The following is a 115,343-nucleotide window of genomic DNA, read 5'->3' as shown; positions in this document are numbered from 1 at the left end:
GGGCTACCTGAACAACGCCATCAAGGCCAAGGAGCTCTTCAAGAAGGACAAGGACTACGTCGTCATGGACGGCGAAGTCATGATCGTCGACGAGCACACCGGCCGTATCCTCGCCGGCCGCCGCTACAACGAGGGCATGCACCAGGCGATCGAGGCGAAGGAAGGGGTGGACATCAAGGACGAGAACCAGACGCTCGCCACGATCACCCTGCAGAACTTCTTCCGCCTCTACAAGCGCCACGACCACAACGGCAAGGAACAGCCCGGTCTGTCCGGCATGACCGGTACGGCGATGACCGAGGCCGCAGAGTTCCACCAGATCTACAAGCTCGGCGTCGTGCCGATCCCGACCAACCGGCCGATGGTCCGCAAGGACCAGTCCGACCTGATCTACCGCACCGAGGTCGCGAAGTTCGAGGCGGTCGTCGACGACATCGTCGAGAAGCACGAGAAGGGCCAGCCGATCCTCGTCGGTACGACGTCGGTCGAGAAGTCCGAGTACCTGTCGCAGCAACTGAGCAAGCGCGGCGTCCAGCACGAGGTGCTCAACGCCAAGCAGCACGACCGTGAGGCGACCATCGTCGCCCAGGCCGGCCGCAAGGGCGCCGTCACCGTCGCCACGAACATGGCCGGCCGTGGTACGGACATCAAGCTCGGCGGCAACCCCGACGACCTCGCCGAGGCGGAGCTGCGTCAGCGCGGTCTCGACCCCGAGGAGCACATCGAGGAGTGGGCCCACGCCCTGCCCGAGGCCCTCGCGAAGGCCGAGGAAGCGGTCAAGGCGGAGTTCGAGGAGGTCAAGGACCTCGGCGGGCTCTACGTCCTCGGTACCGAGCGGCACGAGTCCCGCCGGATCGACAACCAGCTGCGCGGTCGTTCCGGCCGTCAGGGCGACCCCGGCGAGTCCCGCTTCTACCTGTCGCTCGGCGACGACCTGATGCGGCTGTTCAAGGCCCAGATGGTCGAGCGTGTGATGTCCATGGCGAACGTGCCGGACGACGTGCCGATCGAGAACAAGATGGTCACGCGCGCGATCGCCTCCGCCCAGTCGCAGGTCGAGCAGCAGAACTTCGAGACCCGGAAGAACGTCCTCAAGTACGACGAGGTCCTCAACCGGCAGCGTGAGGTCATCTACGGCGAGCGTCGCCGCGTCCTGGAGGGCGAGGACCTCCAGGAGCAGATCCAGCACTTCATGGACGACACCATCGACGCCTACATCCAGGCCGAGACCGCCGAGGGTTTCGCCGAGGAGTGGGACCTCGACCGGCTGTGGGGCGCCTTCAAGCAGCTCTACCCGGTGAAGGTCACCGTCGAAGAGCTGGAGGAGGCCGCCGGGGACCGGGCCGGGCTGACCGCCGAGTTCATCGCCGAGTCCATCAAGGACGACATCACCGAGCAGTACCAGGCGCGAGAGGCGCAGCTCGGCTCCGAGATCATGCGTGAGCTGGAGCGCCGGGTCGTGCTGTCGGTCCTGGACCGCAAGTGGCGTGAGCACCTCTACGAGATGGACTACCTCCAGGAGGGCATCGGCCTGCGCGCGATGGCCCAGAAGGACCCGCTGGTCGAGTACCAGCGCGAGGGCTTCGACATGTTCCAGGCCATGATGGAGGGCATCAAGGAGGAGTCCGTCGGCTACCTGTTCAACCTGGAGGTCCAGGTCGAGCAGCAGGTCGAGGAGGTCCCGGTCGAGGACGCGAAGCCGTCTCTCGACAAGGGCGACGCGGTGCCGGCCCAGGCGGGTGCGTCCCGTCCGGAGATCCGCGCGAAGGGGCTGGAGGCCCCGCAGCGCCGCGACCGGCTCCACTTCTCCGCGCCGAGCGTCGACGGCGACGGCGGCATCGTCGAGGGCGACCTGCCGGAGGACGAGCCGATCCGTTCCGAGGCCGACGGCCTCACCCGCGCGGAGCGCCGCAAGCAGCAGGGGAAGACGAGCCGCCGCCGCAAGAAGTGAGGCCCGCTCGCTCCGCGAGGAGCGGGCACCTCTCACTTGCGGTGAGCGGATGGTGAGCAGCGGGTCGTGAGACTGCGGAAGGGCCGGGCATCTTCGGGTGTCCGGCCCTTCCGCGTGTCCGGGGGAGGGCGGCTGCAGGGGAGGCCGGCTGCTCAGTCGTCGTCCTGGTGGGGGAGCTTGGGGCCGCCCAGTTCCACGGCTGTGCAGCGCCAGCGGTGGTCGGGGCCGTGTTCCAGGCGGAAGGCCATGGCGCGGAGCTGGTCGCCGGCGGCGATGCGGGCGAAGACTTCCAGAGCGCCTGGGGCGGCGACGTAGTAGCCGATGTCGCGGACGACGGGGTGGGCGCCGTGGGTGGCGCGCAGGGGGCCTCGCTCGGCCAGCCAGGCCAGCTCGTCGTAGGCCCGGCCCGCGGTGTGGCGCAGCATGCTGTGCACCGGGCGTCGGCCGCTCAGTACGGCGAGGAGGAGGTCGGCGAAACGGTCCGTGGGGCGAGGTGGGGGAACGGGCCTGGTGAGGGGCGCGGGCGAGGAGGGCGTCGACGGGCGGCCGGCGCGCGGGGTCGTACGGGCCGGAGGCCGGCCGGGGCGGCGGGTGTCGTAGCGGACGGGAGGGCGGGTGCCGGGCCGGTGCTTGATCCTGGTCATGACCTTGTTCATCGGAGAGCCCCGTTCGTCGGTGAGGCGACCGGTGGGTACCGGTCGGTAACTTCGCGATGGGGATCTTGTACGAGGGGGGAGGGGGGTGCCGCAAGGAAGGACGGCGTCCGGCGAGGGTCACGGAATGTTCACCTATCAAGGTGATGGGCGGGTGGGTCGGGCCCGGTGGGACGGGGATGTGCCGGGTGAGGTGGAGGGCCTGGAGTGGACGCGTACGGGGGGTCGGGCGGGGGCTCGAAAGGGGACGCCCGGACGTATCCTGAAGGCCGTCCGGAGGCTGTGTGAGGCCTCGGGGGCGGGAGTGACCACGACTACGAAAGCGGCCTGCCATGCGCGTCTACGTCCCCCTGACTCTTCCCGGGCTCGCCGAGGCGTACAAGACGGGTGAGTTGGGGGAGGGGGCGTTCGTCGCGTACGCCGTCACGCCGGCCCTGCGGGAGTGGTACCTGTCCGACGACATCGAGGAGTTGGAGTACGCGGCGCTGAACCGGGCGGCGCTGGCGTCGTTGCGGTTGGTGGCCGTGGATCCGGGGGCTGCTCGGCGGCGGGTCGTCGTGGCCGTGGATGTGGCTGACCGGGACGCGGTCGCCGATCCCGACCGGGGGCTCGATCCGACGGCGCTCGGGGAGGTGCGGGTGGCCGGGCCGGTGCCGTTGGCGAAGGCTGCGGCTGTGCATGTCGACTCGGTGGAGGCGGAGGGGGAGGTCGGGGAGGCGGCGGACGCTCTCGGGGCGGCGGATCAGGGGGATGACGACGCTCAGTTCATCGTGGACGGAGCGGACGACCATGAGTTGCTGTGGTACGCGACGCAGGAGATTCCGAACCTGGTGGGGTTGGGGGGCTGAGCGAGGGCGGTCCGGCCGGGCGGGGTGACGCGGGTGCCCTGCGCTGCCGTCGGGCGGGGGCGGGTTTCGCTCACCGGCGCTCGCCGGGTGCCGCTGCGCCCACCCGTGCCACCCCAGCGGCACGACTGCCCGCGGCTAGGGCGCGACTGCCCGCGCTTGGCACAGCGACTGCCCGCGGCAAGTAGGACTGCCTGCGGCTAGGCACGACTGCCCGCAGCTACGCAGTTGGGCGAGGCTGCCCGCGGCTGGGCGAGGCCGTGCGGCCGTGGCTTGCGGCCTTGCGGGACTGGGTTGTCGGTGGGGAAGGGTACGTTCTCGGTATGGGGAAGAACGGAATCGGGGCGCACATCGTCTGGGACTGGAACGGGACGCTGTTCCATGACAACGAGGCGATCATCGGGGCGACGAACGCGGCGTTCGCGGAGCTGGGCATCGAGCCGATCACGCTGGAGCGGTACCGGGAGCTGTACTGCGTGCCCGTGCCGAAGTTCTACGAGCGGTTGATCGGGCGGCTGCCCACGGACGAGGAGTGGGAGGCCATGGATGTGGTCTTCCACCGGTACTACGCCGAGCACCGGGTCGCGTGCGGGTTGACCGAGGGTGTGCCGGCGCTGCTCACGGACTGGCTGTCGGCGGGGCGCAGCCAGTCGATCCTCAGCATGTATGTGCACGAGGAACTGGTTCCGCTGGTGCGCGGCTTCGGCATCGAGCCGCACTTCGTACGGGTCGACGGGCGGGTCGGACCGTCCGGGGGCAGCAAGACCGAGCACATGGTGCGGCACCTGCGCCGGCTCGTGGGCGTGGAGCCGTCGCGTACGGTCGTGATCGGGGACGCGGCCGATGACGCCGTCGCCGCCCGGCACGTCGGTGCGCGGGCCGTGTTGTACACCGGCGGGTCGCACAGCCGGGCCAGCCTGGAGGGTGTGGGCGTACCGGTCGTGGACACGCTGGAGGAGGCCGTGGCCGAGGCCCAGCGTCTCGCGGCGTAGCCGCCGCTCAGTGGCCGCTGCGCAGGCCACCGGCACTGCGGCGTCGGCGCGACGGCCGGGGCGCGCCCGGCGGCACGGTCCCTCTCGCCGGAGAGCTACTGGCCCACCTGCTGTCCTTCGCCGCCCCGACGTCCGCCACCGAGGCCGTTGACGGCTCGCGCACCCTCCCGTGGCAGGGTGCGCGCGCACCCTCCCACGGGAGCGACCTCGCCGAGGCCTGCGGCGCCGCCCCCTACGTCCCGGCACCTCAAAGGCACCCGCGTACTTACGTCACCGGCACCTTCGCTCGCAGTACCGTCAGGAACTCCCTCATCCAGCGGGAGTGGTCCGGCCAGGCGCGGGCGGAGACCAGGGTGCCGTCGACGACCGCCTCGGCGTCGTGGAAGGTGGCGCCGGCGGCCTGCATGTCGAGTTCGAGGGCGGGGTACGCGGTGACGCTGCGGCCGTGGAGGGCGTCCACGGCCGCGGTGAGCAGGGGGCCGTGGCAGATCTGGGCGACCGGCTTGTCGGTGTCGAAGAAGGACTTGAGAATCTTGCGCAGCTCGGGATCGTTGCGCAGGTACTCGGGGGCCCGGCCGCCGGGGATGACGAGCGCGGCGTACTGACCGGGGTCGACCTCGGAGAAGGCCAGGTCGGCGGGCCAGGAGTAGCCGGGTTTCTCGGTATAGGTGTCGAAGCCGGGCTCGAAGTCATGGACGACGAAGCGGAGCTTCTTGCGGCTGGGGGCGGCGATGTGGACCTCGTATCCCTCCTCGCGAAGACGCTGGTAGGGGTACAGGACCTCCAGTGACTCCGCCGCGTCGCCGGTCACGATCAGGATCTTGGCCGTCATGGTGGGGCTCCCCTCGGCTGTGCGGCGAACGCGTCGGGCGCGGGCGCCGGGGCGCGGGGCCCGTGTCCTCCGCCTTCGTCGGCTGGGGGTGCGAGGCACCCTCAGGGCTTCACTCGTCAGGCTAGGCCTTCCCTGGCAACGTGCATCCGGGGTGAAGATCTGCCAAGAGGGCGTGCGGATTCGGGGTGTGGCGAATGCACGTATAGGCTCGGTTGCGCGGAGGTAAGCTCAAAAGTGCGCGATGGGCACTGTGCGGAACGTCAAAGTTCGACCCTCGGTTTTGTACACATACGGCTCATGACGGGCCCCCGGTCCGGAGGGATAGCCTTGTGGCGTGATCAGCGCGATAGTTCGCGGGGACGTCGTCGTCCCTGCCCCGCGCCCGGTGAGCACGGAAGACATCCGTGTCCGGGCGGCGGTCGCTGGTCCTCGCGGGCGGGCGGGAGCCACCAGGGCTCCCGGGACGCCGGGTACACCCACTGGTCGGGCGCCGCGGAGAGCAGTGTCACACCCTTGTCGGGTACCGAGAATGGCTGATTACCCCCCGCTCATCTCGCCCTGCGGCATAGCGTCGAAGCAGACCGGACACCCCGTGTCGTGGCGTTACGCCGAAGCGGAAGAGACCGTTTTTCCTTCTACGTCACGCAACGGCGCGCGACAGGAGCCAGAGGACAATGCAGACCAAGCTGGACGAAGCCAAGGCCGAGCTGCTCGAGAGGGCCGCCCGGGTAGCTGAGAACAGCCCGGTCGGGGGGTATCTACCGACTGGGACGACGAGCGAGAGTACGTCCGACGCCCCGGATCACGACACCGTGCTCGCGTTCCTCCAGCGCTACTACCTGCACACCGCCCCGGAGGACCTGAGCGACCGCGACCCGGTCGATGTCTTCGGAGCCGCCTACTCCCACTACCGGCTGGCCGAGAACCGCCCCCAGGGCACGGCCAATGTGCGGGTCCACACCCCGACGGTGGAGGAGAACGGCTGGACCTGCAGCCATTCCGTCGTCGAGGTCGTCACCGACGACATGCCCTTCCTCGTCGACTCCGTGACCAACGAGCTGTCACGGCAGGGCCGCGGGATCCACGTGGTCATCCACCCGCAGGTCGTCGTACGGCGCGACGTCACCGGCAAGCTGGTCGAGCTGGTCACCGAGCCCGCCGCCGTCGCCGCGGCGTCCGCCGCCGTGGCCGCGGGTGGGACGCTGCCGCACGACGCGCACATCGAGTCCTGGATCCATGTCGAGGTCGACCGCGAGACCGACCGGGCGGACCTGAAGCAGATCAACAACGATCTGCTGCGCGTCCTGTCCGACGTCCGCGAGGCCGTCGAGGACTGGGAGAAGATGCGTGACGCGGCGGTCCGGATCGCCGACGGGCTGCCCGCCGAGAACACCGCCGACGACCTGCGTGGAGTAGAGGTCGAGGAGGCACGCGAGCTGCTGCGCTGGCTCGCCGACGACCACTTCACCTTCCTCGGGTACCGCGAGTACGAGCTGCGCGAGGACGACTCGCTCACCGCTGTCGCCGGTACCGGGCTCGGCATCCTGCGCTCCGACCCGCACCACTCCGGGCGCGACCAGCATCCCGTCAGCTCCTCCTTCGAGCGGCTGCCCGCCGACGCCCGCGCCAAGGCCCGTGAGCACAACCTGCTCGTTCTCACCAAGGCCAACAGCCGCGCCACCGTCCACCGGCCGTCCTACCTGGACTACGTGGGCGTGAAGAAGTTCGACGCCGAGGGGAACGTGGTCGGTGAGCGGCGCTTCCTCGGCCTGTTCTCCTCGGCCGCCTACACCGAGTCCGTGCGCCGCGTCCCCGTCATCCGCCGCAAGGTCGACGAGGTCCTCCGGGGCGCCGGGTTCTCGCCCAACAGCCACGACGGGCGCGACCTGCTGCAGATCCTGGAGACCTACCCGCGCGACGAGCTGTTCCAGACCCCGGCCGACGAGCTGCGCTCCATCGTCACCTCCGTGCTCTACCTCCAGGAGCGCCGACGGCTGCGGCTCTACCTCCGCCAGGACGAGTACGGGCGCTACTACTCCGCCCTCGTCTACCTGCCGCGCGACCGCTACACCACCGGCGTACGCCTGCGGATCATCGACATCCTGAAGGAGGAACTCGGCGGCATCAGCGTCGACTTCACCGCCTGGAACACCGAGTCGATCCTCTCCCGGCTGCACTTCGTGGTCCGCGTCGAGCCGGGTACCGAACTGCCGCACCTCAGCGAGGCCGACAAGGACCGCCTCGAGGCCAAGCTGGTGGAGGCCGCCCGGTCCTGGTCGGACGGATTCGCCGAGGCGCTCAACGCCGAGGTCGGCGAGGAGCGCGCCGCCGAAATGCTGCGCAAGTACGCGGGCGCCATCCCCGAGGGGTACAAGGCCGACCACAACCCCCGCGCGGCCGTCGCGGACCTCGTCCGCCTCGAAGAGCTCGACCAGGACGAGGACTTCGAGCTCAGCCTGTACGAGCCGGTGGGCGCCGCCCCCGACGAGCGCCGGTTCAAGATCTACCGCAAGGGCGGCTCGGTCTCGCTCTCGGCGGTGCTGCCCGTCCTCAACCGCATCGGTGTCGAGGTCATCGACGAGCGGCCGTACGAGCTGCGCTGCTCGGACCGGACGACCGCCTGGATCTACGACTTCGGGCTGCGGATGCCGAGGCCCCAGGCCGGGAGCGTGGACTACGCCGGGGACGACGCCCGGGAGCGGGTGCAGGAGGCCTTCGCCGCCACCTGGACCGGGCAGGCCGAGAACGACGGCTTCAACGCGCTCGTGCTCAGCGCCGGCCTCACCTGGCGGCAGGCGATGGTGCTGCGGGCGTACGCGAAGTACCTGCGGCAGGCCGGCTCCACCTTCAGCCAGGACTACATGGAGGACACCCTCCGCAACAACGTCCACACCACCCGGTTGCTCGTGTCGCTGTTCGAGGCGCGGATGTCGCCCGAGCGACAGCGGGCGGGCCGGGAGATCGTCGACGCGCTCCTCGAAGAGGTCGACGCGGCGCTCGACCAGGTGGCGAGCCTCGACGAGGACCGCATCCTGCGGTCGTTCCTGACCGTTATCAAGGCGACGCTGCGCACCAACTTCTTCCAGGAGGCGGCCGGCGGCAAGCCGCACGACTACGTCTCCATGAAGTTCGACCCGCAGGCCATCCCCGACCTGCCGGCGCCGCGCCCGGCGTTCGAGATCTGGGTGTATTCGCCGCGGGTCGAGGGTGTGCACCTGCGGTTCGGGAAGGTCGCCCGAGGCGGTCTGCGCTGGTCCGACCGGCGGGAGGACTTCAGGACCGAGATCCTGGGCCTGGTCAAGGCGCAGATGGTCAAGAACACCGTCATCGTGCCCGTCGGCGCCAAGGGCGGCTTCGTGGCCAAGCAGCTGCCCGACCCATCGGTGGACCGCGACGCGTGGATGGCCGAGGGCATCCGCAGCTACAAGACCTTCATCTCCGCGCTGCTCGACATCACCGACAACATGGTCGCGGGCGAGGTCGTGCCGCCGGCCGACGTCGTACGGCACGACGAGGACGACACCTATCTCGTCGTCGCCGCCGACAAGGGCACCGCGACCTTCTCCGACATCGCCAACGAGGTCGCCGAGAGCTACAACTTCTGGCTCGGGGACGCCTTCGCCTCCGGCGGCAGCGCCGGCTACGACCACAAGGGCATGGGCATCACCGCGCGCGGCGCCTGGGAGTCCGTCAAGCGGCACTTCCGGGAACTGGGCGTCGACACGCAGACCCAGGACTTCACGGTGGTCGGCATCGGTGACATGTCCGGTGACGTGTTCGGCAACGGCATGCTGCTCAGCGAGCACATCCGGCTCGTCGCGGCCTTCGACCACCGGCACATCTTCATCGATCCCCACCCGGACGCGGCCACCTCCTACGCCGAGCGCCGCCGCGTCTTCGAGCTGCCCCGCTCGAGCTGGGCCGACTACGACACCGGTCTCATCTCGACCGGCGGCGGTGTCTTCCCGCGCACGGCCAAGGCGATCCCGATCAACAGCCACATCCGGGACGTCCTCGGTATCGAGGACAAGATCGCCAAGATGACCCCGGCCGACCTGATGAAGGCGATCCTCAAGGCGCCGGTCGACCTGCTGTGGAACGGCGGCATCGGTACGTATGTGAAAGCCTCGACCGAGTCGCACACCGACGTCGGGGACAAGGCCAACGACGCCATCCGCGTCGACGGACGGGACCTGCGGGTCCAGGTCGTCGGCGAGGGCGGCAACCTCGGCCTGACCCAGCTCGGCCGGATCGAGTTCGCGCAGAACGGCGGCCGGGTCAACACCGACGCCATCGACAACAGTGCCGGCGTGGACACCTCCGACCACGAGGTGAACATCAAGATCCTGCTCAACGGCCTGGTCACCGACGGGGACATGACCGTCAAGCAGCGCAACAAACTGCTTGCCGAGATGACCGACGAGGTCGGCCGCCTGGTCCTGCGCAACAACTACGCGCAGAACACGGCGATCGCCAACGCCCTCGCGCAGTCCAAGGACATGCTCCACGCCCAGCAGCGCTTCATGCGCCACCTGGTCCGTGAGGGCCACCTCGACCGGGCGCTCGAATTCCTGCCCACCGACCGGCAGATCCGCGAGCGCCTCAACACCGGGCACGGCCTCACCGGCCCCGAGACGGCCGTCCTCCTCGCCTACACGAAGATCACGGTCGCCGAGGAACTGCTGCACACCTCGCTGCCGGAAGACCCCTACCTGCGCAAGCTGCTGCACACGTACTTCCCGACCGCGCTGCGCGAGCAGTTCCGCGAGCACATCGACAGCCACCCGCTGAGCCGGGAGATCGTCACGACCCTGCTGGTCAACGACACGGTCAACACGGGCGGTACGAGCTTCCTGCACCGGCTGCGGGAGGAGACCGGGGCCTCCCTCGAGGAGATCGTCCGGGCGCAGACCGCGTCCCGCGCGATCTTCGGGTCGGCCGCGGTGTGGGACGGCGTCGAGGCACTGGACAACAAGGTCGCCGCGGACGTCCAGACCCGGATCCGGCTGCACTCCCGCCGCCTCGTCGAGCGCGGAACGCGCTGGCTGCTCAACAACCGTCCGCAGCCGCTGGAGCTCTCCGGAACCATCGCGTTCTTCTCCGAGGGCGTGCACCTGGTCTGGGGCGAGCTGCCCAAGCTGCTGCGCGGAGCCGACCTGGAGTGGTACCAGAAGATCTACGACGAGCTGACGGGCGCCGGAGTCCCGGAGGAGCTGGCCACCCGCGTCGCGGGCTTCTCCTCGGCCTTCCCCACGCTCGACATCGTGGCCGTCGCGGACCGGGTCGGCCGGACCCCGATGGAGGTCGCCGAGGTGTACTACGACCTCGCCGACCGGCTGCGCATCACCCAGCTCATGGACCGCATCATCGAGCTGCCGCGCGCCGACCGGTGGCAGTCCATGGCCCGCGCGGCGATCCGCGAGGACCTGTACGCGGCCCACGCCTCCCTCACCGCCGAGGTCCTCTCCGTCGGCAACGGCACCTCCACACCGGAGCAGCGCTTCAAGGTGTGGGAGCAGAAGAACGCGGCACTGCTGGGCCGGGCCCGTACGACGCTGGAGGAGATCCAGGGCTCCGACGCGTTCGACCTGGCCAACCTGTCGGTGGCCATGCGGACGATGCGGACGCTGCTGCGCTCGCACTCGTAGGAGTACGGCGAAGGGGGCGCCCCGAAGCCTTCGGGGCGCCCCCTTCCGTATGCGTTCGCCGGGACTACTCGGTGATCTCCCAGAGGGTCAGCTTGCCCTGGACCGTGGGGACTTCCCAGCTGTAGTCGCCCGGGGTCAGCGCGGTGATCTCGTACATGGCGAGGTTGCCGGACTTGGTGACCGTGCAGAGCCTGGTGCCCTTGTCGATCTCCGCCTGCTCGCCGAAGTAACCCGAGTCCAGGGTTGCGGGCAGGGCGTTCGTCCCTGTTCCTTCGGCACAGTCCTCGGGCGTGGCGCCGCTGCTCTTGCCTGTCGTGGTCTCGAAGTACCAGGAACCGTTGGCGACCTTCATGTCCCGCTGGGGGTCGGCCATCTCGCCCTTGATGTCGGCCTCCGGCTCGTCGAAGTCGACGTAGGTGTAGTCGGAGCCGGTGGGAGTGCGGAGGGTGAAGGCCTTGCCCTCGAAGACCTCCGAGTACTGGGCGTTCTCGGGGATGGTGGGCGGCGCGCTGGGGTCCGTCCCGTTCCCTGTCCCGCCCTGGCCACCGGAGTCGGTGTCGGTGTCGGTGTCGGTGCCGGCCTCGGTCGGGGACGGGCTCGGCGTGGAGGCGGCCTTGTCGCCGTTCTTGGCGTCGCTCTTTCCGCCGTTCTCGGAGCCGGTCGTCGTGGGCTTCTTGTCGTCCTCGCCCATCACCAACACCGCGGCGGCCGCGCCCGAGCCGGCCACGAGGACCAGGGCGAGTGTGACAAGGGCGGCCTTGAGGCCACGGCGGCTCTTCTTCGGGGCGGCCGGGGTCGGGGCGGGGGCCTGCGGGGTGAGGTTGTAGGTGCCGGCCGGGGGCGGGTAGCCGTAGCCGGTGGCCGGGCCCTGGGGCGCCGGGCCGAAGCCGGTCGCCGGGGCGGCGTGGGGCACGCCCTGGGTGGTGCCCTGGGCCGGGTCGTGGGGCGGTGGGACGGGAGCCGCCGGGGCGGTGGTCGGCGGGCTCGCCGGAGCGGTGGCCGGAGGGCCTGCGGGCATCTGGGGTGCCGTGGGCCGGGGAGGTGTCTGCGCGGTCTGTTCGCGGCGGGCGATCTCGGCGGTGAGCGGTTCCGGCAGCCAGCCGCCGAAGTCGCTGAGGCCTCGGCCCGCAGACTCCTGGCAGAGCGCGGCCAGTTCCTCGGTGCCGACGCGCTCGGCCGGGTCGGCGGTCAGACAGCGCTCCAGCAGGGGGCGCAGCCGATCGTCGTACCCGTCCAGTTTCGGGGGCCGCTGGGCGGTGTTGGCGATCTGCGCGGCCAGGGTGATGGCGCCGCCGTCGCCGTACGGGTGGCGTCCGGTGGCCGCGACGGCCGCGATCAGGCCGAGGGAGAAGACGTCGGTGGCCGGGGTGACCGTCTCGCCGAGGGCGTGCTCCGGCGACATGTACTGCGGGGTGCCGATCAGGCCGCCGGACTGGGTGAGCTGGGTGGCGTCGGCGGCGCGGGCGATGCCGAAGTCGATGACGTACGGGCCCTGGGAGCCGAGCAGGATGTTGCTGGGCTTGAGGTCGCGGTGGATGACGCCGGCCGCGTGGATGGAGGTCAGGGCGCGGGCCGCGCAGCCGACGAGCTGGAACACGGCGGCGGGCGGCAGCGGGCCGAACGCGACGAGGGCGTCGTGCAGGGAGATGCCGGCGATGAACGCCGAGGCCAGCCAGGGGAGTTCGCCGGTGGTGTCGTGGTCGACGACCGGGACGATGTGGTAGCCCTGCACGCGGCGGGCCGCCTGGACCTCCTGCTCGAAGCGGCGGCGGAAGTCGGCGTCCTGGCCGTACTCGCGGCGGATGACCTTCAGGGCGACCGGTTGGCCGCCTCGGGTGTGCGACAGGTAGACCGTGCCCATGCCGCCCTCGCCGATGCGGGCCTGCAGGTGGTAGCCGGCGGTCTCTCGTGGGTCCTGCGGTCCCAGAGGGCTCAGGATGTCGCCAGTGCTGGTGGTAATGGGAGCCTCCCCCGGTGCGGTGCCGAACTCCTCTGCCACGGCTGGGCACTTGGAGCGGTCCGAGCTTATACGGCACTTATGACGGTTGGGCCGATCGTTACGGTTCCGTGTGACTGTCGGGACAGGGTGCGGTACGGGGCGCGGGAGAGCTCGGGTGCGGCGGGCGCGGGCCGGTGGGGCTTCTCGCGCGGTTCCCCGCGCCCCTGAAGAAGCGGGGGCTGCGCCCCACGCTTCTTCACGGCCTGCTCATGGGTCCCGGCGGACTCTGCGGCGCCATTCCTCGTCCCGCACGGTGATCGGGGCCGTCGCCGGGAGTTGGCGGGCCGTCGGGGCTTCCGAGAAGCGTGGGGCCGGGGTCGTCGGGGCCTCTGTCAGGGAGAGTGACCGGAAGGCCGTCTCGATGATGGTCACCGACGTGGCGACCGGGGCCGGCAGCCAGGACGTGAAGTCGCGGACGTCCCGGCGGGCCGCTCCCGCGCAGTGTTCGGCGATGTCGGCGGCGGAGGGACGTGACGCAGGGTCGGCGGTGAGGCAGCGGCGGACGACGTCGAGGAGCGGGCGGTCGATGCCGTCCAGCGGAGGAGGGGCGACGTCGGTGGCGGCGATGCGCGTCGCGATGGCCAGGGGGTTGCCGCGACCGTACGGGTGACGTCCGGTGGCGGCGACGGCGGCGATCAGACCGAGCGCGAAGACGTCGGACGCGGAGGTCACCCGGCGGCCGAGGGCGTGCTCGGGGGACATGTAGCGCGGGGTGCCGATCAGGCGTCCGGCGGTGGTGAGGGTGGCCGCCCCGGCCGCCCTCGCGATGCCGAAGTCGAGCAGCCAGGGCCCGTCGGCGGCGAGCAACAGGTTGGCGGGCTTGACGTCGCGGTGGATCACCTCGGCGGTGTGCACGGCGTCCAGCGCGTACGCGGCACAGGCCAGGAGTTGCAGGACGGTGGGGACGGGGAGCGGGCCGTGGGTCTCCAGGGCCTGGTCCAGGGGCACTCCGGGGACGTAGTGGGTGGCGAGCCAGGGGCGCTCCGCGCCGGCGTCGTGGTCGACGATCGGCACCAGGTGGTAACCGGAGACCCGGCGCCCGGCGGCCACCTCGCGGGCGAACCGCTCACGGAAGGCGGGGCTGTCGGCGTACTCCGGACGGACCAGTTTCAGCGCGACCGGCTGACCGCCACGGCTGCGGGAGAGATAGACGGTGCCCATACCGCCCTCACCGATCCGGGCGTACAGCGGATACCCGGCGATCTCCCGTGGATCCACCCCCCGCAGCGGCTCAGGCACCACCCCGCGCATCGACCGCCCCCTCAAGCTCCCACTGCTCCCACTGCTCCCACTGCTCCGCGGAGCGTATCGCGGGGAACCGGCCACGGAGGAGGATGAGGCAACCCGTGCACCCCAGGGGGCATCTACCCGAGTGGCCCTCAACCGCACCACCGGCTATAGAGGGTAGAAGCAGTAATGAACGGGATGAATGGGGTGAGCGCGGACGTGGACCAGCGACCCGCGATATCCGTCGTCGTGATCGTCTACAACGACGAGGCCAGGCTGCCCACGGCCGTGCGCTCGGTGCTGGAGCAGACGCTGCGGAGCGTCGAGGTCGTGATCGTCGACGACCACAGCACGGACGGCTCGTACGAGGTGGCCGCCCGCCTCGCCGCCGAGCACCCGGGCCGCGTACGGGCGTACCGGCTCCCCGAGAACAGCGGCGGCTGCGGCGCGCCCCGCAACCACGGCATCCGCGAGACGCGGGGCGAGTACGTCCTCTTCCTCGACAGCGACGACGTCCTGGAGCGCAACGCCTGCCGGAACATGCTGGAGGCCGCCGAGGCCACCGGCGCCGACCTCGTCTCCGGCCTCTGCGTCCGCGTCCACGTCGACACGCGCACCCGGAAGGAGGTCAAGTGGTACCCGTGGCTGTACACCCGCACCCGCACCCTCGACTCCGTCTCCGAACTGCCCGACCTGCTGGTCTACGACACCCTGTCGACCAACAAGTGCTACCGCCGGGACTTCCTGGTCGAGGGCGGCCTGGAGTTCCCCGTCGGCATCCACTACGAGGACCTGTTCTTCTCCGCCCAGGCATACGCGGCCGCCCGCCGCATCACCCTGATCCCGAACCGGGTCTACGACTGGAACGTCGTCCAGAACTCGGGGAAGGCCGAGGCCTCGATCAGCAACCGGCGGGCCGAGATCGCCAACTTCGCACACCGCATGGAGATCCACCGGAGGGTGGACCGGCTCCTCGCCGACCAGGACATGCGGGAGCTGAAGTTCCACAAGGACGTCAAGTTCCTCAAGCACGACCTGGTGCTGCACCTGCGTGACCTGCCGTTTAGGGACGCCGCCTACCGCCAGGAGTTCGCCGAGCTGGCCCGCGCCTACCTGGCGTCGATCGACCCGGCCGCGTACGACGAGGTCGAGCCCATCCACGCCATCTGCGCCTACCTCCTGCGGATGAGCGACTGGGACAACCTGCTGCCGGCCGTGGACACGCTCACCAACCGGGACAAGGTCTCCGCGCCGCTCGTCGAACGCGACGGCCGGGTCTACTGGTGCGCCGAGCACCTGGACGCCCCCGGTGAGGAAGGGCGGTTCGCGCGACGGATCCTCGATGTCACCGAACTCGGCTACCACTCCCGCCCGATCGGCCGGTTGTTCCTGCGCAACGAGCTGACGGAGTACCGGCGGGAGAGCGACGGGCGCGGCATCCGCCTCGCCGGCCGCGTCACCAACCCCCTCGGAGTGATCCCGCCCACCGCCCGGCTCACCGCCGAGCTGGAGTTCTACGCACGCCGCCCCGGGGTCCGCTTCCAGACCTTCCGGGTCCCGGTGGTGTCCGTGCGGCACGACGGCCCGTACATGTCCTGGGAGGCCACGGCCGACATATCGAGCACCCTGCGCCCGCTCGGCATCGTGGACGCCGTCTGGGACGTACGCCTCCATCTGCGCGCCGACGGCGAGCGCACCACCAGCCGGCTCACCGTCGTCGAATCGGGCCTGGCCGCCGGTGAACTGCCCGTCCGCCCCCGCCTCACCCGGCTGGTCGCCGACCGCGTCGAGCCGCAGATCTCGGCCCGCGGCCACCTCGCCTTCCGGCTGGTCCCCGACAAGAAGGCCAACGTCCTCGTCACCCGCGGCCTGCGGGGCACCCCCGGCCGACTGGCCAAGAACGGTTACCGCAAGGCGAAGGCGCTGCGCAAGAAGGTCACGTCCGGAGACACCAAGATCCGTCTCTACCACGAGGTTTTCCAGCGCATGCCGATGCGCCGGCGCCTGGTGGTGTTCGAGAGCCACCTCGGCCGGCAGTACAGCGACAGCCCCCGGGCGATCTACGAGGAGATGCGCCGCCAGGGCCTCGACTTCGAGGCGGTGTGGTCGTACACGGGCCGTCCGGAGGGCTTTCCCGCCGACGCCACCCTCGTCCGCCGCTGGTCGCTGCCCTACCTGCGGGCGCTGGCCCGCGCCGAGTTCTGGATCGACAACCAGAGCTACCCGCTGAAGCTGACCAAGCGCCCCGGCACGACCTACCTGCAGACCTGGCACGGTTCCGCCCTGAAGCGCATGGGCTTCGACGAACCCAACTGGAAGCTCAAGAACCGCGCCGAGCAGGCCGAACAGCAGCGCACCCTCGACCGCTTCGACCACTTCCTGATCCGCTCCGAGCACGACGTCCGCACCCTGGCGAAGGCGTTCCGGCTGCGGGAGAAGACCCTGCTCAGGGTGGGCTACCCGCGCAACGACGCGCTCGTCCGGGCGAGAGGGCCCCGGTCGGCGACCGAACGCCAGTCGCTGGCCTCCGAGTTGGGCATCCCGGCGGACAAGAAGGTCCTGCTCTACGCCCCCACCTTCCGGCAGCACGGACAGCGCCGCTTCGCCCTCCCCTTCGACGTGGAGCGCTTCGCCGGGACCTTCGGCGACGAGTACGTCCTCCTCGTCCGCGCCCACTACCTCAACCACGTCGTCCTGCCCCCGTCGGTCCGTGGCCGGGTCATCGACGTGTCGGCCCACCACGACGTGACCCCCGTCCTCGCCCTCGCCGACGCGCTGATCACGGACTACTCGTCGGTGATGTTCGACTACGCGCTGCTGGACCGCCCGATGCTCTTCTTCACGTACGACTACGAGGAGTACGTGCACGAGGGCCGGGGCACCTACTTCGACCTGCTGGAACGGGCGCCGGGCCCCGTCGTGCGGACGGAGGAGGAGCTGTACGCCGCGCTGACGTCGATGCCGCTGGACGAGCAGACGATCAAGTACGCCGCCGCGCGGGAGCGGTTCACGGCCGACTTCGGCGAGTACGACAAGGGAACGGCGGCCCAGAGCGTCGTCGACCAGTTCTTCTCCGAGTGGAGGCACAAGTGACCGGGCGGGACGTCTTCCTGGTGTCCAACAGCGTGGACGAGATGGGCGGCGTGACCAGTTGGACCCATCATCTGGCCCGTCTCCTCGCCGAGCGCGGCCATCGCGTCCACGTCATCGGGATCACCACCCCCGAGGACCCGTACGACCTCGGCGAACTCCCGTACCCCACGACCCGCCTGTACGACGGCCAGCCCCCGGCGCCCGGCCGGGCACGGGACGCGAGCATGCGGGACAGGGCCATGGTGCTGACCGGCCTCTTCCGGGCCGCGCGCCCCGGGGCGGTCGTCATCGTGACCCAGGTGTGGGCGATGGAGTGGGTGAAGCTCGCCGACACCGCCGGTCTGACCGTCATCGGGATGAGCCACGAGTCCTTCGAGACCGCGCGGCGCTCCTCACGCTTCCAGCGGGTGCTCAGGCACTACCGGGACGTCGACCGCATGCTCGTCCTCACCCGTGAGGACGCCGACCTGTGGATCGGTGAGGGCCTCAACAACGCCTCGTACCTGCCCAACGCCGTCCCCTGGGTGCCGGACGAGCCCTCGCCGCGCACCGGTAAGGCCGTCATCAGCATCGGTCGGCTCAGCGACGAGAAGGGCGTCGACATGCTCCTCGACACCTGGGCCGAGGTGGCACCCCGCCACCCCGAATGGAGCCTCCTCGTCTACGGCTCAGGCGAGGACGAGGAACTCCTGCGCAAGCAGTGCACCGCCCTGGGCCTCGACGGCTCTGTGTCCTGGATGGGCCGCACCAACGACGTCCCGGGCGCCCTGCGCGGCGGTTCGGTCTTCGCCCTGTCCTCCCGGGGCGAGGGGTTCCCCCTCGCCCTGATGGAAGCCATGGCCATGGGCGTCCCCTGTGTCGCCTTCGACTGCGCGCCCGGCGTCCACGAGATCGTCCGCGACGGCGAGGACGGTCTGCTCGCGACCCCCGGCAACACGGGCGAACTGGCCCGCAAGCTGGACCTGTTGATGACCGACAAGGCCTTGCGCGACCGGATGGGCGACGCGGCGAGGGAGAACATACGCCGGTACGGGACGGACGAGATCGTGGACAGGTGGGAGCGCCTCTTCACCTTCCTGGAGAGGTAGCCCCCGCTTCCGGTGTCACTTCTTCCCGCCGGTGAACGCCTCGTACTCCTTCAGCACCTCGTCGGTCGGCCCGTCCAGGCGGAGTTCGCCGCGCTCCAGCCACAGCACACGGTCACAGGTGTCCCGGATCGACTTGTTGTTGTGGCTGACCAGGAACACCGTGCCCGCGTGCTTGCGCAGTTCGCGGATGCGGGCCTCGGACCGCTTCTGGAAGGAGCGGTCGCCGGTCGCCAGGGCCTCGTCGATGAGCAGGACGTCGTGGTCCTTGGCGGCGGCGATGGAGAACCTCAGCCGCGCCGCCATCCCGGAGGAGTACGTACGCATGGGCAGCGTGATGAAGTCCCCCTTCTCGTTGATGCCGGAGAAGTCGACGATCTCCTGGTACCGCTCCCTGACCTGCTCCCGCGACATCCCCATGGCGAGCCCGCCGAGGTGGACGTTCCGCTCGCCGGTGAGGTCGTTCATCAGCGCGGCGTTCACCCCGAGCAGGGACGGCTGACCATCGGTGTAGATACGGCCGTTCTCCACGGGCAGCAGCCCCGCTACGGCCTTGAGCAGCGTCGACTTGCCGGAGCCGTTCGTACCGATGAGCCCGATCGCCTCACCCCGGTACGCCGTGAACGACACGTTCCGCACGGCGTGCACCGTGCGCACACCGGCCGCCTTCTCGGCCTTCTTCCGCCGCAGGATCCGGTTGAGCGCGGCGGTCGCGGTGCCGCGCCCGGCACCGGTTCCGTTGACGCGGTAGACGATGTCGACGCCGTCGACGACGACGGTGGGGACGGTGGGGTCGGGCTCGGCGGCCCTCGCGCGAGCGTCCTCGGTGTGGGGGGCGATGATGGTGTCAGCCACGGCCGTACGTCTCCTCAGCCTTCCAGAAGTAGATGAACCCGCCGACGCCCGCGAGGAGCGCCCAGCCCGTGGCGATCGCCCAGACGTGCGGCGGCATATGGCTCCGGTCGAAGCTGTCGATCAGCGCGAACCGCATGAGGTCGATGTACACGGCGGCCGGGTTGCACTCCAGCAGCATGTGCACGAAGGCCGGCATGTCCCGGCCCGCGAGGATGTGGTCCATGCTGAACATCACGCCCGACGCGTACATCCAGGTACGCAGCACGAACGGCATGAGCTGCGCGATGTCGGGGGTCTTGGCGCCGATCCGCGCCATCACCATCGCGACCCCGGCGTTGAACACGAACTGGAGCGCGAGCGCCGGCACGATCAGCAGCCAGGACGCGGCGACCGGAACCCCGAACGCGAGCAGGATCACGACCAGCGCGGCCATGGAGAACAGCAACTGCTGGAGCTGCTGCAGACAGTACGACAGGGGCAGCGAGGCCCGGGGGAAGTGCAGGGCGCGGACGAGGCCGAGGCTGCCGGATATGGCCCGGGTGCCCGCCATGATCGAGCTCTGGGTGAAGGTCCACACGAACACGCCGGTCACGAGGAACGGGACGTAGTCCGGCACGCCCTTCTTGGTGCCCATCAGCAGGCCGAAGATGAGGTAGTAGACCGCCGCGTTGAGCAGCGGGTTCGCGATCTGCCAGACCTGGCCGAGCTTCGCCTGGCTGTACTGCGCGGTCAGCTTCGCCGTGGCGAAGGCGGTGATGAAGTGCCGCCGGGCCCACAGCTGCCGTACGTACGCGACGAGCGAGGGGCGGGCCCCGCTGACGCTCAGGCCGTACCGCGCGGCGAGCTGGGCCGGGGTCTCGGCGGCGGGCGTGGGGGCGGGGACGGCTGGGGAGGTGTCCGCCGTCGTGGTCGGCGGTGTGTGGAGGACCTGGCTCACATCCGCTGCTTTCGCTAGTGGGGGGCGTCCCGGGCGCGGCTCGGTGTGCGCTCGGCGCGAGCGGCGCCGTCTCACGCTTCCTTACGCCGCTCTCGTACCGCTCTTGTCGTGGTCTTACGTCGGGACGGGACCGTATCGTCGCAACGTGAGCGTATGACGATTCGACGTCGGAACGCAACCGTTTCGTCGTGACGCCCCTATGCTGTGGGGCATGACGAACGCCGACTCCTCCGCAGCGCAGCCGCCGCCACGGCCGCGCCGCCGGGCCCCCGCCGGGGCGGCGGTGCTCCGTGAGGACGTGACCGAGGCGATCCGGACGGCGGTCTTCGAGGAACTGGCGGCCGTCGGCTACGCCCGGATGTCCATCGAGGGCATCGCGCGCCGCGCGGGCGTCGGCAAGACGGCGGTGTACCGCCGCTGGCGCTCCAAGCTGCACCTGGTGCTGGACCTGGTGTCGGCGGTGGCGGTCCAGGGTCTGCCGGCGCCGGACACGGGCTCCCTGGAGGGCGACCTCCGGTTGTTGTACGAGGTCACGTCCCGCGCCCTGCGCCACCCTGTCGCCGGCCAGGTCATCCCCGACCTCCAGGCCGAGGCCGCCCGCAACCCCGAGATCGCCGAAGCCATGCGGAAGGCGCTCCGCGAGGGGCAGCAGGGCGTGGCCACCGGGATCGTCGCGGCGGCGGTCGCGCGCGGCGACATCGGGGAGGGTGTGGACGAGGACCTGGCCCTGGACGTGATGTTCGGGCCGCTGTACTGGCGCTCGGTGGTCGTACGGTCACCGAAGCTCCCCAAGGGCTACCTGAACGCCCTGACCCGGGCCACGGCGGCGGCGCTACGGGCGCTGTAGGACCGCCGGGCGGGCCCGGGGCGGCTCGGTCCGGGGCGGCGCGCAGGGTGAGGAGCTCCGGCGCGAGGATCTCGACCGTGCCGTTTCGGCCGTGCCGATCAGACCGTCCCGCCGGTGCCGGGACGAGCGGACGCCGAGGGCCACGGTGCGCCCGGTGCGGGAGGGGACACCGGTGGCGGGGCCGGTGGACGGTTCGGCGTGGGGAGTGTCGCGGCCGGGTTCGCCGGGGGGACCCGCAACTTCTCGGCCAGTTCGGTGAGCTCGGGGGCGCGCAGGACTCGGTCGCCGAATCCCGGAAGGGGTACGTGCAGGGGCTCCAGCCAGCGCGCCGGGATCGCGTCGGCGCCGTACACCGCCCCCGCGAGCCCACCGGTCACGGCGGCGACGGTGTCCGTGTCACCGCCGAGGTCGACTGCGGCGCGCACGGCGTCCTCGTACGAGTCGGTCGTGCGCACCGCCCAGACGGCGGAGCCGAGGCAGGGCCAGACCGCGCCGTTGAACTCGGTGGCGTCGTCCGGGTGCCAGTCGGGGGCGAGGACGACGGCGTACCGGTCGCGGTGTTCCGCCCGTACGGCGTCGAGTGTCGCGGGGAGGGCGGCCACCGGATCTCCGCCGCCCAGCGCGACCCGCACAAGCTCATGGAAGACGGCCGTCCCCTCCCACGCGGCCGGGTCCCCGTGCGTCAGCGCGGACAGCCGCCGGCCGGCGTCCATGCCGGCCTCCCGTCCGTACGACGCGAAGTGCACGGCCGAGGCGGCCGCCCGCATCAACGCGCCGTTCCCCGCCGCCCGTAGGTTCACCTGGAAGTGGACGGCGGCGGCGCGGTCCCAGGGCTCGCCGTTGGTGAGCACGTCCTCGGTCTGGATGCCGATGTCCTTGGGCTCGGAGGCGGCCCAGCGCTGGAACCGCCGGAAGACATCGGGCAGTTCGAGCCCGCCGTGCTCCACGAGCGACTCCCCGACGAGCACGGCCATCTGTGTGTCGTCGGTGGCCTCCCCCGGCTCCCAGCCACCGCCCCCGCACATCTCACCGCCGTGGCCAGGTTGCGGGAACCGCGCGGAGAACGCGCCCTCGGGGCCGAACTCGAAGGGGGCGCCGAGGGCATCACCGACAGCGGACCCGAGGACCGCGCCGAGGGCCCGCCAGGGGTCGACGGGCCCGGGCGTCTGTCGTGGGGGCGGAGGACCAAGCATCTCGGTTCCCTTTCACAGCCGGTGGGCAAGGGGAGCCAACGGTGTCATGGGCGGGTCTGTTCACCGTCTTCGTCCCACGCCGGTCCCACGAGCGGACGACGGCCGTCCTCGGCCATGATCCGTTTGGTCACCAGGGTGCCGTCGGGATGCCAGGCGCCTGGACCGCCGCCGCACCTACGGCCTGCTGCACCCGAACCTGCCCGACCGGGAGGCCCCCGCGCATGCTTCCTTCGCCGCGCGGTGGCATCGCTCTCCGTGCGCCTGCTACTCCTGCCGGAATCCCGGCGCGTACCAGGAACGGGTCTGCTCGCCGCTCTCGTCCCACTCGAGTTCTGCCAGTGGGCGATGTCCGTCCTCGGTCATGATCCGCTTTGCCGCGAGGACGCCGTTCGGATGCCACCTCCGGGATTCCCCGGCCGGAAACCCCCTGCGCATGTTTCCCTCCGCTCGCGGCGTTCCGTCCTCGAACCACTGCTGGACAGGGCCGTCCACGATTCCGTCCTGGTAGGTCTCCAGGCTGATGAGCGTGCTGCCCTGATATTCGACGACTTCACCGGTGAACAGCTCGCCCCGGTAGAAGAGGCGTTCTCCGTCGTCGATGTCCACCTCGGGATCGTCGATGTCGATGCGGGGAAGGGTCATCAGGGCATCCAGTTCTCGGGGCCAGGGGGGTCCTTGAGGTAGCGGCCGTGGCTGCTCGGTACCCCTTCCAACATATGGTTGCAGTTACCACAGAACGGCGCGCCTCGGGGGTAGAGCCCGGTCGTCTTGTCGGCCATGTAGGGGAATTGGACTGAGGCCCGCATCTCCGCCAGCGCTGCCGGGCCGTCCGGGAGGCCTGCCTCCGTACGGGCCCACAGGAGTTGATTCGCCGCCTTGACCTCGGCATGGCTGAGGATGTCGGCATGGTGGGGCGGGTTGTCGACGATCTCGTCGTAGCGCGCCCGCAGCGTGGGGTGCAGTTCAGCGAGAGGGATCGACAGAGCCGGCTTGGGCCCGTTGATGCCTTCGACGACATGCCCGGTGCGGAGGTCCATCACGGCACCGACGCACGCCCCGGTCTGTGCCCGGGGCCAGGTCTTGGCGTCCCTTGCCTGGAGATAGGCGTCGGCGCGGTCACGGGAGAGATCGTCCAGGTAGTCGGCGACCGGGCGGCCGTTCACGTCGCTGATGAGGTCGCCGGATCGGGTCACCTCGCTGTCGTCCAGCGTGGCGAGGAGCTTCTCGCCCGCACCGGGCGGCGGCACCACGCCGTCGCCGCCCGGCAGATCGGTGATGTGGTCGACGGGCGGTGAGGCCGGGGGTTCCGGTGGGTGGTTTCCGCCGGAGTGCGGGTGCGTTCCCGTGGTGTCGCCGCCCTGGCCCGAAGGAGCGTCGCCGCCGTGATGACCCGGGGGAGTCTCGCCACGCCCGCTCGCGGGGGTCTCGTGGTGACCGCCGCTCGCTGTCTCGCCGTGTCCCTGCCCACCACCGGTCGGCCCGTCGCCGCCACGGGACCCGCCGGCACCGGTCGGCGTCTCATGACTCCCGGCCGGCCCTCGGCCAAGGTCGTCGACCCGCCCGGTCGGCCCCGTGTCCGCACGCCCGCCAGGCAGGCCGTCTTCCCCGACCCGGCCCACGGCCCCCGTGCCGTCGCCGGTTTTCGCCCCGGCCCCCACCAACTCGGGCTGCGGTCGGGAGACATCGGCACCGCGCTCGGCGGTGGTCCCCTCGTGCCTGATGCCGTCCAGGGACTCCCGTACCGTGCCGTCGGCGTTGTGCATCACCAACGTCTTGGTGTCGAGGTAGACGACCTCGCCCTTCGGGGTCTCCATACGGACGCTGTTCTCGGGGGTCAGGCCGGACGGCAGGTCGTCCGTGATGTTCGGCGCGTCGGCGATCCGGTACGTGCCCTCGCCGAGCCGGATGTGGGTGCCGTCGGTGATGCCGCGCAGGCTCGCCATCACGTCGCCGATCTTCACGGCCGTGGCGCCGACGCCCTTGGTGATGTACGTCATCGGGTCGACGATCCTGCCGGCCTTGCCCGCGAAGGAGATGGCCTTCGCGATCGCGCCCGCCTTGCCGGCGCCGGCCACCGCCCCGCCCGCACCGCCCGTGAACACCGTGGTCAGGACGTTGAAGGTCACGGCCCCGGCCGCGCGGGAGGGGTTCTTGCCCCACTCGTCGTAGGCGATGAGGGCCTTGCCGGTCTCCACCACCGCCGTACGGGAGTCACGCAGCCAGGACGGAAGTTTGTCGGCCGGAGTCAGCCAGTACGCGGCGCCCAACGGTGTGGCCGTGATGACGATGCCGGTGAGGAGCTTGCCGAGGCCGGTCCAGGCCTGGCCCGCCGCGTCCCAGCCGTTGAGGCCGACCAGGGTGCCGAGCCCCTTGAGCGTGCCCCACACGCCGTCGACGACGAAGCCGACCGCGAAGTCCCAGACGTGCTCGTGGATGTAGTACCAGGGATTGGACTCCTCGACGGGGTCGCCCCACGGCAGACCACCGGCGTTGTTCAGGTCCTCGCCCCGGTAGCCGTACATGTTCTCTTTGTTCGAGCCGTCGTTGACGACCAGCGCCTCGCCGCCGACCAGCGCGACGATCTTGTTGTAGCAGTCGCGTTCGGCGGCCTGGAAGGCGGCGTACGCGGCGTTGATGTCCGAGCGGCGGTTGTTGTTCTCCTCGACGAGGTCGCCGTCGGCACGCCACTCGTCGTCACCGGCGATCCTGTTGCGGAAGGCGATCGCGTCCTGGCGGAGCTGGTCGAACCTCTGCTTGAGCGGGCCGACGGCCGCGGCGTACGTGTCCAGGGCCGAGGCGACGGTCTCCAACTCGGTGGCGAACTCGTCGCCCTTGGCCGCCACCGGCGCGGTCGTCGCGAACAACTGCTCGGCCTCGGGCGCCTTGTAGTACGCGGAGAGGCCGCCGAAGCGGGTGTGGACCGCCGAGCCCGAGTCCTTCAGGGAGGTGCCGGCCGACCGTACGCCCGCGATGTGCTGGTCGAGCAGTTCCAGGTTGCCGGTGAACTCGGGGACCTCTTCGGGGATGACGGGGATGTCGTCGCTCACTTCGGCCCCTGCCCGCCGTTGCCGTCGACGCCCGGCGGTGGGGGCACGACCGTCGCCTTGAGGGCGTTCGCCTGGTGATCGGCGGCCATGTCCAGGTCGCCGGTGACATAGGCGTTGGTGGCCTTGGCCGCGCCCTGCACGGAGTCGATGGTCCGCTGCGCCATGTAGGCCAGCTTCTTCTGCCGCTCCTCCAGGTACTTGCTCAGCGCCGCCGCCACGGGGCCGACCGGCACGCGGGGGGTGCCCGCGGCCACCGGCCCGATCATGGGGCCGCTGAACTGCCCGCCCGGCACGGCCGTACCGGCCGACTCGGCGGCGCTCGCCATGTTCACCACCAGCGAGTTGGCGGCCTTCTCCAGACCGCCCGCCGCCTCACCGGTCGAGTTCAGCGTGGTCTGTACATGGATCGGATCGATGTCCCAAGCCGGCATCGTCGCTACCCCCGTAACGCCCTGTCGGACACGTCGTACGTCGCTTGCTCGTCGTTCTGGCCGTTCGCCCTTCCCTCAGTACACACGCGCAACGGGCACCGAACAGTTCCCGCCCGGCGAGCGGGACTTCACGGCCGTCGCACGCGGCCACGCTCAACCGTGCGTACCGCAAGGACCGTTACGTTGGTACCAAAGCGGCCGTCACGGGCGCAACGTGGATCCGGTCACGCGCTCACCGCACCGGATGGCGCAGGGTCCAGCCCGCCCACGCCGACGAGATCATGTCCTCGACGCCGTACCGCGCCTTCCAGCCCAGCTCGGCGGCGATCCGGTCCGCCGAGGCGACGACGCGCGCCGGGTCGCCGGGTCGGCGGTCGACGACCACGGGAGGCAGGTCGTGGCCGGTGACGGAGGTGATCCGGGCGATCATCTCGCGCACCGAGACACCGTCCCCGCGACCGATGTTGAGGGTGAGGTCCGTGCCCGGAGCCTCGCGCAGCCGCCGCGCGGTGGCGACATGGGCCTCCGCCAGGTCGACGACATGGATGTAGTCCCGGACGCACGTCCCGTCGGGGGTCGGGTAGTCGGCGCCGAAGATGTGCGGCGGGGCACCCTCGGAGAGCTTCTCGAAGACCATCGGGACGAGGTTGAAGACGCCGGTGTCGGCCAGCTCGGGGGCGGCCGCCCCGGCCACGTTGAAGTAGCGCAGGGAGGCCGTCGACATCCCGGTCGCCCGGCCCGTGGCACGCACCAGCCACTCGCCGGCCAGCTTGGTCTCGCCGTACGGGCTCATCGGCAGGCACGGCGTCCGTTCGGTGACGAGGTCACCGTCTCGCGCGGCGGAGGGCATGCCGTACACGGCGGCCGAGGACGAGAAGACGAAGGACGCCACCCCGGCGTCCGTGACCGCCGACAGCAGGGTGCGCAGACCCTCGACGTTCTCCCGGTAGTAGTGCAGCGGACGTTCGACGGACTCGCCGACCTGCTTCTTCGCCGCCAGGTGGACGACTCCGGTGATGCGGTGGTCCCGGAACACCCGGGCCAGCGCTTCCCCGTCGAGGGTGGAGCCGATCTCCAACGGCACACCCTCGGGCACCCGTTCGGCGATTCCCGTGGACAGGTCGTCGTAGACGACGGCCTCTTCGCCCGCGTCGAGCATCGCGCGCACCACATGCGCCCCGATGTATCCGGCGCCACCGGTGATCAGCCAGGTCATGGACGATCGTCCCCTCGTAGTCGTGTGTGGTCGTGTCGACGAAGCGGATGACATCAGGTCGGTCCTCAGTGAAGCAGGCGTTTGAGACGTCGGCGTACGACTTCGGTCAATCCTCGCCAACCGGGCGCGAGTCGCACGGCGAGCGCCCCGGCGTGGGTCGCGTACGGCTGTACGAGGAGCACTCCGTGGCGTGTGCTCGGCAGCGCGCTCCGGCGCAGCAGTCCGGCGCCCGCGAGGGCGTGCGCGGAGGTCTCACGGGGGGAGCCGTTCTCGAACCGCAGGCGCAGTCGCAGGTCCCAGGTGCCGCTGCCCAAGGCCCCAAGGTCCAGCGGGACGTCGGCCGTCCAGCTCTCGCGGTCCGGCTGCGCCGCGAGGGGTGCCGCGGCGCCGAACCCCACGCGCCCGGTCTCGCGTTCCGTGAACTCCACCGTCACCGACTCCGGTCCCGCGTCCGCCATCCGCCCGTACAGCTCGTGCAGGCGTAGCCGGAGGACCGTCCCCCGCGCGCGTGGCCGCAGTTCGGCGTCGACGGCGGCCGGCAGCAGATGCACGGGGCGGACGAGGAGGTGGTCCAGTTCCACCTCGGGCAGATCGGCGGACCAGACGGGCGAGCCGTCGCCCGCGCGGGCGTAGGGCGGGGTCAGCCGGGCCGGGCGTGCCGCGATCTCCTTGAGGCGGCCCAGGTCGCGGGGCTCCTCGGAGGCGAGGATCACCCGGGCGACGACCCGGCCGGGTGCGGGCGCCGGTGTGAAGTCGCCCTCGTCGAAGCCGGCCAGGTACTCGCGCGTCAGGGCCCACCAGTCGCGCCGGTAGTCCGCGCCGCGCAGATCCAGCTCGCGCGCGTACATCCGCAGGGAGTGGTCGAGGAAGCGCGTCCGCGTCGCCCGTGCCAGCCGTTTCTCGCCGGCGCCCAGCAGGATGTCGTACGAGAGCCGGTCGGCCTCGATGCGGGCCCGCCAGTTGGCGATGTCGGAGCGGTCGAGGGAGATGGACAGCCGGGCCGCCGACCGGCGCACGTGCCAGATGTACACCGGGTCCGGGACGAAAGCGACGCGCGGCACGGCGGCCAGCAGGCGCGCGGCGAACACGAAGTCCTCGTACGGGAAGCGGCCCTCGGGGAAGCGGATGGCGTGCTCGCGCAGGAAGGCCGTGCGGTAGAGCTTGTTGACGCAGAGGGTGTCGTGCACCAGGCGCACGTGCCGGGACGGGTCCGCCACCAGCGTGCGCCGGGCGTACAGCTCGGGCTGCCAGGGGGTCTCCCGGCCGGACGGCAACTCCTTGCGCACGCACAGCCCCGCCGCGACCGGTGCGTCATGCTCCTGGGCAGCGCCCAGCAGCGCGGCCGCGGCGCCCGGCGGCAGCACATCGTCGCTGTCCAGGAACATCAGGTACGGCGAGGCCGCGGCGTCCAGTCCGTCGTTGCGCGGGGTGCCGCAGCCGCCGCTGTTGGTCGCGCGTCGGATCACCCTCAGGCGCGGTTCCTCCCGTGCCATCCGTTCCAGCAGTTCTCCGCTGCCGTCCGTCGAACAGTCGTCGACCGCGATCACCTCACCGACGGCCGGCCCCTGGGCGAGCGCCGAACGCACGGCTTCCGCCACATGGGCGGCGTCGTCGTACCCGATGACGACGACGGAGACCTGCGCCTGCTGAAGAGCCATGGTTGCCCCGCACCTATGAGAGGTATGTGTGCAATATTCCCTTAAGAGGGACTTCGCGGCCCCGTGGGGAAGATGGCGTGGGGGAGGTCGGGGTTCCGTTTGGCGTCGCCGGATTCCGTCGGGCCGCTCGGGCGGCTCGCGTGAGCCCCGGGACGGCCCGGGTCGTTCGGGTCGGAGTGCCCCGAGGTGCCCCGCCACAACCGTGTGAAGGACAGGCCCGCCGCGACCGCCAGGAGTCCGTTGCGCGCGACCATCAGCAGGCAGCCCTTCCAGGTGGAGGCGGCGACCTCGTCGTACATGACGGGGTAGACGAGGGTGGTGAGCGCCGTCGCCGCGACGAGCAGCGCGGCCACCGGGCGCTGGGTGGTGTGCCGCGAGGTCAGACACACGGCGGCCAGGCCGACGAGCCACACCAGGTACTGGGGGCTGATGACCCGGCTGGTCACCGTGAACAGCAGGACGGCGGTCAGGGCAGCGTCGTACGGGGTCGCCGGTGACCAGCGGCGGGCCCGCACCCGCCACAGCAGCAGCGCGCCCAGCGCTAGTGCGGTGAGCGCGAGGGAGGCGGCGGCCACGGAGGAGACGTACGGGCCGAGGAACTCCAGCGAGCCGTAGCGGTGGCGTACCGTGCCCGGCCAGCCGGCCCGGCGTGCGAGGCCCAGGACCGTGCCGCCGAACGACTCGATCTGCACGCCCCGGCCGCCCTGCTGGCGCAGGAAGTCGAACGGGTCCCTGAACAGCGCGGCGAGCGCGGCCAGCAGCACGCCGGCCGTGACCGCGGCCGCCGTGCAGGCCTCCCGTGTGGTGCGGCCCCTCGGTGTGCCGATCAGGGTGAGCGCCGGCCACACCTTCACCAGCGCGCCGACGGCCGCGAACGCGCCGCACGCGCGCGTGGAACGCGACAACGTCAGCAGGGCGATGACGGCGCAGGCGGTGGCCTGCACGTCGTAGCGCACGAGGGGGAGGAAGAGGAGCAGTGGCAGTGCTCCGGTCCACAGGGCCGCCCCGCGCAGACTGCGGCCGGGGCGTACGCCCGCGCGCGCGAGGGCGATCGTGACGACCGCGTCCGTGGCGAGGGTGAGGACCACGAAAGCCTGGAAGTACGTCAGTCCCGGCAGCAGGCCGGGGGAGAGGAGCACCGGGCCCGCGCCGGGCGGGTACTGCCAGAGCCGGTCGCCCGACGGATACGTACCGGTCGCGAGGGCGCCGTACCAGCGGGCGTACAGCTCATGCACCTCGCGCGCGACACCACCCTCGCCCAGGGGGCCGAGGTGGTTGTGCGCGAGCAGCCACAGCATCAGGGCGCGGGTGGCGAGCCAACCCAAGGTGAGAGGTCTCATCAGGGCGGATCGTAAAGTATGGAAAGCCGCATATGTGGCAATATGCCGCCGGGGCGCGCCGCCCACCTCCGCCGAGCCGGGGGTGCCGCCCCGCCGGCCGCGGCTGCCGCCTGCGGGTCCGGTGCCGCCGCCGGCCGCCCGTCGGCCCGGCATCGGCCCGGGTCGGGCCGTGTCTACTCGGCCGCACTCTCCAGAGCCGCCTCGTCCAGGGCGGTCGTCAGGCGGTCCAGGCGGTCGCGCAGGTCGCGGATCTCGTCGATGTCGAAGGCGGTGGCGGAGACGATGCGGCGCGGGACGGCCAGGGCGCGTTCGCGCAGGGCGGTGCCCTCGTCGGTCGGGCGCACGACCACCGACCGCTCGTCGTGGGCGCTGCGTTCACGACGTACGAGACCGGCCGCCTCCAGCCGCTTCAGCAGCGGCGACAGTGTCCCGGAGTCGAGCCGCAGATGCTCGCCCAGTTTCTTCACGGGCAGCTCGCCCCGCTCCCACAGCACCAGCATCACCAGGTACTGCGGATAGGTGATCCCCAGGTCCTTCAGGACGACGCGGTAGACGCTGTTGAAGGCGCGCGAGGCGGCGTGCAGGGAGAAGCAGATCTGCCGGTCGAGACGGAGGAAGTCCTCCTCGCGGACCTGCTCGGAGGCCTGGTTGGAGATCTGGTTGGAGATCTGGTTGGAGATCTGCCCGGAGACCTCCTGGGGGTTCCCCTCGGATGAGGTGGCGGCGCTCGTGGTCATGGCTCCAGCGTACCTCGCGCCCGCCATTTAGTTGTAGGCAATTGAATTGTGTGCTCTAATTATCCCGTGAACGGCGGCCGGACCGGGCCGCCGGACGTGACATGACCTGTGAAAGGGATGGTTCTCCCATGGACGCGCTCTACACCGCTGTCGCCACCGCCACCCACGGCCGCGATGGTCGCGCCGTCACCAACGACGGCAAGCTCGACCTCGACCTGGCCCTCCCGGTGGAGCTCGGAGGCAACGGTCAGGGCACCAACCCGGAGCAGCTCTTCGCCGCCGGCTACGCCGCCTGTTTCGCCAGCGCCCTCGGCCTCGTCGGCCGCGCCGCCAAGGTCGACGTCAGCGACGCCGCGGTGACCGCCGAGGTCGGCATAGGTAAGGAGGGTGAGGGCTTCGCCCTCAAGGCCACCCTCCGCGTCGAGCTCCCCGACTCCGTCGACGAGGCCACCGGCCGCAAGCTCGTCGAGCAGGCCCACCAGGTCTGCCCCTACTCCAACGCCACCCGCGGCAACATGCCGGTCGAGCTGGTCGTCGAGTAGTCACCCGACCGGGAAGGCCTCCGGTCACCCGACCGGGGAAGGCCTCGCGACCGGGGAAGGCCTCGCGACCGGGGAAGGCCTCGCGGATCGCTCCGGACCACCCCTCACGGGGCGATCCGCGCCAGCACCTCCCCCGTCCGACGGCTCCAGTCCACCACCACCGCCTCCTCGGGCACCTTCCGCCAGCGGGTCAGCAACAGCCACTTGACCCCGTAGCGCCGTGCGACCAACCCCCGCCGGGCCCGAGTCGACGCGGGGTCGAGATACGCCCGCACATCCGCGTACCGCCGCACCCGCTCCCCCTCGTCCAGCGCAGGGTCGGGCCACGTCGGCGCCGCCATGTTCACCCCGTACCCGGCGATGGCGTGCCCCGCGAAGTACCCGTCGGTGATCAGCACGTCCCCCGCCCGTACGTGCCGCGCCACCCACCCGTACGAAGGCCAGCGCGGCGGTTGGTCGAAGCCGACCGGATCCACCGCCCGCGGTACGACCGCCCCGGCCTGCACGGTCAGAAAGCCCACGCAGACCCCGGCGGCGGCGGCCCCGCCCAGTAGCCGCCGCGCCCACCCCCACGGGCGGGGCGCCGCCAGCTCCACCGCCAGGGCGAACTGCGCCGGGACCGCCGCGAGTCCGAGCGCCCGCCCGTACGTGTGGTGCCCGCTGACCCAGCCGTACGCCACCACCAGGCACTCCGCCGTGAACATCAGCACCAGCGGGTCCCTCGGCGAGCGGCGCCCCCGCGCCCACAGTGCCGGCAGCCCCAGCAGCGCCAGCCAGAGATGCCCGGCCATGTTCGCGTACAGGCCCCGGTGCATGGCGTCCACGCCCGAGTTCCCGGCCAGCGACAGGATGTCGTAGTACGGCCAGGACACCGCGACCGCCGACGCCACCCCGCAGGCCAGGGCCCACCGGCCCACCGCCAGGCCCCGCCGGTCCCGCTGGAGGGCCACCACGATCGCCAGGGCCCCGGCCGCCGCGCCCACCGCCGTGATCGGATGCACCAGGACGATCAGCCCGTACGACGCGCCGATCCCCGCGTACGCCCAGACGCTGCCGAGGCCACTCGGCCCCACATAGCGCACGCCCCGCGCCGACCCGCCGCCGCGCGCGCGTGCCGCCGTCCACGCCCACGTCCAGAACGTCAGCCCGGTGGCGAACGCCGACGGGTAGCCGAGGTTCGTGGTCATCGACATCAGGCCGAGGTAGCCGCTCCAAAGGATCCGCTCGGTGCCCCACAGCAGCGTCATGAACAGCGGCGCGAGGACCGGCGCCCAGGGCCGGGGCGTCAGCACGCGCACGAAGCGGCCGATCCCGGTGAGCAGCACCAGCAGGTTCACCGGCCCGGCGAGCTTCACCAGTGACCATCCGCTCAGCCCGGTCAGCCGCGCGAGAGCACCCTGCGCCACGGCGTACGGGGAGTAGTACGGGCTGCCCGCGCCCGGCAGGTCGGCGGTCGGGTGGGCCGGATGCAGCAGGTTCCAGCGGAGGCGTTCGACGACCGCGGCGTGCTGGCCGGCGTCGCAGCACAGCGGCACCCGCCAGTACGCCAGCGTCATCACCAGCCAGAACAGCCCGCCCATCACGACATACGGAGTGGGCCGCCGGGTCAGCCAGGTGCGGCCGCCGCGCAGCGCGGTGGCGCCGAGGGCGAGGCGGTGGCGGAGCCGGACGCGGGTGCCGGCGCCCGAGGGACCGGGGCCGGAATGTTGACCGGTCTGGGCACTATGGGGCATTTGCCGTGTATTCCCGTGCGGGTCAACGGCTTAGCCGGTGGTCACCACATCGAGTGAGGTGCGGGGAGCGGTGATCCGTTCCAGCAGGAGCGGCAGGCCCAGCACCGGCAGCAGCCACGCCACCACGATCAGCCGGTCGCCCCAGATGCCGATGTCCGGGTGCCCGGCCTGGTTGAGGAACCCGGTGGCCGCGCCCGCGAGCACGAACCACCCGAACACCGGACGCTGCCGCAGCGCGCCCCACGCACCCGCCCCCAGCACGGCCGGGAACAGCGGCTGTGTGAGCTGCCGGCGCACCCACTCCACCCAGAAGTTGAACTCCAGATGCAGGAACTCCGGCCAGGGCCGTTCCCGGTCGGGCCGGGTGAAGTGAGCGGTGAGCAGGTCCTGGAGGCTCTCCGACGACGTCGGGTAGTGCAGCAGCCAGGCGAGCGCCGGCGTGCCCACCACCGCGCCCGCCGACACCGCCCCGACCGCCCGCACCCACCGCTCGACCCGCCCGAGTACCGTGCGCCCGCCGCGCCCTGGTCCCCCGTCAGGCCCGCCGGGCCCCTCGCGCCGTACGCGCCGCAAACCCACCACCGCGCACGCCCCGGCCAGACACGCCCCCAGGAACAGGGCCTGGGAGTGCTTCACCGTGAACAGCGCCAGCAGGGAACCGCCGGTCAGCAGGGTCCCCGCCCGCACTCGCCCCTCCTGCGCCAGCGCGCACCCCCACAGCGCCGCCAGCGTCAGGGCCAGCAGCAACCCCTCGGTCATGGGCCGCATCGCGGTCGTGCCGCAGGGGAGCACGTGGAAGAGCACCTGGCCGGTGAGGGCCACCGGGACCGGGGCGTGGACGGCGCGCAGGACGAGGAAGGCGAGGACGCCGCCGGCCGCCGCGATCAGCACACTCGCCAGCCACACGCCCCAGGTGACCCCGAACACCGCGACGAACGGCGTCAGCAGCACCGGATACCCGGGCCGCGTCTCGAAGATCCGCTGGAACCGCTGCGACGCGAACGGCGCGATGTGCCCGCCCGTCTGCCCGGCCGCCAGCCGCCGGTCCACCGTCCGCCCCAGCTCCCGGCGGCACTCCCGGGCGACCTTCCCCGCCGGGCTCGGCCCGTGGAAGCGCAGCACGTCCACGCTCTGGTTCCGCGCGGCGGTGTGCGCCCGGCTCTCGCAGTAGTGGTCGATGGTCCCGGCCGCCGACTCCCGGATCCCGGCACCCCCCAGACTGAGAGCGTACGAGAGGTAGTTCTTGGTGTCGGGGGTCGCGCGCCCGGTGACACTCGCGAACTGGAGCAGCGCGAAACCCGCGGCGAGCAACAGCACCCACGCCCGCGCACGCGTCGCGCACGTCCGCGCCCGCCCTTCGACCGCGGGCGCCGTCATGACAACACGAGTGAGGAGTCGCCGGTGTCCGTCGACGAGCCGGCCGGCCTGGGCGCGGGAACCGCCTCCGCCCCCTCGCCCAGCATCAGCGTCCGCACCACCCGCTCGGCGGCCCGGCCGTCGTCGAACTCGCAGTACCGCTCCCGGAATCCCGCCCGTAGCCGCGCCGACTCGACGTCCTGCCACTGCCCGGAGTCGAACAGCCAGGCGAGCTCACGGTAGGAACGGGAGACATGGCCGGGCGGGTCGGCGGTGATGTCGAGGTACAGGCCCCGGCTCGCCGCGAAGGCGTCCCGGTCGTCGGCGTGGACCACGATGGGCCGGTCGAGGTTGGCGTAGTCGAACATCAGGGCCGAGTAGTCCGTGACCAGGACGTCGGAGGCGAGCATCACCTCCTCCACGTGCGGCTCGTCCGTCGCGTCGACGACCACACCCCGCCGGTGCAGCTCGGCGAGCCCGAAGCCGCGCGCCGGGCCCTGAGCGAGCGACGGATGCAGCCGTACGACGAGGGTGTGCCCCTCGCCCAGGCTGCGGCGCAGGTCTGCGGCGAACCGGGCGAGGTCGAAGCGTTCGACATGGCCGCCCCGCCGGTAGTCGCGGGGCGTGGGCGCGTACAGCACGACGATGTGCCCGGCCGGGATGCCCAGCCGCTCACGGACCGGCGCGCCGCCGTCCGGCCCGGTGTTCACCAGGACGTCGTTGCGCGGGCTGCCGGTGCGCAGCGAGGTGAAGCCGCACGGGTACGCCCTGCTCCACACCAGCTCCGAGTGGAGGTTGGCGACGAGGCTGTGGTCCCAGCGGTCGGCCCGGCGCAGCATCCGCGGCACATCCACACCGAGCCGGGCACCCGGTTTGCGCAGCAGGTCGGCACCCATGAACTTCAGCGGCGTCCCCTGGTGGGTGTGGACGTGCACGCTGCCCGGCCGTTTGGCGAGGGAGCCGGGCCAGTTGACGTTGTTGACGAAGTACGTCGCCCGCGCGGTCACCCGCAGATACTCGCGCGAGCCCGGCGTCACGTACTCGACGCCCGGCGGCAGCGCCGCCACCCGCTCCGGCCGCACCACCCACACCCCCCGGATGTGCGGGGCCAGTTCGCGGGCGGCCTGGTAGACGGCCGCCGGGTCCCCGAGCACCCCTCGGTGCGAGAACGCCGAGTACACGGCGAGGTCCGGGTCCAGCGGCAACCGCTCGTGGGCCAGTGACCAGCCCCGCCCGATCCGCTCGGCGCCGGCCGCCCGCAGGCGCTCCCCGCGCGTGCCGAGCGCCGTACGCAGGCGCGCGGCCCGCTGCCGGGCACGGTAGGCGGCCCAGCTCCCCTCCAGCACCCGGAACCCGGGGGTCACGGGATCGGTGTCGGACCGGTACTTCCGGTACAGCCCGGCCGTCCGCCGGAAGAACTCGGCCTTGTCGCCGGGCGGCACCCGGTCCGGCTTGGCGAGGATGTCCAGGCAGTGCTCCGCCATCTTGTGCCGCACGTACGGCCGCCAACGGGCCAGCTCCGGACGCGACTGAAGGTAGCCGAAGACCCGCTCGTACTGGTCGTGGACGTCGAAGTGCCTCCGGCTGGTGGTGGTCAGGATGTTGCCCTGCCGCCGCTGCCGGTAGGCGACGCAGATCCGGTCCAGCGTGGCGATCCGCCCGGCGCTGAACAGCACCGGGAACGTCCAGGGCGTGTCCTCGTAGTAGCCCGGCGGGAACCGGAACCCGTGCGCCTCGACGAACTCCCGCCGGTACGCCTTGTTCCAGACCACCATCAGCAGTTCGAGGATCTCCGGGTGCTCGGTGACCCTGAACGTGCCGGGCCCCGTCCTCGCGAGCACCTCGGCGAGGGCGTTGCGGCGCGTTCCGCCCCACCAGTACGTGCGGGCGTAGTCGAAGACCAGCACATCGGGGTCGCCGGCCTCGTCGAGCCGGTCGGCCAGCGCCCGCAGGGCACCCGGGGTGAGGGTGTCGTCGCTGTCGAGGAAGAGGAGGAAGTCCCCGGTGGCGTAAGGCAGTGCGGCGTTGCGGGCGCGGCCGAGGCCCACGTTCGCCGGCAGGTGCACCACCCGTACACGAGCATCCCGGTCCGCGTACGCGTCGAGGATCTCGCCGCTGCCGTCCGGTGAGCAGTCGTCGACGGCGATGACCTCCACGTCCCCGTACGACTGTTCGAGGACCGAGTCGAGGCACTCGCGCAGAAAGCCCCGGACCTTGAAGACGGGGACGATGACACTGAAGCGGGGCATGTCCGTCAGCTCCTCACGAGGGTCGCGGCGGCGGGCGCCGGGGCCGGGGTGCGTTCGGCGAGGGGCACGACGGGTGGCAGCGCCTCCGGCGGCTCGCCGAGGAACACCCGCCGTACGACCCGCTCGGCCGCCCGGCCGTCGTCGAACTGGCAGAACCGCTCCCGGAACGCGGCCCGCAGGGCGTCGGCCTCCGCGTCCGCGTACGAACCGTCACGGAACAGCTGCGCCAGCTCCCGCTCGGTGCGGGCGAGACGGCCGGGTGGCGCGGCCGGCAGGTCGAAGCAGACGCCCCGGGTCTCCCGGTAGACCTCCCAGTCGTCCGCGTGGATCACGATGGGCCGGTCGAGGTTGGCGTAGTCGAACATCAGGGAGGAGTAGTCGGTGATCAGCGCGTCGGAGGCGAGGCAGACGTCCTCGGTGGAGCGGTGCCGGGTGACGTCGATGATCCGGTCGTCACTCGGGGCAGCCGCTTCACCGGCCGTGCCGTCGTCGTAGAAGTAGTGCGCCCGCAGCAGCACCACGAACCCCTCGCCCACCGCATCGCAGAACGCCGCCAGATCGAGCCGGGCGTCGTAGCCGGTGGAGTGGTCGCGGTGGGTGGGGGCGTAGAGCAGGGCCTTCTTGCCCTCGGGGACACCGAGTTCGCGTCGTACACGGGCCACGTCCGCCGCCGTCGCCGTGTAGTACACGTCGTTGCGCGGATAGCCGTACTCCAGTTGTTCGTAGGTGCCCGGGAAGGCCCGCTCCCAGGTCTCCGTCGAGTGCCGGTTCGCGCAGAGGTTGAAGTCCCAGCGGTCCACCCGCCTGAGCAGGCCCGTGAAGCTGCCGGTCACGGCGGCCACCACCGGATACGTGGACTGGTCGACACCCATCGTCTTCAGCGGGGTCCCGTGCTGGGTCTGGAGGTGGACGCTGCCGGGGCGTTTGACGACCGCGTCCGCGAAGTTGGCGTTGTTGACGAGGAACTTGGCGCGGGCCAGTACCCGCCAGTGGCGCCGGCTGCCGATGACGGCGTACTCGACGTCCTCCGGGAGGTGGGGCACCGCGTCGGGCTCCACGAGGAACACCGGGCGCAGGTGGGGGGCGAGTTCCCGGGCCTTGGCGTGGATCGCTGCCGGGTTGCAGGTGACACCACGGCCCCAGAACGCGCAGTACACGACCAGGTTCCTGTCCAGCGGGAGACGGCGCTGAAGGGCGTACAGGGCGCGAGTGAGGGGCGCGCGGGGGCGGGGGAGCGCCGCGAGGGCCCCGGCCGCCGCGCGGTGGGCGGCGCGCAGGACCCGGAACACGGCGTACGAGCCGGACGCGAGCAGCCGGTGCTGCGCCCCGAGGCTGCCGCCGGGCGGGCGGAAGTCGGCCGGGAGGTGCCGGCGGTAGAGGTGCGCGGCGCGGCGGAAGAAGGCCCGGCGGTGGCCGACGGGCAGGCGCTCCGGGTGCGCGGCGCTCCTCAGCACGGCCGCGAAAAGCTGCTCGAACAGAGCCGCCGTCAGACCCTGCCGGGCCGTGGCCCGGGCCAGCACCAGCTCCACCTGGTCCAGGAGGTCCAGCTGCCGCTCGCCCGGCACGTTCAGCCGGCTGCCCTGCCGGCGCAGCAGATGCCGTACGCAGACCGTGCCCCGCAGCTCGGCCGTCCGGTCGGCGGCGAGCGCGACCAGGCCGTTCCAGCCGAGGTCGGTGAAGTGGCCGATGGGGAAGGTGAGGTGGTGTTCCGTGAGGAAGTCCCGGCGGTAGGCCGCGCTCCACGCCGGAGCGTGGACACCCGTCGGGTGGACGACCGTCGTACCGCCCTCCCACCAGTGCGCGCGTTCGTGCGGGAAGTACAGGACGTCGGGGTCACCGGCCTCACCGAGCCGGTCCGCGATCGCCCGCAGCGCGCCCGGGGCGAGGGTGTCGTCGCCGTCCAGGAACAGGACGTACGTCCCGTGCGCCGCGGCGAGCCCCGCGTTGCGGGCCGCGCCCAGGCCCGCGGCGGGCGGGGACTCCACGGGGGCGACCCGGGTGTCCCTGCCGGCGTACGCGGCGGTGACCGCCCCCGCCGGGGAGTCCGGCGCGTCATGGACCGGGATCAGCTCCAAGTCGCCGAACGGTTGGGTGAGGACAGAGTCCAGGGCGAGGGGCAGGCGCCCTTCGACACCGTGCGTGGGGACGATGATGCTGAAGCGGGGCATTCTGTCCTTTCGGTCGGTCGCGGGAGAGCGCGGGGAAGCGGGTGCGTCGGCGGGTGCGGGCGGGTGGGGGGTTGCATCGCGCAGTTCCCCGCGCTCCTGAAGGACAGGGCCCCTGCGGGCCGAGAAGCACGGGGCGCAGCCCTTGCTTCCAGGGGCGCGGGGAACTGCGCGAGCAACCCCCACACCCCGCACTCGCCTACGCACCCGAACCCCCGGGCCGGAACGCGCACGGGGACTACTGGCGCAGGGGGTCGCCAGGGTCCGGCAGGGACTGCCCCGGCACCGTCGCCAGTGGGGACGACGGACGGGCCGCGGCGGCGGACGGGACGGGGTGGCGGTCGGACAGGCGGACGAAGTCGACCGGCGAGGTGTCGCCCAGCAGCACCCGTCGTACGACCCGCTCCGCCGCCCGCCCGTCGTCGTAGGGGCAGAAGCGGTCACGGAACGCGGCCCGGAGCTGGGCGGAACGGGACCCCTGCCAGTGCCCGGTCGCGAAGATGTCGATCAGTTCGTCCTCGCTGCGGGCGACCGCTCCCGGCGGGGCGGACCGCAGGTCGAAGTAGGTGCCGCGCGCCGCCTCGTACGCCTCCCAGTCCTCCGCGTGGATCACGATGGGCCGGTCGAGGTTGGCGTAGTCGAACATCAGGGAGGAGTAGTCGGTGATCAGCGCGTCGGAGGCGAGGCACAGGTTCTCGACGCTCGGGTAGGCCGTGACGTCGAGGAGCCTGCCGTGCGCCAGATCCGTCAGCGGGCCGCCGTACGCGTGATGCGCGCGGGCCAGGATCACGAAACGCGGGCCGAGCTTGCGCAGGACGCGCTCCAGGTCCAGGTGGGCGCGTTGCGAGTGGCGGTAGTCGCGGTGCGTGGGGGCGTACAGGACGGCGACCGCGCCCTCGGGGATGCCCAGGTGCTCGCGGATGCGGGCCACATCCGTCGAAGCGGCCCTCTGGAACACGTCGTTGCGGGGCGAGCCGAATTCGAGGGTCGTGTACGCGGACGGGTAGACGCGCTCCCAGACGAGAGTGGAGTGGCGGTTGCCCGACAGGACGTAGTCCCACTGGTCGCTGCCGCGCAGCACGGCCGCGAAGTCCGTGCCGCGCGCGGCGGCGGGCCGGTCCTGGAGGTCGAGGCCCATGTGCTTGAGCGGGGTGCCGTGCTGGGTCTGGAGAAGGACCTGGCCGGAGCGCTTGACCAGACGGCGGTCGAAGTCCACGTTGTTGACCAGGTACTTGGAGCGGGCGAGCGCCGTCCAGTACGCCATCGAGCCGGGGACCACACGCCGGGTCGCCACCGGAAGGGTGTGGTGGTGCTCCGGGCGTGCGACCCACGAGGTGCGCATCCTGGGGACGTACGTACGGAACGCGTTCTCCAGGGCGGCCGGGCTGCACACATAGCCCCGGCCCCCGTACGCGGCGAACACCGCCCGGTCGGCACGCAGCGGGAGGAGGCGCTGGACGCGGTAGTGGACGCGGAGCCCGCCGGCTCGCACCAGACCGGCCAGGCCCCGCACCAGGCGTCCGGCGCGCCGGCCCAGCCGGGCCACGGTCCACAGGGCGCGGCGGACACGCCGGCCGCCCGGCTTCAGGAGGGCGTGCCGCAGTCGGGCGCGGACGGGGGCGCCCGGAGTGCGGTAGCGGGCGCAGTGCGCGCGGACCGTTCGCAGGAACTCGGCGCGGGCGGCGCGCGGCAGCCGGTGGCGCCGGGAGAACACGGCATCGAGGTGGTCGACCATGCGCCGGAACAGCACCGGACGCCACTGCGCCAGCTCCGGCCGCTCGTCGACGAAGGCGAACACCCGGTCGTACTGCTCGAACACGTCGAAGTGACCCCGAGTGGTCGCTCCGAGCAGGCTGCCGTGGCGGCGCCGACGGTGGTGGACGCATACCCGGTCGAGCGTGGCGACGGACTCGGCGGTCATCAGGACCGGGTACGTCCACGCCGTGTCCTCGTAGATCCCGGGCGGGAACCGGAAGTCGTGGTTCTCGACGAACTCCCGCTTGTACGCCTTGTTCCAGGCCACCGGGCGGACGTCCAACAGGCCCGGTCGGTCGTCGAGGCGGAAGGGGGCCGGGCCCTGCTCGGTGAGTCGCGGGGCGTGTGCGTCGCGGACCGGCTCGCCCGACCAGGAGGTACGCGCGAAGTCGTGGACGAGCACGTCGGGTTCGCCGGTCTCCTTGACGCGGTCGGCGATCGCCTGGAGCGCGCCCGGCGTGAAGGTGTCGTCGCCGTCGAGGAAGAGGAGGTAGTCGCCCCTGGCGAACTCCATCCCCTTGTTGCGGGCGGCACCCGGCCCCTTGTTCTCCCGCAGGCGCACCGGGCACCGCACACGGGGATCGCGGGCCGCGACCTCGTCGACGATCGCGGCGCAGCCGTCGGGCGAGGCGTCGTCGACGACGATCAGTTCGAGGTCGGTGAAGGACTGGGACAGCACGGAATCCAGGCATTCGTGCAGGTACGCCTGAACCTTGTACGCGGGGACGATGACACTGAACCTGGGCAAGGGGGACATCCATGGGTCGGCGCGGGCATACTGCCCGGAAACCGCCGATGCGATGATTTGGTTACGTTGTGTGTGCCATACGGGGGATTTCGCTGGGGGTTGGGGGCGTGCGGGCGTGAACTTGTGGGTGAGTAAAGCGAGTTCGCGCGGTTGGCTCCGCCTGGGGGCGCGGGGGCGCGGGGGCGCGGGGGAGCTCGGGGGCCCGTGTGTGGGCGGGTGCGGGTGGTGTGTGGTGGCTCGCGCAGTTTCCCGCGCCCCTGAAAGCAGGGGCCGCGCCCCTGCTTTCATCGGCCCGTGGCACCGTGCCTTTCGAGGCCGCCGGCCACCGCAGGCCTTTCAGGGGCGCGGGGAACTGCGCGACCAGCCCCCACTCACCCGCATCCGCCACACAACGGGTCACCCCGAGCCCCTGGGCGCCCGGACGGTCACTTCACCGCCCCCGCCATCACCCCCGACACGAACTGCCGCTGGAACGCGAAGAACACGGCCAGCGGGATCACCATCGAGATGAACGCACCCGGCGCCAGGACCTCGATGTTGCTGCCGAACTGCCGTACCTGCTGCTGGAGCGCGACGGTCAGCGGCTGGGAGTCGGAGCTGGAGAAGACCAGCGCGACCAGCATGTCGTTCCACACCCACAGGAACTGGAAGATCCCGAGCGACGCGAGCGCCGGCGCGGCCAGCGGCAGCACCACCGTCGCGAACAGCCGCATCTCACCCGCCCCGTCGAGCCGCGCCGCCTCCAGCAACTCGCGTGGGATCTCCGCGAAGAAGTTCCGCAACAGGAAGATCGCGAACGGCAGTCCGAAGCCGACGTGGAACAGCACGACCCCGATGATGTCGCCGAAGATGCCGAGGTCACGGAAGAGCCCGGAGAGCGGGATCAGCGCCACCTGCACCGGCACCACCAGCAGCCCCACCACGACCATGAACCACCAGTCGCGGCCCTTGAAGTCCATCCAGGCGAAGGCGTACCCGGCCATCGCGCCGATCAGGACGACCAGCAGCGTCGCCGGGACCGTGATCCAGACCGTGTTGAACAGGGCGCTGGAGATGTCGTCGTTCTCCAGGAGCGACTGGTAACTCTTCGTGGTGAGTTGGGCCGGTGCCGAGAACACCTTCCACCACCCGGAGGTGGCGATGTCGGTCGGATCGCGGAACGACGACACCAGCAGCCCGAAGGTCGGTACCAGCCAGAACAGCGCCACGAGCAGCAGGAAGACCCGCAGCGCGCCGCCCGCCGTGCCGCTCGCCAGCCGGGCGGCGACGGACCGCCTGGCGGGTACGGGGGCCTCGCGCGGCGGAGTCCTCGGCGCGGGCGTTTCGACAGCGGTCACCGCTGGCGCTCCTTCCTGAGCCGCCGGATGTTGACCCACATCACCGGCAGCACGAGCAGCAGCAGGACCACACCGATCGCGCTGCCGACGCCGAAGTCGCCCCCGCCGCCGTAAGACACCAGGTAGAGCTGCAGTGCCAGGACGTTGGCGTCGTCCTGGGTGGGCTGGGGCGCGATGATGTAGACGAGGTCGAAGACCTTCATCACATTGATCATCAGCGTGACGAGGACGACCACCAGGACCGGCGCGAGCAGCGGAACCGTGACTTTCCGGAACACCTGCCACTCGTTCGCCCCGTCGACACGCGCCGCTTCGAGGAGATTCCGGTCGACACCGGCCAGCCCCGCCGCGATCAGCACCATCGCGAAGCCGGCCCACATCCAGATGTACGAGCCGATGACGGCCGGGGTGACGAGGGCCGGGCCGAGCCAGTCGATGCCGTTGTAGGGCGCGGCGAAGTTCGAGCCCGGCAGCCGGAGCCGGGACCCGTCGGCCGATTCCGGAAGGCTGAAGGTGCCGTCGGCGCCGCTGGTCGCGGTGGCGACGACCTTCCCGTCCTTCACCGCCTCGACCTCGACGCCCTCCAGCGCCTTCTCACCCGGGTCCACGGCCCCCTTCTCACCGCCGCCACCGAGCCGGAAGTCCAGCCAGACGGTGCCGGTGACCCCGCTGCCGGTGGCGGCCTTCGCGTCCTGCGCGCCGCCGGGCAGCCGGTTGGGCGCGATACCGACGAGGGGGAGCAGGGCGGGAGTACCGGCCCGTACGGGCCCCTCCGTCGTGAACGCCCCCCCTCCGGACGGCCGCAGATCGCTGACCTGGGCGTTGGGCCGGGCCTTCGGATACACCGACTCGTCGACGAACACGTCGTGCACGGACGTGACGATCGCGTTGGCGACCCCCTGCTCCGGATCCTGCTCGTACACCAGTCGGAAGATGATGCCCGCGGCCAGCATCGAGATCGCCATCGGCATGAAGACGATCAGCTTGAACGCCGTTCCCCAGCGCACCCGTTCGGTCAGCACCGCGAAGATCAGACCGAGCGCGGTGACCAGTGCCGGGGCGACCGCGACCCAGATCGCGGTGTTGCGTACGGCGATGAGGGTGGAGTCGTCGGTGAAAATCTCGGCGTAGTTGTCGAGGCCGACGAAGCCCGAGCCGTCCGCGTCGAACAGGCTCCGCCAGACCGAGTACCCGATCGGGTAGACCACGAGCGCGCCGAGCAGCACCAGCGCGGGCAGCAGAAACAGTCCCGCCACCCACCACCGGGTGCCCGTCACGCTCTTGCGCGATGCGGCGGGGGGCGTCGGCAGTGTGCCGGCGCCCCCTGCCGTCTTCGTCACGGCGGACGACATGGGTCGCCGTCAGCCGTTCCCGTAGGCCTTGGCCGCGTCGGTCTCCAACTGCTTCTGGGCACCGGCCACGTCGTCGGGATTCTTCAGGAAGTCCTGAAGGTCCTTCCACTCACCGACGCCCTGCGTGCCGCCGAACGCCGCCGGGGCCTGGTCCGACATGTCGAAGCGGAAGTCGTCACCCGCCGCGAGCAGTGCCTTGGCGATCTCCCGGGTCACATCGTCCTTGTAACTTCCCTGGTCCATTTCCTTGTTGGGGGAGAGGAAGCCGCCCTGTGCCGCCCAGATCTCCGCCGCGTCGGTCGAGGCGAGGAAGGTGAGCAGCGCCTGCGCGCCCTCGCCGTCCTTCAGCGCCACGGCCGCGTCGCCGCCGGTGACCACGGGGGAGTCGTCACCGACCGCCGGGAACGGGAAGACCTTGGCGTCCGTGCCGATCTCGGCGTCCGTGTCACCGTTGATGGTGACGGCCACGAAGTCGCCCTCGAAGACCATGCCCGCCGGGGTGTCCCCGCCGAACGTCTGCGTGATCGACTTCGGGTACTCGGTCCGCAGCGCGCCGGACGCCCCGCCCGCGATCAGATCGTCCTCGCCCCACAGCTCGGCCAGCGTGGTGAGGGCTTCCTTCACCGAGGGGTCGGTCCACTTGATCTCGTGCTTGGCGAGCTGGTCGTACTTCTCCGGGCCCGCCTGCGACAGATAGACGTTCTCGAACCAGTCGGTGAGCGTCCAGCCGTCCGCGCCGCCGATCGACACGGCGGGGGAACCGGCGTCGGAGAGCGTCTGCGCGGTCTGCAGGAACTCGTCCCACGTCTTGGGTTCCTGGGTGATCCCCGCCGCCTCGAACGCCGCGGTGTTGTACCAGACGAGGGACTTGTTGGCGGCCTTCGCGTACACGCCGTACTGCTTGCCCTCGTACGCGCCGAGGTCCTTCCAGCCGTCCGAGAAGTTCTTGTCCAGTTGTGCCTGCGCCTCACTGCCGAGCGGTTTCACCCAGCCCTTCTCGGCGAACTGGTGCAACACGCCGACCTGCGGCAGGAACGCCACGTCCGGCGGCTTGCCGCCCTCGATCTTCGTCCCGAGGAACGTGGAGGTGTTGTTGCCGGTCGGCACGAACGTCACCGAGGCGCCGGTGCGTTTCTCGAACTCGTCCAGCACCTTCTGGAAGTTGTCCAGTTCCGGTCCCGTGAAGACCGCCGCCACCTCCAGCTTCTGGCCGTCCAGCTTGGGGAGCTGGACGGTGGCCTCGCTGCCGCCGTCCTTGCCCTCGCTCCCGGTGTCGCCACCCTCGTCGCCGTCACCGCCGCATGCGGTGAGGGAGAGCGCGAGGACGCCTGTGGCGAGGGCGACGAGGGTCTTGGAAGCGGAGGGAGGGAATGGACGGGTGGTGGGTTCGCGAGCGGAATCGAGCTTGCTCGCAGAAAGTAAGCGATGAATACGATGAATGCGACGAATGCTGCGCATCACTGAACCCCGTTCTCCGTGCGTCGTCGAACGTAGAAGCGCTGTCCCGTGCGCTCTGGTCTACGCCGCGTGCCTGAGGGCGGCAAGAGCGCCTACCGTGTCAACGTCTTGATCGTGACCGCGTCGTGACCATGGGATGCCGGAAAGCGCATGCAGGCGTATGCGCCGCAGGGGTGCTTCGTCATGGGCGGAGGTGCGGCGGTGTGCCACGGTCGCTCGCGCGGCGCACGGCGCCCCCTCACCGAGGGCTGCCCGGGTGCGGGCGGACGGTCACAGCAGGGACGGGACGCCCGCCGCCGAGACCTCCCGCGCCGCTCGTTCCAACGCGCTGGCGAGAAGCGCCAGGTCCGTGGGCCCGTTGCCCAACTCCCGTACGGGGCGCCGGGCCGGCGGGTCTCCCATCCGGGCCCAGTCCAGCGGTACGACGGTCGGCCGCAGGGTCGCCGTGCGCGGGATGCGCCCGGTCACCCGCCCGGCCTGGAACGCCGTCGTACGGCCCCCCTCGCCCCGCAACTCGCCCCGGCCGGGGGCCGGTTCGTCCGGACCCGGCACTGGCGCGCTCAGGACCACGCGACTGCCGGCCGCACGCCCCAGCTCACCCTCGCCCGTACGCCCACCCCCGCCGGTCGTGGCGATCAGGTGCACCCCGAGCCGCTCGCCCTCCCGGGCCACCGCCTCCAGTGCCCGCACGACCGAGCCGGCCGCCGGCCGCCCGGTGGAGCCCAGAGGCGGCGACAGCAGGGCGTCCAGGTCGTCGACGATGACGATGAGCCGGGGCAGCTCCGAGGCCGCGTTCCTTCCCGCCGCTCCTTTGCCGTCCTGGTCGCTGTTCCTCCGTCCGGCCCCCGGCCGCAGGCGCAGCGTCGAACTGGAGGACGAGTCGAGATCGGCGGCCCCACCCGATCCGCCCAGCGCGGCCCCGGACACGGCCGCGCCCGGTCCGGAGGCCTCCGGACCCGAGGGCCCGGACATCGCCGCCCCCGTGTTCGGCGCTCCCTGCTTCAACCCGGGCTTCGCCACCGCCCCCGAAGTCGCCGAGCGCTGCGGGACGATGCGGCCGGACACCTCACGCCGGGTGTGCCACTCCATGAACCCGAGTCCGCCGAGCGACTCCGCCCGCCGCTTGAGCTCGGCGCTCAGCGACTGCGCGAACTCCCGCATCCGGACGGGATCGTTGGCGGTGAGATGCGTCCCGACATGGGGCAGGTCGGTACAGACGCCCAGCCCCTCTCCGGTCCGCCCGGCGCCCGCACCGCCGCCACCGCCGTCCCGGCCGTCCACGAGGGCGATGCCCAGTCGGTCGGGTCGCTCGGCGGAGGCCAGGGACGCGGCGACGGCCCGCAGCAGCTCCGTACGACCACTGCCGGCCGGCCCCTCGATCAGCAGATGGGGTCCCTCTGCGACGAGGTCCACGGACACGGGCCCGCGCGGCCCGGCGCCGAGCACCGCCCAGGCCCGTCCGCCGAGCGCCGTCGTGTCGTCGGACGCGTCCGCCCACCGCGCCATCAGCGACGCCGGCGTGGCCCGCGCCAGCCCCAACTCGTCCAGCAGCCGCGCCGACTGCGGCAACGGCGCCGACACGCGCGTCGCCTGTCGGTCCCCGGCCGCTCCGTCCGTCCGCAACGGCGCCAACGCCCGCGCGAACCGCTCCGCCCAGGCCTGCGACACCGCGTCCAGGGTGGCGACCGTGCCCTGGTTCAACAGCCCCGGCGCCGCCTGCGCGTCGAGCGGAGACAGGTCCCTCGCGCCGGGGTGCGTCCGCTCGTCGGCCCCGGTGAGCGCGCTCCCGGCGAGGCCGATGTGGGTGTGCGTACGGCTCACCGAACCGGGGTCCGCCGGACCGGCGGGGTGCGGGCGGCGCTCGGCCTCGGGGCGGCTGGTACGACCGCTGTGACTGGTGTCGCTTGTGCGGGAGGCATCGCCGGTGTGGCCCAAGTCGCCCACGTCGCCGGTGTCGCCGGTGTGGCCGGTGTGGCCGGTGTGGCCGGTGTGGTGCATGTGGTCAGTCCGACGGGTCTGGTCGGCGTGGTCGGCGTGATCGGCGTGATCCGAACGGCCGGGTCGGGGACGGCTCGACGGCGCGTCGGTGGCAGTGTCGCGCGCGGGGTCGGCGGGGCCGGCGGGGCCGGGGAGTGCGGTTCCCGTGCGGCCGGACCGCGCCGAAGCCGTCCGGGCCGCCGGGCTCATGGTCCCGGTGGCGCTCGCCGTGGCGTACACGGACGCGACGCGCAGCAGCCGTAGCGCCGTGGCGACGTCACCGCTGAGCAGGGCGACGGCACCGCACGCGCGGAACACGGGAGAGTCCGCGCAGGCCGCCGCGTACGTCTCCGCCACCGGTGAGGCGGGCGACGCGGACTCCGTCTCCGCGAGGCACACGACATGGATGCCGGCGGCGGGCCCGTCCTGCGCCAGCCGTATCACGGCCTCCCGGACATCCGCGCCCCCGGGGTCGCCGTCCACGATCACCACCGTGTACGGCCCCGAGAAGCCGCCGTCCGCCGGGTCGTCGTCCCGGGCCCAGGCAGGCCTCCGCACGGCCCGGCGCCCGGAAGCGCCCTCGGCCCCGTGCACGGCCTCTCCTCGGCCGGCCTCCGCCGAACGCCCGGCCGTGTGCCCTACCGCTTCCGAGGCCCTGTGGCCGGTCCTGTCGTCCGTCCCGTGGCTCGCCGTGTCCGCGGAGTGGTCCGCCACGCGGCGCAGCAGCTCGTCCAGACGTGCCGTCGTCTGCTCGCGGTCGTAGGCGAGGAGGAGGCGGCAGTCCTGGCCATGGGCGGGGCGGAGGTGGGGGAGCCAGCCGAGCCAGGACCAGTCGGTGGTGCGCTCCTCGGCGCAGCGGGAGCGGTCCGCGCTGATCAGGACAAGCTCCAGCAGGTCGGGGGAGTGCAGCGCGGCGAGCTGGGCGACGACCGCGCGGGTCAGCCCCATCAGCCGGGCGCGCGGCCCGGCCAGCCCCAGCGCGCCGACCTCGCGCAACCCGACGGTCACCGGCACCGCCGGCAGCAATCCCGACCCGTCCGGCGCCGTCCGGTCGGCCGTACCCAGCCGTACCGCCAACGCCTCCGGGTGCCCCGGCCCCCGCTCCCAGAGCCGGGCGCCCGGCCCCAGCGCGGTGAGCAGCAGCGCGGCGGGGTCGGGCCATGTCTCCGGCAGCCGCTCCCCGCCGGCCGAGAGCACCGAGGCCATCGCCCCGCGCTCGTCCTCGTCGTACTCGGCGTCGTACTCGTACGGGTCGTGCTCGGCCCCCGCCTGCCCCCGCCCGCCGGTCAACCGTCGGGCCCAGGCCCCGAACCCACCCCGTTTACGCAGCCCGCGCGGCACATCGGTTCCCCGGAGAGGAGTCCCCTTGCGCGTACCGGACTCGACGGGCTCACCGGCACCACCGGAATCGGCGAGGCCGCCGGGCAGGACCGAACCGCGCGGAACGGCAGAGCCACCGGCCTCGGCAGAGCCACCGGGCGCGGCAGAGCCGCCGTGACGGTCGGATGCGTGCGACCCGTGCGCCCCGTGCGACTCGCCGGACGCACCGGACCCGTGGGGCTCAGCGGGCCTCCAGGAGTCTTCGGGCACGCGGGGCCCGCCGGGCCTCCGGGCACCGTCGGCCCACGTCCGGCCGACAGCGGTCGCGGACCCCGCACCCTCCGCCGCCCACTCGATCCCGGGCGCCCCGCCCTGCCCCGGCACGGTCCGTCGCTCGGCACGACCGTGTGCCGGCCCTTCCACCCCCCGGCCGCCGCCCCCACGAGAGCCGGAGCCGGAGCCGGTCCCGGCTTCCGTCGCTGTACGAGAACCCTCGTCACCCCCGGGCGCTCCCGCCGCCACCCGGACGTGCCCCTCACCGTCCGGCGCGGTGCCGACCCCCCGTACCCCCGAGGACGAGGCCAGTCGGAGTGCGGATTCGCCGATGCGGAGCAGGGCCCCCGGTGCCAGGCGCACCGGGCGGTCGCCCACGCGGGTGCCGTCGAGGGTGGTGCCGTTGGTGGAGCCGAGGTCGACGACGGAGACACGGCCGTCCGCGGAGAGGGTGACCGCGCAGTGGAGGCGGGAGACGTCGGGGTCGTCGAGCGGGACGTCCGCGTCGGCGGAGCGGCCGATGTGGATCTTACCGCCGTGCAGCAGGTGGACGCCGCCGGCGTCCGGGCCGGCCACGACATGGAGCTGGGCGGCCGCTTCGTCGACCTCGGGACCCGGCTCGGCGGGGGAGCCCAGGGAGAGCACGGCGCCGTCGATGAGGGGTGGCTCGCCGAGCGTGCAGCGCTGGGCGTCGAGGCGCTCGGCACCGGCGTACAGCACGACCTGGCCGCCGCCCACCTCCCGGCTGCGCTCCAGCCGCTCCGCACCGCCGTCGCCGACGGCTGCGGCGAGGCCCGAGGCCACGGCGGCGAGGGCCGTCCCGGCGGGCGCCGTGACCAGCACGTCGCAGGCCGTGGCACGTCCTCGCGGCTCCGAGGGCGGTCCCAGCGGGTCTACGACGGTCAGCCGGATCTGCATCGCCGTCAGCGGTCCCTTCCGCGCGGGCACCCGCGACGGCGAGGACGAGACTGCGCGGTCCCCACCGCAGACTTCCCCCACCGCTCACGGGCACGTCGGCCAGTACTGGAGGCATCCTCGCACCTGCCACTGACAACACGCCCGCCGCCCACCGTCAAGTGATCTTGATTGGTCGGCTCTGCCCCCATAAGTGCCTGACCGGTGCCCGCTAGTTGATCAGTTGAGATCGGTCACTTACGTCTCGCGTCCGTATGCGGAATCGCACACGTCCGTCTCCGGCAACCAACCGCCCATGCGTGAGCGTCTTTCCATCGAACGCGCACGGGTATTCGTACGTACTCGCGGAAACGGACACCGACAGGCAGCACACGGCAGGTCGGCCCATCCACGGCGAGCGGACGGGAAGAACCACGAAAAGCAAGGAAGACGACAGCCGGGTACCGGGGACGACCGCACTACAGTGGGGCGGGACGTCCACGGGACCCGGGGCGTGACCAGGCAAGCAAGCAACAGGGAGCGCATGACGTGCGGCCGGTAGGGAGCAAGTACCTCCTTGAGGAGCCGATTGGACGCGGCGCCACGGGCACCGTCTGGCGCGCCCGCCAGCGGGAGACGGCGGGGGCCGAGGCGGCCGTTCCGGGGCACCCGGGCGAGACCGTGGCGATCAAGGTCCTCAAGGAGGAGCTCGCCAACGACCCGGACATCGTGATGCGGTTCCTCCGGGAGCGCTCCGTCCTGCTCAGGCTCACCCACCCCAACATCGTCCAGGTACGGGACCTGGTGGTCGAGGGCGATCTGCTGGCGCTGGTCATGGACCTGGTCGAGGGCCCCGACCTGCACCGGTACCTCCGGGAGAACGGTCCGTTCTCACCGGTCGGCGCGGCCCTCCTGACCGCGCAGATCGCCGACGCGCTCGCGGTGAGCCACGCCGACGGCGTCGTGCACCGGGACCTGAAGCCCGCCAACGTGCTCCTCAAGCAGGGCGGCGGCGAGATGCACCCGATGCTGACCGACTTCGGCATCGCCCGCCTCGCCGACTCCCCGGGGCTGACCCGGACCAGCGAGTTCGTCGGCACCCCCGCGTACGTCGCCCCCGAGTCAGCCGAGGGCCAGCCGCAGACCTCCGCCGTCGACATCTACGGCGCCGGCATCCTGATGTACGAGCTGGTCACCGGACGCCCGCCGTTCGCCGGCCAGTCCGCGCTGGAGGTCCTGCACCAGCACCTCAGCGCCGAGCCGCGCCGCCCCTCCACCGTCCCCGAGCCCCTCTGGACGGTCATCGAGCGCTGTCTGCGCAAGAACCCGCGGGAGCGGCCCAGCGCCGTCAACCTCGCCCGCGCGCTGCGCATCGTCGCCGAGGGCGTCGGTGTGCACGCGAACTCCATGCAGATCGCCGCGGCCGACGGAGTGGGCCACATCCTCGCCCCCGACCCGGCGCCCGCGCAGGTGCCGGGCGGTGGCGAACCGTTCGGCTCGGCCGACCCGACGCAGGTGCTGCCGCACGGCGCCGGCGCGTACGACCCGAACGCCGCGACGAGCGTGCTCCCGCACACCTCGGGCCCGGCGGGCGCCGCCGACCCCACCGCCGTGCTCCCGCACACCAGCGGCTCCGACCCGACGTCCGTCATGCCGCCGGTGCCGCCCCACGACCCCGGCGGCCAGCCGCCCGAGCAGCCCCACCCCTGGCAGAACCAGCTCCGCGCGGCCCGCGACCGCAATGAGCAGACCCAGGTCCAGTACCTGGACCCCAATGAGGACCCGCTGCGTCGCCGCCCCCAGCGGCAGGTCAACCGCCCTCCGCAGCCGCCCCAGCCGCAGCAGCAGCCGCGCCGGCAGCAGCGTCCGCAGCAGGGCGGCCCCGGTCCGGGCTACGGCCACCCGCAGCAGCAACAGCCGTACGCGCCGCCCGCCCCGCAGCCCCAGCGGCAACAGCCCCAGCGGTACGCGCCCGCGCCGCAGCCGCAGCCGCAGCAGCCGGCGCCCCGGCCCCAGCGTGAGCCGCGGCCGCCCCGCGAGCCGCGTCAGCGCAGCGCCAACCCGATGAGGATCCCCGGTCTCGGCTGCCTCAAGGGCTGCCTCTTCATGATCGTCCTGCTCGTCGTCGGCGGTTGGCTCATCTGGGAGTTCACGCCTCTCCAGGAGTGGGTCGGCACCGGCAAGACCTGGTGGGGCCAGCTCTCCACCTGGGTCGGCGAAGTGGGCAAGTGGATCGGCGACCTGGGCAACGGGTCCGGTTCCGGCGGCTCGGGCCAATAGAGCGCCCTGCGGGCCGAAAAAGCATGGGGCGCAGCCCCGGCTTTTTCAGGGGCGCGGGGAACGGCCGCGACCAGCCCCACACACACCCGCACCCGCCGACGCCCCCGAACCTCCCACCCCCATCCGCGTACCCCGCAACCCCGGGCGGAGCCCCATGTTGGGGACTTGTCGACATCTGAGGGGTGATTTCCGCCTGGGCGGTGAACGTGGGGTCATGGGGCGCGTAGCTTTGTCGCCAACACGCGGCCTGTAGGAGCAGTCTTGGGACGGAAGATCGGAAGCCGGTACACCGCGAACCAGATCCTGGGGCGGGGCAGCGCCGGCACGGTGTGGCTGGGTGAGGGCCCGGAGGGCCCCGTCGCCATCAAGCTGCTGCGCGAGGACCTCTCCTCCGACCAGGAACTCGTCAGCCGTTTCGTCCAGGAGCGCACGGCGCTGCTGGGCCTCGACCACCCGAACGTGGTCTCCGTACGCGACCTCGTCGTCGACGGCAACGACCTCGCCCTCGTCATGGACCTCGTCCGGGGCACCGACCTGCGCACCCGCCTCGACCGGGAGCGGCGCATGGCCCCCGAGGCGGCAGTCGCCATAGTGGCCGACATCGCGGACGCCCTGGCGGCGGCGCACGCCGCCGGAGTCGTCCACCGGGACGTGAAGCCGGAGAACGTGCTGCTGGACATGCAGGGCCCGCTGGGTCCCGGCGGTTCGCACCCGGCTCTCCTCACCGACTTCGGCGTCGCCAAGCTCATCGACTCGCCCCGCCGCACCCGTGCGACGAAGATCATCGGCACACCGGACTATCTCGCCCCCGAGATCGTCGAGGGCCTGCCGCCCCGCGCGGCCGTGGACATCTACGCCCTCGCGACCGTGCTGTACGAGCTGCTGGCCGGCTTCACCCCCTTCGGCGGCGGTCACCCCGGTGCCGTACTGCGCCGTCATGTCACCGAGACCGTCGTCCCGCTGCCCGGGATCCCTGAGGAGCTGTGGCAGCTCCTGGTGCAGTGCCTCGCCAAGGCGCCGGCCTCCCGGCTGCGGGCGTCCGAGCTGGCGGCGCGGTTGCGGGAGCAGCTGCCGCTGCTGGCGGGGATGCCGCCGCTGGACGTCGACGAGCCGGGGACGGAGTCGGCGGACGGGTACGAGGAGGTTCCCGCCGAGGCGGAGACGCCTCGGGAGCGGGTGCGGCGCGGGGCGGTGCCGTTGGTGCCGGGGGCCAAGCCGGACTCCAACCGGGACACGCACACGTCCATGCGGGTGCCGGGGCCGGATGAGCTGGCGGGGGGCGCCCGGGGAACCGCGCGGGCGCCTCGGGCGGCGGGGGCGCCTCGGCCGGGATCGGCACGGAACCGGGCGATGGCCCGTCGCCGGCGGATCACGCTCGGAGCGGCGGCGGTGGCGCTGGCGATCGCGGCGGGTGTGGGGACCTGGGCGGCGACCTCGGGTGACGAACCGGCCGGCGGGTCCACGGACACGAACACGTCGACGCCGACATCACCGTGACCGGGCCGTGGGGCACCGCCCGCAGAGTCACCGCGCGGGCCGGCGCCGCGTTCCAGGGCGCACTGGCCGTCGCCGTGATCGTCTCAGTCGGTTCCTGCGGTTCCTCGGAACCGCGGGGGTCCGCCCCGCAGGCGGACCACGGCTCGGCAGGCTGCGAAGTCCGTGACACCACCCAACAGGTGGCCGATCGTTTCTCCGGGCTGGGAAAGGTCGTCAGCGCCGAATGGTGTGCGATCGATCTCACGGGAGGGTCGTCCCGTGTTCCCGGGCCGAGCGACATCAGGATGGTCGGCTGCTTCGAGACCACGGCCACGGACATGAGGAGAATCCTCGACGACCGGGACCGGGAATTCGAGCGGGTCGAAACCGTGGACGTTCCGGAGCCCCTGCGTCGTTGCGTGGGCGGGCCATCCGAGTGGGTGACCAGTACCGAGATCGACGAGGAGATCACGGGCGGTCTGTACACCGCGACCTTCTCCTTCGACCGACTGTCGAACAGGGTTCTGTTCGACACCGTCAACCCGGTTCGGACCCAGGACGAGGGGGTCGTTGTCGGCGGCTGAGAGCCGCACCGGACGCACCAGGTGGTCCGACGGGCCCTCCGGGTGCCCGCCCAGGACGCGGTCACCGCCCGCTGGGCGGTCGGCGGAGCCGTTACGCTGGGGGGCGTGGCAGTCGTCGATGTATCCGAAGAGCTGAAGTCCCTCTCCTCGACCATGGAGTCGATCGAGGCCGTTTTGGACCTCGACAGGCTGAGGGCAGACATCGCCGTGCTCGAGGAGCAGGCGGCCGCGCCGTCCCTGTGGGACAACCCGGACGAGGCGCAGAAGATCACCAGCAAGCTCTCCCACCTCCAGGCGGAGGTCAGGAAGGCGGAGGCGCTGCGCGGTCGCATCGACGACCTCGCCGTCCTCTTCGAGATGGCCGAGGAGGAGGACGACCCGGACACCCGCGCCGAGGCCGAGTCGGAGCTGGCCTCCGTGCGCAAGGCGCTGGACGAGATGGAGGTCCGTACCCTCCTGTCCGGCGAGTACGACTCCCGCGAGGCCCTGGTCAACATCCGCGCCGAGGCCGGTGGCGTGGACGCCGCCGACTTCGCCGAGAAGCTGCAGCGGATGTACCTGCGCTGGGCGGAGCAGAAGGGCTACAAGACCGAGGTGTACGAGACCTCGTACGCGGAGGAGGCGGGCATCAAGTCCACCACCTTCGCCGTACAGGTGCCGTACGCCTACGGCACGCTCTCCGTCGAGCAGGGCACCCACCGGCTCGTCCGTATCTCGCCCTTCGACAACCAGGGGCGTCGTCAGACCTCCTTCGCCGGTGTCGAGGTGCTCCCCGTGGTCGAGCAGACGGACCACATCGAGATCGACGAGACCGAGCTCCGCGTGGACGTCTACCGGTCCTCCGGTCCGGGCGGCCAGGGCGTCAACACCACCGACTCTGCGGTGCGGTTGACCCACATCCCCACCGGCATCGTCGTCTCCTGCCAGAACGAGCGGTCGCAGATCCAGAACAAGGCCACCGCGATGAACGTTCTGCAGGCGAAGCTCCTGGAGCGCCGCCGGCAGGAGGAGCAGGCCAAGATGGACGCGCTCAAGGGCGACGGCGGCAACTCCTGGGGCAACCAGATGCGTTCGTACGTCCTGCACCCGTACCAGATGGTCAAGGACCTTCGCACCGAGCACGAAGTCGGCAACCCCGAGGCCGTGTTCAACGGTGAGATCGAGGGCTTCCTGGAGGCCGGAATTCGCTGGCGCAAGCAGCAGGAGAAGTAGCGGTCCCGGAAGCGGGAACAGCGACGGGCCGGAGCCCGGACAATTTCAGCGCTTTGTCGACAAGGCAACTGTCTTCCCCTGGAAGCCAGTTGCCTTGTCTGTATGGGGATGTCTGGGTTTTACGTCACACTCACATGTCGTTGTCGCGGTCAAATGCGGTGAACGGGACATCGCGTACGCAACGACCTTGACGTTGCTGCGAAAACTGGGAAGGCTGGCGCGTGGCATGCGCATTACTGGGGTGCATGTGAACCGGGGGACTTCGACCCAACCGACTGCTCCCGTTGATCGCGGCCCCGGCGCGCTGCTCCAATTACTGATGAGCTACTGGGGGTAGCAGCCATATGACGAAGAAGACGCGGATCCGCGTGGCGCGAATAGCCGCGGGGGCCGTGATCGCCGCCGGTGCTTCGCTGACCGCCGCGGGTGCCGCTTCCGCACTGGACCTCAACATCGGCGTAGGTGTCGACACCGGCAGCGGTGGCAAGGTCGGAGCCGGTGTCTCGGTCCAGACCGGCAACGACACCGAGGGCAACACCAACGTCGGTGCGACCACGGGTGAGACGACCGGCGAGACGACCGGTGAGACCACCGGTGAGACCACCGGTGAGACCACCGGTGAGACGACCACGACCGGCACGACCGGTACCACGGGCACGACCGGCGAGACCAACACCACCGGTGCGGTCAGCACGACGGGCACCATCGGTACCACGGGCACGACCGGCGAGACCAACACCACCGGTACCACGGGTACGACCGGCACCACGGGCACCACCGGTACGACGGGGACCACGGGCACGACCGGCACGACCGGCACCACCGGTACGACGGGGACCACGGGTACCACCGGCACCACGGGTACCACCGGCACCACGGGCACCACCGGCACCACGGGCACCACGGGCACCACCGGCACCACCGGGACGACCGGCACCACCGGGACGACCGGCACCTCCGGCAGCTCGACCGGTGGCGACGACGACTCCAGCACCGGTGGTGACGACTCCACCGGCGGTTCCACCTCCGGCGGCAGCGACCCCGACGGCGGCAACGACGAGGTCGTCCAGGAGGAGGGCTCCTCGGCCCTCACGGACACCGGCACGGAGACCGAGGCTCAGGGCGCCGGCACCGCCGAGCTGGCCGAGACGGGCGCGGCGGAGACCACGTTCCTGCTGGTCGGCGCCGCCACGATGATCGCCGGCGGTATCGGCTTCCGTCTGCTGCCGCGCCTGATGGCCGGCCGCGGCGCCGCCGCCTGACCACACGGTCAGGCACAGCCACACATCAGTACGACGAAGGCCCGGGGCAGCCAGCCCCGGGCCTTCGTCGTACGTATCCCTGCTCGTCCTCTATGCCGTCTGGTGCGCCAGCAGCGCCAGTGCCGTTATCAGGATCGCCAGAAGGGCGATCAGGGTCATGGGGCTCAGGTTCGCGAAGGGGTTCTCCTGCTGGAGCCGCTCGCGGCTGGCCCGGCACACATGGCAGCGGCCCTCGGCGACGGGGGAGGCGCAGTTCGCGCACACCAACCGGTCGTACGTCATGCGCCTCGCCCTCCTTGCAGTGGCCTCACACACACCTCAACGCTTCGCGGAGCCTGGACGTTCCTCTCCTCCACTGTGCCAGGTCCCCCCGGAGGTTGCGCGGGCGCCTACGAAGGGGTGGGTGACCTCGGTCGCGTGGCTGCGGGCACGTCGTGATCGCTCGCGCGGTTCCCCGCGCCCCTCACGGGGCCGGGGGGCGGTACAGTCACCGTCATCCATTCCCGACGGCTTGTGGTGTATCCGTGATCCGATTCGACAACGTGTCCAAGGTCTACCCCAAGCAGACCCGTCCCGCACTCAGGGATGTGTCCCTGGAGGTCGAGAAGGGCGAGTTCGTGTTCCTGGTGGGGTCCTCCGGCTCCGGGAAGTCCACCTTTCTGCGGCTGATCCTCCGGGAGGAGCGGTGCAGTCAGGGTCAGGTGCACGTCCTGGGTAAGGATCTCGCGCGCCTGTCCAACTGGAAGGTGCCGCAGATGCGCCGCCAGCTCGGGACGGTGTTCCAGGACTTCCGGCTGCTGCCGAACAAGACGGTCGGGGAGAACGTCGCCTTCGCGCAGGAGGTCATCGGCAAGTCGCGCGGTGAGATCCGCAAGTCCGTGCCGCAGGTGCTGGAACTGGTCGGGCTCGGCGGCAAGGAGGAGCGGATGCCGGGCGAGCTGTCGGGTGGTGAGCAGCAACGAGTTGCCATCGCGCGGGCCTTCGTGAACCGGCCCAAGCTGCTGATCGCCGACGAGCCCACCGGCAACCTCGACCCGCAGACCTCCGTCGGCATCATGAAGCTGCTCGACCGGATCAACCGGACGGGCACCACCGTGGTGATGGCGACCCACGACCAGAACATCGTGGACCAGATGCGCAAGCGCGTCATCGAGCTGGAGAAGGGCCGACTCGTCCGCGACCAGGCGCGCGGCGTCTACGGCTACCAGCACTGACCGCCCCAGTCCACGGAAAGGCCCAGTAAGACGCCATGCGCGCCCAGTTCGTTCTGTCCGAGATCGGTGTCGGTCTCCGCCGCAATCTGACGATGACCTTCGCGGTCATCGTCTCCGTCGCCCTCTCCCTCGCCCTGTTCGGCGGATCGCTGTTGATGAGCGACCAGGTCAGCCAGATGAAGGGCTACTGGTACGACAAGGTCAACGTGTCGATCTTCCTCTGCAACAAGAGCGACGCGGAGTCCGACCCCAACTGCGCCAAGGGCGCGGTCACGACCGAGCAGAAGAACCAGATCAAGTCCGACCTGGGCAAGATGGCGGTCGTCGACAACGTCGCCTACGAGTCGCAGGACGAGGCGTACAAGCACTACAAGGAGCAGTTCGGCGACTCCCCGCTGGCCAGCAGCCTCACCCCGGACCAGATGCAGGAGTCGTACCGCATCAAGTTGAAGGACCCGGAGAAGTACCAGGTCATCGCGAGCGCCTTCAACGGCCGTGACGGCGTGCAGTCGGTGCAGGACCAGAAGGGCATCCTGGACAACCTCTTCAAGCTCCTCGGGTACCTGAACCTGGCGGCGCGCGGTGTGATGGCGGTCATGCTGGTGGTGGCGCTGCTGCTGATCGTCAACACCGTGCGGGTCTCGGCGTTCAGCCGTCGTCGTGAGATCGGGATCATGCGGCTGGTGGGCGCCTCGGGCTTCTACATCCAGGCGCCGTTCATCATGGAGGCGGCGGTCGCCGGTGTCATCGGCGGTGTGATCGCCTGCGTCTTCCTGGCCCTCGGCCAGTACTTCGTGATCGACAACGGAGTCTCGCTCTCCCAGAACCTGCCCCTCATCAACTTCGTCGGCTGGGACGCGGTCCTCATCAAGCTGCCGCTCATCCTCACGGTGAGCTTCCTGATGCCCGCTTTGGCCGCGTTCGTCGCGCTGCGCAAGTACTTGAAGGTGTGACGCACGCCCCTGAGGGCCGTACCGGCAAGGGCCGGTGCGGCCCTTCGCGTTGTCCTAGACTCGCCGACATGTCAGGCCGCGACCTGTTCTCCCAGCCCCGCCGCATCGGCCGCGGGGCCGCCCTGACCTTGGTCTTCGCGAGCGTCCTCGTCACGGGCGCCGCGACCGGCTCCTTCGAGGACCCGCAGCGCTCGACGGCCGCCGCGTCCGACACCTCCCGCTCCACCCCCACCGGCAGGGAGCAGGACGTCGCCGACGCCGCCGCCGAGGCCATGGCCGAGGGCAAGTCCCCCGTGGAGGCCGCGGAGCGTGCCGTCAGCCGCAGCGGCGACCGGTGGGGCGCCGTCTACTCCGAGGGCGAGTACGAGCAGTTCGAGGAGGCCCTCGACGGCGAGTACACCGGCGTCGGGCTCTGGGCCCGCCGCGAGCGCGACGGCCGTATCGAGGTGACCCGGGTGCAGGACGGCTCGCCCGCGGCCGGTGCCGGCATCCGCGCGGGTGACCGGCTCGTGAGCGTCGACGGAGAGAAGGTCGACGGCCGGCCCGTCACCGAGGTCGTCTCCTTACTGCGCGGCGACGCGATCGGCGGGGGGACCGAGGACAGCGGGACCTCCGAGAGCGCGGCCGCCGGTACGAAGGTGTCGCTGGAGCTGCGGCGCGGCAGCCGGACCTGGCACGAGACCCTGCGCCGGGCGCGCCTGTCCACCGAGGACGTGACCGTCAGCCGTACCGCCGGCGGGGTCGCCGTCATCAAGGTCGACGCGTTCACCAAGGGCTCCGGCGACCTGGTGCGGGCCGCCGTCGAGCAGGCCGGTGACACCGCCGGGTTCGTCCTCGACCTCCGTGGCAACGCCGGCGGCCTGGTCACCGAGGCCGTCACCGCCGCCTCCGCCTTCCTCGACGGCGGACTGGTCGCCACGTACGACGTCAACGGCGAGCAGCGGGCCCTGCACGCCGAGCCCGGCGGCGACACCACCAGGGCGCTGGTCGCGCTGGTCGACGGCGGCACGATGAGCGCGGCCGAGCTGCTCACCGGGGCCCTCCAGGACCGGGGCCGCGCGGTGGTCGTGGGCTCCCGCACCTTCGGCAAGGGCTCGGTCCAGATGCCGAGCCGCCTCCCCGACGGCTCCGTCGCCGAACTGACCGTCGGCCACTACCGCACCCCCTCCGGCCGCGGCGTCGACGGCAGCGGCATCACCCCCGACCTCGAAGCGGACGAGGACGCCCTGCGACGGGCCGAGACGGTACTGAGCGGACTCGGGCAGTAGCCCGCCACGCGCGCGCCCTCACCGCCCCTCGTTAATCGACTTCCCGCCGACCCCCTCCGGGGTGCGAAAATGGGCGGCACTATGAGCAAGGGAATGTACGTACCGAAGGAGTCCCAGCCCAAGCAGGGCGGGACGGCCGCCAAGGCCAGGGACGGCGAGAAGGGCGGCAAGAAGAAGATCGTCGCCCAGAACAAGAAGGCCCGGCACGACTACGCGATCATCGACACCTACGAGGCCGGTCTCGTCCTCATGGGTACAGAGGTCAAGTCGCTGCGCGAGGGACGGACCTCGCTGACCGACGGCTTCGTCCAGATCGACCGGGGCGAGGCGTGGCTGCACAACGCCCACATCCCCGAGTACCACCAGGGCAGCTGGACCAACCACTCCGCGCGCCGCAAGCGGAAGCTGCTGCTGCACCGCGAGGAGATCGACAAGCTGGAGTCCAAGGCGCAGGAGACGGGTCACACGATCGTGCCCCTCGCCCTGTACTTCAAGGACGGCCGGGCCAAGGCGGAGATCGCTCTCGCACGAGGCAAGAAGGAGTACGACAAGCGGCAGACCCTGCGGGAGAAGCAGGACCGGCGGGAGTCGGACCGGGCGATCGCGGCGGCGAAGCGGAAGCAGCGGGGCCAGTAGGGCCAGTAGGGCCAGTGGGGCGAGGGGTCGCCGGGAATACGGTGGCATCGGCGTGCGTCGGTCACGTACGATGGTGTCAACACCGGCCGCGGTCGGTGTGAGCGTTGAAAACAAAACATGGGGATGATCGGTTTCGACAGCGGCTGTCGAAGCAGGGGAAGCGTGTCGAGGAAGCGGCAATGATCTCGTTAACCATATGTCGCACCAAATAATCGCCAACACCAAGCGCGATTCCCAGACCTTCGCTCTCGCTGCCTGATAAGCAGTGAACGAAGGCCCTAATGGGTGTCAGCCCGGGAGCGTTCCCGGCCCGGATCCTGGCATAATCTAGGGAACTAAACCATTGAGCCCGGTCACGGGGCTCGATGGGAAACCAAACAGTGACTGAGCCCGTCGGCGACTTGTTCGCGTGATCGCCGGGGCTGAGAAAATCACAGCGAACTGCACACGGAGAAGCCCTGGTTCCGCACCGTTGGACGCGGGTTCGATTCCCGCCATCTCCACAATTCCCATGTGAAGCAAGCGAGTAGGGGCCCGGTGGTCGTTTCGACCACCGGGCCCCTTTCGTCATCCCGCGACCCGGCGGGCCGTGCTCGATCGCACGGTCAGGTGGGGTGCGAGCAGGGTGGACTCGGGGGTGGGATCGCTGCTCAGCTTCCTCATGAGCAGGTGTACCGCCTGTTCGCCCACCTCCGCCGCCGGGATGGCGATCGAGGTGAGCGGGACAGGCAGGGCGGTGGCCTGGGCGTCGGGGCAGAGGGCGGTGAGGGAGAGGTCGGTCGGGACGCGCAGGCCGAGGTGTTCGAAGGCGTCCAACAGGGGTTCCAGGATGGCCTCGTTGTGGATGACCACACCGGTGAGGGCGGGTTGTTCGCGCAGGAGGCGTTCCGCCACCGCTCGGGCGGCCGCCGGGGTGGCCTCGCAGGGATGGACCGTGGAGGACATGCCGTTGCGGGTGGCGGCCGAGGTGAAGCCCTGGACGACGCGTTGGGCGAAGGAGGTCTGACGGACGTAGACCTCGGGCGGGGAGCCGATCAGCCCCACCACGCGGTGGCCGAGGCCCGCCAGGTGTTCCACGCACAACTCGCCCGCCGCCTTGAAGTCCAGGTCGATGCAGGTCAGGCCGGTGGCGTCGGAGGGGAAACCGATCAGGACCGACGGGCGGCCCAGGTTGCGCAGCAACGGCAACCGGGGGTCGTGGAGTTGGACGTCCATCACGATCAGCGCGTCCACCAGCGCCGTGTCCGCGACCCGCCGCAGACCCTCCTCCCCCTCCTCCTGTGTCAGCAGCAGGACGTCGTGGTCGTGCGCACGGGCCGTGGTGACCGCCGAGACCGCGAACTGCATGACCACCGGCACGTTGATGCCGGCCCGTAACGGCACCACCATCGCCAGGACGTTGGACCGGCTGCCGGCCAGGGCACGGGCGCCCGCGTGCGGCCGGTAGCCCAGCTCGCGGACGGACGCCTCGACCCGCGACCGCGTCTCCGCCGAGATCGGCCGCTTGCCGCTGAGGGCGTACGAGACCGTGCTGGGGGAGACGCCCGCGTGCCGTGCCACATCAGTGATCTTCACCGTCACACCGACCCCGCTCCTTCGGCCGGATCCCCGTTCGGATCCCCGTCCAGGTCCATCGTCAGAAACCCCGTGCCCGCCTCGGCCCTGACCTCCCGGTCGCCGGCCGCGAGCCCCCACGGCGCCCTGGGGTCGCCGCACGACGCCCGCAGCACATCGCCCTCCCGTACGACGGTGAAGGTCACGTCGCCCACCGGCACCGTCACCTGGGCGCCGTGGGCGAGACCGTACGCGCGCAGGGTGACCCCGTCGGCGTGGTCGTAGTCCGGGCGGTCCGTCACCGAGCCGACGGGGACGACCGCGCCCGGACGGACCAGGAGCGGCACGCTCGTGAAGTCATGGCGTTCGCGGACCCAGCGCGGGCCGGTGACCGTGTCACCGGCCGGGAAGCGGGTCCAGGTGCCCTCGGGCACGTAGTACGTGACATCGCCCTCGTCGCTGAAGACGGGTGCGACAAGGAGGTCGGGGCCGAGCATGTACTGGCGTTCCAGATGCGCGCAGCCGGGATCGTCCGGGAACTCCAGCACCATCGCGCGCATCATCGGCACGCCCTCGGTGTGGGCCGTGCGCGCGGCCTCGTAGAGGTAGGGCATGAGGCTGAGCTTCAGTTGCGTGAAGTGCCGCAGGACGTCCACCGATTCGTCGTCGAAGAGCCAGGGGACGCGGTACGACGACGAGCCGTGCAGTCGGCTGTGGGAGGAGAGCAGGCCGAAGGCCATCCAGCGTTTGAAGAGCGCGGGTGTCGGGGTGCCCTCGAAGCCGCCGATGTCATGGCTCCAGAACCCGAAGCCCGACAGCCCCAGCGACAGCCCGCCCCGCAGCGACTCGGCCATCGCCTCGTACGTCGACTCGCAGTCGCCGCCCCAGTGGACGGGGAAGCGCTGGCCGCCGGTGGTCGCCGACCGGGCGAAGAGGACCGCCTCGCCCTCGCCCCGGTGTTTGCGCAGGACGTCGAAGACGGTCCGGTTGTAGAGGTAGGCGTAGTAGTTGTGCATCCGCTCCGGGTCCGTGCCGTCGGACCAGGTCACGTCCAGGGGCACCCGCTCGCCGAAGTCGGTCTTGAAGCAGTCGACGCCCTGGGAGAGCAGTGCCTCCAGCTTCGAGGCGTACCACTCGCGGGCCGCCGGGCTGGTGAAGTCGACGAGCGCCATGCCGGGCTGCCAGAGGTCCCACTGCCAGACACCGCCGTCGGGTCTGCGCAGGAGGTGGCCGAGCGCCTTGCCCTCCGCGAACAGCGGGGAGCGCTGGGCGATGTACGGGTTGATCCAGACGGAGATCCGCAGGCCGCGCCGCTTGAGACGGGCCAGCATGCCCTCCGGGTCCGGGAATACCCGGGGGTCCCAGACGAAGTCGCACCACTGGAACTCGCGCATCCAGAAGCAGTCGAAGTGGAAGACGGACAGGGGCAGCCGCCGCTCCCGCATCCCCTCGATGAAGGAGGTGACCGTCTCCTCGTCGTAGGAGGTGGTGAAGGAGGTCGACAGCCACAGGCCGAACGACCAGGTGGGCGGGAGCGCCGGGCGGCCGGTGAGCGCCGTGTACTTGCGGAGGATGTCCTTAGGGGTGGGGCCGTAGATGACGTAGTACGTCAACTGCTGGGTCTCCGCGCTGAACTGGACCTTCGACACGACCTCCGAGGCGACCTCGAAGGAGACCTTGCCGGGGTGGTCGACGAAGACGCCGTAGCCGGCGTCCGTGAGGTAGAACGGCACGTTCTTGTAGGCCTGTTCGGTGGCCGTGCCGCCGTCCGCGTTCCAGATGTCGACGACCTGGCCGTTCTTGACGAGCGGGCCGAACCGTTCGCCGAGGCCGTACACCGAGGTGCCGACGCCCAGGTTGAGCTGTTCGCGCAGGTAGTGCGCGCCGGTCGCCTCGCGCATGATGCCCATCGACTTGGGGCCGCTGGTGGTGAGCGTGCGGCCGTGGGCGAGGAAGTCGACGTGCCAGGGGCCGGTGCGGGAGACGCGTACCGACAGCTCTCCTGCGGTGAGGGTGGCGTGCTCGTCGTCGTAGGAGGCGTGGGGGGTGAACTCCTCGGTGGTGAGTTCGAACTGAGGGCCGCGCGGTCGTTCGCCGGTGAGGTGGGTGAACGTGACGCCGATGACGTCGGGCATCGGGGCGTGGGCGCTGATCGTCACGACCGGTCCCTTCAGCAGGTCGCCGCGGTGGCGGATGGGCTGGGTCGGGGCGTGGATCTCCAGTGCGCCGTGGTCCGTGGCGGTGACGTCCAGGACCTCGACAGGATGGGCGGCGGTGACACCCTCGCGGAGCAGCCAGTAGCCGTCGGTGAACTTCATGTGGGGGGGTTTCTCCTTACGTCGCGGCCTGTTTCACTGCTCCCACCGTGATGCCCCGGCTGAGTCGCGCTGGAAGAGGAGGAAGAACACGAGGATGTGAGAGGAAGTGGACCGGGCGCCCTGAGCCTTCGTGCCGTCAGCATCCCGCGCCCTCCAGCGGAGTCGGATGGTTCTCGGGCGTCACGCGACGGCTGTCGGCCGCGCGGCCCGTTGAAACATGCACTTCGTCGAACCACATGGTCGAATCGTTTCGACGCCTGACGTCGAAGCGCTTCGACGGAAGGTAAGGGCGGGCCAAGGGCGCGTCAATGGGACGGAGGGGAGAACGTCGGGCGTTCGGTGGGGCGAACGGGGGCGGATCCGGTCGTGCGGCGGGCCGAGGCGATCAGCAGGGCCAGCGCCGCCGCGGCGACCGGGAGGCCGAAGGCGGTGGTGATGGGGTCGGCGTGCGCGCTGTTCTCCGCGAGTCGGCCGCCCAGGGCCGATCCGGCGGCTATGCCGGTGAGCAGGGCGGTGACAGCGAGGGTCATGCCCTCGTTCACCTGCCCTCCGGGGGTGCGGCACTGGAGGAGGGACATGGCGGTGACCATGGTGGGGGCGGTGGCCATGCCGGCGAACAGGAGGGACGGGGCGAGAGCCAGGAGGGAGCCGGTGGTGGTCGCGGTGAGCCAGGGGAGGGCCATCAGGGTCGTCATCGCCGCCAGGCACCACAGGAAGCGGCGTTCCGCCGGGCCCGTCACCCGGACGGCGCCGTAGGCCAGGCCAGCCGCGCAGGACCCGGCCGCCTGGAGACCGAGGATCACACCGGCCGCCGAGGGGTGGCCCTGGGCGTCCGCGTAGGCGACGGTCGCGATCTCCAGCGAGCCGAAGACCCCGCCGGTGGCGAGGAAGACGGCGAGGAGGGCGGGGACGCCGGGGGCGCGGAGGGGGGACCTCGTGGTCGTACGGCCGGTGGGGGGCGGTTCCGTGGAGCGCCGGCCGGTGAAGACCAGGACGCCGGTCATGAGGAGCAGACCGCCGACGAGGGTGCCGGCCTCGGGGAAGAGGGTGGTGCACAGGAGGGCCGCGAGGGCCGGGCCGAGCATGAAGCAGAGTTCGTCCGCCGCCTGTTCGAAGGAGTTCGCGGTGTGGAGGGCCGCCCGGTCGCCCTTGAGGAGGTGGGCCCAGCGGGCGCGGGACATGCCACCGGTGTTGGGGGTGGTCGCGGTGGCCGCATGGGAGGCGAAGAGGGTCCAGTCGGGGGCGTCGAAGTGCACACAGGCGATCAGGGAGAGGCCGGCGAGGCAGGCGAGCGCGGTGGCGGGGACGGCGACCTTCGCCTGGCCGTGGCGGTCGACCAGGCGGGCGGTCCAGGGGGCGACGAGCGCGGTGGCGGCGAGGCCGGTCGCGACGACGGCGCCGGCCAGGGCGTAGGAGTCGCGGGTGGTGGCGATCATGAGGATGGCGCTGATGCCGAACATGCCCATGGGGAGTCGGGCGAGCAGACCTCCGGCGGTGAAGCGGAGGGCACCGGGGGTCTGGAAGAGGGCGCGGTAGGGGGTGGGGATGGGGGTGGGGGTGCGCCGGCGGGTGCGGGTGGGGGTGCGCCGGCGGGTGCGCGCGGGTCGTGGCTGGTCGCGCGGTTCCCCGCGCCCCTTGGGGCGGCGGGGGCGGAAGTCGGCTGCCACCAGTTGGTCGGCGGTCACGGTCAGCAGAGGTCCTGTCGGTTGCGGCATGTCCTCAACCGTCGCGCCGCGCATGATCCACCGTCCAACACCTACTCCGTGGTGATTCACGCGCCCCGGTTGTAAATTCGCCGGATGTCCAGCGTCCCCCATGCCGCCGAGCCCCGGCTCCTCCGCGGCTTTCTCGCCGTCGCCGAGGAACTGCACTTCACCAGGGCCGCCGCTCGGCTCTTCGTCGCCCAGCAGGCGCTCAGCCGGGACGTCCGGCGGCTGGAGCGGGAGTTGGGGGTGGAGCTGTTCGTACGGACGACCCGCCAGGTGGTGTTGACGGCCGACGGGGAGCGGCTGGTGCCGTACGCGCGGCGGGTGGTGGCGGCGCAGGAGGAGTTGGTGGCCGCGTTCCGGCAGGTACGGCCCCTGTTGGTGGATCTGAACTCGCCGGGGCTGGCCACCGGGGCGCGGGTGTTGCGGCGTGCCCGTGAGCTCGCGCCGGAGCTGGAGTTGATGGCCCGGTACGAGAGCGGGCTGACGTACGCGGCGGCCGAGATGCTCGCCGGGCGGCTGGACGTGTCGTTCGGGAGGTTCGCGGGGCTCGACCCGGCGGTGCGCGGGGGGCTCGAACAGCAGCCGGTGCGGTACGAGCCCATGACGGTGATCCTGCCCGAGGACCACCGGCTGGCCGCGCTGGACGCCGTACCGCTGGCGGAGATGGCGGGCGAGAGCGTGTACGCGGGAGCCGGGAACCCTCGTACGCCGGAGTGGACCGAGCTGGCGGAGCGGCTGTTCGAAGAGCGGGGGATCGAGGTCGCGGCGCCCGCCCCGCTGGCGGTGGGGGAGGAGGAGTTCCAGCGGATCATGGCCAAGACGCGGACTCCGGTGCTGGCGGTGGTGGACTTCCCGCCCATGCCGGGCACCGTGTCGAGGCCGCTCGTCGACCCCGTACCGCTGTCGCCCGTCTCGCTGGTGTGGCGCAAGGGATTCGCGCATCCCGGGCTCGACACGCTGCGGCGGGCCGCCGTCGAGCTGGGGCGGGCGGAAGTATGGCTATCACATCCGGAGGACGGGTGGATTCCGGCCACAGATGCACTCATCATGATGACCTTCACCTGACATCACACATCAGGCATCTCTCCCACCTCTACATTCGGGCTCCGGGTGCGTGTGAGGGGCCAGGTGCCCCGGATCGGGTGGGGGCCCGTTCCGGTACAGGAAAGAGCGACCGCCCGACATCGAACACGCACCCAAGAACGATCCCGTGGGGGGAAGTGCGTGCACGTCGAGAACTGGTCCAAGGGCACTCAGCCGAAGCGGACCGAGGGTGAAGGCCTTGGCCGAGGCCGTGGTGGTAGCGGCTCCAGGGACGAGGTGGTCTGGCCCGAGGCCGCCGGCAGAACGGGCGCCGTGCCCCAGCAGCCGACCGCTTCCGGGGTGTCGGGACTCTCCGGCGCCTCGGCGGACGCGGGGCTCTCGGGGCTCTCGGGACGTGAGCCGGGATTGTCGGGTGCCGTTCCGGCGCCCTGGGAGCGGCCCGACCAGCCCGGCCGCAGTCACGACCCGCACGAGGTGACCGTCCAGCTCGACGGTCTGGGGCGCGAAGTCGGCGAAGGGCCGGGCAAGCACGCCGACACGGACGGGGCGGCGCCTGCCGGCCAGGACTCCGACGGACCCGTCTTCGTCGACGAGTCGGGGCGGCGCCGCAACCTCTACCGGAAGCTCGGTATCGCCGTCGGCACCGCCTGCGCGGCGTACGCCGTGGTCATCGTCGGCACGCTCGTGTCGGGCAACTCCGACGCGCCCTGGCTGCCGGTGCCGATGCAGAAGGACGACAAGCCGGCGAGCAAGGTGGACACCCCGCCGCAGCCGGACGAGACGGACGACCGCTCGGACACGGCGGACGGCCTCGTCCCCGACACGGGGCCGGGCGGTGACCGCGCGGCAGCGACGTCATCGCCGGGCGCCAAGTCCCCGGCCGGCTCGTCGGGCCGTGCCAAGACGCCGGAGGCGTCCCCCAGCGCCGAACCCTCGGCCGGCCCCAGCGCCGGCGTCGTGCCGAAGCCGAAGCCGAAGCCGAGCGCCACGGGGAAGGGCCCGGAGCCGTCCGCCTCGGCGTCCGCACCGCCGAAGGTCGAGCCCAGCCCCTCGGTCACGCCCTCGCCCCAGCCCTCCGACTCGGGCGCCACGGGGCCCGCACCCGCTCCGGGTTCCGGCGGCACGGACACCGTCGCCGACGGCCCGGCCTCCCCGGCGCCCGTCGAGCCCGGCCCGTCGGCCTCGGAGAACGCGCAGAGCCCCCAGGAGCCGCAGAGCCCGCAGAACCCGGAGAGCCCCGCCTGATGACCCGCTCCCAGCGCGGCGACACGTCCTCACGTGCCGCCAAGCGCCCTACCCGCTCAGCGCGAGCAGCCGGTCCAGCGCGTTCGGCGAAGAGCGCCGAGGACGGCACGACCGCGACCGCGACCACGGACGACGGCACGAACGGCGGCACGGCCGGCAGCACCACCGACCACACGTCCGACCACACGTCCGACCACACGTCCGGTACGGCCGGGACCATGGCCGCCAGGGTGGCCGACGGCGGAGCCGACAGCGCGGCGAAGAGTCCGGCGCACACCAGCGTGAGAGGTGCCGCCACCCGGCGCCCGCAGAAGAGAAGCTCGCGGAAGAAGCGTTCGGCGCGGCGACTTCCGCTGCGCTATCTGCTGCCCTGTGTGCTGCTCCTCGCGCTGATGGCGATGCTGATGCTGCGCGGCTACGTGCACAGCGAGATCCTCGCCGACCACCGGGTAAGGCCGCCCGTGTCGAACGACCGGGTGCCGAAGAAGATCCTGAAGGGCGGGCCGGTGATCGACACCCGCCCCGGACGGCAGCTCAGCCTCGACGTCCCCGACCACGAGCTGGTCCTGACGTTCGACGACGGGCCGGACCCCAAGTGGACCCCCAAGGTCCTCGACGTGCTGAGGAAGCACGAGGCCAAGGCAGTCTTCTTCATCACCGGCACCATGGCCTCGCGCTACCCGGACCTGGTCGAGCGCATGGTCGACGAAGGCCATGAGATCGGACTGCACACCTTCAACCACCCGGACCTGTCCCTGCAGTCCAGGGAGCGCATCGACTGGGAGCTGTCACAGAACCAGCTCGCGCTCGCGGGCGCGGCGGGCGTGCGCACCTCGCTGTTCCGGCCGCCGTACTCCTCGTTCTCCGAGCGCATGGACAACCGGACCTGGCCGGTGACGCGGTACATCGGCAGCCGTGGCTACATCACCGTGGTCAGCGACACGGACAGCCAGGACTGGAAGCGGCCGGGCGTCGACGAGATCATCCGCCGGTCCACGCCCGAGCGCGGCGAGGGCGCGATCGTGCTGATGCACGACTCCGGCGGCGACCGCTCACAGACCGTGGCCGCGCTGGACCGGTACATCGCCCGGCTCCAGGCCAAGGGGTACAAGTTCGACACCCTGACCGGCGCCCTGAAGGCGCCCAGCGCGCACACCCCGGTCACGGGGCTCGGCCTGGTGAAGGGCAAGGTCTGGGTGACGCTGGTGCAGGCCTCGGAGAGGACGACGAGCATCCTCGTCGTCGCTCTCGCGGTCGTCGGCGTCCTCGTCCTCGCCCGATTCGGCCTGATGCTGATCCTCTCGATCGCCCACGCCCGCCGGGTCCGCCGCCGTAACTTCCGCTGGGGACCGGACGGGCCCGTCACCGAACCGGTGTCCGTCCTCGTCCCGGCGTACAACGAGGCCAAGTGCATCGAGAAGACGGTCCGTTCGCTGGTGGCGAGCGACCACCCCATCGAGGTGCTGGTCATCGACGACGGTTCCAGCGACGGCACGGCCCGTATCGTCGAGGAGCTCAGCCAGGACCTGCCGGGCGTCCGTGTCGTACGGCAGCTCAACGCGGGCAAGCCCGCCGCTCTCAACCGGGGCATCGCCAACGCGCGGCACGACCTGATCGTGATGATGGACGGCGACACGGTCTTCGAACCGTCCACCGTCCGCGAACTGGTCCAGCCGTTCGCCGACCCCCGGGTGGGCGCCGTCGCCGGCAACGCCAAGGTCGGCAACCGGGACACCCTCATCGGCGCCTGGCAGCACATCGAGTACGTGATGGGCTTCAACCTGGACCGCCGGATGTACGACATCCTGCGCTGTATGCCGACGATCCCCGGGGCGGTCGGGGCGTTCCGGCGGCAGGCGCTCGAACGGGTCGGCGGGATGAGCGAGGACACCCTCGCCGAGGACACCGACATCACCATGGCCATGCACCGCGACGGCTGGCACGTCGTGTACGCCGAGAACGCGCGGGCCTGGACCGAGGCGCCGGAATCCGTCCAGCAGCTGTGGTCGCAGCGCTACCGCTGGTCGTACGGCACGATGCAGGCGATCTGGAAGCACCGGGGCTCGCTCTTCGACCGGGGCGCGTCCGGCCGCTTCGGGCGGGTGGGTCTGCCGCTGGTGTCGCTGTTCATGGTGGTGGCCCCACTGCTGGCGCCCCTCATCGACGTGTTCCTGCTCTACGGGCTGGTGTTCGGGCCCACGGAGAAGACGATCGGTGCCTGGCTGGGCGTCCTGGCGGTCCAGGTGGTGTGCGCGGCGCTGGCCTTCCGTCTCGACAAGGAGCGCATGACCCACCTGATCTCGCTCCCGCTCCAGCAGCTCCTCTACCGCCAGCTCATGTACGTCGTCCTGCTGCAGTCGTGGATCACGGCGCTGACCGGTGGCCGGCTGCGCTGGCAGAAGCTGCGGCGGACGGGGGCCGTGGGACTGCCGGGCGCACCCCAGGAACAGACGGCGGCCGTACCCGGGCAGCAGTCGGGGGAGCGGAGGCCGGTCGGATGAGCACCCTCGCACCCGGCTCCACTCCATACGACCCCACCGGGCCCGGCTCCCCTGACCCCGACCCCGACCCCGACCCCACGGCGCGGGGCCCGGTCCCGCAGGGCACCGACCCGCAGGGCACCGACCCACACGGCACCGACCCGCAGGGCACCGACCCGCAGGATCCTCCCGCTCCCGCCCGGGACCGGTACTTCGACTTCCTCCGGGCCGTCGCCCTCTTCCGGGTGGTCCTGTACCACCTCACCGGCTGGGCGTGGCTGCCGCTCCTCTTCCCCTCCATGGGCGTGATGTTCGCGCTCGCCGGCAACCTCATGGCGCGCTCGCTCAGGCGCCCGGCGGTGGAGGTCGTCCGGGGCCGGCTCCGCCGACTGCTGCCGCCGGTGTGGCTGCTGGGGGTCGTGGGCGTCACGGGGATGGTGGCCCAGGGCTGGGGACCGGACGCGGACGGGCACCCCGGCTGGTGGTGGTTCCACCTCACCTTCTGGATCCTGCCGATCAGCGACCCGCCGTACGCCGAGGGCCTGCCCGGAGTACACGGTTTCATCGGCGCGGACTGGGCCGTGGAACTGGCCGGACCGCTCTGGTACGTCCGCGCCTACCTCTGGTACGTCATCCTCTCGCCCCTGCTGCTGCGCGCGCTGCGGGCGGTGCCGATGGTGACGGTCCTCGTGCCGATCGCGCTGGCGGGGGTGTTCGAGCTGGAGTTGGCGGCGCTGCCGGGGGAGCGGTTCGCCTCCGGGTTGACGGACTTCAGTACCTTCGGCGCCTGCTGGATCCTCGGCATGGCCCACCAGGAAGGCGTCCTCAAGCGCCTCCCGAGGTACATCGTCCCCTCCGTCGCCCCGGCGCTCGCCATGGTCGGCCTCTGGTACGCGCTGAACAGCGACTTCGGCACCGGCAACGACCTCGACAGCATGCCGTTCGCCCAGGCCCTGTGGTCCGTCGGCACGGTGGCGCTGCTGCTGCACATCAGCCCGACGTGGGCCGAGTGGCCGCGCCGGCTGCGCCGTTTCGACGGGGCGATCACGCTGCTCAACTCGCGCGCGGTGACGATCTATCTCTGGCACAACACGTGCGTCCTGATCGCCGCGACCCAGTGGGACCGGCTGTGGAGCGTCGTGTTCCTCGAACAGAACGTCCCCTGGCTGCTGGAGAGCGTCTGGCCCGTACTGCTCGTGACCTGGCTGCTGATCGCCTGCTGTGTCGTCGTCTTCGGCTGGGCGGAGGACCTGGCGGCAGGGCGCACGCCGAGGGTGTGGCCGAGCGGTGGGGAGGTCGGGCGGAGTCCGCGAAGGCCGTGAGGCGGCGTGGCGCTTGGGGACGGTCGGTCATGTATTGACCACGTAACCAACCGGGATCCGCACTTGCGTACGACTCGGAGGGTGGTGGATGTTGAACTCGCTTGAGGCAGGCGTTCCTTGCCTCCCCGAAGCGACTCGAGGAGTGACACCCGCCGATGACCCAGCCTCCCGGCCAGCCGCCGCACGACGGTTACGGCTCCCAGCCGCCGCAGCAGCCGTACCCGGGGCCGTACACGCCCCCGTCGGCGGGCCAGGTTCCCGGACAGCCACCGAACCCGTACTCCACGGCTCCCCAGCAGCCGTACGGGGCCGGTGGGCAGCCGCCGTACGGGGGTGCGCCGGGGGCTCCGGGGATGCCGGGTGCGCCGGGGGCTCCCCAGTACGGTGCCCAGTACCCCGCCTCCTACGGGGGTTACCCGCCGCCGCCCCCGCCCTCCGGCGGCAGTGGTGGCAAGGTCGCGCTGATCATCGTGGCCGTCGTGGCGGCGCTCGCGGTGATCGGCGGGGGGATCTTTCTCCTCACCGGTGGCGACGACGACACCACGGCCAAGCCCGAGCCGACCGCCTCGGCGACGGCGACCGAGTCCCCGACCCCTACGGAGGAGGCCACCGACGACGCCACCGGCGACGCCACCGACGAGGGCACGGGGACGCCCGACGGCGGTCTGGACGACGGTGGCTCGACCACCGCGCCCGCCAAGGGTGTCGAGGGGCAGTGGCAGGACGACGAGGCCAGGACGTTGACGATCGGCGCCGAGCAGACCACCGGCGACGGCAAGGGCCAACACCCCCTCTCCTACATCGACATGGTCGGCGGCAAGGGCATCCTGACCGGCGTCGGCGCCTACCGCGACGACAACAACTTCCGAATGGCCCTCACCCCCATGGCCTCGAAGGACGTCAAGGACGAGGACGTCACCTTCGCCACGGTCCGCCGTTCCGGCGACGACGTGGTCATCACCTGGGAGGGCGGCGGCACCGACACCCTCAGCTACGTCGGCGAGGCGTCGAGCTGACCCGCACGGGCCGCTGCCGCGCGGGGGCGCCCGGAACCTCGCGTGCCACTCCGCGCGGCGGCACCCGGGTCCTCGCGCCCCTGACCACGCCACCCTGAACAGGACATCGACCCGGGCGGCCTTCGTGCAGATCACGCAACAGCTCCGAACTCGGCTCCGCCTCTTCCGGTCCGGGGCTCCCCGGGGCGGGCACGGACGGCCGGGCGGGCGACTGACCGGACGGGCCGACTGCCCAGGCCCCTTCACGGAAGCACGCACGCCGTTCGCATGGCGGCGCCTCCTTCGCGGAGGATGGATGCCTGTGGTCTTCGCCACGCTGAGCGACGGCACCCGGTGCGCCTACATTGGCATGCGGGCCGCACCGAAGGAGGCCTGACCACGGGGTATGACGCTCCGCTCTCCGATTCCTCACCGGTCTGTCCGCAAGTCCGTGAGAGCAAAGTTCCTTTCCGGTCACCCGGTGCCACAGGCAGGAAACGCGCTCTCTCTACCTTCGGGACTCATCACCCCTCATCACCGCATCGCAAGACCCGAGCCCGGAGAAGGTGGAGGCGTCATGACAGCCCCGAGCACTGCCCCCGCGTCGAGCAGGGGAGGCCGCTGGATCGAGCACTGGGACCCGGAGAACGAGGCCTTCTGGAACGAGACCGGAGAGAAGGTCGCCCGCCGCAACCTGCTCTTCTCGGTGCTCTCGGAGCACATCGGCTTCTCCATCTGGACCGTCTGGTCGGTGATGGTGCTGTTCATGGGCCCGGAGTACGGGCTCACGCCGGCGGACAAGTTCTTCATCGTCTCGATGGCCACGCTGGTCGGCGCGATCGTGCGCATCCCCTACACCTTCGCGGTGGCGGTCTTCGGCGGCCGCAACTGGACGGTCGTCTCCGCGAGCCTGCTGCTCATCCCGACCGTCGCCGCCTTCCTCGTGATGAAGCCGGGAACCTCGTTCAACACGTTCCTGATCTGCGCGATGCTCGCCGGTATCGGCGGCGGCAACTTCGCCTCCTCCATGACCAACATCAACGCCTTCTTCCCGCTGCGGAAGAAGGGCTGGGCGCTCGGCCTCAACGCCGGCGGCGGCAACATCGGCGTCCCGGTGGTGCAGCTCATCGGCCTCGCCGTCATCGGGGCCGGCGGCGGTCCGCGCGTCCTGCTGGGCGTCTACATCCCCTTCATCGTGATCGCCGCCGTCCTGGCCTGGATGAAGATGGACAACATCGCGTCGTTGAAGAACGACACCGGTGCCGCGAAGGAGGCGGTCAAGGACGCCCACACCTGGATCATGTCCTTCCTCTACATCGGCACCTTCGGCTCCTTCATCGGCTACAGCTTCGCCTTCGGCCTCGTCCTGCAGACCCAGTTCGGCCGTACGCCACTGCAGTCCGCGTACGTCACCTTCATCGGCCCCCTGCTCGGCTCGCTGATCCGGCCCGTCGGCGGCGCGCTCGCCGACCGCTTCGGCGGCGCGAAGATCACGCTGTGGAACTACGTCGCCATGGCCGGCGCCACGGGGGTCATCGTCCTCGCCTCCATGGAGAAGTCGCTGCCGCTGTTCACCTGCGCCTTCATCGCGCTCTTCGTCCTCAGCGGCCTCGGCAACGGCTCCACCTTCAAGATGATCCCGGGCATCTTCCAGGCCAAGGCACTCGCCAAGGGCCTTGAGGGCGAGGAAGCCGCGGCCTACGGACGCCGGCTCTCCGGCGCTTCCATGGGCATCATCGGCGCGGTGGGCGCGATCGGCGGCCTCGGTATCAACCTGGCCTTCCGCCAGTCCTTCCTCACGGTCGGCTCCGGCACCGGTGCCTTCGTCACCTTCCTCGCCTTCTACGGTGTCTGCTTCGCCGTGACCTGGGCCGTATACCTTCGCCGCCCGGCCTCGAACGCCGCTTCGACCACGACCGCGACGGACTCGAAGCCGCAGCTCAGCTACGCCGAGGTGTGACATCGCCCATGCCGTGACACGTGTGACGTAACACCGGCGACATCAACCCGAACCGAGCCTGTCACGCACCGTTGACAGGCTCGTTCGGCATGTGGGAGCACCAATCGGTGCACTCGCACGGAGCTTCGACTGAGTGCAACGACTCGACTGCGGGACGAGAGCCATGTACGACGAACAGCAGCGACCCGAGCGATCAGATCGAGCCGATCGACCAGACAGGACGGATCTGATGGATCGGATGGATCGGACAGCGCAACCGGAACACGGGCCGCTCGCGGGGTTCACCGTGGGCGTCACGGCCGCCCGCCGTGCCGACGAACTCGGAGCGCTTCTCCAGCGCCGGGGAGCCGCGGTCCTCCACGCTCCCGCCCTGCGCATCGTGCCGCTCTCCGACGACAGCGAACTCCTCACCGCGACCAAGGACCTGCTCGACCAGGCGCCCGACATCGTGGTGGCGACGACCGCGATCGGCTTCCGCGGCTGGATCGAGGCCGCGGACGGCTGGGGCCTGGGCGAGGCCCTCCTGGACCGGCTGCGGGGCGTCGAAGTTCTGGCACGCGGACCGAAGGTGAAGGGCGCCATCCGCGCCGCCGGCCTCACGGAGGAGTGGTCCCCCTCCTCCGAATCCATGGCGGAGGTACTGGACCGGCTGCTGGAGCACGGTGTCGAAGGCCGCCGTATCGCCGTCCAGCTCCACGGCGAACCCCTCCCGGGCTTCGTGGAATCCCTGCGGGCCGGGGGAGCGGAGGTCGTGGGCGTCCCCGTCTACCGCTGGATGCCCCCCGAGGACCTCACCCCCGTGGACCGCCTCCTGGACGCGGTGATCGGCCGCGGTGTCGACGCCCTGACCTTCACCAGCGCCCCGGCGGCGGCGTCCCTGCTCTCCCGCGCCGAAGACCGGGGCCTGCTCCCCGAGTTGCTCAACGCCCTCGGCCACGACGTGCTCCCCGCCTGTGTGGGCCCGGTCACGGCCCTCCCGCTCCAGGCCCACGGTGTGGACACGGTCCAGCCCGAGCGCTTCCGCCTCGGCCCCCTCGTCCAACTCCTCTGCCAGGAACTCCCCGCTCGCGCCCGCACCCTCCCCATCGCCGGCCACCGTGTGGAGATCCGCGGCCACGCGGTCCTCGTCGACGGAGCCCTGCGCCCCGTGCCGCCGGCCGGCATGTCCCTGCTCCGCGCGCTCTGCCGCCGGCCCGGCTGGGTGGTCCCCCGCTCCGACCTCCTCAAGGCACTCCCCGGCGCAGGCCGCGACGAACACGCCGTAGAAACGGCCATGGCCCGCCTCCGCACGGCCCTCGGCACACCGAAGCTCATCCAGACCGTGGTCAAACGGGGCTACCGGCTGGCCCTGGACCCGGCGGCCGACGCGAAGTACGGCGACGCCTGAGTTCGAGGTCACCGGGTTCGTTGTCGGCCGCGGGTGGGTGGATGAAGGGCGGGCCGCAGGCCCACCCCCGCAGGGGCGCGGGGAACTGCGCGAGCAACCCCACCCCACCCCACCCGCACCCGCCCACCCCACCCGCACCCGCCGACACTCCCGCACCCCCGAGCTCTCAGGCACCCGCCCGCACCCCCGCACCCCCGAGCTCTCAGGCACCCGAGCCCTCACCGCTCTCGCCGCCGGGTGCGGCCCGGCACTTCACGGGGTACAAACCTCTGTGGCACGCCTCCCCGACGCGGCGACCCCCGGCGGTGACGACCCCATGGCACACGACCCCCGCTTCGACTGCGGCCACCTCTGCCTGGACTTCCTCGCGACCACCCACCCCGAGGAACACCTGGACTCGGCGGCCCGACTAGGCACCTGGATCACGGCCGCCGGACTGGTCCCCGAAGGCACCCCGCTCGACCACATCACCCCGGACTGGCTCACCGGCTTCCGTGAACTACGCGAACACATAGGCCAGTTGGTCAGGAGTGATCTCGGCAGGCCCCCTGCCTCCCGCCTCTTCGACCTCTCCCTGGCCAGGATCAACGAACTGGCCCGCGCTGCCACGCCCGCGCCCCGGGCGGTCCGCGCGGACGACGGCACCCTCACCCGCGCCCTGGACCACGCCCCCGACCGCACCGCCCTGCTCGCGGTCATCGCCCGCGACACCGTGGAGCTGCTCACCGATCCGGTCGCCCGGGCGAGCCTGCGCCAGTGCGCCGGCGACAACTGCCCCATCGTGTACGTCGACACGTCCCGCGGCCGACGCCGCCGCTGGTGCTCCAGCGAGATCTGCGGCAACCGCGAACGCGTCGCCCGCCACCGCCGCCGGGCGGCGCTCACCCGCGCGTAACCCGCTCACGGCGTTGGTTGCTCGTTTCAACACGGGGCGCCGGCGCCCCACTTGCTCATGTTGGCGCCGAAATGCCCATCTGCCTTACCCTGCACGCCAGTTGGTCAAACCCCATGCCTCCGTAAAGAAGCAGCAGTGCTGTTTTTCACATTGCGACTTGGGTGTCTTCACAACTCCCTCACATACGTGCGGGTTTAACGACGGGTTTGGTTGCACTTGTCTCTCGCGTGCCCCACCAGCCCCAAGTTGAATCGAGAAAGTTGTGGCTCAGCCCTGAACACACAACTGGTTACCTACGTATCCCGATGTGAGCGACCGACTGGGGGAACCCCCGGACACCGGAGGTAGCCGTGCGCAAGGATTCCGCTGTGGCCGATGAACGCCCGCACAGGGCCCGACATCGCGCATCACAGCCCTCAGAGCCAGACGAGGAGCTGATGCGCGCGCTGTACCGCGAGCACGCTGGACCCTTGCTCGCGTACGTGCTGCGTCTGGTCGCGGGCGACCGCCAGCGTGCCGAGGACGTTGTGCAGGAAACTCTCATCAGGGCCTGGAAGAACGCCGGTCAGCTCAATCGAGCGACCGGATCGGTACGCCCCTGGCTGGTGACGGTCGCGCGCCGCATCGTCATCGACGGCCACCGCAGCCGGCAGGCCCGGCCGCAGGAGGTCGACCCGTCGCCGCTGGAGGTCATCCCCGCGGAGGACGAGATCGACAAGGCGTTGTGGCTGATGACACTGTCGGACGCGCTGGACGACCTGACCCCTGCCCACAGGGAGGTCCTGGTCGAGACCTATTTCAAAGGGCGTACGGTCAATGAGGCGGCCGAGACGCTTGGCATCCCCAGTGGCACCGTCCGCTCCCGGGTGTTCTACGCCCTGCGGTCGATGAAGCTGGCTCTAGAGGAGCGCGGGGTGACGGCATGAGCAACATCTACGGGGGGTATGGACCGGGAATGCCCGGGTCTGTGCAAGGAGCCCAAGGTTCCGGTGACAACATCCACGAAACCGTCGGCGCGTACGCCCTCGGGATACTGGACGACGCCGAGGCCACACAGTTCGAAATGCATCTCGCCACCTGCGAGTGGTGCGGCCAGCAGCTCGACGAGCTGGCCGGGATGGAACCGATGCTGGCCGCGCTCGCGGACCTGCCCGCCGCCCAGGGCACACCCGCGATCGGCGAGTCCCTGTCGGTGAAACCGACCACGGGACTCGCGGACCGGCTGGTCGGCGAGGTCGTCCAGCACCGGGCGAAGAAGAGCCGACGCAACTTCTTCATGCTGGCGGCCGGTGTCGCCCTGATCGTCGGCGGCCCGACGGCGGTGTTCGCGACGGCGGGCGGCGGCGAGGACGCTCCGGAGAACAGGACGGTGGTCGCCAGCCCGGCCAAGGACGCCTTCCTGGGCATGAAGGCGGCGGACAAGGTCTCGGGGACCGACGCGGCCACCCAGGTCACGGCCACGGTCGGCATGGAGTCCAAGGCCTGGGGCACCCACGCGGTCCTGGAGCTGAAGAACGTCAAGGGTCCGGAGAAGTGCTCGCTGATCGCCGTCGGCAAGAACGGCGAGCGGGAGACGGTCACCTCCTGGTCCGTCCCGAAGTGGGGCTACGGCATCAAGAACGCCGAGACCGAGCAGGCCAGGAACCCGCTCTACGTCCACGGCGGCGCCGCCTTCACCCCCAACGAGATCGACCACTTCGAGGTCCTGACCTTCAGTGGGAAGAAGCTCGTGTCGGTCAAGGCGTAACGCGTCGAGGCGAAACGGACACGCTCGCGGCGAACAGTCGCGACGAACAGCGGACGGACCCCGGTCGGGCACATAGCCTGTCGGGGTCCTTTTCGCGTACGGTTGACGGCTGCCCAGCACGTCAGAAGGGGGCCCGGGTGGCCGCTCAGGTTCAGCAAGAAACGCTCGACTCCGCTCACGACTCGGTGCGTGAGAGGGAGATCGGCGTCGAACAGGAACATCTGGACCGGGTGTACCGGCGCCTCGAGGAGAAGATCCACGAGGCCGAGTTCCTGATGAACGACGCGGCCAAGCGCGGTCAGGTCGGCACCCCCGGCGCCCTCGCCGAGCGGGACGCCCAGGTCTTCCGTGCGGGCATCCACCTCAACCGCCTGAACAACGAGTTCGAGGACTTCCTCTTCGGCCGCATCGACCTGCTTCTCGGCAAGGACGGCAAGAAGGGGCCCGACGGCGCGTACACCGCCGTCGAACCGGCCGAGGGCGCGGTCCGCCCCGACAACACCGCCGACATCGCCGAGACCCTCCACATCGGCCGCATCGGCGTTCTGGACTCCGAGTACGCGCCGCTGGTCATCGACTGGCGGGCCCCGGCGGCCGCTCCCTTCTACCGCTCCACCCCGGTCGACCCCGGCCGGGTCGTACGCCGCAGGGTCATCCGCTCCAAGGGCCGCAAGGTGCTCGGCGTCGAGGACGACCTCATGCGCCCCGAGCTGAAGGCCTCCCTCGACGGCGGCGAGCTGCCCGTCATCGGCGACGGCGCCCTCATGGCCGCCCTCGGCCAGGCCCGCAGCCACACCATGCGCGACATCGTCGCCTCCATCCAGGCCGAACAGGACCTGGTCATCCGTGCCCCCGCCGCCTCCGTGACGTACGTCGAGGGCGGCCCCGGCACCGGCAAGACGGCCGTCGCCCTGCACCGCGCCGCCTACCTCCTCTACCAGGACCGGCGCCGGTACGCGGGCGGCATCCTGATCGTCTCCCCGACCCCGCTGCTGGTGGCGTACACCGAGGGCGTCCTGCCCTCCCTCGGGGAGGAGGGCCAGGTCGCCATCCGCGCCATCGGCTCCCTCGTCGACGGCGCCGAGGCCACCCTGTACGACTCCCCGGCCGTGGCCCGTGCCAAGGGCTCGCACCGCATGCTCAAGGTGCTGCGGAAGGCCGCCCGGGGCGCTCTGGAGTCCGGCGACGCGCCCCGCCGCCTCCGTGTCGTCGCCTTCGGCCGCCGCCTGGAGCTGGAGGCCGAGGAACTGGACCGCCTCCGCCGCAACGCGCTCGGCGGCACGGCTCCGGTGAACCTGCTCCGCCCCCGCGCCCGCAAGCTGCTGCTGGACGCCCTGTGGGCACGGTCCGGGGCGGCCGGCCGCCACACCGACCCGGAACTCGCCGCCGAGCTGCGCTCCTCCTTCGACGAGGACATCACGACCGAGGACGACTTCATCGCCTTCCTCGACGCCTGGTGGCCCGAGCTGACCCCGCGCGGGGTGCTCACCGCCATGGCCGACGAGCGCCGCCTCGGCCGCTGGGCCCGCCGCATCCTCAACCCGGGGGAGGTCCGCCGGGTCGCACGCTCCCTCAGGCGGGACGGCCTGTCGGTCCACGACGTCGCCATGCTGGACGAGCTCCAGGCGATCCTCGGCCTCCCGGCCCGCCCGCGGAAGAAGCGCGACCTCGACCCCCTGGACCAGCTCACGGGCCTGGAGGAGCTGATGCCCGTGCGCGAGGAGACCCAGCGCGAGCGGGCCGAGCGGCTGGCGCAGGAGCGGACCGAGTACGCGCACGTCATCGTCGACGAGGCGCAGGACCTGACCCCGATGCAGTGGCGGATGGTGGGCCGGCGAGGCCGGCACGCCACCTGGACGGTCGTCGGAGACCCGGCCCAGTCGTCGTGGTCCGACCCCGACGAGGCGGCCGAGGCCCGCGACGAGGCGCTGGGCTCCCGCCCGCGCCGCCGCTTCACCCTCACCGTCAACTACCGGAACCCCGCCGAGATCGCCGAGCTCGCGGCGAGGGTGCTGGCGCTGGCCATGCCGGGCTCCGAGTCACCGGCGGCGGTCCGCTCCACCGGCGTGGAGCCCCGTTTCGTCACGGCCGCCCGCGACACCCTCGCCCGCACGGTCCGCGCCGAGGCCGCCCGCCTCCTGGACCTCGTCGACGGCACGATCGGCGTCGTCGTGGCCATGAACCGCCGGGAGGAGGCGGCCCGCTGGCTGGCCGGTCTCGGCGACCGGGTCGTCGCCCTCGGCAGCCTCGAGGCGAAGGGCCTGGAGTACGACGCGACGGTGGTCGTCTCCCCGGCGGAGATCGCGGACGAGTCCCCGGCGGGGTTGCGGGTGCTGTACGTGGCGCTCACGCGGGCGACGCAGCAGTTGACCGTCGTCTCGGCGGAGCGGGACGAGCCGGACGGGGACGGGGTCCCCGACCTCCTTCGGGACTGAGCGGCGGGTGCGCGGCGGCCGACGGGTGGTCGGTCGGCCGCGGGCCGGTGGGGCTTCTCGCGCGGCAACCACGAATCACCCGCACCCGCCGACGCATCGTCAACTCCCCGAACGCCAACGCGCCTGTTAGCCTGGGTGGTGGCACCGGCTCGATCCAAGCCCCCGGGCCCAACCTTCGTCGCTACGAGCGACCACTTGCCGCGAGGCGAGCATGGCGGGTCGGTGCCACTGAACGTAGGAAGAGGTCCACGTCATCTGTGACGTGGACCTCTTCTTGTTGAGAACAAAACGTTCGTAACCCCACGCGGCTACCGCCTACTCGACGGTAGGTGCGACGATCGGACGGCAAAACGCAGCAAACGCAGTAGCAGAAGTACGCGAAAGCAGAGGAAGTCGGCCATGGCAACGGCGCCCAGCGTCTCCTACTCGATGACGGTCCGGCTGGAGGTGCCCGCGAGCGGAACCGCGGTCTCCCAGCTCACCGGAGCCGTCGAGTCCCACGGAGGCTCGGTGACCGGCCTCGACGTGACCGCCTCCGGCCACGAGAAGCTCCGCATAGACGTCACCATCGCCGCCACCTCCACCGCGCACGCCGACGAGATCGTCGAGCAGCTCCGCGGCATCGAGGGCGTCACGCTCGGCAAGGTCTCCGACCGTACGTTCCTGATGCACCTCGGCGGCAAGATCGAGATGGCGTCGAAACACCCCATCCGCAACCGTGACGACCTCTCGATGATCTACACGCCGGGTGTGGCCCGCGTCTGCATGGCGATCGCCGAGAACCCCGAGGACGCCCGCCGCCTCACCATCAAGCGCAACTCCGTTGCGGTCGTGACGGACGGCTCGGCCGTGCTGGGCCTGGGCAACATCGGCCCCAAGGCCGCCCTGCCGGTCATGGAGGGCAAGGCGGCCCTCTTCAAGCGGTTCGCCGGCATCGACGCCTGGCCGCTCTGCCTGGACACCCAGGACACCGACGCGATCGTTGAGATCGTCAAGGCCATCGCCCCAGGCTTCGCGGGCATCAACCTGGAGGACATCTCCGCGCCCCGCTGCTTCGAGATCGAGGCCCGGCTGCGCGAGGCCCTCGACATCCCCGTCTTCCACGACGACCAGCACGGCACCGCGATCGTCGTCCTCGCCGCCCTCACCAACGCACTGCGCGTCGCGGGCAAGGCGATCGGCGACATCCGCGTCGTCATGTCGGGCGCCGGCGCCGCCGGTACGGCCATCCTCAAGCTGCTCCTCGCCGCCGGTGTGAAGAACGCCGTCGTGGCCGACATCCACGGTGTGGTGCACTGCGACCGCACCGATCTCGTCGACGCCGCCTCCGACTCGCCGCTGCGCTGGATCGCCGACAACACCAACCCCGAGAACCTGACGGGCACGCTCAAGGAGGCCGTGCGCGGCGCCGACGTCTTCATCGGCGTCTCGGCCCCGAACGTCCTCGACGGCGACGACGTGGCCGCCATGGCCGACAACGCCATCGTGTTCGCGCTCGCGAACCCCGACCCCGAGGTCGACCCCGCTGTCGCCCGCCAGACGGCGGCCGTCGTGGCCACCGGCCGCTCCGACTTCCCGAACCAGATCAACAACGTGCTGGTCTTCCCGGGTGTCTTCCGCGGTCTGCTCGACGCCCAGTCCCGGACCGTCAACACCGAGATGATGCTCGCCGCCGCGACCGCCCTCGCGGACGTCGTGACCGAGGACGAGCTGAACCCGAACTACATCATTCCGAGCGTCTTCAACGACAAGGTCGCGGGTGCGGTCGCCGGAGCGGTGCGCGAGGCCGCGAAGGCGGCGTCGGCCTGAGTGCCGCTCGACGCCCGGTTGTGACCATGGCCACGGCCCCGCGCCCCCGGCGCGTCGCGGGGCGGGAGGGCTTGTGTCGCCCTTTAGTGTGGCGGCCAGGCTCAGGCCTGCCGGGCCCTACCGTCCGCTGTGTGAGCGGACGTCGCGTCACCGTGGCGATGGTGGCGCTTTCCGTGTGACTCCCAAGGGTGTCCGTGTGACTCCCCAGGGGTGCCGGATTGGCTTTCCCGCCGCAGGTGAGTGCAGGATGCGTCTCTGGGCGTTGGGTCTGACGACGGACCCGGGTCCGCCTCAACGGCAAGAAGAACACGGGAGTAACAACATGAACCGCAGTGAGCTGGTGGCCGCGCTGGCCGACCGCGCCGAGGTGACCCGCAAGGACGCCGACGCCGTGCTGGCCGCGTTCGCCGAGGTCGTCGGCGACATCGTCGCCAAGGGCGACGAGAAGGTCACCATCCCCGGCTTCCTGACCTTCGAGCGCACCCACCGTGCCGCTCGCACCGCGCGCAACCCGCAGACCGGCGACCCGATCCAGATCCCGGCTGGCTACAGCGTCAAGGTCTCCGCGGGCAGCAAGCTCAAGGAAGCGGCCAAGGGCAAGTAACCTTGCCGTCCGTCTCTCACGGGATGGTGTACGGCGCGTAGAACGCCTGATGGGGGCGGCACCCGGAATCCGGGGTGCCGCCCCCATCGGCGTGAGACTGGGCTGCGGGTCCGTCGTGGCTGGTCGCGCAGTTCCCGCGCTCCCTAGCCCAGTGCCTTGCCCGGCAGTTCCACCTTCGCGCCGAGCTCCACGAGCTTCTCCATGAAGTTCTCGTAGCCGCGGTTGATCAGTTCGATGCCGTGGACCCTGGAGGTTCCCTGGGCCGCCAGCGCCGCGATGAGGTAGGAGAAGCCGCCGCGGAGGTCGGGGATGACCAGATCGGCGCCCTGGAGGCGGGTGGGGCCGGAGACCACGGCGGAGTGCAGGAAGTTGCGCTGCCCGAAGCGGCAGTCGGAGCCGCCGAGGCACTCGCGGTAGAGCTGGATGTGCGCGCCCATCTGGTTCAGGGCCGAGGTGAAGCCCAGACGGGACTCGTAGACCGTCTCGTGGACGATCGAGAGGCCGGTGGCCTGGGTGAGGGCCACCACCAGGGGCTGCTGCCAGTCGGTCTGGAAGCCGGGGTGGACGTCCGTCTCCAGAGCGATCGACTTGAGCTGACCGCCGGGGTGCCAGAAGCGGATGCCCTCGTCGTCGATCTCGAAGGCGCCGCCCACCTTCCGGTAGGTGTTCAGGAACGTCATCATCGAGCGCTGCTGGGCGCCCCGGACGTAGATGTCGCCCTCGGTCGCCAGCGCGGCGGACGCCCAGGACGCGGCCTCCAGGCGGTCGGGGAGGGCCTTGTGGTTGTAGCCGCCGAGCGAGTCCACACCGGTGATGCGGATCGTGCGGTCGGTGTCCATCGCGATGATGGCGCCCATCTTCTGCAGCACGCAGATGAGGTCCTCGATCTCCGGCTCGATCGCCGCGTTCGAGAGCTCAGTGACGCCCTCCGCGAGGACGGCGGTCAGCAGTACCTGCTCCGTCGCGCCCACGGACGGGTACGGCAGCTGGATCTTCGTACCCCGCAGCCGTCGCGGCGCCTCCAGGTACTGGCCGTCCTCGCGCTTCTCGATCTTCGCGCCGAACTGCCGCAGCACCTCGAAGTGGAAGTCGATCGGCCGGCCGCCGATGTCGCACCCGCCGAGACCGGGGATGAAGGCATGGCCGAGGCGGTGCAGGAGGGGGCCGCAGAACAGGATCGGGATGCGCGACGAACCGGCGTGGGCGTCGATGTCGGCGACGTTCGCGCTCTCCACGTTCGTCGGGTCCATCACCAGCTCGCCCGGCTCGTCACCCGGGCGGACCGTTACGCCATGGAGCTGCAGCAGCCCGCGCACGACCCGCACGTCGCGGATGTCGGGCACGTTGCGCAGCCGGCTCGGACCGCTGCCGAGCAGCGCGGCGACCATGGCCTTGGGTACGAGGTTCTTCGCACCGCGGACACGGATCTCGCCACTGAGCGGGGTGCCGCCGTGTACAAGCAGTACGTCGTCAGAGCCGTTGACGGTCATGAATCTCGCGTTCCGTGGAGTTGGGCAGAGGGCTTTCCGGCATGGGGGGCCGTCCGCCGGTCCCGTTGTGCGGGGCCGTCGCGGCGTGGGCCGGAGAGCTAGCGTAATCGCCGCCCACCCCCCTTCCGTAAGCCCAAGTGCTTCTCAGCCACGTCATGGAATCGCCACAACACGAACCGTTCACCGCCGGGCACAAGGGGTGACCGTCACCGATGTGCGCCCCGGCCGCTTCCCCACGCCGTGAGCTGGGTTCACGTCGCCAGCGGCGTTGGCTCCCCCCGCGCGGGCCGGATGCGGGATCATGTCTGGCATGACCGAGGTGTCCTCGCTCACAGGGCGACTGCTCGTGGCCACGCCCGCCCTGGCGGACCCGAACTTCGACCGCGCGGTGGTGCTGCTCCTCGACCACGACGAGGAGGGCTCGCTCGGGGTGGTCCTGAACCGCCCGACCCCGGTGGATGTCGGCGACATCCTGGAGGGCTGGGCGGAACTCGCCGGCGAACCGGGAGTCGTCTTCCAGGGCGGCCCCGTGGCACTGGACTCGGCGCTCGGTGTCGCGGTGATACCGGGCGGCGGCTCCGTGGACCGCACGCCGCTCGGCTGGCGGCGCGTCCACGGCGCGATCGGCCTGGTCGACCTGGAGGCCCCGCCCGAACTGCTGGCCTCCGCGCTCGGCTCGCTGCGCATCTTCGCCGGCTACGCGGGCTGGGGCCCGGGCCAGTTGGAGGACGAACTGGCGGAGGGCGCCTGGTACGTCGTCGAGTCCGAACCGGGCGACGTCTCCTCACCCTCCCCGGAGAGACTCTGGCGCGAGGTTCTGCGCCGCCAGCGCAGCGAACTCGCGATGGTGGCCACCTATCCGGACGACCCTTCGCTCAACTGATGTCCGTGGCCTTCAGTACCCTTGGCGTCATGAGCACTCTTGAGCCCGAGCGCGGTACTGGTACGGGGACCCTCGTCGAGCCGACGCCGCAGGTGTCGCATGGTGACGGTGACCACGAGCGCTTCGCCCACTACGTCCAGAAGGACAAGATCATGGCGAGCGCCCTCGACGGCACGCCCGTCGTGGCGTTGTGCGGCAAGGTGTGGGTCCCGGGCCGTGACCCGAAGAAGTATCCCGTGTGCCCCATGTGCAAGGAGATCTTCGAGTCCCTCGGCGCGGGCGGCGACGACAACGGCGACAAGAAGTAGGACGGGCACGGCCGACTCGGGGAGCACCGTCACGTCGGCGGTGACGAGTGCCCCCAGGGCCAGTGGAGGGCGTCGGTCGCCGCGCGGGCTCGCATACGGGCGCCGGGGCTCGCGGACGAGAAGGAGCCGCAGTCGTGGTCCGTCCGGCACCTCGACAACTGGCCGACCGCGCGCGGGCGTCGCCTGATCGGATGGGACGAGATCGTGGAGGGCCGCCTCGCGCCGGGGGCGGCCGTGACGTCCTGACGGGGCTGCGCGGTCGGCGTCACGGCAGCCCGCTCGGGTCACGACGTGGTCATGTGCCCCTAGCGGCAGGTGTACCTGGACCACCGTCAGGACGGCGGCCCCGACGAGCCGGTGCCGATCGGCTACGTACGCACTCTGGAGACGTCTTCCGATTCGAGTCGGTGCCCCCGGAGTTGACGCCCGAGGAGGCCCGGCATGTGCTGGCACCCGGGGCAACGTGTGCACCGAGGTGATGGAGGACCCCGCACGGGTGGACTACCAGACGTTCCCGCGCCCGGCGGCCTTCACCGAGGTGCCTGGAGTCGGCTGCCTGCGCCGGCCGAGCGGGACCTCGCGGACTTCGAGTGCCGGATGACGACCCACTGCCGGCGACATGACGCCCTGGGAGTCGGTTATCGGCCGCCTTCGGGACCGCTTTCCGTGGCAGCGCGGGCGCGGGGTGCTCGGACGCCCGATCGAGGGGGCGCCCCCGAACGTGTGAGGCGGCGGCGAACCCGTAGGACCGAAAGCGCGTGCCCTGCGACGGTGACCCCAGGGGAGCAAGAGAGGCAAGAGTTGCCGGAAGTGGCAATTCACGCCTACTGGTTAAGTTCTGCCAAAACGGACCACCTCTCGGGTGGGGTGGACGCATGCCTCCCGGCGGACCCCCGCGTTCGGGCCTCGCGAGAATGTGCCAGAGTTGCCACGTCCGCCCCGTCAGCACGTACCGTACGGCAACACAGGCGGACCAGGTGGGGCAGCGGGAAGGGGCAGCCGGTTTGACCACGCACGCACCGCAGGCGGCGCAGGCCGTGACCCTGCCCGGCTCGCTGGACGAGGCCGTGGCGGCCCTCGCCGCCATGCCCTGGGCTGTTCCGGTGGCGGGCGGCACGGACCTCATGGCCGCGGTCAACTCGGGGCAGCTCAGGCCTGCCGCGCTGGTCGGCCTCGGCAAGATCAGCGAGATCCGCGGCTGGCAGTACCAGGACGGACACGCCTTGCTCGGCGCCGGGCTGACGCACGCCCGGATGGGGCGCCCGGACTTCGCGGCGCTCATTCCGGCGCTCGCCGCCGCCGCGCGCGCCGCCGGACCACCACAGATCCGCAACGCCGGCACCCTCGGCGGCAACATCGCGACGGCCGCCCCCACCGGGGACGCGCTGCCCGTGCTCGCCGCCCTGGAGGCCACGCTGATCATCGCGGGCTCGGGCGGGGCCCGCCGTGAGATGCCCGTCTCGCACCTGCTGGCCGGCATGGAGATGCTGCGCCCCGGCGAACTCATCGGCTTCGTGCGCGTGCCGCTGCTGCACGCCCCCCAGGTCTTCCTGAAGGCCACCGGGCGCACCGGCCCCGGCCGCGCGGTCGCCTCCGTCGCCCTCGTCCTCGACCCCGCCCGGCGCGGGGTGCGGTGCGCCGTCGGAGCCATAGCGCCGATGCCGCTGCGCCCGCTGGACGCCGAGGCGTGGGTCGGTCAGCTCATCGACTGGGACGGTGAGCGCACCCTGGTGCCCGAGGCGCTCCAGGCCTTCGGCGAGTACGTCGCCGCCGCATGCATCCCCGACCCGGCCCCCGAGGTCGACGGCTCCGTACCACCGCTTCCGCCCGCCGTACTGCACCTGCGGCGCACCGTCGCCGCGCTGGCCCGACGAGCACTGGGGAGGGCACTGTCGTGACCGACGACCAGCACGGAGAGGGCACCCCGCAGCAGGGGGGCCAGAGCGGCTGGGAGCGACTGCCGCAGGGCGACTACGACGACGGCGCCACCACCTTCGTGCAGCTCCCGGAAGGGGGCATCGACGCGCTCCTCGCCGCCGACAGCCCGCTGGCCGCGCCCGGTCACGGCTATGTGCCGCCGCAGATAACGTCGAACCTCGGCCACACGGCGAACACGGCCCACACCGCCGGGACCGACCCGTCGACCCCGGGCGAGTGGGCGATGCCCGCCGAGGGCGCCCACTGGCACGACCCCAACGCCGGACAGCCGCAGCCCCCGACGCAGGACGGGTTCACGTACAACCCCGGCTCGACCGGGCAGTGGACGTTCGAGGAGCCGGCCGCACAGGAGAACACCGCTCCCGGTCATGACGTGACCGGTGAGTGGTCGATTCCGGTCGCCGGGGGTGATCTTCCGGACGAATCCGGGGAGTTCAGCGCCTCGGCCCTCGTCGAGCAGTGGGGCGGCACCCCGCCCGCCACTCTCCCCGGCGGCGCCCCCGCGCCCTGGGCGACCGAGCAGATCGGTACGGCGTGGACCGCCCCGCCGCCCACCCGGCCCGAGGAGCACCGGACCGACGGGCGCGAGGCCGGCGAGCACGGAGTCGGCGAGCACGGGATCGATGCGCGTGGGGCCGAAGCGCACGGACCCGGGTCGCACGCGGTCGAGGACCGTGGGCCCGGGGGCGGCGCGCCCGGCGTGCCCCAGGAGACCCCGGAAGCCCCTGGGGCGCCCTCCGAGGCCCCTGGGGGGCCGTACGGCGAACCGGCCCCCGAGAGCGCCGGGGAGGCCCCCGAGGCCGCCCAGGAGCCCGCTGAGCCGATCGGTGAGGGCGATACTGCGGCCGAGGGCCGCGAGGAGTCGGAGCCGGCGTCCGAGGAGCCCGGTACCGCCGAGGCCTCCGACGCCGAGGCGGAGGGGGAGCCGGCCCCGGCCGAGCAGCCCCTCGCGCCCCCGCACGACGACCACCCCCTCGCCTCGTTCGTCCTGCGCGTCAACGGCACCGAACGGCCCGTGAGCGACGCCTGGATCGGAGAGTCGTTGCTCTACGTGCTGCGCGAGCGCCTCGGCCTCGCGGGCGCCAAGGACGGCTGCTCGCAGGGCGAGTGCGGCGCCTGCAACGTGCAGGTCGACGGCCGGCTCGTGGCGTCCTGCCTGGTCCCCGCCGTCACCGCCGCGGGCAGCGAGGTGCGCACCGTGGAGGGCCTGGCCGCCGACGGACAGCCCTCGGACGTGCAGCGGGCCCTCGCCCGGTGCGGCGCCGTCCAGTGCGGTTTCTGCGTGCCCGGCATGGCGATGACCGTGCACGACCTGCTCGAGGGCAACCCCGCGCCCACCGACCTGGAGACCCGCCAGGCCCTCTGCGGCAACCTCTGCCGCTGCTCCGGCTACCGGGGCGTGCTCTCGGCCGTCCGCGAGGTCGTCGCCGAACGCGAGGCGCACACCACCGCCGAGAACGAGACCGGCGCGGACACCGAAGAGGCCCGCATCCCGCACCAGGCGGGCCCCGGCGCGGGCGGCGTGAACCAGGCGGCGTACGACTCCCAGGGAACGCCACCTCAGACACCGCACGACCCCGACCAGTCCTACGGCGGCCAAGGGCTGTCGTTCACCGGTCAGGACGACTCGTACGGCGGTCAGAACCAGTCCTTCGGTGGCCAGGGCGACACGTACGGCGGTCAGGGCCAGTCGTTCGAGGGCCAGGGTGACACGTACGGCGGTCAGGGCCAGTCGTTCGAGGGCCAGGGTGACACGTACGGCGGTCAGGGCCAGTCCTTCGGTGGGCAAGGCGACACCTACGGGGGCCAGGGCCAGTCGTTCGTTGGCCACGGTGACACGTACGGCGGTCAGGGCCAGTCCTTCGACGGGCAGGGCGACACCTCGTACGGCGGTCAGGACCAGTCCTTCGGCGGTCAGGACCAGTCCTTCGGTGGCCAGGGCGACACGTACGGCGGCCAGGACCAGTCCTTCGAGGGCCAGGACGACTCGTACGGCGGTCAGGGCCGGTCGTTCGGCCAGGACGGAGGCCAGGCGTGAGCAACGAAACCGTCATCGCGACGCCCGTGAGCCCCGGGGAGGCCGCACCGGCCCCGGAGCCGTTGCCGCACGGTCTGGGCGTGTCCCTGCCGTCCGCCGACGCGCGCGCCAAGTCGGAGGGCACCTTCCCCTACGCGGCCGACCTGTGGGCCGAGGGCCTGCTGTGGGCCGCCGTGCTCCGCTCGCCCCACCCGCACGCGCGCATCGTGTCCATCGACACGTCCCACGCGCGTGAGATGCCCGGCGTACGGGCCGTCGTCACCCACGAGGACGTGCCGGGCGTCACCCTGCACGGGCGCGGCAAGGCCGACCGGCCCCTGTTCGCCTCCGAGGTCGTGCGCCACCACGGCGAGCCCATCGCCGCCGTCGCCGCCGACCACCCGGACACCGCGCGGATGGCCGCCGCCGCCGTCATCGTCGAGTACGAGGTACTCGACCCGGTGATCGACCCGGAGCAGGCCTTCGAGGCCGAGCCCCTGCACCCCGACGGCAACCTGATCCGGCACATCCCGCTGCGCCACGGCGACCCGAACGCGGCCGGCCAGATCGTCGTCGAGGGCCAGTACCGCATCGGCCGCGCGGACCCGGCCCCCATCGGAGCCGAGGCCGGCCTCGCCGTGCCCCGCCCCGACGGCGGCGTCGAGCTGTACGTGGCCTCCACCGACCCGCACGCCGACCGCGACGCGGCCGCCGCCTGCTACGGCCTGGCCCCCGACCGCGTCAAGATCGTCGTCACCGGAGTCCCCGGTGCCACCGCCGACCGCGAGGACCAGGGCTTCCAGCTTCCGCTCGGCCTGCTCGCCCTGAAGACCGGCTGCCCCGTCAAGCTGACGGCCACCCGCGAGGAGTCCTTCCTCGGCCACGCCCACCGCCACCCCACCCTGCTGCGCTACCGCCACCACGCGGACGCCGAGGGCAAGCTGGTCAAGGTCGAGGCGCAGATCCTGCTCGACGCGGGCGCGTACGCCGACACGTCCTCGGAGGCCCTGGCCGCCGCCGTCTCGTTCGCCTGCGGCCCGTACGTCGTCCCCAACGCCTTCATCGAGGGCTGGGCGGTACGGACGAACAACCCGCCGTCGGGCCATGTGCGCGGCGAGGGCGCGATGCAGGTCTGCGCCGCGTACGAGGCCCAGATGGACAAGCTGGCGAAGAAGCTGGGCCTCGACCCGGCGGAACTGCGCATGCGCAATGTGATGTCCACCGGTGACGTGCTGCCGACGGGCCAGTCGGTGACCTGCCCGGCCCCGGTCGCCGAACTGCTCCAGGCGGTGCAGGAGTTCCCGCTCCCGGCGCTGCCCAAGGACACCCCCGAGGAGGAGTGGCTGCTGCCCGGTGGCCCCGAGGGCGCGGGCGAGCCGGGCGCGGTCCGCCGGGGCGTCGGCTACGGCCTGGGCATGGTCCACATGCTCGGCGCCGAGGGCGCGGACGAGGTCTCCACCGCCACCGTTAAGGTCCACGACGGCATCGCGACCGTGCTCTGCGCCGCCGTCGACACCGGCCAGGGCTTCTCCACCCTGGCCCGGCAGATCGTGCAGGAGACCCTCGGTATCGACGAGGTCCACATCGCCCAGGTCGACACCGACCAGCCCCCGGCCGGCGCGGGCTGCCGGGGCCGTCACACCTGGGTCTCCGGTGGCGCGGTCGAGCGCGCGGCCAAGATGGTCCGCACCCAACTGCTCCAGCCGCTGGCGCACAAGTTCGGCATGTCCACCGAACTGCTCCAGATCACCGACGGCAAGATCACGTCGTACGACGGCGTCCTGTCCACCACCGTCGCCGAGGCGCTGGACGGCAAGGAACTGTGGGCCACCGCCCAGTGCCGCCCGCACCCCACCGAGCCGCTGGACGACGCCGGCCAGGGCGACGCGTTCGTGGGCATGGCCTTCTGCGCGATCCGGGCCGTGGTCGACGTCGACATCGAACTCGGCTCGGTACGGGTGGTGGAGCTGGCCGTCGCCCAGGACGTGGGCCGGGTCCTCAACCCGGCACAGCTCGACGCGCGGATCGAGGCGGGTGTCACCCAGGGCGTCGGCATCGCCCTCACCGAGAACCTGCGCACCCCCCGCGGTCTGATCCGCCACCCCGACCTGACCGGCTACGCCCTGCCCACCGCCCTCGACGCCCCCGACATCCAGATCGTCAAACTGGTGGAGGAGCGTGACGTCGTGGCCCCCTTCGGGGCGAAGGCGGCCAGTGCGGTGCCGGTGGTCACGTCTCCGGCGGCCATCGCGGCGGCGGTGCGGGCGGCCACGGGCCGTCCCGTGAACCGCCTGCCGATCCGGCCCCAGGCGGCGGTGGTGACGGGGGCGTAGGCGGCCCCGGGAGCGGCCGTTCCAGGTGCCTCTTCGTACCTGTTCGAGCTTGTTCACGCGTACGTCGGGCGTTGTCAGTGGGGCGGCGTATGGTTCTTGGCGGTGGGAACGACAACCGTTCGGCGGCTGTGGAGGTCTCACCGGGGGAAGCGCGCTGCGAACCATGTGCTGGGGGGAGCCATGAGCACTATGACGATGGGGACCATGGGCCTGACGGACCTGAACAACCTGAACAACCTGAACGACCTGGACGCCGTGAACCGACTGAACGACCTGGCGGTGCTGACCGGAGGGCCGGTCACCCGCTCGGGCCTGGCGCTGGACCTGCCCGCCCGGCTGCTCGACGAGGAGTTCGGCCAGAGCAAGGTGTGGTGCTTCGAGGACTTCGACTTCCCGGCCACGCTCACCCACGAGCCGACCCGCCGCTTTCTGCGGGACATGGGCCTGCCCGAGGACCACGGCTTCTTCGAGCTGGACACGGACGTCCCGCTCCCGACTCTCGCCGAGTACTACGCGGGCGAGCGGCCCGACTTCCCCATCGAGCAACTCCCGCCCCGGGCAGCCCACTTGATTCGCCTCGGCCACTTCGTCGAGGGCAACAGCCTTGTGGTCGACGGTGCCACCGGCGCCATCCTCAACTGGAGCGAGCCGGAGTCGACCCTCTGTCCGCTGAACGCCGACCTCTCCACTCTCGCCTTCAAGCTGTGGCTGCTGCACCGCGAGAAGCGCGAGGGGACGGCGTCGGGTTGCTGGGTCGAGCGCCTGCGCAACGAGGCCTGCGCGGAACTCTGACCCGCAGGGCCGTGCATGCGAGCCCGCCACGGCACACGACGATGGGCCGACCGCTGGAGATGCGGTCAACCCGTCGTCGTACGGAGGCCGCGGCGGGATTCGAACCCACGTAACTCGCTTTGCAGGCGAGTCCCTAAGCCACTCGGGCACACGGCCGGGTCGGGAGCTTGGGGCCGGTGGGCTTGTCGCTCCGAACTCGATGTGTCGACCGTAGGCAGGCTCGGGTCGGGGCTCAAGGGTGGTGGGGGTGCTGCAACGGGACTGCCATACGCCGTTCATAGTCTTCAGGGACGGAGGGCGTACGACCAAGGTCCTGGGGGGTGGGGGACTTTGGACAGGGGCGAAAGGCTGTCGTGCCCCTTACGCTGGCTCGCATGGCCGATTCCGAACCGCGTGGCACGGATGTCACGCAGAGCCCTGCCCCGACGCCGGTCGCCGACGGTGAGGAGAGCGTGCTGAGCCGCTCCTACCGGGGGCTCAGTATCGGGATCGTCTCGGTCGTGCTGCTTATCGCGTTCGAGGCCATGGCGGTCGGGACGGCCATGCCGGTCGCGGCGCGGGAGCTGGACGGCATCTCGGTGTACGGGTTCGCGTTCTCGGCGTACTTCACGACGAGTCTGTTAGGGATGGTGCTGGCGGGGCAGTGGGCGGACCGGCGGGGGCCGCTGGGGCCGCTGACGGCGGGGATCGGTGCCTTCGCGGCCGGGCTGGTGCTGTCCGGGACGGCCGGAGCGATGTGGCTCTTCGTCCTCGGGCGGGCCGTGCAGGGGCTCGGCGGCGGACTGGTGATCGTCGCGCTGTACGTCGTGGTCGGCCGGGCGTACCCGGAGCGGCTGCGGCCCTCGATCATGGCGGCCTTCGCGGCCAGTTGGGTCATCCCCTCCGTGGTCGGTCCGCTCGCCTCGGGCGCGGTGACGGAACAGCTGGGCTGGCGCTGGGTGTTCCTGGGGATCCCGGCGCTGGTGCTCCTGCCGCTGGGGCTGGCGCTGCCGCAGATACGGCGACGGGCTGCAGGGCCGGTCGATTCCGCTGCCGGGAGGGGCACTTCAGCCTCCGCCTCAGCCTCTGCCCCTTCCCTCTCCTTCGACCGCCGTCGTATCCGGCTCGCCTTCGGTATCTCGCTCGGGGCCGGACTGTTGCAGTACGCGGCTCAGGACCTGCGGTGGTGGTCGCTGGTGCCGGCGGTCGCGGGGGCCGGACTCCTCGTACCGGCCGTGGCGGGGCTGTTGCCGAGGGGGACGTACCGGGCGGTGCGGGGGCTGCCGTCGGTGGTGTTGCTGCGGGGGGTGGCGGCGGGCTCGTTCGTGGCGGCCGAGTCGTTCGTGCCGCTGATGCTGGTGACCCAGCGGGGGCTGTCGCCGACGCTCGCCGGGTTCTCGCTGGCGGCCGGTGGGGCGACCTGGGCGCTGGGGTCGTGGGTGCAGGCACGGGCGCGGGTGGAGCCGTACCGGGAGCGGCTGATGACGGTGGGGATGGTGCTGGTCGCGGCGGCGATCAGCACGCTGCCAGGGGCGCTGGTCGACTCCGTTCCGGTGTGGATCGTGGCCGTCGCCTGGGCCTTCGGGTGCTTCGGGATGGGGCTCGTCATCTCCTCCACCAGCGTGCTGCTGCTCCAGCTCTCCGCCCCGGAGGAAGCGGGCACCAACTCCGCCGCGCTGCAGATCTCCGACGGGCTCACCAACGCGCTGCTCCTCGCGGCGGGGGGCGCCGCCTTCGCCGCGCTGGGCGGTGGAGCGGTCGGTCACGCGGCCACCACGACGACCGGCGCGGCGTCCCACCCGGCCGCCTTCGTGGCGGTGTTCCTGCCGATGGCGGGGGTGGCGTTGGTGGGGGCTTGGGTGACGACGCGGTTGCGGGCTCGCTAGCTGAAGCTGGTACCGATGTGACCCCACCCGGTGGTACCGTTTTGGTATGGCTATGAACCTGCGTCTCCGCGATGACCAGACGGAAGCCCTGAAGCTGCGCGCCGAGGAGGAGGGCACGAGCATGCACGCCATACTGCTGAGGGCCGTGGACGACTACCTGGCCAGGACGGCTCACGAGGCGCTGGTCCGCAAGGCCGCCAAGGAGCAGACCGTCAAGTGGGCGGAGCTGCTGGAGCGGCTGAAGTGAGCTGTGTCTACCTCTCGGCCGAGGACGTCCTGGCCATCGCCGAACACGCAGTGGATGACCAGGCCGTCGTCGTGCGCGATGCCGGCCTGCTGGAATCCGCCGTGCACCGCCCATCGGCCGCGATGTTCGGGCAGGAGGCCTACACCGACCTGTTCGACAAGGCGGCGGCGCTGTTGCAGTCGCTGGCGATCAACCACCCTTTCCTGGACGGGAACAAGCGCACGGCCTGGGTGTCCTGCGTCGTCTTCCTCGCGATGAACGGGGTGCAGTTGCGGCCGGACATCGATGCGGCGGAGCGCCTGGTCATCGCCGTCTCCACCGGTACTCTCGACGAGGTCAAGGTCATTTCCGAGGCGCTGCGGGACCTGGCCGAGTAGCGATGTGACCTCGGTCCCATCCTCGGACGCCCCGGCGCAGTCCGCGTATGGGCACGGCCGGGCCGCCGGTAGGGTGGCCCGGTTGTCAGACGTAGCCGGGGTGTCCGTGTCGCTGCGCGAGTCGCCCGGGGCTACCCGCCGAGCCGCCCGCCCGTCGCCCACCACCGCCCTACTCGACGCGCTACGCGCGGCCCCTTCGATTCCACCCAGACCGGAGACCGTGACTACCACCGCCACCTCCTCCTCGAACCACCACCTCTCGCCCGCCTTCCCGGGCCGTGCCCCCTGGGGTACCGCCAGCAAGCTGCGCGCCTGGCAGCAGGGGGCGATGGAGAAGTACATCCAGGAGCAGCCGCGGGACTTCCTCGCGGTCGCCACCCCGGGCGCCGGTAAGACGACCTTCGCGCTGACGCTCGCGTCCTGGCTGCTGCACCACCATGTGGTGCAGCAGGTGACGGTCGTGGCGCCCACCGAACACCTGAAGAAGCAGTGGGCCGAGGCCGCCGCGCGGATAGGGATCAAGCTCAACCCCGAGTACAGCGCGGGACCGCTCGGCAAGGAGTACGACGGCGTCGCGGTCACCTACGCGGGTGTGGGCGTGCGGCCCATGCTGCACCGCAACCGCAGCGAGCAGCGCAAGACCCTGGTGATCCTGGACGAGATCCACCACGCCGGTGACAGCAAGTCCTGGGGCGAGGCATGCCTGGAGGCGTTCGAGCCCGCGACCCGCCGCCTCGCGCTCACCGGTACGCCCTTCCGGTCCGACACCAACCCCATCCCCTTCGTCACGTACGAGGAGGGCGCGGACGGCATCCGGCGGTCCTCCGCCGACTACACCTACGGCTACGGCAACGCGCTCGCCGACAACGTCGTGCGGCCCGTCATCTTCCTCTCCTACAGCGGCAACATGCGCTGGCGCACCAAGGCGGGCGACGAGATCGCGGCCCGCCTCGGCGAACCCATGACCAAGGACGCGGTCAGCCAGGCCTGGCGTACCGCGCTCGATCCGCGCGGCGAGTGGATGCCGAGCGTGCTGCGCGCCGCCGACCAGCGGCTCACCGAGGTCAGGAAGGCCATCCCGGACGCGGGCGCCCTCGTCATCGCCACCGACCAGGACTCCGCCCGCGCCTACGCCAAGCTGATCCGGGAGATCACGGGGACCAGCGCGACGGTCGTCCTGTCCGACGACGCCGGCGCCTCCGACCGCATCGACGAGTTCAGCCACAACACCGACCGGTGGATGGTGGCCGTGCGGATGGTGTCCGAGGGGGTCGACGTGCCCCGGCTGGCCGTCGGGGTCTACGCCACCACCATCTCCACGCCGCTCTTCTTCGCCCAGGCCGTCGGGCGGTTCGTGCGGTCCCGGCGACGCGGCGAGACCGCGTCCGTGTTCCTGCCCACCGTGCCCGATCTGCTCACCTTCGCCAACGAGATGGAGGTGGAGCGGGACCACGCCCTCGACAAGCCGAAGAAGGAGGGCGAGGAGGACCCGTACGCCGAGGAGGAGAAGCTCCTCGCGGAGGCGGAGAAGCAGCAGGACGAGGACACCGGCGAGCAGGACATGCTGCCCTTCGAGGCGCTCGAGTCCGACGCCGTGTTCGACCGGGTCATGTACAACGGCGCCGAGTTCGGCATGCAGGCCCACCCGGGGAGCGAGGAGGAGCAGGACTACCTCGGGATTCCGGGGCTGCTGGAGCCCGACCAGGTGCAGTTGCTGCTGCAGAAGCGGCAGGCGCGACAGATCGCGCACAGCCGCAAGAAGCCGGACGCGGAGGCCGATCTCGTCGAGCTTCCCGCCGACCGGCGGCCGGTCGTCACGCACAAGGAACTGCTGGAGCTGCGCAAACAGCTCAACAGCATGGTCGGCGCTTACTCCCACCAGTGCGGCAAGCCGCATGGCGTCATCCACACCGAGGTACGGCGGGTGTGCGGTGGGCCGCCGAGCGCCGAGGCCACGGCCGGGCAGCTGCGGCAGCGGATCGCCAAGGTGCGGGAGTGGGCCACCCGGATGCAGTGAGGCGCGCCCGCGGCGGCGGGGCGCTGGGCGAGACGTGTGTGCACTGAGTCAGGCGCGCCGACGGCCGCGTGCGCTGGGTGGGGCGCTGTGCGCGCCGGGCGAGGCACGCTCGTACATATCGCGACAAACGGAAATAGTCCCTACCGGTCGCTGACCGGATTCTGGACGGAGTCTTCCGCTGAGCGAACCGGCTCGTCTACTGTCCCGCTACGCAAACGCCCCGTGGCAGCGCCGCCGCGGAGCGCAGCCGTGAAGCGACTCCGCCCGGATTGTCCGGGTTCAGCCGATCGGCGGCCTCTGTAGCGCGTCGCCGAACGGGACCGGTGACGCATCAGCCGTCACAGGGGTCGCCGCCCTCACCAAGAAGGAGTGGGCGTCGTGACCGCGGAGACCTCTCAGACGCTTGATCGGGGACTGCGTGTCCTCAAGCTGCTGGCCGACACTGATCACGGGCTGACCGTCACCGAGCTGTCCAACAAGCTCGGGGTCAACCGGACCGTGGTGTACCGCCTGCTCGCCACTCTGGAGCAGCACTCCCTCGTACGACGTGACCTGGGCGGACGTGCTCGGGTCGGGCTCGGGGTGCTGCGGCTCGGACGGCAGGTGCATCCCTTGGTACGGGAGGCCGCGTTGCCCGCGCTGCGGTCGCTGGCCGAGGACATCGGGGCGACGGCCCATCTGACGCTGGTCGACGGGACCGAGGCGCTGGCCGTCGCGGTCGTCGAGCCGACGTGGACGGATTATCACGTCGCGTACCGGGCCGGGTTCCGGCACTCGCTGGACCGGGGGGCCGCGGGGCGGGCGATCCTGTCGGGGCGGCAGCAGCCGGGGGACTGGCCGGGGTACGCGCTCACGCACGGGGAGCTGGAGGCGGGGGCGAGTGGGGCCGCCGCGCCGTTGCTCGGGGTGAACGGGGTCGAGGGCAGTGTGGGTGTGGTGATGCTGGCGGACGCGGTGCCGGAGAGGGTGGGGCCGCGGGTGATGGACGCGGCCCGCGAGGTGGCCGACGCGCTGCGCTGAGTTGTCGGCCGGCCCCACCGCCCCACCCGTACGACTGCCCCTGGCTACACGGCGGGGCAGGCCTCCAGCCAGTCCAGCAGGTGCTTCGTGAAGATGTCCGGCCGTTCCATGTTGGCGTAGTGGCCGGTGCCCTCGATCGAGAGGGCGTTGCCCTCGCCCGCGACCGTGGTGACCAGGCGTTCGGCCATGGCGATCAGGTCGGGGGCGTCCAGGGCGCCGTTGACGGCGAGGGTGGGGACGGTGATGCCGGCGGCGCGGGCCCAGGTGTCCGTGACCGGGACGTGCCAGTCCGCCTCGCCGACGCTGTGCTTGAGGGCGGTGGCGCGGCTCATCTCCCGTACCCGCCGGACGATGTCGGGGTCCACCTCGTCGACCTCGCGGTGCGGACCGGCGACGGCCTCGGCGACCACGTCGAGCCAGCCCTCGAGGTCGCCGGCCATCAGCGTGCCGTAGTACCGGGTGACGCTGTCCTTGGTCCAGGGGTCCGTGTACTCGGGCTCGCTGGTGCCGACGCCGCTGACGACGAGGGCGCGTACGAGCTCGGGGTGTTCCAGCGCCGTGTCGACGGCCGTGCCGCCGCCCATCGACATGCCGACCAGGACCGAGGGGCCGGTGTCCAGGTGGCGCAGTAGCGCGGCGAGGTCGTCGGTGAAGCGGAACGGCTTGCTCGCGTTGGCGGAGGAGCCGTGCCCTCGCGCGTCCGGGGCGATGACGCGGTGACCGGCCGCCGCCAGGGCGGGCACCAGGTCGCGCCACATGGTGTGGTCCGTGAAGCCGCCGTGCAGCAGCACGAGCGGGGCGCCGGAACCGGTGTCCTGGTAGACGAGGGGGCCGTCGTCGGACTGGAACGTGCGTGTGAGGACCTGCGAGGCATCAGTCATGACAACCAAGGTGTCATGTTGTCGAGAAGATGACAACCCAGTTGTCATTTGTGTGGTGCGGGGGAGTGTGGAAGACAATGACCCCGTGACAGAGACCAATGAGCCGCTGCCGCCCGACGCGCTCGCCGGGCGGCTGTCCGAGGTGTTCGCCGTCCTCGGTCCCCTCTATCGGCGGACGACCCGCGCCCTGGAGCTGAAGGAGCAGAAAGAGGGATTCCCCGTCGGTGTGCGCGCGGTCCTGGAGCTGTTGCGCATGGGCGGGCGGCCCATGACCGTGCCGCAGATGGGGCGCACTCTGGCGCTGAGCAGGCAGTTCGTGCAGCGGATGGTCAACGAGGCGGCGGGGCGGGACCTCGTCGAGGCGATCCCCAACCCCACGCACCAGCGGTCCTCCCTGATCCGGCTCACCGACACCGGCCGGGCGACCATCGACGCGCTGGTCGCCCGGGAGCGTGTCCTGCTGGAGCGGGCGAGCGGTGACCTCACGGAGGCCGACGTCGACGCCTGCGTACGGGTGCTGACGCGCATGCTCGCCCTGTTCGAGGACGTCGACGTCAACTGAGGCCCCGCCCCACCCGCCCCACCCGCCCACGGCGTCGCGCCCCACCCCCCGCGACGGACCGGCCCCTGGCCGGAACCATCCCTCACGTTAGATTGATCCCGTGCTCTCTCGCCTCTCCAGCCTTTCGCGTCCCGTGGCCGTAGCCGTATGCGCCCTGCCCGTCGTGGGGCTGCTGACCACGGCGGCGTTCGCGCCGTTGCCCTTCTCCGTGGCACAGCCGGGGATGACGGCGAACGTGCTGGGTGAGAACAAGGGGGACCCGGTGATCACGATCACCGGCGCGGAGACCCGACGGACGAGCGGCCAGCTACGCATGACGACCATCGAGGCGACGGGGCCGTCCGCCCGCGTCGGCCTGGATGACGTGCTCGACGGCTGGTTCCGTACGGACCAGGCGGTCATGCCGCGCGACGCGGTGTACCCCAGCGGTGACACCGTCGAGGAGATCCAGGAGTACAACGAGGCCGAGATGAAGGAGTCCCAGGACACCGCCACCGAGGCGGCCCTCGCCTACCTCGGCGAGGACTCCGGCGACATCAAGGTCACCCTGCGCCTCGCCGATGTCGGCGGCCCCAGCGCGGGCCTGCTCTTCTCGCTCGGCGTCATCGACAAGCTCGACGGCGACGGCAGCGGCGGTGACCTCACGGGGGGCCGCGTCATCGCCGGTACCGGGACCATCGACACCTCCGGCAAGGTCGGCGCGGTCGGCGGCGTCACCCTCAAGACACAGGCCGCCCACCGCGACGGCGCCACCGTCTTCCTCGTCCCCGAGGCCGAGTGCGCCGACGCCGAGGCCGAACTGCCCGAGGGCATGCGGCTCATCCCGGTGACGACCCTGAAGGGCGCGGTCGGCTCGCTCGTGGCACTGGAGACGGGCAGGGGCAAGGTCCCGAGCTGCTGAGCGGAGTACCTCCCCGGGGAGGCACTCCCGAAGACGCCCGTTGCCTGCCGCATCACACTAGGTCGCCGCCTCCCGGTCCTGCGCCGCCTGTTCCACCAGCGGGATGATCCGCAGCGGGACGGGGTTCTCCATGACGATCGCCGTGGCGGCCCGGACGATGCCGTCGAACCCGACGACCCGGTCGATCACCCGCTGCAGATCGGCGTTGGAACGGGCCACGAGCCGGCACAGCATGTCCCCGCTGCCGGTGGTGGTGTGCAGCTCCAGCACCTCCGGAACGGTCGCCAGGTGTGCCCGTACGTCCGCTCCCTGACCCTGTCTGATCTGCAGCGTCGCGAACGCCGTGACCGGGTAGCCGAGCGCGGCCGGGTCCACCTGGGGCCCGAACCCCCGGATGACCCCGTTCGCCTGAAGTCGGTCGAGCCGCGCCTGCACCGTGCCCCGCGCGACCCCCAGCCGCCGCGACATCTCCAGCACCCCGATCCGTGGCTCCCGGGCCAGCAGGACGATCAGCCGACCGTCCAGATGATCGATCGCCATGAGGCCTCCCGTGGTGGTCATCCTGTACAGAACCCATGCGTTCAGTGGCGTTCGGCTGAACAGATTGCCCAGTGAACACGCCAACTATTGCGCACCTTGTGGGTACGGGAGGAGCCTGCGGCCATGACGCAGACCACACACCACGTCCCCGACACCGCACGGCAGGCAGACCCCTTCCCGGTCAAGGGAATGGACGCTGTCGTCTTCGCCGTGGGCAACGCCAAGCAGGCCGCCCACTACTACTCCACCGCGTTCGGCATGCGCCTCGTCGCCTACGCCGGCCCCGAGACCGGCAGCCGCGAGACCGCGAGCTACGTCCTCGAGAACGGCTCGGCCCGGTTCGTCCTCACCTCGGTCGTCAAACCCGCCACCACCTGGGGCCACTTCCTCGCCGAGCACGTCGCCGAGCACGGCGACGGAGTGATCGACCTGGCCATCGAGGTCCCGGACGCCCGCCGCGCGTACGCCTACGCCATCGAGCACGGCGCCCGGTCCGTCACCGAGCCGTACGAGGTGAAGGACGAGCACGGCACGGTCGTCCTGGCCGCGATCGCCACGTACGGCACGACCCGGCACACCCTCGTCGAGCGCACCGGCTACGACGGCCCCTACCTCCCCGGCTACGTCGCCGCCGACCCCGTCGTCGAACCGCCGGCCCAGCGCACCTTCCAGGCCATCGACCACTGCGTGGGCAACGTCGAGCTCGGGCGCATGAACGAGTGGGTCGGGTTCTACAACCGCGTCATGGGCTTCACGAACATGAAGGAGTTCGTGGGCGACGACATCGCCACCGAGTACAGCGCGCTGATGTCCAAGGTCGTCGCGGACGGCACCCTGAAGGTCAAGTTCCCCATCAACGAGCCCGCCGTCGCCAAGAAGAAGTCGCAGATCGACGAGTACCTGGAGTTCTACGGCGGTGCGGGCGTCCAGCACATCGCCCTCAACACCAACGACATCGTCCGGACCGTACGGACGATGCGGGCGGCCGGGGTCGAGTTCCTGAACACCCCCGACTCGTACTACGACACGCTGGGGGAGTGGGTCGGCGACACCCGCGTCCCCGTGGAGACCCTGCGCGAACTGAAGATCCTGGCCGACCGCGACGAGGACGGCTATCTGCTGCAGATCTTCACCAAGCCGGTCCAGGACCGGCCGACGGTCTTCTTCGAGATCATCGAGCGGCACGGGTCCATGGGCTTCGGCAAGGGCAACTTCAAGGCGCTGTTCGAGGCGATCGAGAGGGAACAGGAGAAGAGGGGCAACCTGTGAGGGGCGCCCGGTAGCTCGGGGGCGCGAGCTCGAGGGCGACCGCGCCCCTGCATTTCAGGGGCGCCGGGAACTGCGTGAGACGCCCCACCGGGCCGCAGTCGCCCCCGCCCCCGCCCCCGCCCCCGAACCTCCGAGCTGTTACGCGCCTACCCCACCCACCGCGAAGTACGGATTCAACCGCCGCGCCTCCTCCAGGTGCCGCCGCCCCGCCGCCTCCAACCCCACCGCCCGCTCGATCACCCCCCGGTGATAGGCGTAAGCCGCACTCCGCACCTCCCCACCCCGCGCCCGATCCGTAGCCCGTCGCGCGAACCCCAGCGCCTCCGCGTCCTCCCCGGCCCGATGCAACGCCCACCCCAACGCATCGGCCACCCGCAACCCCGGCTGCCGCTCCCACTCCGCACGGAGCACCCGCACCGCCACCTCCGGATCACCGTGGTCCGCCTCCAGCGCACCGAGGACGAGCGACTCGTTCACCCCGGCCGCGGCCGACCGCGCCACCAGCGCACGCACGACGCCGTACTGCTTCCGCGCCGCCTTCGCCCGCCCCAGCGACTCGTACAACTCGCCCAACCGCAGCGCCACCTGCGCCGACGGCCGCCGCGACAGCGCCGCCCGGTACGCCCGCACACCCTGCGCCGTACGCCCCAGCGCGGCCAGCGCCCGCCCCCGGCAGGCATCGGCGTCCGGCTCACCCCCGGCGACCAGCCGCCCCGCCACCTCGCAGTACCGCAACGACTGCTCCGGCTCCCCCCGCTCCCAGGCCAGATCCCCGGCCCGCACCGACCACGCCGCCCCCTCGACGGCCGTCACCCCGGACGTGCCCCGCCCGGCCTGTCCACGCGCACCCGACCGCGTCCCCGGAACCGACGCCACCACGTCCGCGAGCGCCGCCGCCGCGTCCTCCCGCCGCCCCTGGTCCCAGTAGACCTGCGCGGCCCGCGCCCGCGCCGCCGGGCCCGAGTGCAGGGCCAGCAGCTTCTCCAGGGTGCCGCGCACCGCCTCGTACCGGCCGAGCCCGTCGTACGCATCCATCAGCAGCGCGTACGAGGTCCAGCGCTTCGGCGCCACCCGTACGGCCTCCTCGCCCCACCTCTTCGCCGACCGGAAGTCCCGGCGGGTGTTCGCGAGCGCCGTGAGCCCTTCGAGGGCGTCGGCGTTGCCGTGCGGCCGGAGCCGCAGGGAGGTGCGCAGCGCCCGCTCGGCCCGCGGGTAGTCGGTGACGACGCCGGTCCGCCGGCCCCGTTCGACGTACGCCGCGCCGAGGTCCGCCCAGGCCGCGTGATCACGTGGCCGCTCTCGCACCCGAGCCTCACCTTCCCGCACGCGGGCGCCCACCTCGGCCGGTGTGCCGAGCCCTCCGCCCGTCACCCCGGCCGACGCCTGCCCCTGGGCCCCCGCCGCACCCACGACCCGAGCCTCCCGCCGGCCACCGTCCTCGTCCCCGCCCAGCGGAAGCAGCGTCAACACACCGCCCAGCGCGAAACACCCGACGACAGCCCCGACCACCTGCCGCCCCCGCAGGCGCCCACGTGCCGCCCGCGCCAGCCGCTCCTCGTTCTCCACAGACATGCCGCTCACTGTGCGTCAATACGACGACCACATCCCGTACCCCCGAACGCTCGCGTCGACGGGTTCACACCGATGGCCGTGAGTGCGATCCTGTGATCATGAGCCGTAGCCGAGCCCCGCTCAGCGAAGACGCTGTGACGACCGGCAGCCTCGTCGACCGTCTGCTGAGCGGCCTGCCGCCGGAGGCCGTCCTCGTCGATCCGGACGTCACGGCCTCGTACGCGAACGACATGGCGAGCTTCTGCGAGGCGGGGGCCCCGGCGGCCGTCGTCCTGCCCCGGACCGTCGAACAGGTGCAGCACGTCATGCGCGTCGCCACGGACCTGCGCGTCCCGGTCGTCCCGCAGGGCGCCCGCACCGGCCTGTCCGGCGGCGCCAACGCCTCCGACGGCTGCATCGTGCTGTCCCTGACCAGGATGGACCGCATCCTGGAGATCAACCCCGTCGACCGCGTCGCCGTCGTCGAACCCGGCGTCGTCAACGCGGCCCTCTCCCGCGCGGTCGGCGAACACGGCCTGTACTACCCGCCCGACCCCAGTAGCTGGGAGATGTGCACCATCGGCGGGAACATCGGCACCGCCTCCGGCGGCCTGTGCTGTGTGAAGTACGGGGTGACCGCCGAATACGTCCTCGGCCTGGACGTCGTGCTCGCCGACGGCCGACTGATGTCCACCGGCAGACGGACCGCCAAGGGCGTCGCCGGATACGACCTCACCCGGCTCTTCGTCGGCTCGGAGGGCTCGCTCGGCATCGTCGTCCGCGCGATCCTCGGCCTCCGGCCACAGCCGCCCCAACAGCTTGTGCTGGCGGCGGAGTTCGCGTCGGCGGCCGCCGCCTGCGACGCCGTGTGCCGGATCATGGCCGGCGGACACGTCCCCTCACTGCTCGAACTGATGGACCGCACGACGGTGAAGGCCGTCAACGACCTGGCCCACATGGGCCTGCCGGAGACGACCGAGGCGCTGCTGCTCGCCGCCTTCGACACCCCGGACCCGGCTGCCGACCTGGCGGCCGTGGGGGAGTTGTGCGAGGCCGCGGGCGCCACGCAGGTCGTACCGGCGGACGACGCGGCGGAGTCCGAACTGCTGCTCCAGGCCCGCCGGTTGTCCCTCACCGCGCTGGAGGCGGTGCGCGGTGTGACGATGATCGACGACGTGTGCGTGCCCCGCTCCCGGCTCGGCGACCTCATCGAAGGCGTCGAGCGGATCGCCGAGAAGCGACAGCTCACCATCGGCGTCGTCGCGCACGCGGGAGACGGCAACACCCACCCCACCGTCTGCTTCGACGCGGCGGACCCCGACGAGTCCCGGCGCGCCCGCGCGTCCTTCGACGAGATCATGGCCCTCGGTCTGGAACTCGGCGGCACGATCACCGGCGAGCACGGCGTGGGCATCCTCAAGAAGGAGTGGCTGGCGCGGGAGATCGGCCCGGTGGGGATGGAGATGCAGCGGGCGGTGAAGGCCGCCTTCGACCCGCTGGGCATCCTCAACCCGGGAAAGCTGTTCTGATCCCGGCGAGGCGTTCGTCGCCCGACTGCACGTCACCGGGCGAGGAGTTCCGCCAGGCCGTCGTCGATGCGCAGCATCTCGAACTCGGCGCCCGGCGGAACCACCCGCAGCGTCCGCTCCAGCCACGCCGACACGGCGGCGGCCGGCGCTTCGAGCAGCGCGTCCCCGTCCGGAGAGCTGAGCGCCATCAGCACGACGCTCCGGCCCGACACCTTCGTCGGCCACACCCGCACATCCCCGTGCCCGCAAGGCCGGAACACCCCCTCGACGAGCAGCTCCCGCGCGAACGTCCAGTGCACCGGCCGGTCGGAGTGGATGTGGAAGGTGATGTGGACGGCGTACGGGTCGTCGCCGCGGTAGCCGAGCTTGGCCGGCACGGGGACGCTGCGCTCGGGCGACAGAACCAGGTTGAGCTCCAGCTCGCGTTCCACGACGGTGTGCCGCATGGTGATCGTTCCTCTCTCGTACGGAGCCTGTCGTACGGGCCCGGCGACGGGCCCGTACGAGTGAGAGCGGCCAAGGGCCCGTAGCATTACGCGGCTTCGCGAAACTTTTTTCCGACGAGCGCGCCGACCGGCTTCCGCCACCCGACGGCCCTTCCCTCCCGTAGCAGATCCGTGCCCGAATGGGGCGGGTCCGGCGGCAGCGGTCATGGGACTTGTCGGCGTCTGGTAGATGTGGACCCCCCCAACCCGACCCACGAGCAGATACGGGACGACGGACATGAGCGCCCCAACCCCGGCCCCCGGTGACGACAGGCCCCGCGAAGGGTATTACCCGGACCCGTCCATTCCTGGATATGTCCGGTACTGGAACGGCGCCTCCTGGGTGCCGGGTACGAGCCGTCCGGCGCCCTCCGACGGCGAACCGCTCGCCCCGCCGCCCGGCTCCGGCTCGTCCGGCGCCGTGGAGGAGACGGGCCCGCACTTCTTCGACGAGGACCCCGCGCCCGCCGGCGACGCGGCCCGCCCCGCCTCCGACAACGCCCTGCACGGCTCCCGCCCCGAGCCCGCCTCCGCCTGGGGCGCCGACCGCTCCCGCCAGACCGGCTTCGGCGGCGACAAGGACCGCCGGGTCTCCTGGGGTTCGCCCCCGGGCGCCGATCCGCGCGACCCCCGGATGTCCCTCGCGGCCGACACGGGTGACGACAGCGGCGACACCGGCGACACCGGCGGCTCCGGTGACTTCGTCGGCGCCAGTGACTCCGGACGTACCGCGAGCACGGACGGCACGGCGACGATCCCGCCGGCGGGCACCGACGACGACGCCGGGGCCACGCCTGGCACGGTGGTCTTCCGCCGCCCGAACACGTCCGGCACGCCCGGCGCATCCGGCGCATCCGGCACGCCCGGCACGCCCGGTCGTCCCCGGCCGGGCGAGGGCGCGGAACCGGTGCAGTCCGAGGGCACCATGACGTTCCGTCCGTCGGCCGCGCGCACGGGACAGCAGGACGGGGCCGCGAGCGCCGCTCCCGCCGCTTTCGGCGCGCCCCTGACCAGCGCCCAGGCCGCCGCCCAGCAGGCCCTGGGGCTCGCCCCGCAGTCCTCCGCGCCCACCACGGCACCGTCCGGACCTCAGCAGGGACCGCAGAGCCCTCCGGCCGCCCAAGGACCTCAGCAGGGACCGCAGTCGGAGGTCACGGCCCCGGCCGCCGCCGCTCCCGCAGCCCCAACGACGCCCGCCGCTCCCGTCGTCCCTGCCACTCCCTCCACTTCTTCCGCGCCCTCCGCTCCGTCCGCCCCCGTCACCCCGACCACCCCGGCTCCACGGCAACCGCGGTCACAGCAGCCCCAGTTCGGCGGCGTCTTCCCCCAGCAGGCCACATCCACTCCCCAGGTCCCGCAGGTCCCCCAGGCCCCGCAGCCTTCGCCCGGCGTGCCCCCACAGGCGACCCCCCGGCAGTCGGCCGACACCCCCATGGCCGTCGGAGCCGGCGGCGGGCAGCCCTCCTGGGCCCAGCAGGTGCACCGGCTCGCCGGGGGTGAGGCGGAGCAGCCGGTCGCGCCCTGGAAGCCGGTGGTGGAGGACCCGTTCCAGGCGGCGGCCCGACGGCAGTCGGAGGCTCGCCCGGCGGGGCTCGGCAGACGGCTGACCGCCCGGCTCGTGGACAGCCTGGTCGTGGGCGCCGCCACGGCCGGGGCCGCCGTGCCGTTCGGCACCAAGGCGATCGACCACATCAACGAGAAGATCGACGCCGCCAAGCTCTCCGGCGAGAAGGTCACCGTCTGGCTGGTCGACGGCACGACCTCCGTCTATTTCGGGATCATCCTCGGCGTCCTGTTCCTCGTCAGCGCCCTCTACGAGGTGCTGCCCACCGCCAAGTGGGGCCGCACCCTCGGCAAGAAGCTGGTCGGTATCGACGTCCGGGACATCGAGGGCCACGAGCCGCCGTCGTTCGGGGCCTCCCTGCGCCGCTGGCTCGTCCACACCGTGACCGGTTTGCTCGGCATCGGCGTCGTCGGCGTCCTGTGGTGTCTGATCGACAAGCCGTGGCGCCAGTGCTGGCACGACAAGGCGGCCCACACGTTCGTGGCGAGCGAGTAGCCGTACCCCGGACGGCCCCGTGCCGGATGCGGAGCCGGGGGGTTCGCGGTCGACTCGGGCCATGAGCACCGAACCGCCGCCCTTCGGCTCCGGTCAGTCCCCGGACGACGACCCGTTCAAGAAGCAGCAGCCCCCGCCGCACGAGGGCGGCGGCTCCCCGTACGACCCGCCGCCGCGGCAGCCGCCGTACGGGGGCGGCCAGCCGCCGCCCTACGCCGGTGGTCCCTACGGTGGTGGCGGTCCCTACGGCGGTGACCCGTACGGCGGCGGGCAGTACCCGGGCGACCCGCTGTCGGGCATGCCGCCGCTCGCGGACAGCGGGAAGCGGGTGCTCGCGCGCATCATCGACATGATCCTGGTGGCGATCGTGGTCGGGCTGCTGGCGTGGGCGTTCAGGATCAGCCAGTACACGGTGGACTCGGACGACTTCGAGTTCGGCAAGTCCCTGGCGCAGGAGGCGCTCGCCGCGATCCTCTACATCGGGTACGACACCTATTTCACCGTCAAGAACGGCCAGACCCTCGGCAAGAGGCTGATGAAGCTGCGGGTGGCGAACCTCGACGACGGCTCCACTCCCCCCGTGCAGACCGCCCTGACGCGCGCGGTGGTGCTCTGGATCCCCTTCGCCTTCTGCTGCGCCTGCATCTGGACGGCGATCGCCGGCGGCTGGAGCTTCTTCGACAAGCCCTACAAGCAGGGTCTGCACGACAAGGCGGCCAAGACGGTGGTGGTCAGCACGGGTTGAGCCGAGGCTCCGTCCGGGCAGCGGTCGCACGACAACGGCGGGTCCGTGGACCACGGGCCCGCCGTAGCGTTTCTGCGAGCTGTCACCGAGCGCCGGTTCAGGAACCCGTCGGCTCGCGCACTGGCTCGCGTACCGGCCCGCGTACCGCTTCTGACCGCACGATCGCCGGGGCCGGGGCCGGGGCCCGGGCTGGAGCCGGGGCGGCGGTGGGTGTCCCGGGCCGCGCGGCGGGGCCGGCAGCGGATTTGGGCAGTGGCACGGTCAGTGCGACGAGTAGGCCGAGGGCGAGGGCGGCGAGGGCGATCACCGCGATACCCACCCCGGAACTCGTCTGTGACAGCAGCAGCATGGCGAGGGTGGACAAGATCACGGTGCAGGAGCCGTAGGCGAGCTGTGCGGTCGTCGGACGAGGCATGGCAATCGTGTCCTCGGGTGGGAATCAAAGGTGAAACAGTGCGGTCGGCTTGGCTTCCGCCGACGTCCGGCACTCCGCCAATCGACTCTATTCGCCAGGGTGCCCGAGTGGAACGACGGGTAAGCGTGACCTGACACACGGTGCCGGGTGCACAGGGGGCGCACGGGTTCATGGTGTCCGGCAGGTGGACGCGTATGCGCGCCGGTTCCGAAGACATGTGGGCGATGAACGTAACGACCGGATAACGAACAAGCGTTGTCTCTGGACGTCGATAATCCACTTGACCTGTCCAAGTCAAGATCTGTTTTTTCTTTCGGATCTCCGGTCGAATGGCGTCACTTGACTACACGCGTAGAGCGCGCGCGGACTCCTCCACGAGTGGGCCAACCCCTTCCGCGCGAACGGACGCGGGGGAGGAACTCAAGTGAGCAGTAGATCCTGGACGTACCGGGCGGCGGCGGTCGGCGTCGCGGTCGCCACGGCGGCGGCGACCATGTCCGCTTTCACCGTGGCGCAGGCCGCGGACACGGACACCGCTCCGGCGGCGGCTGTCGACCGGCACGACCCGGCGGACCACGAGCACGCCGACGACCACGACCTCGAAGGCCCCCTGAGCAAGACGCAGGAGGCCCAGCGCGAGGAGGCCCTTCAGCAGGTCATATCCGGCGACGCCACGGTCAAGAACCGTGACGGCTCGCGGGTCGTGCAGCTGAAGAGCAAGAAGGGCAAGAGCAAGTACGTCGAGCTCGGCCGCGAGAAGACCGACAAGATCTTCACGATCCTGGTCGAGTTCGGCGACGAGATCGACAGCCGCTACGGCGGCACGCCCGGCCCGCTGCACAACCGGATAGCCGAGCCGGACCGCACCCAGGACAACTCCACGGTCTGGCAGGCGGACTACGACCAGAAGTACTTCCAGGACCTGTACTTCGGCACCGGCAAGAAGACCGAGTCGATGAAGAAGTACTACGAGAAGCAGTCCTCGGGCCGCTACTCGATCGAGGGCGAGGTCTCGGACTGGGTCAAGGTCCCCTACAACGAGGCCCGCTACGGCAACAACGCCTGCGGCCAGACCACCTGCTCCAGCGTGTGGAACGTGGTCAGCGACGGTCTCACGTCCTGGGTCGCCCAGCAGAAGGCAGCGGGGCGCACCGACGCGGAGATCAAGGCGGACGTCGCCGAGTTCGACCAGTGGGACCGCTACGACTTCGACGGCGACGGCGACTTCAACGAGTCCGACGGCTACATCGACCACTTCCAGATCGTGCACGCCGGTGAGGACGAGTCCGCGGGCGGCGGCGCGCAGGGCGAGGACGCCATCTGGGCCCACCGCTGGTACGCGTTCGGCACCGACGCCGGTGCGACCGGCCCCGAGGGCAACAAGCTCGGCGGCGCGAAGATCGGCGACACCGGCATCTGGGTCGGCGACTACACCGTCCAGCCGGAGAACGGCGGACTCGGTGTCTTCGCCCACGAGTACGGCCACGACCTCGGTCTGCCGGACCACTACGACACCACCGGCGCCGGCGACAACTCCACCGGCTTCTGGACCCTGATGTCCTCCGGTTCCTGGCTCGGCACCGGCAAGGACGCTATCGGTGACCTGCCCGGCGACATGACCGCCTGGGACAAGCTGCAGCTCGGCTGGCTGAACTACGACACGGCGAAGGCCGCGACGAAGTCGAAGCACAAGCTCGGTGTGGCGGAGTACAACACCAAGGACAAGCAGGCCCTCGTGGTCGAGCTGCCGAAGAAGAAGGTCACCACCGAGATCGTCGAGCCGTCGCAGGGCTCGACGCAGTGGTGGAGCGGTAGCGGTGACAACCTCTCCAACACCCTGACCCGTTCCGTGGACCTCACGGGCAAGTCCTCGGCCGCGCTCACCCTCGACGGCTGGTACGACATCGAGGCCGAGTTCGACTACCTCTACACCGAGGTGTCGACCGACGGTGGCGCCAACTGGACCGCCATCGACGGCAGGGCCGACGGCGAGGCGATCGCGCGCGACGCCAGCGGCAAGCCGGCGCTGACCGGTTCCTCCGCGGGGCACAAGAAGTTGTCGTACTCCCTGGACGCCCACGCGGGCCAGAAGTTCGACCTCCGCTTCCGCTACCAGACCGACGGCGGCGTGGCCCCGAAGGGCTTCGCGGCCGACTCGATCACCGTGACCGCCGACGGTTCCGCCCTGTTCTCGGACGACGCGGAGAGCGCGGACGCGGCCTGGACCGCCAAGGGCTTCTCCCGCATCGGCGCGTCGATCACGGACGACTACGCCCAGTACTACATCGCCGAGAACCGCCAGTACGTGTCGTACGACAAGACGCTGAAGGTCGGCCCGTACAACTTCGGTTTCTCGACCACGCGTCCGTCCTGGGTGGAGCACTTCCCCTACCAGAACGGTCTGCTGATCTGGAAGTGGGACACCTCGCAGGCGGACAACAACACCAGTGTCCACCCGGGTTCGGGTCTGCTCCTGCCGGTCGACTCGCACCCCACGGCGCTGAAGTGGGCCGACGGCACGGTGATGCGCGGCCGGATCCAGTCCTACGACTCGCCGTTCAGCCTGTACCGCACGGACGGTCTGAGGCTGCACAAGGATGACGTGCTGACGAGGATCCCGTCGTCGAAGGGTGTGTCCACCTTCAACGACCACACCAGCACGTACTACGACGAGGCCGCGCCCCTCGCCGGTGTCAAGATCACTGACACCAACACCAAGATCAAGATCGCCAAGGAGGCCAAGGACGGCTCCACGATCTCGGTCCAGGTCGGGCCTGCAGTGAAGTAAACGGCGTTTCCGCAGGTCAGAGCATGTTCGGCCGCGACCCCCTTGGCGGGTCGCGGCCGGACGTGTTTAGGTGCGGGGTGTGGCCTTCTTATTGACACTGACGCGCACGGGGGTGTGACCTGCATGGCCGCAGGAGGTTTCTGCAAACTGCCGGACGGCAATGTCGTCGTCGCGCTCAACCTGCCGAGGACGACGGCCGGGGCTACGGCCGGAGCCCTGCCGACGCCCGGATCGGGCGGCGTCTTCGCGACCCTGCCCAGGGCTGCGACGAGGGCCCCGCAGGGGGCTCCGCCCGGGGGAGCGACCGTGGGCGGCACCGGCCCGGCCGGGGCCGGCCTTGTCGGTGGGGCCGCCGGGGCCGCCGGGGCCGGGGGCGTGCCGGGTGACGGGTCCGTACGGGTCCTCGTGCTGGCCGCGAACCGTGCCCGTGCCCTGACCCGGCTGCGCAACCTGGGCATGCGCGCGATCTACCTCCGCGGCAACGCGGCGCCCCCGACCCCGGACGAGATCACCGCCGTCCTCCACCACCCCGACGGCCTCATATGGCGCCCCTCGCCCACCACCCCACCCTCCACGACCCCGGAACTCTGGCACCCGATCAGAGCGCTCCTGCGACGCCCGACGGTACGGGTGTGACCCCGGGCGGGTGATCACGCGAAGGGACCTGCGGCTCGGGTTACACCACCGGCTTGCCCGACAGTTCGACGCCCGCTTCCCGCAGCTCCTCCAGGGCGCGCTCCGTGGTGTTCTCGGCGACGCCGGCGGTGAGGTCCAGGAGGACCTGGGTGCGGAAGCCCTCTCTCGCGGCGTCCAGGGCGGTGGCGCGTACGCAGTGGTCCGTGGCGATCCCGACGACATCGATCTCCGTGATCTCGCGGGCGCGGAGCCAGTCCGCCAGCGAGACGCCGTTCTCGTCGGCGCCCTCGAAACCGCTGTACGCCGCCGCGTACGCCCCCTTGTCGAACACGGCGTCGACCGCGCCGGAGGCGATCACCGGGGCGAAGTTGGGGTGGAAGCCGACCCCCTCCGTGCCGGCGACACAGTGGGCGGGCCAGGAGTGCACATAGTCGGGGTTGTCGGCGAAGTGGCCGCCCGGCGCGATGTGGTGGTCACGCGTGGCCACCACATGCTGGTACCCGGGCCCGGCCGCCTGGCCGATCAGCTCGGTGATGGCGGCGGCCACATCGGCACCGCCGGCCACCGCGAGACTGCCCCCCTCGCAGAAGTCGTTCTGCACGTCAACGACGATCAAGGCGCGGCGCATGGTGTCGGTGTCCTTCGACTTTGGGTCGGTACGCGGATGAGGATGGCGATGGGGGGCGGAGCCCCGGGCTTCGAAACTACGAACTTCCGAGCCTAGAGACTTCGAGAGCTGTTCGGGAGGGGGCATCCGGCTCTCCCCCGGTGCGCGGACCGGAGCACGGGCCGGACGCGCGGGCGCTGCGCGGCTCGCGGCGGGGGCGCACCGGCACGTTCACTCCGGTCCCCCGCAACCCGCTCCGGCCCGCTCGCCGCGTCGGACCCGGCCCGCCCCCTCGGCTCGAACGTACTCCGTCGGAGTGAACGTACTCCGTCAGATCAGACGTACTCCGTCGGAAGGACCGCCTCGCCACGCGAGAGCTGTGTCGCCGACAGTGGCAGGTTCGCCCGCGCGGCCGTGTGCCGTTCGCGTACGACGTCCAGGGGCTCGCGGGCGAGGACCCGGCCGTCCTCGACGAGCCGGACGAGGAGCTGGCGGTCCTGGAACTCCTCGGGGACGGGTCCGGTGCCGATCACCTCGGCCTCCGCGACCCCGTGCTCGTCCAGCCGCCGGGCCGCCCACTTGCGGCCCCCGATGGACGTCTTGCCGCCGCTGGACTTCTTCGCCACCGGCAGCAGCGGGGCCGTGGGGTCCGCGGACTCCGCCCGCGCGACGAGCTTGTAGACCATCGAGCAGGTGGGATGTCCGGAGCCGGTCACGAGCTGCGTACCCACGCCGTACGCGTCCACCGGCGCCGCCGCCAGTGAGGCGATGGCGTACTCGTCGAGGTCCGAGGTGACGATGATCTTCGTGTCGGTCGCGCCCAGCTCGTCGAGCTGCTGCCGCACCCGGTGGGCGACGAGGAGCAGGTCACCGGAGTCGATGCGCACGGCGCCGAGCTCGGGCCCGGCGATCTCCACGGCGGTCCGTACGGCCTCGGTGACGTCGTAGGTGTCG

84 protein-coding genes, 1 tRNA gene, 1 other RNA gene and 1 pseudogene (2 of these 87 running past the window's edge) are annotated in these 115,343 nt (G+C 71.4%); 51 read left to right on the top strand and 36 right to left on the bottom strand.

What is annotated here, in order from left to right; translation table 11 throughout:
* Positions 1 to 1,951, top strand: the 3' portion of a protein-coding gene (gene secA, locus ACFY9I_RS05505; protein ID WP_390996953.1) for a preprotein translocase subunit SecA. Its footprint begins 896 nt before the window's first position; the window shows 1,951 of its 2,847 coding nt (coding positions 897–2,847); its start codon lies beyond the left edge, outside the window; the stop codon is at positions 1,949 to 1,951.
* Positions 1,952 to 2,103: 152 nt separating this feature from the next.
* On the opposite strand, the gene ACFY9I_RS05500 is transcribed toward secA, so the two are convergent.
* Positions 2,104 to 2,607: an Rv3235 family protein gene (locus tag ACFY9I_RS05500; RefSeq protein ID WP_390996951.1), complete on the bottom strand. Its 504-nt coding sequence runs from the start codon at positions 2,605 to 2,607 to the stop codon at positions 2,104 to 2,106.
* A gap of 329 nt (positions 2,608 to 2,936) precedes the next feature.
* On the opposite strand from ACFY9I_RS05500, the gene ACFY9I_RS05495 reads away from it, so the two are divergent.
* Both ACFY9I_RS05495 and ACFY9I_RS05490 read left to right on the top strand, forming a co-directional pair.
* Positions 2,937 to 3,452 carry a DUF6912 family protein gene (locus ACFY9I_RS05495; protein ID WP_390996949.1) on the top strand — a complete coding sequence of 172 codons (516 nt, stop codon included), beginning with the start codon at positions 2,937 to 2,939 and terminating at the stop codon, positions 3,450 to 3,452.
* Between the two features lie 320 nt (positions 3,453 to 3,772).
* A complete protein-coding gene (locus tag ACFY9I_RS05490) occupies positions 3,773 to 4,441 on the top strand; it encodes an HAD family hydrolase (RefSeq protein ID WP_390996946.1) in 669 nt (222 codons plus the stop codon).
* 265 nt (positions 4,442 to 4,706) lie between these two features.
* Here ACFY9I_RS05490 and ACFY9I_RS05485 read toward each other — a convergent pair whose 3' ends face one another.
* The gene (locus ACFY9I_RS05485) at positions 4,707 to 5,273 is read right to left on the bottom strand and encodes a DJ-1/PfpI/YhbO family deglycase/protease (RefSeq protein ID WP_390996944.1); all 567 of its coding nucleotides are present in this window, start codon (positions 5,271 to 5,273) and stop codon (positions 4,707 to 4,709) included.
* Positions 5,274 to 5,947: 674 nt separating this feature from the next.
* On the opposite strand from ACFY9I_RS05485, the gene ACFY9I_RS05480 reads away from it, so the two are divergent.
* Positions 5,948 to 10,921, top strand: coding sequence for an NAD-glutamate dehydrogenase domain-containing protein (locus ACFY9I_RS05480; protein ID WP_390996942.1), 4,974 nt, complete (start codon positions 5,948 to 5,950; stop codon positions 10,919 to 10,921).
* A gap of 64 nt (positions 10,922 to 10,985) precedes the next feature.
* Here the strand turns inward: ACFY9I_RS05480 and ACFY9I_RS05475 are convergent, their stop codons facing one another.
* Positions 10,986 to 12,782: a protein kinase gene (locus ACFY9I_RS05475; protein ID WP_390997050.1), complete on the bottom strand. Its 1,797-nt coding sequence runs from the start codon at positions 12,780 to 12,782 to the stop codon at positions 10,986 to 10,988.
* A gap of 345 nt (positions 12,783 to 13,127) precedes the next feature.
* The gene (locus tag ACFY9I_RS05470) at positions 13,128 to 14,171 is read right to left on the bottom strand and encodes a protein kinase (RefSeq protein WP_390996940.1); all 1,044 of its coding nucleotides are present in this window, start codon (positions 14,169 to 14,171) and stop codon (positions 13,128 to 13,130) included.
* Positions 14,172 to 14,336: 165 nt separating this feature from the next.
* Here ACFY9I_RS05470 and ACFY9I_RS05465 point away from each other — a divergent pair, with 165 nt between their 5' ends.
* Both ACFY9I_RS05465 and ACFY9I_RS05460 read left to right on the top strand, forming a co-directional pair.
* Positions 14,337 to 17,240 (top strand): CDP-glycerol glycerophosphotransferase family protein, encoded by a 2,904-nt coding sequence (locus ACFY9I_RS05465; protein WP_390996938.1) that lies wholly within the window; start codon positions 14,337 to 14,339, stop codon positions 17,238 to 17,240.
* A 41-nt stretch (positions 17,241 to 17,281) separates the two neighbouring features.
* Complete coding sequence (locus ACFY9I_RS05460; protein ID WP_390997047.1) at positions 17,282 to 18,328, top strand: glycosyltransferase; 1,047 nt, start codon at positions 17,282 to 17,284, stop codon at positions 18,326 to 18,328.
* Positions 18,329 to 18,343: 15 nt separating this feature from the next.
* Here ACFY9I_RS05460 and ACFY9I_RS05455 read toward each other — a convergent pair whose 3' ends face one another.
* Positions 18,344 to 19,165, bottom strand: coding sequence for an ATP-binding cassette domain-containing protein (locus tag ACFY9I_RS05455; protein ID WP_390997044.1), 822 nt, complete (start codon positions 19,163 to 19,165; stop codon positions 18,344 to 18,346).
* Between the two features lie 7 nt (positions 19,166 to 19,172).
* Complete coding sequence (locus ACFY9I_RS05450) at positions 19,173 to 20,117, bottom strand: ABC transporter permease (protein ID WP_390996936.1); 945 nt, start codon at positions 20,115 to 20,117, stop codon at positions 19,173 to 19,175.
* Positions 20,118 to 20,316: 199 nt separating this feature from the next.
* Between ACFY9I_RS05450 and ACFY9I_RS05445 the strand changes: the two genes are divergently transcribed.
* The gene (locus ACFY9I_RS05445; RefSeq protein ID WP_390996934.1) at positions 20,317 to 20,964 is read left to right on the top strand and encodes a TetR/AcrR family transcriptional regulator C-terminal ligand-binding domain-containing protein; all 648 of its coding nucleotides are present in this window, start codon (positions 20,317 to 20,319) and stop codon (positions 20,962 to 20,964) included.
* A 98-nt stretch (positions 20,965 to 21,062) separates the two neighbouring features.
* Here ACFY9I_RS05445 and ACFY9I_RS05440 read toward each other — a convergent pair whose 3' ends face one another.
* From ACFY9I_RS05440 to ACFY9I_RS05405, 8 genes are all read right to left on the bottom strand, one after another.
* A complete protein-coding gene (locus tag ACFY9I_RS05440; RefSeq protein WP_390996932.1) occupies positions 21,063 to 22,157 on the bottom strand; it encodes an ADP-ribosylglycohydrolase family protein in 1,095 nt (364 codons plus the stop codon).
* Between the two features lie 264 nt (positions 22,158 to 22,421).
* Complete coding sequence (locus tag ACFY9I_RS05435) at positions 22,422 to 22,799, bottom strand: toxin-antitoxin system YwqK family antitoxin (RefSeq protein WP_390996929.1); 378 nt, start codon at positions 22,797 to 22,799, stop codon at positions 22,422 to 22,424.
* On the bottom strand, positions 22,799 to 25,204 hold the full coding sequence (locus ACFY9I_RS05430; protein WP_390996927.1) for a hypothetical protein: 2,406 nt from the start codon (positions 25,202 to 25,204) through the stop codon (positions 22,799 to 22,801). Before ACFY9I_RS05430 ends, ACFY9I_RS05435 begins: the two co-directional genes overlap by 1 nt.
* Positions 25,201 to 25,635, bottom strand: a complete 435-nt coding sequence (locus tag ACFY9I_RS05425) for a DUF6507 family protein (RefSeq protein WP_390996924.1) — start codon at positions 25,633 to 25,635, stop codon at positions 25,201 to 25,203. Before ACFY9I_RS05425 ends, ACFY9I_RS05430 begins: the two co-directional genes overlap by 4 nt.
* A gap of 232 nt (positions 25,636 to 25,867) precedes the next feature.
* Positions 25,868 to 26,851 (bottom strand): UDP-glucose 4-epimerase GalE, encoded by a 984-nt coding sequence (gene galE / locus ACFY9I_RS05420; RefSeq protein ID WP_390996922.1) that lies wholly within the window; start codon positions 26,849 to 26,851, stop codon positions 25,868 to 25,870.
* A gap of 65 nt (positions 26,852 to 26,916) precedes the next feature.
* Positions 26,917 to 28,509: a glycosyltransferase gene (locus ACFY9I_RS05415; RefSeq protein ID WP_390996919.1), complete on the bottom strand. Its 1,593-nt coding sequence runs from the start codon at positions 28,507 to 28,509 to the stop codon at positions 26,917 to 26,919.
* 41 nt (positions 28,510 to 28,550) lie between these two features.
* Positions 28,551 to 29,849: a glycosyltransferase 87 family protein gene (locus tag ACFY9I_RS05410; RefSeq protein WP_390996918.1), complete on the bottom strand. Its 1,299-nt coding sequence runs from the start codon at positions 29,847 to 29,849 to the stop codon at positions 28,551 to 28,553.
* 173 nt (positions 29,850 to 30,022) lie between these two features.
* Positions 30,023 to 30,586: a MarR family transcriptional regulator gene (locus ACFY9I_RS05405; RefSeq protein WP_390996915.1), complete on the bottom strand. Its 564-nt coding sequence runs from the start codon at positions 30,584 to 30,586 to the stop codon at positions 30,023 to 30,025.
* A 128-nt stretch (positions 30,587 to 30,714) separates the two neighbouring features.
* Here ACFY9I_RS05405 and ACFY9I_RS05400 point away from each other — a divergent pair, with 128 nt between their 5' ends.
* The gene (locus tag ACFY9I_RS05400; protein WP_390996913.1) at positions 30,715 to 31,128 is read left to right on the top strand and encodes an Ohr family peroxiredoxin; all 414 of its coding nucleotides are present in this window, start codon (positions 30,715 to 30,717) and stop codon (positions 31,126 to 31,128) included.
* A 104-nt stretch (positions 31,129 to 31,232) separates the two neighbouring features.
* Here ACFY9I_RS05400 and ACFY9I_RS05395 read toward each other — a convergent pair whose 3' ends face one another.
* The 9 genes from ACFY9I_RS05395 to ACFY9I_RS05355 form a co-directional block, all read right to left on the bottom strand.
* The gene (locus ACFY9I_RS05395; protein ID WP_390996911.1) at positions 31,233 to 32,861 is read right to left on the bottom strand and encodes a hypothetical protein; all 1,629 of its coding nucleotides are present in this window, start codon (positions 32,859 to 32,861) and stop codon (positions 31,233 to 31,235) included.
* Positions 32,862 to 32,891: 30 nt separating this feature from the next.
* Complete coding sequence (locus tag ACFY9I_RS05390; RefSeq protein WP_390996908.1) at positions 32,892 to 34,238, bottom strand: hypothetical protein; 1,347 nt, start codon at positions 34,236 to 34,238, stop codon at positions 32,892 to 32,894.
* The gene (locus ACFY9I_RS05385; RefSeq protein WP_390996906.1) at positions 34,235 to 36,466 is read right to left on the bottom strand and encodes a CDP-glycerol glycerophosphotransferase family protein; all 2,232 of its coding nucleotides are present in this window, start codon (positions 36,464 to 36,466) and stop codon (positions 34,235 to 34,237) included. Before ACFY9I_RS05385 ends, ACFY9I_RS05390 begins: the two co-directional genes overlap by 4 nt.
* A 5-nt stretch (positions 36,467 to 36,471) precedes the next feature.
* Positions 36,472 to 38,634, bottom strand: a complete 2,163-nt coding sequence (locus ACFY9I_RS05380; protein WP_390996903.1) for a CDP-glycerol glycerophosphotransferase family protein — start codon at positions 38,632 to 38,634, stop codon at positions 36,472 to 36,474.
* 235 nt (positions 38,635 to 38,869) lie between these two features.
* Positions 38,870 to 41,143: a CDP-glycerol glycerophosphotransferase family protein gene (locus ACFY9I_RS05375; protein ID WP_390996900.1), complete on the bottom strand. Its 2,274-nt coding sequence runs from the start codon at positions 41,141 to 41,143 to the stop codon at positions 38,870 to 38,872.
* A gap of 416 nt (positions 41,144 to 41,559) precedes the next feature.
* Positions 41,560 to 42,471 carry an ABC transporter permease subunit gene (locus tag ACFY9I_RS05370; RefSeq protein ID WP_390996897.1) on the bottom strand — a complete coding sequence of 304 codons (912 nt, stop codon included), beginning with the start codon at positions 42,469 to 42,471 and terminating at the stop codon, positions 41,560 to 41,562.
* Positions 42,468 to 43,823, bottom strand: coding sequence for an ABC transporter permease subunit (locus ACFY9I_RS05365; protein WP_390996894.1), 1,356 nt, complete (start codon positions 43,821 to 43,823; stop codon positions 42,468 to 42,470). The genes ACFY9I_RS05370 and ACFY9I_RS05365 overlap by 4 nt, the downstream gene beginning before the upstream one ends.
* Before the next feature lie 9 nt (positions 43,824 to 43,832).
* Entirely contained in the window at positions 43,833 to 45,281 is a 1,449-nt protein-coding gene (locus tag ACFY9I_RS05360) for an extracellular solute-binding protein (protein ID WP_390996891.1), read from the bottom strand.
* Between the two features lie 270 nt (positions 45,282 to 45,551).
* Positions 45,552 to 49,769 (bottom strand): FHA domain-containing protein, encoded by a 4,218-nt coding sequence (locus tag ACFY9I_RS05355; protein WP_390996888.1) that lies wholly within the window; start codon positions 49,767 to 49,769, stop codon positions 45,552 to 45,554.
* Between the two features lie 525 nt (positions 49,770 to 50,294).
* Between ACFY9I_RS05355 and ACFY9I_RS05350 the strand changes: the two genes are divergently transcribed.
* From ACFY9I_RS05350 to ACFY9I_RS05330, 5 genes are all read left to right on the top strand, one after another.
* The gene (locus tag ACFY9I_RS05350) at positions 50,295 to 52,025 is read left to right on the top strand and encodes a protein kinase (RefSeq protein WP_390996885.1); all 1,731 of its coding nucleotides are present in this window, start codon (positions 50,295 to 50,297) and stop codon (positions 52,023 to 52,025) included.
* Positions 52,026 to 52,286: 261 nt separating this feature from the next.
* Entirely contained in the window at positions 52,287 to 53,522 is a 1,236-nt protein-coding gene (locus ACFY9I_RS05345) for a protein kinase (protein WP_390996884.1), read from the top strand.
* A complete protein-coding gene (locus ACFY9I_RS05340) occupies positions 53,519 to 54,085 on the top strand; it encodes a hypothetical protein (protein ID WP_390996881.1) in 567 nt (188 codons plus the stop codon). Before ACFY9I_RS05345 ends, ACFY9I_RS05340 begins: the two co-directional genes overlap by 4 nt.
* A gap of 105 nt (positions 54,086 to 54,190) precedes the next feature.
* Positions 54,191 to 55,297 (top strand): peptide chain release factor 2, encoded by a 1,107-nt coding sequence (gene prfB, locus ACFY9I_RS05335; RefSeq protein WP_390996878.1) that lies wholly within the window; start codon positions 54,191 to 54,193, stop codon positions 55,295 to 55,297.
* Positions 55,298 to 55,641: 344 nt separating this feature from the next.
* Positions 55,642 to 56,559, top strand: a complete 918-nt coding sequence (locus ACFY9I_RS05330; protein WP_390996875.1) for a hypothetical protein — start codon at positions 55,642 to 55,644, stop codon at positions 56,557 to 56,559.
* A gap of 90 nt (positions 56,560 to 56,649) precedes the next feature.
* Here the strand turns inward: ACFY9I_RS05330 and ACFY9I_RS05325 are convergent, their stop codons facing one another.
* The gene (locus ACFY9I_RS05325) at positions 56,650 to 56,841 is read right to left on the bottom strand and encodes a hypothetical protein (protein WP_390996872.1); all 192 of its coding nucleotides are present in this window, start codon (positions 56,839 to 56,841) and stop codon (positions 56,650 to 56,652) included.
* 242 nt (positions 56,842 to 57,083) lie between these two features.
* Between ACFY9I_RS05325 and ftsE the strand changes: the two genes are divergently transcribed.
* From ftsE to ssrA, 5 genes are all read left to right on the top strand, one after another.
* Positions 57,084 to 57,773, top strand: coding sequence for a cell division ATP-binding protein FtsE (ftsE, locus tag ACFY9I_RS05320; protein WP_009320785.1), 690 nt, complete (start codon positions 57,084 to 57,086; stop codon positions 57,771 to 57,773).
* A gap of 35 nt (positions 57,774 to 57,808) precedes the next feature.
* Entirely contained in the window at positions 57,809 to 58,726 is a 918-nt protein-coding gene (gene ftsX / locus ACFY9I_RS05315; RefSeq protein WP_390996870.1) for a permease-like cell division protein FtsX, read from the top strand.
* A 68-nt stretch (positions 58,727 to 58,794) separates the two neighbouring features.
* A complete protein-coding gene (locus ACFY9I_RS05310) occupies positions 58,795 to 59,994 on the top strand; it encodes a S41 family peptidase (RefSeq protein ID WP_390996868.1) in 1,200 nt (399 codons plus the stop codon).
* A gap of 93 nt (positions 59,995 to 60,087) precedes the next feature.
* Complete coding sequence (gene smpB, locus ACFY9I_RS05305; protein WP_390997042.1) at positions 60,088 to 60,630, top strand: SsrA-binding protein SmpB; 543 nt, start codon at positions 60,088 to 60,090, stop codon at positions 60,628 to 60,630.
* 119 nt (positions 60,631 to 60,749) lie between these two features.
* Positions 60,750 to 61,136, top strand: a transfer-messenger RNA (tmRNA) gene (gene ssrA, locus ACFY9I_RS05300).
* A 61-nt stretch (positions 61,137 to 61,197) separates the two neighbouring features.
* On the opposite strand, the gene ACFY9I_RS05295 is transcribed toward ssrA, so the two are convergent.
* The 3 genes from ACFY9I_RS05295 to ACFY9I_RS05285 all read right to left on the bottom strand — a co-directional run bounded on the left by ACFY9I_RS05295 (position 61,198) and on the right by ACFY9I_RS05285 (position 66,217).
* Positions 61,198 to 62,211 carry a substrate-binding domain-containing protein gene (locus tag ACFY9I_RS05295; protein WP_390996866.1) on the bottom strand — a complete coding sequence of 338 codons (1,014 nt, stop codon included), beginning with the start codon at positions 62,209 to 62,211 and terminating at the stop codon, positions 61,198 to 61,200.
* Entirely contained in the window at positions 62,208 to 64,502 is a 2,295-nt protein-coding gene (gene yicI, locus ACFY9I_RS05290) for an alpha-xylosidase (RefSeq protein WP_390996863.1), read from the bottom strand. Before yicI ends, ACFY9I_RS05295 begins: the two co-directional genes overlap by 4 nt.
* Before the next feature lie 305 nt (positions 64,503 to 64,807).
* Complete coding sequence (locus tag ACFY9I_RS05285; protein ID WP_390996862.1) at positions 64,808 to 66,217, bottom strand: MFS transporter; 1,410 nt, start codon at positions 66,215 to 66,217, stop codon at positions 64,808 to 64,810.
* A gap of 84 nt (positions 66,218 to 66,301) precedes the next feature.
* On the opposite strand from ACFY9I_RS05285, the gene ACFY9I_RS05280 reads away from it, so the two are divergent.
* From ACFY9I_RS05280 to ACFY9I_RS05220, 13 genes are all read left to right on the top strand, one after another.
* Positions 66,302 to 67,276 carry a LysR family transcriptional regulator gene (locus ACFY9I_RS05280; RefSeq protein WP_390996860.1) on the top strand — a complete coding sequence of 325 codons (975 nt, stop codon included), beginning with the start codon at positions 66,302 to 66,304 and terminating at the stop codon, positions 67,274 to 67,276.
* 159 nt (positions 67,277 to 67,435) lie between these two features.
* Complete coding sequence (locus ACFY9I_RS05275; RefSeq protein ID WP_390996858.1) at positions 67,436 to 68,500, top strand: hypothetical protein; 1,065 nt, start codon at positions 67,436 to 67,438, stop codon at positions 68,498 to 68,500.
* 281 nt (positions 68,501 to 68,781) lie between these two features.
* Complete coding sequence (locus tag ACFY9I_RS05270) at positions 68,782 to 71,001, top strand: glycosyltransferase (protein ID WP_390997039.1); 2,220 nt, start codon at positions 68,782 to 68,784, stop codon at positions 70,999 to 71,001.
* Entirely contained in the window at positions 70,998 to 72,302 is a 1,305-nt protein-coding gene (locus ACFY9I_RS05265) for an acyltransferase family protein (RefSeq protein ID WP_390996857.1), read from the top strand. Before ACFY9I_RS05270 ends, ACFY9I_RS05265 begins: the two co-directional genes overlap by 4 nt.
* A 155-nt stretch (positions 72,303 to 72,457) precedes the next feature.
* On the top strand, positions 72,458 to 73,318 hold the full coding sequence (locus ACFY9I_RS05260; RefSeq protein WP_390996855.1) for a hypothetical protein: 861 nt from the start codon (positions 72,458 to 72,460) through the stop codon (positions 73,316 to 73,318).
* Between the two features lie 556 nt (positions 73,319 to 73,874).
* The gene (locus ACFY9I_RS05255; RefSeq protein ID WP_390996853.1) at positions 73,875 to 75,257 is read left to right on the top strand and encodes an MFS transporter; all 1,383 of its coding nucleotides are present in this window, start codon (positions 73,875 to 73,877) and stop codon (positions 75,255 to 75,257) included.
* A 229-nt stretch (positions 75,258 to 75,486) separates the two neighbouring features.
* The gene (locus tag ACFY9I_RS05250; RefSeq protein WP_390996851.1) at positions 75,487 to 76,644 is read left to right on the top strand and encodes a uroporphyrinogen-III synthase; all 1,158 of its coding nucleotides are present in this window, start codon (positions 75,487 to 75,489) and stop codon (positions 76,642 to 76,644) included.
* Between the two features lie 316 nt (positions 76,645 to 76,960).
* Complete coding sequence (locus tag ACFY9I_RS05245) at positions 76,961 to 77,539, top strand: ABATE domain-containing protein (protein WP_390996849.1); 579 nt, start codon at positions 76,961 to 76,963, stop codon at positions 77,537 to 77,539.
* A gap of 350 nt (positions 77,540 to 77,889) precedes the next feature.
* The gene (locus ACFY9I_RS05240; protein ID WP_013003188.1) at positions 77,890 to 78,465 is read left to right on the top strand and encodes a sigma-70 family RNA polymerase sigma factor; all 576 of its coding nucleotides are present in this window, start codon (positions 77,890 to 77,892) and stop codon (positions 78,463 to 78,465) included.
* Positions 78,466 to 78,494: 29 nt separating this feature from the next.
* Positions 78,495 to 79,286 carry a zf-HC2 domain-containing protein gene (locus tag ACFY9I_RS05235; protein WP_390996847.1) on the top strand — a complete coding sequence of 264 codons (792 nt, stop codon included), beginning with the start codon at positions 78,495 to 78,497 and terminating at the stop codon, positions 79,284 to 79,286.
* 137 nt (positions 79,287 to 79,423) lie between these two features.
* Positions 79,424 to 81,721: a UvrD-helicase domain-containing protein gene (locus ACFY9I_RS05230; protein WP_390996845.1), complete on the top strand. Its 2,298-nt coding sequence runs from the start codon at positions 79,424 to 79,426 to the stop codon at positions 81,719 to 81,721.
* Positions 81,722 to 82,120: 399 nt separating this feature from the next.
* Positions 82,121 to 83,530: a malic enzyme-like NAD(P)-binding protein gene (locus ACFY9I_RS05225; RefSeq protein ID WP_390996843.1), complete on the top strand. Its 1,410-nt coding sequence runs from the start codon at positions 82,121 to 82,123 to the stop codon at positions 83,528 to 83,530.
* Between the two features lie 322 nt (positions 83,531 to 83,852).
* Positions 83,853 to 84,134 (top strand): HU family DNA-binding protein, encoded by a 282-nt coding sequence (locus tag ACFY9I_RS05220; RefSeq protein WP_005486790.1) that lies wholly within the window; start codon positions 83,853 to 83,855, stop codon positions 84,132 to 84,134.
* Between the two features lie 143 nt (positions 84,135 to 84,277).
* Here the strand turns inward: ACFY9I_RS05220 and murA are convergent, their stop codons facing one another.
* A complete protein-coding gene (murA, locus tag ACFY9I_RS05215; protein WP_390996840.1) occupies positions 84,278 to 85,624 on the bottom strand; it encodes a UDP-N-acetylglucosamine 1-carboxyvinyltransferase in 1,347 nt (448 codons plus the stop codon).
* A 310-nt stretch (positions 85,625 to 85,934) separates the two neighbouring features.
* Between murA and ACFY9I_RS05210 the strand changes: the two genes are divergently transcribed.
* The 7 genes and pseudogenes from ACFY9I_RS05210 to ACFY9I_RS05180 all read left to right on the top strand — a co-directional run bounded on the left by ACFY9I_RS05210 (position 85,935) and on the right by ACFY9I_RS05180 (position 93,895).
* A complete protein-coding gene (locus ACFY9I_RS05210) occupies positions 85,935 to 86,507 on the top strand; it encodes a YqgE/AlgH family protein (protein ID WP_390996837.1) in 573 nt (190 codons plus the stop codon).
* Between the two features lie 29 nt (positions 86,508 to 86,536).
* Positions 86,537 to 86,815 carry a DUF3039 domain-containing protein gene (locus ACFY9I_RS05205; protein WP_390996835.1) on the top strand — a complete coding sequence of 93 codons (279 nt, stop codon included), beginning with the start codon at positions 86,537 to 86,539 and terminating at the stop codon, positions 86,813 to 86,815.
* Between the two features lie 30 nt (positions 86,816 to 86,845).
* Positions 86,846 to 87,542: pseudogene (locus tag ACFY9I_RS05200) on the top strand (family 20 glycosylhydrolase); the annotation flags it as partial.
* Between the two features lie 277 nt (positions 87,543 to 87,819).
* The gene (locus tag ACFY9I_RS05195; RefSeq protein WP_390996832.1) at positions 87,820 to 88,713 is read left to right on the top strand and encodes an FAD binding domain-containing protein; all 894 of its coding nucleotides are present in this window, start codon (positions 87,820 to 87,822) and stop codon (positions 88,711 to 88,713) included.
* Positions 88,710 to 90,791, top strand: a complete 2,082-nt coding sequence (locus ACFY9I_RS05190) for a 2Fe-2S iron-sulfur cluster-binding protein (RefSeq protein ID WP_390996829.1) — start codon at positions 88,710 to 88,712, stop codon at positions 90,789 to 90,791. Before ACFY9I_RS05195 ends, ACFY9I_RS05190 begins: the two co-directional genes overlap by 4 nt.
* Positions 90,788 to 93,103, top strand: coding sequence for a molybdopterin cofactor-binding domain-containing protein (locus ACFY9I_RS05185; protein WP_390996826.1), 2,316 nt, complete (start codon positions 90,788 to 90,790; stop codon positions 93,101 to 93,103). The genes ACFY9I_RS05190 and ACFY9I_RS05185 overlap by 4 nt, the downstream gene beginning before the upstream one ends.
* A 180-nt stretch (positions 93,104 to 93,283) precedes the next feature.
* On the top strand, positions 93,284 to 93,895 hold the full coding sequence (locus tag ACFY9I_RS05180; protein WP_390996824.1) for an SUKH-4 family immunity protein: 612 nt from the start codon (positions 93,284 to 93,286) through the stop codon (positions 93,893 to 93,895).
* Between the two features lie 84 nt (positions 93,896 to 93,979).
* On the opposite strand, the gene ACFY9I_RS05175 is transcribed toward ACFY9I_RS05180, so the two are convergent.
* Positions 93,980 to 94,051 (bottom strand) — tRNA-Cys (locus tag ACFY9I_RS05175).
* Positions 94,052 to 94,269: 218 nt separating this feature from the next.
* Between ACFY9I_RS05175 and ACFY9I_RS05170 the strand changes: the two genes are divergently transcribed.
* The 5 genes from ACFY9I_RS05170 to ACFY9I_RS05150 all read left to right on the top strand — a co-directional run bounded on the left by ACFY9I_RS05170 (position 94,270) and on the right by ACFY9I_RS05150 (position 99,421).
* Positions 94,270 to 95,760, top strand: coding sequence for an MFS transporter (locus tag ACFY9I_RS05170; RefSeq protein WP_390996821.1), 1,491 nt, complete (start codon positions 94,270 to 94,272; stop codon positions 95,758 to 95,760).
* Between the two features lie 46 nt (positions 95,761 to 95,806).
* Positions 95,807 to 96,007: a ribbon-helix-helix protein, CopG family gene (locus ACFY9I_RS05165; RefSeq protein ID WP_037710693.1), complete on the top strand. Its 201-nt coding sequence runs from the start codon at positions 95,807 to 95,809 to the stop codon at positions 96,005 to 96,007.
* Positions 96,004 to 96,384, top strand: a complete 381-nt coding sequence (locus ACFY9I_RS05160; RefSeq protein ID WP_390996819.1) for a type II toxin-antitoxin system death-on-curing family toxin — start codon at positions 96,004 to 96,006, stop codon at positions 96,382 to 96,384. The genes ACFY9I_RS05165 and ACFY9I_RS05160 overlap by 4 nt, the downstream gene beginning before the upstream one ends.
* A gap of 220 nt (positions 96,385 to 96,604) precedes the next feature.
* Positions 96,605 to 98,401, top strand: coding sequence for a DEAD/DEAH box helicase family protein (locus tag ACFY9I_RS05155; RefSeq protein WP_390996816.1), 1,797 nt, complete (start codon positions 96,605 to 96,607; stop codon positions 98,399 to 98,401).
* A gap of 378 nt (positions 98,402 to 98,779) precedes the next feature.
* The gene (locus ACFY9I_RS05150; protein WP_390996814.1) at positions 98,780 to 99,421 is read left to right on the top strand and encodes a helix-turn-helix domain-containing protein; all 642 of its coding nucleotides are present in this window, start codon (positions 98,780 to 98,782) and stop codon (positions 99,419 to 99,421) included.
* Between the two features lie 44 nt (positions 99,422 to 99,465).
* Here the strand turns inward: ACFY9I_RS05150 and ACFY9I_RS05145 are convergent, their stop codons facing one another.
* On the bottom strand, positions 99,466 to 100,302 hold the full coding sequence (locus ACFY9I_RS05145; RefSeq protein WP_390996812.1) for an alpha/beta fold hydrolase: 837 nt from the start codon (positions 100,300 to 100,302) through the stop codon (positions 99,466 to 99,468).
* An 85-nt stretch (positions 100,303 to 100,387) separates the two neighbouring features.
* Between ACFY9I_RS05145 and ACFY9I_RS05140 the strand changes: the two genes are divergently transcribed.
* Entirely contained in the window at positions 100,388 to 100,864 is a 477-nt protein-coding gene (locus ACFY9I_RS05140; protein ID WP_390996810.1) for a MarR family transcriptional regulator, read from the top strand.
* 133 nt (positions 100,865 to 100,997) lie between these two features.
* Positions 100,998 to 101,765 carry a S16 family serine protease gene (locus tag ACFY9I_RS05135; RefSeq protein WP_390996807.1) on the top strand — a complete coding sequence of 256 codons (768 nt, stop codon included), beginning with the start codon at positions 100,998 to 101,000 and terminating at the stop codon, positions 101,763 to 101,765.
* Between the two features lie 57 nt (positions 101,766 to 101,822).
* Here the strand turns inward: ACFY9I_RS05135 and ACFY9I_RS05130 are convergent, their stop codons facing one another.
* A complete protein-coding gene (locus ACFY9I_RS05130; RefSeq protein WP_390996804.1) occupies positions 101,823 to 102,305 on the bottom strand; it encodes an Lrp/AsnC ligand binding domain-containing protein in 483 nt (160 codons plus the stop codon).
* A gap of 123 nt (positions 102,306 to 102,428) precedes the next feature.
* Between ACFY9I_RS05130 and hppD the strand changes: the two genes are divergently transcribed.
* Positions 102,429 to 103,574 (top strand): 4-hydroxyphenylpyruvate dioxygenase, encoded by a 1,146-nt coding sequence (hppD, locus tag ACFY9I_RS05125; protein WP_390996803.1) that lies wholly within the window; start codon positions 102,429 to 102,431, stop codon positions 103,572 to 103,574.
* 138 nt (positions 103,575 to 103,712) lie between these two features.
* On the opposite strand, the gene ACFY9I_RS05120 is transcribed toward hppD, so the two are convergent.
* Positions 103,713 to 105,146: a tetratricopeptide repeat protein gene (locus ACFY9I_RS05120; RefSeq protein WP_390996800.1), complete on the bottom strand. Its 1,434-nt coding sequence runs from the start codon at positions 105,144 to 105,146 to the stop codon at positions 103,713 to 103,715.
* Between the two features lie 92 nt (positions 105,147 to 105,238).
* Here ACFY9I_RS05120 and ACFY9I_RS05115 point away from each other — a divergent pair, with 92 nt between their 5' ends.
* Positions 105,239 to 106,654: an FAD-linked oxidase C-terminal domain-containing protein gene (locus tag ACFY9I_RS05115; protein ID WP_390996798.1), complete on the top strand. Its 1,416-nt coding sequence runs from the start codon at positions 105,239 to 105,241 to the stop codon at positions 106,652 to 106,654.
* Positions 106,655 to 106,686: 32 nt separating this feature from the next.
* Here ACFY9I_RS05115 and ACFY9I_RS05110 read toward each other — a convergent pair whose 3' ends face one another.
* The gene (locus ACFY9I_RS05110) at positions 106,687 to 107,100 is read right to left on the bottom strand and encodes an SsgA family sporulation/cell division regulator (RefSeq protein WP_390996796.1); all 414 of its coding nucleotides are present in this window, start codon (positions 107,098 to 107,100) and stop codon (positions 106,687 to 106,689) included.
* A gap of 277 nt (positions 107,101 to 107,377) precedes the next feature.
* Here ACFY9I_RS05110 and ACFY9I_RS05105 point away from each other — a divergent pair, with 277 nt between their 5' ends.
* Both ACFY9I_RS05105 and ACFY9I_RS05100 read left to right on the top strand, forming a co-directional pair.
* The gene (locus ACFY9I_RS05105; protein ID WP_390996794.1) at positions 107,378 to 109,198 is read left to right on the top strand and encodes an RDD family protein; all 1,821 of its coding nucleotides are present in this window, start codon (positions 107,378 to 107,380) and stop codon (positions 109,196 to 109,198) included.
* A gap of 61 nt (positions 109,199 to 109,259) precedes the next feature.
* The gene (locus tag ACFY9I_RS05100; protein ID WP_390996792.1) at positions 109,260 to 109,943 is read left to right on the top strand and encodes an RDD family protein; all 684 of its coding nucleotides are present in this window, start codon (positions 109,260 to 109,262) and stop codon (positions 109,941 to 109,943) included.
* 97 nt (positions 109,944 to 110,040) lie between these two features.
* Here ACFY9I_RS05100 and ACFY9I_RS05095 read toward each other — a convergent pair whose 3' ends face one another.
* A complete protein-coding gene (locus tag ACFY9I_RS05095) occupies positions 110,041 to 110,358 on the bottom strand; it encodes a hypothetical protein (protein WP_390996789.1) in 318 nt (105 codons plus the stop codon).
* 424 nt (positions 110,359 to 110,782) lie between these two features.
* Here ACFY9I_RS05095 and ACFY9I_RS05090 point away from each other — a divergent pair, with 424 nt between their 5' ends.
* Together ACFY9I_RS05090 and ACFY9I_RS05085 are read left to right on the top strand one after the other, a co-directional pair.
* Positions 110,783 to 113,146: an immune inhibitor A domain-containing protein gene (locus ACFY9I_RS05090; protein WP_390996787.1), complete on the top strand. Its 2,364-nt coding sequence runs from the start codon at positions 110,783 to 110,785 to the stop codon at positions 113,144 to 113,146.
* 123 nt (positions 113,147 to 113,269) lie between these two features.
* Positions 113,270 to 113,782, top strand: coding sequence for a hypothetical protein (locus ACFY9I_RS05085; RefSeq protein ID WP_390996784.1), 513 nt, complete (start codon positions 113,270 to 113,272; stop codon positions 113,780 to 113,782).
* Positions 113,783 to 113,822: 40 nt separating this feature from the next.
* Here the strand turns inward: ACFY9I_RS05085 and ACFY9I_RS05080 are convergent, their stop codons facing one another.
* Together ACFY9I_RS05080 and ACFY9I_RS05075 are read right to left on the bottom strand one after the other, a co-directional pair.
* Entirely contained in the window at positions 113,823 to 114,410 is a 588-nt protein-coding gene (locus ACFY9I_RS05080; RefSeq protein ID WP_390996781.1) for an isochorismatase family protein, read from the bottom strand.
* Positions 114,411 to 114,724: 314 nt separating this feature from the next.
* Positions 114,725 to 115,343, bottom strand: the 3' end of a protein-coding gene (locus tag ACFY9I_RS05075; protein WP_390996778.1) for a nicotinate phosphoribosyltransferase. The gene runs 710 nt beyond the window's last position; 619 of the gene's 1,329 nt are visible here — the last part of the coding sequence; the start codon falls outside the window, past its right edge — the gene reads right to left on this strand; its stop codon occupies positions 114,725 to 114,727.

This window comes from Streptomyces sp. NPDC012510 (genome assembly GCF_042955065.1).
GTDB lineage: Bacteria > Actinomycetota > Actinomycetes > Streptomycetales > Streptomycetaceae > Streptomyces.
This window is presented reverse-complemented; position numbering and strand designations above follow the sequence as displayed.

Bases quoted from the DNA above. Each gene is read 5' to 3' on its own strand.
- ACFY9I_RS05205 (WP_390996835.1), top strand. From the start codon at position 86,537: ATGAGCACTCTTGAGCCCGAGCGCGGTACTGGTACGGGGACCCTCGTC.
- ACFY9I_RS05255 (WP_390996853.1), top strand. From the start codon at position 73,875: ATGACAGCCCCGAGCACTGCCCCCGCGTCGAGCAGGGGAGGCCGCTGG.
- ACFY9I_RS05470 (WP_390996940.1), bottom strand. From the start codon at position 14,171: ATGCGCGGGGTGGTGCCTGAGCCGCTGCGGGGGGTGGATCCACGGGAG.
- ACFY9I_RS05245 (WP_390996849.1), top strand. From the start codon at position 76,961: ATGGCACACGACCCCCGCTTCGACTGCGGCCACCTCTGCCTGGACTTC.
- ACFY9I_RS05330 (WP_390996875.1), top strand. From the start codon at position 55,642: ATGACGAAGAAGACGCGGATCCGCGTGGCGCGAATAGCCGCGGGGGCC.
- ACFY9I_RS05500 (WP_390996951.1), bottom strand. From the start codon at position 2,607: ATGAACAAGGTCATGACCAGGATCAAGCACCGGCCCGGCACCCGCCCT.
- ACFY9I_RS05435 (WP_390996929.1), bottom strand. From the start codon at position 22,799: ATGACCCTTCCCCGCATCGACATCGACGATCCCGAGGTGGACATCGAC.
- ACFY9I_RS05235 (WP_390996847.1), top strand. From the start codon at position 78,495: ATGCCCGGGTCTGTGCAAGGAGCCCAAGGTTCCGGTGACAACATCCAC.
- ACFY9I_RS05095 (WP_390996789.1), bottom strand. From the start codon at position 110,358: ATGCCTCGTCCGACGACCGCACAGCTCGCCTACGGCTCCTGCACCGTG.
- ACFY9I_RS05465 (WP_390996938.1), top strand. From the start codon at position 14,337: ATGAACGGGATGAATGGGGTGAGCGCGGACGTGGACCAGCGACCCGCG.
- ACFY9I_RS05415 (WP_390996919.1), bottom strand. From the start codon at position 28,509: ATGGCTCTTCAGCAGGCGCAGGTCTCCGTCGTCGTCATCGGGTACGAC.
- ACFY9I_RS05440 (WP_390996932.1), bottom strand. From the start codon at position 22,157: ATGCTTGGTCCTCCGCCCCCACGACAGACGCCCGGGCCCGTCGACCCC.
- smpB (WP_390997042.1), top strand. From the start codon at position 60,088: ATGTACGTACCGAAGGAGTCCCAGCCCAAGCAGGGCGGGACGGCCGCC.
- ACFY9I_RS05355 (WP_390996888.1), bottom strand. From the start codon at position 49,769: ATGCAGATCCGGCTGACCGTCGTAGACCCGCTGGGACCGCCCTCGGAG.
- ACFY9I_RS05425 (WP_390996924.1), bottom strand. From the start codon at position 25,635: ATGCCGGCTTGGGACATCGATCCGATCCATGTACAGACCACGCTGAAC.
- ACFY9I_RS05410 (WP_390996918.1), bottom strand. From the start codon at position 29,849: ATGAGACCTCTCACCTTGGGTTGGCTCGCCACCCGCGCCCTGATGCTG.
- ACFY9I_RS05280 (WP_390996860.1), top strand. From the start codon at position 66,302: ATGTCCAGCGTCCCCCATGCCGCCGAGCCCCGGCTCCTCCGCGGCTTT.
- ACFY9I_RS05380 (WP_390996903.1), bottom strand. From the start codon at position 38,634: ATGCCCCGCTTCAGCATCATCGTCCCCACGCACGGTGTCGAAGGGCGC.
- ACFY9I_RS05325 (WP_390996872.1), bottom strand. From the start codon at position 56,841: ATGACGTACGACCGGTTGGTGTGCGCGAACTGCGCCTCCCCCGTCGCC.
- ACFY9I_RS05165 (WP_037710693.1), top strand. From the start codon at position 95,807: ATGGCTATGAACCTGCGTCTCCGCGATGACCAGACGGAAGCCCTGAAG.
- yicI (WP_390996863.1), bottom strand. From the start codon at position 64,502: ATGAAGTTCACCGACGGCTACTGGCTGCTCCGCGAGGGTGTCACCGCC.
- ACFY9I_RS05360 (WP_390996891.1), bottom strand. From the start codon at position 45,281: ATGCGCAGCATTCGTCGCATTCATCGTATTCATCGCTTACTTTCTGCG.
- ACFY9I_RS05365 (WP_390996894.1), bottom strand. From the start codon at position 43,823: ATGTCGTCCGCCGTGACGAAGACGGCAGGGGGCGCCGGCACACTGCCG.
- ACFY9I_RS05120 (WP_390996800.1), bottom strand. From the start codon at position 105,146: ATGTCTGTGGAGAACGAGGAGCGGCTGGCGCGGGCGGCACGTGGGCGC.
- ACFY9I_RS05250 (WP_390996851.1), top strand. From the start codon at position 75,487: ATGGATCGGATGGATCGGACAGCGCAACCGGAACACGGGCCGCTCGCG.
- ACFY9I_RS05220 (WP_005486790.1), top strand. From the start codon at position 83,853: ATGAACCGCAGTGAGCTGGTGGCCGCGCTGGCCGACCGCGCCGAGGTG.
- ACFY9I_RS05495 (WP_390996949.1), top strand. From the start codon at position 2,937: ATGCGCGTCTACGTCCCCCTGACTCTTCCCGGGCTCGCCGAGGCGTAC.
- murA (WP_390996840.1), bottom strand. From the start codon at position 85,624: ATGACCGTCAACGGCTCTGACGACGTACTGCTTGTACACGGCGGCACC.
- ACFY9I_RS05080 (WP_390996781.1), bottom strand. From the start codon at position 114,410: ATGCGCCGCGCCTTGATCGTCGTTGACGTGCAGAACGACTTCTGCGAG.
- galE (WP_390996922.1), bottom strand. From the start codon at position 26,851: ATGACCTGGCTGATCACCGGTGGCGCCGGATACATCGGGGCGCATGTG.
- ACFY9I_RS05285 (WP_390996862.1), bottom strand. From the start codon at position 66,217: ATGCCGCAACCGACAGGACCTCTGCTGACCGTGACCGCCGACCAACTG.
- ACFY9I_RS05490 (WP_390996946.1), top strand. From the start codon at position 3,773: ATGGGGAAGAACGGAATCGGGGCGCACATCGTCTGGGACTGGAACGGG.
- ACFY9I_RS05385 (WP_390996906.1), bottom strand. From the start codon at position 36,466: ATGCCCCGCTTCAGTGTCATCGTCCCCGTCTTCAAGGTCCGGGGCTTT.
- ACFY9I_RS05475 (WP_390997050.1), bottom strand. From the start codon at position 12,782: ATGGGCACGGTCTACCTGTCGCACACCCGAGGCGGCCAACCGGTCGCC.
- ACFY9I_RS05405 (WP_390996915.1), bottom strand. From the start codon at position 30,586: ATGACCACGAGCGCCGCCACCTCATCCGAGGGGAACCCCCAGGAGGTC.
- ACFY9I_RS05310 (WP_390996868.1), top strand. From the start codon at position 58,795: ATGTCAGGCCGCGACCTGTTCTCCCAGCCCCGCCGCATCGGCCGCGGG.
- ACFY9I_RS05085 (WP_390996784.1), top strand. From the start codon at position 113,270: ATGGCCGCAGGAGGTTTCTGCAAACTGCCGGACGGCAATGTCGTCGTC.
- hppD (WP_390996803.1), top strand. From the start codon at position 102,429: ATGACGCAGACCACACACCACGTCCCCGACACCGCACGGCAGGCAGAC.
- ACFY9I_RS05485 (WP_390996944.1), bottom strand. From the start codon at position 5,273: ATGACGGCCAAGATCCTGATCGTGACCGGCGACGCGGCGGAGTCACTG.
- ACFY9I_RS05460 (WP_390997047.1), top strand. From the start codon at position 17,282: ATGGGCGGCGTGACCAGTTGGACCCATCATCTGGCCCGTCTCCTCGCC.
- ACFY9I_RS05170 (WP_390996821.1), top strand. From the start codon at position 94,270: ATGGCCGATTCCGAACCGCGTGGCACGGATGTCACGCAGAGCCCTGCC.
- ACFY9I_RS05180 (WP_390996824.1), top strand. From the start codon at position 93,284: ATGAGCACTATGACGATGGGGACCATGGGCCTGACGGACCTGAACAAC.
- ACFY9I_RS05390 (WP_390996908.1), bottom strand. From the start codon at position 34,238: ATGACGGCGCCCGCGGTCGAAGGGCGGGCGCGGACGTGCGCGACGCGT.
- ACFY9I_RS05130 (WP_390996804.1), bottom strand. From the start codon at position 102,305: ATGGCGATCGATCATCTGGACGGTCGGCTGATCGTCCTGCTGGCCCGG.
- ACFY9I_RS05110 (WP_390996796.1), bottom strand. From the start codon at position 107,100: ATGCGGCACACCGTCGTGGAACGCGAGCTGGAGCTCAACCTGGTTCTG.
- ACFY9I_RS05105 (WP_390996794.1), top strand. From the start codon at position 107,378: ATGAGCGCCCCAACCCCGGCCCCCGGTGACGACAGGCCCCGCGAAGGG.
- ACFY9I_RS05445 (WP_390996934.1), top strand. From the start codon at position 20,317: ATGCTGTGGGGCATGACGAACGCCGACTCCTCCGCAGCGCAGCCGCCG.
- ACFY9I_RS05395 (WP_390996911.1), bottom strand. From the start codon at position 32,861: ATGCCCCATAGTGCCCAGACCGGTCAACATTCCGGCCCCGGTCCCTCG.
- ACFY9I_RS05260 (WP_390996855.1), top strand. From the start codon at position 72,458: ATGACCCAGCCTCCCGGCCAGCCGCCGCACGACGGTTACGGCTCCCAG.
- ACFY9I_RS05400 (WP_390996913.1), top strand. From the start codon at position 30,715: ATGGACGCGCTCTACACCGCTGTCGCCACCGCCACCCACGGCCGCGAT.
- ACFY9I_RS05480 (WP_390996942.1), top strand. From the start codon at position 5,948: ATGCAGACCAAGCTGGACGAAGCCAAGGCCGAGCTGCTCGAGAGGGCC.
- ACFY9I_RS05210 (WP_390996837.1), top strand. From the start codon at position 85,935: ATGACCGAGGTGTCCTCGCTCACAGGGCGACTGCTCGTGGCCACGCCC.
- ftsX (WP_390996870.1), top strand. From the start codon at position 57,809: ATGCGCGCCCAGTTCGTTCTGTCCGAGATCGGTGTCGGTCTCCGCCGC.
- ACFY9I_RS05375 (WP_390996900.1), bottom strand. From the start codon at position 41,143: ATGTCCCCCTTGCCCAGGTTCAGTGTCATCGTCCCCGCGTACAAGGTT.
- ACFY9I_RS05145 (WP_390996812.1), bottom strand. From the start codon at position 100,302: ATGACTGATGCCTCGCAGGTCCTCACACGCACGTTCCAGTCCGACGAC.
- ACFY9I_RS05225 (WP_390996843.1), top strand. From the start codon at position 82,121: ATGGCAACGGCGCCCAGCGTCTCCTACTCGATGACGGTCCGGCTGGAG.
- ACFY9I_RS05265 (WP_390996857.1), top strand. From the start codon at position 70,998: ATGAGCACCCTCGCACCCGGCTCCACTCCATACGACCCCACCGGGCCC.
- ACFY9I_RS05100 (WP_390996792.1), top strand. From the start codon at position 109,260: ATGAGCACCGAACCGCCGCCCTTCGGCTCCGGTCAGTCCCCGGACGAC.